The organism is Microbispora hainanensis (genome assembly GCF_006874475.1).
Lineage (GTDB): Bacteria > Actinomycetota > Actinomycetes > Streptosporangiales > Streptosporangiaceae > Microbispora > Microbispora hainanensis.
Genome location: NZ_VIRM01000001.1, coordinates 169,909 through 280,868 on the forward strand (window position 1 = coordinate 169,909; position 110,960 = coordinate 280,868).

The 110,960-nt window shown below is 71.1% G+C and carries 112 protein-coding genes and 1 tRNA gene (1 of these 113 running past the window's edge); 69 read left to right on the forward strand and 44 right to left on the reverse strand.

The window, feature by feature from the left end; genetic code table 11:
• Positions 1-22: 22 nt before the first annotated feature.
• From FLX08_RS00770 to FLX08_RS00795, 5 genes are all read right to left on the reverse strand, one after another.
• The gene (locus tag FLX08_RS00770) at positions 23-865 is read right to left on the reverse strand and encodes a hypothetical protein (protein WP_142616064.1); all 843 of its coding nucleotides are present in this window, start codon (positions 863-865) and stop codon (positions 23-25) included.
• A 453-nt stretch (positions 866-1,318) separates the two neighbouring features.
• Positions 1,319-3,034, reverse strand: coding sequence for a caspase, EACC1-associated type (locus FLX08_RS00780; protein ID WP_142616068.1), 1,716 nt, complete (start codon positions 3,032-3,034; stop codon positions 1,319-1,321).
• On the reverse strand, positions 3,021-3,419 hold the full coding sequence (locus FLX08_RS00785; RefSeq protein ID WP_142616070.1) for a hypothetical protein: 399 nt from the start codon (positions 3,417-3,419) through the stop codon (positions 3,021-3,023). Before FLX08_RS00785 ends, FLX08_RS00780 begins: the two co-directional genes overlap by 14 nt.
• Before the next feature lie 703 nt (positions 3,420-4,122).
• Positions 4,123-4,199: transfer RNA gene (locus FLX08_RS00790), tRNA-Pro, on the reverse strand.
• Between the two features lie 35 nt (positions 4,200-4,234).
• Positions 4,235-5,167 carry a metallophosphoesterase gene (locus FLX08_RS00795; protein ID WP_142616072.1) on the reverse strand — a complete coding sequence of 311 codons (933 nt, stop codon included), beginning with the start codon at positions 5,165-5,167 and terminating at the stop codon, positions 4,235-4,237.
• An 80-nt stretch (positions 5,168-5,247) separates the two neighbouring features.
• Here FLX08_RS00795 and FLX08_RS00800 point away from each other — a divergent pair, with 80 nt between their 5' ends.
• Positions 5,248-5,703 (forward strand): GatB/YqeY domain-containing protein, encoded by a 456-nt coding sequence (locus FLX08_RS00800; RefSeq protein WP_142616074.1) that lies wholly within the window; start codon positions 5,248-5,250, stop codon positions 5,701-5,703.
• Between the two features lie 149 nt (positions 5,704-5,852).
• Here FLX08_RS00800 and FLX08_RS00805 read toward each other — a convergent pair whose 3' ends face one another.
• The gene (locus FLX08_RS00805; protein ID WP_142616076.1) at positions 5,853-8,114 is read right to left on the reverse strand and encodes a transglycosylase domain-containing protein; all 2,262 of its coding nucleotides are present in this window, start codon (positions 8,112-8,114) and stop codon (positions 5,853-5,855) included.
• Between the two features lie 258 nt (positions 8,115-8,372).
• Here FLX08_RS00805 and FLX08_RS00810 point away from each other — a divergent pair, with 258 nt between their 5' ends.
• Entirely contained in the window at positions 8,373-8,669 is a 297-nt protein-coding gene (locus tag FLX08_RS00810; protein ID WP_030506755.1) for a WhiB family transcriptional regulator, read from the forward strand.
• 125 nt (positions 8,670-8,794) lie between these two features.
• Here FLX08_RS00810 and bagB read toward each other — a convergent pair whose 3' ends face one another.
• Complete coding sequence (gene bagB, locus FLX08_RS00815) at positions 8,795-9,934, reverse strand: ATPase BagB (RefSeq protein ID WP_142616078.1); 1,140 nt, start codon at positions 9,932-9,934, stop codon at positions 8,795-8,797.
• 52 nt (positions 9,935-9,986) lie between these two features.
• The gene (gene bagA / locus FLX08_RS00820) at positions 9,987-11,027 is read right to left on the reverse strand and encodes an ATPase BagA (protein WP_142616080.1); all 1,041 of its coding nucleotides are present in this window, start codon (positions 11,025-11,027) and stop codon (positions 9,987-9,989) included.
• Positions 11,028-11,344: 317 nt separating this feature from the next.
• On the opposite strand from bagA, the gene sp36 reads away from it, so the two are divergent.
• The 4 genes from sp36 (at position 11,345) to FLX08_RS00840 (ending at position 13,723) form a co-directional block, all read left to right on the forward strand.
• Positions 11,345-11,497 (forward strand): Sp36 family protein, encoded by a 153-nt coding sequence (gene sp36, locus FLX08_RS00825; protein WP_076440089.1) that lies wholly within the window; start codon positions 11,345-11,347, stop codon positions 11,495-11,497.
• Positions 11,497-11,958 (forward strand): RidA family protein, encoded by a 462-nt coding sequence (locus FLX08_RS00830; protein WP_142616081.1) that lies wholly within the window; start codon positions 11,497-11,499, stop codon positions 11,956-11,958. The genes sp36 and FLX08_RS00830 overlap by 1 nt, the downstream gene beginning before the upstream one ends.
• Positions 11,959-12,050: 92 nt before the next feature.
• Positions 12,051-12,923 carry an NUDIX hydrolase gene (locus FLX08_RS00835; protein WP_142616083.1) on the forward strand — a complete coding sequence of 291 codons (873 nt, stop codon included), beginning with the start codon at positions 12,051-12,053 and terminating at the stop codon, positions 12,921-12,923.
• A complete protein-coding gene (locus FLX08_RS00840) occupies positions 12,920-13,723 on the forward strand; it encodes an MBL fold metallo-hydrolase (protein ID WP_244312172.1) in 804 nt (267 codons plus the stop codon). The genes FLX08_RS00835 and FLX08_RS00840 overlap by 4 nt, the downstream gene beginning before the upstream one ends.
• On the opposite strand, the gene FLX08_RS00845 is transcribed toward FLX08_RS00840, so the two are convergent.
• Positions 13,720-14,400: a Crp/Fnr family transcriptional regulator gene (locus FLX08_RS00845; RefSeq protein WP_030506761.1), complete on the reverse strand. Its 681-nt coding sequence runs from the start codon at positions 14,398-14,400 to the stop codon at positions 13,720-13,722. The two genes, FLX08_RS00840 and FLX08_RS00845, sit on opposite strands and share 4 nt — an antisense overlap.
• Positions 14,401-14,742: 342 nt before the next feature.
• Here FLX08_RS00845 and nth point away from each other — a divergent pair, with 342 nt between their 5' ends.
• From nth to FLX08_RS00860, 3 genes are all read left to right on the forward strand, one after another.
• On the forward strand, positions 14,743-15,480 hold the full coding sequence (nth, locus tag FLX08_RS00850; protein WP_142616085.1) for an endonuclease III: 738 nt from the start codon (positions 14,743-14,745) through the stop codon (positions 15,478-15,480).
• 114 nt (positions 15,481-15,594) lie between these two features.
• A complete protein-coding gene (locus tag FLX08_RS00855) occupies positions 15,595-16,272 on the forward strand; it encodes an NUDIX hydrolase (protein ID WP_142616087.1) in 678 nt (225 codons plus the stop codon).
• A 183-nt stretch (positions 16,273-16,455) separates the two neighbouring features.
• Positions 16,456-17,646: a MarP family serine protease gene (locus FLX08_RS00860; protein WP_142616089.1), complete on the forward strand. Its 1,191-nt coding sequence runs from the start codon at positions 16,456-16,458 to the stop codon at positions 17,644-17,646.
• A gap of 14 nt (positions 17,647-17,660) precedes the next feature.
• Here FLX08_RS00860 and FLX08_RS00865 read toward each other — a convergent pair whose 3' ends face one another.
• The 4 genes from FLX08_RS00865 to acs all read right to left on the reverse strand — a co-directional run bounded on the left by FLX08_RS00865 (position 17,661) and on the right by acs (position 22,213).
• Complete coding sequence (locus FLX08_RS00865) at positions 17,661-18,044, reverse strand: DUF309 domain-containing protein (protein ID WP_244312174.1); 384 nt, start codon at positions 18,042-18,044, stop codon at positions 17,661-17,663.
• A gap of 491 nt (positions 18,045-18,535) precedes the next feature.
• On the reverse strand, positions 18,536-19,456 hold the full coding sequence (locus tag FLX08_RS00870) for an alpha/beta fold hydrolase (RefSeq protein WP_142616093.1): 921 nt from the start codon (positions 19,454-19,456) through the stop codon (positions 18,536-18,538).
• Entirely contained in the window at positions 19,446-19,946 is a 501-nt protein-coding gene (locus FLX08_RS00875; protein WP_142616095.1) for a phage holin family protein, read from the reverse strand. The genes FLX08_RS00870 and FLX08_RS00875 overlap by 11 nt, the downstream gene beginning before the upstream one ends.
• Positions 19,947-20,236: 290 nt before the next feature.
• The gene (gene acs, locus FLX08_RS00880) at positions 20,237-22,213 is read right to left on the reverse strand and encodes an acetate--CoA ligase (protein WP_142616097.1); all 1,977 of its coding nucleotides are present in this window, start codon (positions 22,211-22,213) and stop codon (positions 20,237-20,239) included.
• A 261-nt stretch (positions 22,214-22,474) separates the two neighbouring features.
• Here acs and FLX08_RS00885 point away from each other — a divergent pair, with 261 nt between their 5' ends.
• The 10 genes from FLX08_RS00885 (at position 22,475) to FLX08_RS40310 (ending at position 33,432) form a co-directional block, all read left to right on the forward strand.
• Complete coding sequence (locus FLX08_RS00885) at positions 22,475-23,248, forward strand: Fic family protein (RefSeq protein ID WP_142616099.1); 774 nt, start codon at positions 22,475-22,477, stop codon at positions 23,246-23,248.
• A gap of 985 nt (positions 23,249-24,233) precedes the next feature.
• Entirely contained in the window at positions 24,234-25,421 is a 1,188-nt protein-coding gene (ssd, locus tag FLX08_RS00890; protein WP_142616101.1) for a septum site-determining protein Ssd, read from the forward strand.
• A complete protein-coding gene (locus FLX08_RS00895) occupies positions 25,418-26,596 on the forward strand; it encodes a TadA family conjugal transfer-associated ATPase (protein WP_142616103.1) in 1,179 nt (392 codons plus the stop codon). Before ssd ends, FLX08_RS00895 begins: the two co-directional genes overlap by 4 nt.
• A complete protein-coding gene (locus FLX08_RS00900; RefSeq protein ID WP_142616352.1) occupies positions 26,593-27,333 on the forward strand; it encodes a type II secretion system F family protein in 741 nt (246 codons plus the stop codon). The genes FLX08_RS00895 and FLX08_RS00900 overlap by 4 nt, the downstream gene beginning before the upstream one ends.
• Positions 27,334-27,547: 214 nt before the next feature.
• Positions 27,548-28,303 (forward strand): type II secretion system F family protein, encoded by a 756-nt coding sequence (locus FLX08_RS00905; protein WP_244312175.1) that lies wholly within the window; start codon positions 27,548-27,550, stop codon positions 28,301-28,303.
• 284 nt (positions 28,304-28,587) lie between these two features.
• Positions 28,588-29,070, forward strand: a complete 483-nt coding sequence (locus FLX08_RS00910; RefSeq protein ID WP_142616105.1) for a DUF4244 domain-containing protein — start codon at positions 28,588-28,590, stop codon at positions 29,068-29,070.
• 80 nt (positions 29,071-29,150) lie between these two features.
• On the forward strand, positions 29,151-29,582 hold the full coding sequence (locus tag FLX08_RS00915; protein ID WP_244312176.1) for a TadE family type IV pilus minor pilin: 432 nt from the start codon (positions 29,151-29,153) through the stop codon (positions 29,580-29,582).
• A gap of 21 nt (positions 29,583-29,603) precedes the next feature.
• Positions 29,604-29,993 carry an Rv3654c family TadE-like protein gene (locus FLX08_RS00920; protein ID WP_280117081.1) on the forward strand — a complete coding sequence of 130 codons (390 nt, stop codon included), beginning with the start codon at positions 29,604-29,606 and terminating at the stop codon, positions 29,991-29,993.
• Positions 29,994-30,099: 106 nt separating this feature from the next.
• Positions 30,100-31,506, forward strand: a complete 1,407-nt coding sequence (locus FLX08_RS00925; protein WP_142616109.1) for an amidase — start codon at positions 30,100-30,102, stop codon at positions 31,504-31,506.
• A 207-nt stretch (positions 31,507-31,713) separates the two neighbouring features.
• Positions 31,714-33,432 (forward strand): hypothetical protein, encoded by a 1,719-nt coding sequence (locus tag FLX08_RS40310; RefSeq protein ID WP_167530230.1) that lies wholly within the window; start codon positions 31,714-31,716, stop codon positions 33,430-33,432.
• Between the two features lie 178 nt (positions 33,433-33,610).
• Here FLX08_RS40310 and FLX08_RS00935 read toward each other — a convergent pair whose 3' ends face one another.
• A complete protein-coding gene (locus FLX08_RS00935) occupies positions 33,611-35,899 on the reverse strand; it encodes a DEAD/DEAH box helicase (RefSeq protein WP_244312177.1) in 2,289 nt (762 codons plus the stop codon).
• A gap of 403 nt (positions 35,900-36,302) precedes the next feature.
• Between FLX08_RS00935 and FLX08_RS00940 the strand changes: the two genes are divergently transcribed.
• The 5 genes from FLX08_RS00940 (at position 36,303) to FLX08_RS00960 (ending at position 42,692) form a co-directional block, all read left to right on the forward strand.
• Positions 36,303-36,653, forward strand: a complete 351-nt coding sequence (locus FLX08_RS00940) for an STAS domain-containing protein (RefSeq protein ID WP_030506779.1) — start codon at positions 36,303-36,305, stop codon at positions 36,651-36,653.
• 19 nt (positions 36,654-36,672) lie between these two features.
• Positions 36,673-37,101: an ATP-binding protein gene (locus FLX08_RS00945; protein ID WP_142616113.1), complete on the forward strand. Its 429-nt coding sequence runs from the start codon at positions 36,673-36,675 to the stop codon at positions 37,099-37,101.
• Between the two features lie 491 nt (positions 37,102-37,592).
• Positions 37,593-39,926 (forward strand): sodium-translocating pyrophosphatase, encoded by a 2,334-nt coding sequence (locus FLX08_RS00950; RefSeq protein WP_142616115.1) that lies wholly within the window; start codon positions 37,593-37,595, stop codon positions 39,924-39,926.
• A 168-nt stretch (positions 39,927-40,094) separates the two neighbouring features.
• Positions 40,095-40,559: a SixA phosphatase family protein gene (locus FLX08_RS00955; protein ID WP_244312178.1), complete on the forward strand. Its 465-nt coding sequence runs from the start codon at positions 40,095-40,097 to the stop codon at positions 40,557-40,559.
• Between the two features lie 51 nt (positions 40,560-40,610).
• Positions 40,611-42,692, forward strand: coding sequence for an FUSC family protein (locus tag FLX08_RS00960; protein WP_142616119.1), 2,082 nt, complete (start codon positions 40,611-40,613; stop codon positions 42,690-42,692).
• A 272-nt stretch (positions 42,693-42,964) separates the two neighbouring features.
• Here FLX08_RS00960 and FLX08_RS00965 read toward each other — a convergent pair whose 3' ends face one another.
• Together FLX08_RS00965 and FLX08_RS00970 are read right to left on the reverse strand one after the other, a co-directional pair.
• On the reverse strand, positions 42,965-43,993 hold the full coding sequence (locus FLX08_RS00965) for an MFS transporter (RefSeq protein WP_142616122.1): 1,029 nt from the start codon (positions 43,991-43,993) through the stop codon (positions 42,965-42,967).
• Positions 43,990-44,607, reverse strand: a complete 618-nt coding sequence (locus tag FLX08_RS00970; RefSeq protein WP_142616124.1) for a TetR/AcrR family transcriptional regulator — start codon at positions 44,605-44,607, stop codon at positions 43,990-43,992. Before FLX08_RS00970 ends, FLX08_RS00965 begins: the two co-directional genes overlap by 4 nt.
• A gap of 178 nt (positions 44,608-44,785) precedes the next feature.
• Between FLX08_RS00970 and FLX08_RS00975 the strand changes: the two genes are divergently transcribed.
• The 3 genes from FLX08_RS00975 to FLX08_RS00985 all read left to right on the forward strand — a co-directional run bounded on the left by FLX08_RS00975 (position 44,786) and on the right by FLX08_RS00985 (position 46,568).
• Positions 44,786-45,310 (forward strand): LUD domain-containing protein, encoded by a 525-nt coding sequence (locus FLX08_RS00975; RefSeq protein WP_167530231.1) that lies wholly within the window; start codon positions 44,786-44,788, stop codon positions 45,308-45,310.
• 31 nt (positions 45,311-45,341) lie between these two features.
• Positions 45,342-46,223: an SDR family oxidoreductase gene (locus FLX08_RS00980; RefSeq protein WP_142616128.1), complete on the forward strand. Its 882-nt coding sequence runs from the start codon at positions 45,342-45,344 to the stop codon at positions 46,221-46,223.
• Positions 46,224-46,349: 126 nt separating this feature from the next.
• Positions 46,350-46,568, forward strand: coding sequence for a hypothetical protein (locus FLX08_RS00985; protein WP_142616130.1), 219 nt, complete (start codon positions 46,350-46,352; stop codon positions 46,566-46,568).
• A gap of 13 nt (positions 46,569-46,581) precedes the next feature.
• Here the strand turns inward: FLX08_RS00985 and FLX08_RS00990 are convergent, their stop codons facing one another.
• A complete protein-coding gene (locus FLX08_RS00990) occupies positions 46,582-47,043 on the reverse strand; it encodes a DinB family protein (protein ID WP_208761205.1) in 462 nt (153 codons plus the stop codon).
• Positions 47,044-47,278: 235 nt separating this feature from the next.
• Positions 47,279-48,502: a phosphoserine phosphatase SerB gene (serB, locus tag FLX08_RS00995; protein WP_244312179.1), complete on the reverse strand. Its 1,224-nt coding sequence runs from the start codon at positions 48,500-48,502 to the stop codon at positions 47,279-47,281.
• Between the two features lie 189 nt (positions 48,503-48,691).
• Here serB and FLX08_RS01000 point away from each other — a divergent pair, with 189 nt between their 5' ends.
• Positions 48,692-49,426 carry a GNAT family N-acetyltransferase gene (locus FLX08_RS01000; RefSeq protein ID WP_142616132.1) on the forward strand — a complete coding sequence of 245 codons (735 nt, stop codon included), beginning with the start codon at positions 48,692-48,694 and terminating at the stop codon, positions 49,424-49,426.
• Positions 49,423-50,352: a lysophospholipid acyltransferase family protein gene (locus FLX08_RS01005; RefSeq protein ID WP_142616134.1), complete on the forward strand. Its 930-nt coding sequence runs from the start codon at positions 49,423-49,425 to the stop codon at positions 50,350-50,352. The genes FLX08_RS01000 and FLX08_RS01005 overlap by 4 nt, the downstream gene beginning before the upstream one ends.
• Before the next feature lie 68 nt (positions 50,353-50,420).
• On the opposite strand, the gene FLX08_RS01010 is transcribed toward FLX08_RS01005, so the two are convergent.
• The 3 genes from FLX08_RS01010 to FLX08_RS01020 are packed head-to-tail and all read right to left on the reverse strand — an operon-like array spanning position 50,421 to position 52,753.
• Complete coding sequence (locus FLX08_RS01010; protein WP_142616136.1) at positions 50,421-50,999, reverse strand: hypothetical protein; 579 nt, start codon at positions 50,997-50,999, stop codon at positions 50,421-50,423.
• 42 nt (positions 51,000-51,041) lie between these two features.
• Positions 51,042-52,094 carry an S-adenosylmethionine:tRNA ribosyltransferase-isomerase gene (locus tag FLX08_RS01015; RefSeq protein WP_142616138.1) on the reverse strand — a complete coding sequence of 351 codons (1,053 nt, stop codon included), beginning with the start codon at positions 52,092-52,094 and terminating at the stop codon, positions 51,042-51,044.
• Positions 52,091-52,753, reverse strand: a complete 663-nt coding sequence (locus FLX08_RS01020; RefSeq protein WP_142616140.1) for an SDR family NAD(P)-dependent oxidoreductase — start codon at positions 52,751-52,753, stop codon at positions 52,091-52,093. The genes FLX08_RS01015 and FLX08_RS01020 overlap by 4 nt, the downstream gene beginning before the upstream one ends.
• A gap of 125 nt (positions 52,754-52,878) precedes the next feature.
• Here FLX08_RS01020 and FLX08_RS01025 point away from each other — a divergent pair, with 125 nt between their 5' ends.
• On the forward strand, positions 52,879-54,036 hold the full coding sequence (locus tag FLX08_RS01025; RefSeq protein WP_142616142.1) for a GAF domain-containing sensor histidine kinase: 1,158 nt from the start codon (positions 52,879-52,881) through the stop codon (positions 54,034-54,036).
• Entirely contained in the window at positions 54,033-54,656 is a 624-nt protein-coding gene (locus FLX08_RS01030) for a response regulator (RefSeq protein ID WP_142616144.1), read from the forward strand. The genes FLX08_RS01025 and FLX08_RS01030 overlap by 4 nt, the downstream gene beginning before the upstream one ends.
• Before the next feature lie 57 nt (positions 54,657-54,713).
• Here FLX08_RS01030 and FLX08_RS01035 read toward each other — a convergent pair whose 3' ends face one another.
• Positions 54,714-55,445 carry a hypothetical protein gene (locus FLX08_RS01035; RefSeq protein ID WP_244312180.1) on the reverse strand — a complete coding sequence of 244 codons (732 nt, stop codon included), beginning with the start codon at positions 55,443-55,445 and terminating at the stop codon, positions 54,714-54,716.
• Positions 55,446-55,509: 64 nt separating this feature from the next.
• On the opposite strand from FLX08_RS01035, the gene FLX08_RS01040 reads away from it, so the two are divergent.
• Genes FLX08_RS01040 through FLX08_RS01050 form a run of 3 tightly spaced genes read left to right on the forward strand, consistent with a single transcriptional unit; the run spans position 55,510 to position 57,359 of the window.
• Entirely contained in the window at positions 55,510-56,298 is a 789-nt protein-coding gene (locus FLX08_RS01040) for an ABC transporter ATP-binding protein (RefSeq protein ID WP_142616148.1), read from the forward strand.
• A gap of 59 nt (positions 56,299-56,357) precedes the next feature.
• Positions 56,358-57,107 (forward strand): sulfite exporter TauE/SafE family protein, encoded by a 750-nt coding sequence (locus FLX08_RS01045; protein ID WP_142616150.1) that lies wholly within the window; start codon positions 56,358-56,360, stop codon positions 57,105-57,107.
• Positions 57,108-57,113: 6 nt separating this feature from the next.
• Complete coding sequence (locus FLX08_RS01050; protein WP_205830246.1) at positions 57,114-57,359, forward strand: hypothetical protein; 246 nt, start codon at positions 57,114-57,116, stop codon at positions 57,357-57,359.
• 39 nt (positions 57,360-57,398) lie between these two features.
• On the opposite strand, the gene FLX08_RS01055 is transcribed toward FLX08_RS01050, so the two are convergent.
• From FLX08_RS01055 to FLX08_RS01065, 3 genes are all read right to left on the reverse strand, one after another.
• Positions 57,399-58,307 carry a Rieske (2Fe-2S) protein gene (locus FLX08_RS01055; protein WP_142616152.1) on the reverse strand — a complete coding sequence of 303 codons (909 nt, stop codon included), beginning with the start codon at positions 58,305-58,307 and terminating at the stop codon, positions 57,399-57,401.
• Positions 58,308-58,408: 101 nt separating this feature from the next.
• Entirely contained in the window at positions 58,409-58,960 is a 552-nt protein-coding gene (locus tag FLX08_RS01060; RefSeq protein WP_142616358.1) for an HD domain-containing protein, read from the reverse strand.
• A gap of 202 nt (positions 58,961-59,162) precedes the next feature.
• Positions 59,163-59,366, reverse strand: a complete 204-nt coding sequence (locus FLX08_RS01065; protein WP_142616154.1) for a hypothetical protein — start codon at positions 59,364-59,366, stop codon at positions 59,163-59,165.
• A gap of 527 nt (positions 59,367-59,893) precedes the next feature.
• Here FLX08_RS01065 and FLX08_RS01070 point away from each other — a divergent pair.
• Together FLX08_RS01070 and FLX08_RS01075 are read left to right on the forward strand one after the other, a co-directional pair.
• A complete protein-coding gene (locus FLX08_RS01070; RefSeq protein ID WP_142616156.1) occupies positions 59,894-60,751 on the forward strand; it encodes a helix-turn-helix domain-containing protein in 858 nt (285 codons plus the stop codon).
• A gap of 62 nt (positions 60,752-60,813) precedes the next feature.
• A complete protein-coding gene (locus FLX08_RS01075; protein WP_142616158.1) occupies positions 60,814-61,020 on the forward strand; it encodes a DUF397 domain-containing protein in 207 nt (68 codons plus the stop codon).
• 180 nt (positions 61,021-61,200) lie between these two features.
• On the opposite strand, the gene FLX08_RS01080 is transcribed toward FLX08_RS01075, so the two are convergent.
• Entirely contained in the window at positions 61,201-62,649 is a 1,449-nt protein-coding gene (locus FLX08_RS01080) for a catalase (protein ID WP_142616160.1), read from the reverse strand.
• A gap of 109 nt (positions 62,650-62,758) precedes the next feature.
• Positions 62,759-63,202, reverse strand: coding sequence for a Fur family transcriptional regulator (locus FLX08_RS01085; protein ID WP_142616162.1), 444 nt, complete (start codon positions 63,200-63,202; stop codon positions 62,759-62,761).
• Positions 63,203-63,319: 117 nt separating this feature from the next.
• Between FLX08_RS01085 and FLX08_RS01090 the strand changes: the two genes are divergently transcribed.
• Together FLX08_RS01090 and FLX08_RS01095 are read left to right on the forward strand one after the other, a co-directional pair.
• On the forward strand, positions 63,320-64,411 hold the full coding sequence (locus FLX08_RS01090; protein ID WP_244312182.1) for a CapA family protein: 1,092 nt from the start codon (positions 63,320-63,322) through the stop codon (positions 64,409-64,411).
• Positions 64,412-64,611: 200 nt separating this feature from the next.
• Positions 64,612-65,262, forward strand: coding sequence for a TetR/AcrR family transcriptional regulator (locus FLX08_RS01095; RefSeq protein ID WP_142616166.1), 651 nt, complete (start codon positions 64,612-64,614; stop codon positions 65,260-65,262).
• Positions 65,263-65,291: 29 nt separating this feature from the next.
• Here FLX08_RS01095 and FLX08_RS01100 read toward each other — a convergent pair whose 3' ends face one another.
• On the reverse strand, positions 65,292-65,687 hold the full coding sequence (locus tag FLX08_RS01100; RefSeq protein ID WP_142616168.1) for a hypothetical protein: 396 nt from the start codon (positions 65,685-65,687) through the stop codon (positions 65,292-65,294).
• A gap of 163 nt (positions 65,688-65,850) precedes the next feature.
• On the opposite strand from FLX08_RS01100, the gene FLX08_RS01105 reads away from it, so the two are divergent.
• Positions 65,851-66,390, forward strand: coding sequence for a YfgM family protein (locus FLX08_RS01105; RefSeq protein WP_244312183.1), 540 nt, complete (start codon positions 65,851-65,853; stop codon positions 66,388-66,390).
• A gap of 323 nt (positions 66,391-66,713) precedes the next feature.
• Here FLX08_RS01105 and FLX08_RS01110 read toward each other — a convergent pair whose 3' ends face one another.
• From FLX08_RS01110 to FLX08_RS01145, 8 genes are all read right to left on the reverse strand, one after another.
• Positions 66,714-68,030, reverse strand: coding sequence for a hypothetical protein (locus FLX08_RS01110; protein ID WP_142616170.1), 1,317 nt, complete (start codon positions 68,028-68,030; stop codon positions 66,714-66,716).
• 160 nt (positions 68,031-68,190) lie between these two features.
• Entirely contained in the window at positions 68,191-70,782 is a 2,592-nt protein-coding gene (gene clpB / locus FLX08_RS01115) for an ATP-dependent chaperone ClpB (protein ID WP_142616172.1), read from the reverse strand.
• A gap of 23 nt (positions 70,783-70,805) precedes the next feature.
• On the reverse strand, positions 70,806-71,153 hold the full coding sequence (locus FLX08_RS01120; protein WP_142616174.1) for a heat shock protein transcriptional repressor HspR: 348 nt from the start codon (positions 71,151-71,153) through the stop codon (positions 70,806-70,808).
• Positions 71,154-71,157: 4 nt separating this feature from the next.
• A complete protein-coding gene (dnaJ, locus tag FLX08_RS01125; protein ID WP_142616177.1) occupies positions 71,158-72,330 on the reverse strand; it encodes a molecular chaperone DnaJ in 1,173 nt (390 codons plus the stop codon).
• Positions 72,331-72,453: 123 nt separating this feature from the next.
• On the reverse strand, positions 72,454-73,095 hold the full coding sequence (gene grpE, locus FLX08_RS01130) for a nucleotide exchange factor GrpE (protein WP_142616179.1): 642 nt from the start codon (positions 73,093-73,095) through the stop codon (positions 72,454-72,456).
• Positions 73,092-74,957: a molecular chaperone DnaK gene (gene dnaK, locus FLX08_RS01135; RefSeq protein ID WP_142616181.1), complete on the reverse strand. Its 1,866-nt coding sequence runs from the start codon at positions 74,955-74,957 to the stop codon at positions 73,092-73,094. Before dnaK ends, grpE begins: the two co-directional genes overlap by 4 nt.
• A 245-nt stretch (positions 74,958-75,202) precedes the next feature.
• A complete protein-coding gene (locus FLX08_RS01140; RefSeq protein WP_142616183.1) occupies positions 75,203-75,712 on the reverse strand; it encodes a hypothetical protein in 510 nt (169 codons plus the stop codon).
• A gap of 31 nt (positions 75,713-75,743) precedes the next feature.
• The gene (locus tag FLX08_RS01145; RefSeq protein WP_142616186.1) at positions 75,744-76,253 is read right to left on the reverse strand and encodes a GNAT family N-acetyltransferase; all 510 of its coding nucleotides are present in this window, start codon (positions 76,251-76,253) and stop codon (positions 75,744-75,746) included.
• 144 nt (positions 76,254-76,397) lie between these two features.
• Between FLX08_RS01145 and FLX08_RS01150 the strand changes: the two genes are divergently transcribed.
• The gene (locus FLX08_RS01150; RefSeq protein ID WP_244312184.1) at positions 76,398-77,126 is read left to right on the forward strand and encodes an ABC transporter ATP-binding protein; all 729 of its coding nucleotides are present in this window, start codon (positions 76,398-76,400) and stop codon (positions 77,124-77,126) included.
• On the forward strand, positions 77,123-77,857 hold the full coding sequence (locus FLX08_RS01155) for an ABC transporter permease (RefSeq protein WP_142616188.1): 735 nt from the start codon (positions 77,123-77,125) through the stop codon (positions 77,855-77,857). The genes FLX08_RS01150 and FLX08_RS01155 overlap by 4 nt, the downstream gene beginning before the upstream one ends.
• Before the next feature lie 38 nt (positions 77,858-77,895).
• Here FLX08_RS01155 and FLX08_RS01160 read toward each other — a convergent pair whose 3' ends face one another.
• Positions 77,896-78,297: a cupin domain-containing protein gene (locus FLX08_RS01160; RefSeq protein WP_341874304.1), complete on the reverse strand. Its 402-nt coding sequence runs from the start codon at positions 78,295-78,297 to the stop codon at positions 77,896-77,898.
• Between FLX08_RS01160 and FLX08_RS01165 the strand changes: the two genes are divergently transcribed.
• The 12 genes from FLX08_RS01165 to FLX08_RS01220 all read left to right on the forward strand — a co-directional run bounded on the left by FLX08_RS01165 (position 78,274) and on the right by FLX08_RS01220 (position 89,098).
• Positions 78,274-78,720, forward strand: a complete 447-nt coding sequence (locus FLX08_RS01165) for an NAD(P)H-binding protein (protein ID WP_244312185.1) — start codon at positions 78,274-78,276, stop codon at positions 78,718-78,720. The genes FLX08_RS01160 and FLX08_RS01165 overlap by 24 nt on opposite strands.
• 41 nt (positions 78,721-78,761) lie before the next feature.
• Entirely contained in the window at positions 78,762-79,556 is a 795-nt protein-coding gene (gene proC, locus FLX08_RS01170) for a pyrroline-5-carboxylate reductase (protein WP_142616190.1), read from the forward strand.
• Between the two features lie 127 nt (positions 79,557-79,683).
• Positions 79,684-81,075, forward strand: coding sequence for an efflux RND transporter periplasmic adaptor subunit (locus tag FLX08_RS01175; RefSeq protein WP_142616192.1), 1,392 nt, complete (start codon positions 79,684-79,686; stop codon positions 81,073-81,075).
• A gap of 89 nt (positions 81,076-81,164) precedes the next feature.
• Positions 81,165-81,824 carry an ABC transporter ATP-binding protein gene (locus FLX08_RS01180; protein ID WP_208761216.1) on the forward strand — a complete coding sequence of 220 codons (660 nt, stop codon included), beginning with the start codon at positions 81,165-81,167 and terminating at the stop codon, positions 81,822-81,824.
• 10 nt (positions 81,825-81,834) lie between these two features.
• Positions 81,835-83,019 carry an ABC transporter permease gene (locus FLX08_RS01185; RefSeq protein ID WP_142616196.1) on the forward strand — a complete coding sequence of 395 codons (1,185 nt, stop codon included), beginning with the start codon at positions 81,835-81,837 and terminating at the stop codon, positions 83,017-83,019.
• A 93-nt stretch (positions 83,020-83,112) separates the two neighbouring features.
• Positions 83,113-84,276, forward strand: coding sequence for an acetoin utilization protein AcuC (locus FLX08_RS01190; protein WP_142616198.1), 1,164 nt, complete (start codon positions 83,113-83,115; stop codon positions 84,274-84,276).
• A 42-nt stretch (positions 84,277-84,318) separates the two neighbouring features.
• A complete protein-coding gene (locus tag FLX08_RS01195) occupies positions 84,319-85,110 on the forward strand; it encodes a phosphatase (protein WP_142616200.1) in 792 nt (263 codons plus the stop codon).
• A 312-nt stretch (positions 85,111-85,422) separates the two neighbouring features.
• Positions 85,423-85,626, forward strand: a complete 204-nt coding sequence (locus FLX08_RS01200) for a helix-turn-helix domain-containing protein (protein ID WP_030456159.1) — start codon at positions 85,423-85,425, stop codon at positions 85,624-85,626.
• A gap of 155 nt (positions 85,627-85,781) precedes the next feature.
• Positions 85,782-85,880: a 30S ribosomal protein bS22 gene (locus tag FLX08_RS01205; protein WP_018654693.1), complete on the forward strand. Its 99-nt coding sequence runs from the start codon at positions 85,782-85,784 to the stop codon at positions 85,878-85,880.
• A 71-nt stretch (positions 85,881-85,951) separates the two neighbouring features.
• Positions 85,952-87,004 (forward strand): NAD-dependent epimerase/dehydratase family protein, encoded by a 1,053-nt coding sequence (locus FLX08_RS01210; protein WP_142616368.1) that lies wholly within the window; start codon positions 85,952-85,954, stop codon positions 87,002-87,004.
• Positions 87,005-87,014: 10 nt separating this feature from the next.
• Positions 87,015-87,905, forward strand: a complete 891-nt coding sequence (locus FLX08_RS01215; protein ID WP_142616202.1) for a lysophospholipid acyltransferase family protein — start codon at positions 87,015-87,017, stop codon at positions 87,903-87,905.
• Between the two features lie 146 nt (positions 87,906-88,051).
• Positions 88,052-89,098, forward strand: a complete 1,047-nt coding sequence (locus FLX08_RS01220; protein ID WP_142616204.1) for an alpha/beta fold hydrolase — start codon at positions 88,052-88,054, stop codon at positions 89,096-89,098.
• A 57-nt stretch (positions 89,099-89,155) separates the two neighbouring features.
• Here the strand turns inward: FLX08_RS01220 and FLX08_RS01225 are convergent, their stop codons facing one another.
• The 3 genes from FLX08_RS01225 to FLX08_RS01235 all read right to left on the reverse strand — a co-directional run bounded on the left by FLX08_RS01225 (position 89,156) and on the right by FLX08_RS01235 (position 91,530).
• On the reverse strand, positions 89,156-90,025 hold the full coding sequence (locus FLX08_RS01225) for an HAD family hydrolase (protein WP_142616206.1): 870 nt from the start codon (positions 90,023-90,025) through the stop codon (positions 89,156-89,158).
• Positions 90,026-90,080: 55 nt separating this feature from the next.
• Positions 90,081-90,836, reverse strand: coding sequence for a DUF5667 domain-containing protein (locus FLX08_RS01230; protein WP_142616208.1), 756 nt, complete (start codon positions 90,834-90,836; stop codon positions 90,081-90,083).
• 154 nt (positions 90,837-90,990) lie between these two features.
• On the reverse strand, positions 90,991-91,530 hold the full coding sequence (locus FLX08_RS01235) for a sigma-70 family RNA polymerase sigma factor (protein WP_244312186.1): 540 nt from the start codon (positions 91,528-91,530) through the stop codon (positions 90,991-90,993).
• Positions 91,531-91,796: 266 nt separating this feature from the next.
• On the opposite strand from FLX08_RS01235, the gene FLX08_RS01240 reads away from it, so the two are divergent.
• On the forward strand, positions 91,797-93,440 hold the full coding sequence (locus FLX08_RS01240) for a hypothetical protein (protein WP_208761207.1): 1,644 nt from the start codon (positions 91,797-91,799) through the stop codon (positions 93,438-93,440).
• A 120-nt stretch (positions 93,441-93,560) separates the two neighbouring features.
• On the opposite strand, the gene FLX08_RS01245 is transcribed toward FLX08_RS01240, so the two are convergent.
• Positions 93,561-93,809 carry a glutaredoxin family protein gene (locus FLX08_RS01245; RefSeq protein ID WP_142616215.1) on the reverse strand — a complete coding sequence of 83 codons (249 nt, stop codon included), beginning with the start codon at positions 93,807-93,809 and terminating at the stop codon, positions 93,561-93,563.
• 194 nt (positions 93,810-94,003) lie between these two features.
• Between FLX08_RS01245 and FLX08_RS01250 the strand changes: the two genes are divergently transcribed.
• The 7 genes from FLX08_RS01250 to hemL all read left to right on the forward strand — a co-directional run bounded on the left by FLX08_RS01250 (position 94,004) and on the right by hemL (position 101,686).
• The gene (locus tag FLX08_RS01250; protein ID WP_142616217.1) at positions 94,004-94,702 is read left to right on the forward strand and encodes a redox-sensing transcriptional repressor Rex; all 699 of its coding nucleotides are present in this window, start codon (positions 94,004-94,006) and stop codon (positions 94,700-94,702) included.
• A 25-nt stretch (positions 94,703-94,727) separates the two neighbouring features.
• Positions 94,728-96,026, forward strand: a complete 1,299-nt coding sequence (locus tag FLX08_RS01255; protein WP_142616219.1) for a glutamyl-tRNA reductase — start codon at positions 94,728-94,730, stop codon at positions 96,024-96,026.
• Positions 96,027-96,061: 35 nt separating this feature from the next.
• Positions 96,062-96,934: a hydroxymethylbilane synthase gene (gene hemC, locus FLX08_RS01260; RefSeq protein ID WP_244312197.1), complete on the forward strand. Its 873-nt coding sequence runs from the start codon at positions 96,062-96,064 to the stop codon at positions 96,932-96,934.
• The gene (locus tag FLX08_RS01265; RefSeq protein ID WP_142616223.1) at positions 96,931-98,520 is read left to right on the forward strand and encodes a bifunctional uroporphyrinogen-III C-methyltransferase/uroporphyrinogen-III synthase; all 1,590 of its coding nucleotides are present in this window, start codon (positions 96,931-96,933) and stop codon (positions 98,518-98,520) included. The genes hemC and FLX08_RS01265 overlap by 4 nt, the downstream gene beginning before the upstream one ends.
• 70 nt (positions 98,521-98,590) lie before the next feature.
• The gene (gene hemB / locus FLX08_RS01270) at positions 98,591-99,577 is read left to right on the forward strand and encodes a porphobilinogen synthase (protein WP_142616225.1); all 987 of its coding nucleotides are present in this window, start codon (positions 98,591-98,593) and stop codon (positions 99,575-99,577) included.
• Positions 99,578-99,700: 123 nt separating this feature from the next.
• The gene (locus FLX08_RS01275) at positions 99,701-100,345 is read left to right on the forward strand and encodes a bifunctional DNA primase/polymerase (protein ID WP_142616227.1); all 645 of its coding nucleotides are present in this window, start codon (positions 99,701-99,703) and stop codon (positions 100,343-100,345) included.
• A gap of 45 nt (positions 100,346-100,390) precedes the next feature.
• Positions 100,391-101,686: a glutamate-1-semialdehyde 2,1-aminomutase gene (hemL, locus tag FLX08_RS01280; protein ID WP_142616229.1), complete on the forward strand. Its 1,296-nt coding sequence runs from the start codon at positions 100,391-100,393 to the stop codon at positions 101,684-101,686.
• Position 101,687: 1 nt separating this feature from the next.
• Here hemL and FLX08_RS01285 read toward each other — a convergent pair whose 3' ends face one another.
• A complete protein-coding gene (locus FLX08_RS01285) occupies positions 101,688-102,284 on the reverse strand; it encodes a Uma2 family endonuclease (protein WP_244312187.1) in 597 nt (198 codons plus the stop codon).
• Between the two features lie 102 nt (positions 102,285-102,386).
• Positions 102,387-103,274 carry an EamA family transporter gene (locus tag FLX08_RS01290; RefSeq protein WP_142616233.1) on the reverse strand — a complete coding sequence of 296 codons (888 nt, stop codon included), beginning with the start codon at positions 103,272-103,274 and terminating at the stop codon, positions 102,387-102,389.
• 201 nt (positions 103,275-103,475) lie between these two features.
• Between FLX08_RS01290 and FLX08_RS01295 the strand changes: the two genes are divergently transcribed.
• From FLX08_RS01295 to ccsB, 6 genes are all read left to right on the forward strand, one after another.
• Positions 103,476-104,429 (forward strand): LysR family transcriptional regulator, encoded by a 954-nt coding sequence (locus FLX08_RS01295; protein WP_142616235.1) that lies wholly within the window; start codon positions 103,476-103,478, stop codon positions 104,427-104,429.
• A 12-nt stretch (positions 104,430-104,441) separates the two neighbouring features.
• A complete protein-coding gene (locus tag FLX08_RS01300; RefSeq protein WP_142616237.1) occupies positions 104,442-105,182 on the forward strand; it encodes a histidine phosphatase family protein in 741 nt (246 codons plus the stop codon).
• Between the two features lie 76 nt (positions 105,183-105,258).
• Positions 105,259-105,876 carry a TlpA family protein disulfide reductase gene (locus FLX08_RS01305; protein WP_244312188.1) on the forward strand — a complete coding sequence of 206 codons (618 nt, stop codon included), beginning with the start codon at positions 105,259-105,261 and terminating at the stop codon, positions 105,874-105,876.
• Complete coding sequence (locus FLX08_RS01310) at positions 105,869-106,600, forward strand: cytochrome c biogenesis CcdA family protein (protein WP_142616239.1); 732 nt, start codon at positions 105,869-105,871, stop codon at positions 106,598-106,600. The genes FLX08_RS01305 and FLX08_RS01310 overlap by 8 nt, the downstream gene beginning before the upstream one ends.
• Positions 106,600-108,339: a cytochrome c biogenesis protein ResB gene (gene resB / locus FLX08_RS01315; protein ID WP_142616241.1), complete on the forward strand. Its 1,740-nt coding sequence runs from the start codon at positions 106,600-106,602 to the stop codon at positions 108,337-108,339. Before FLX08_RS01310 ends, resB begins: the two co-directional genes overlap by 1 nt.
• Positions 108,340-108,342: 3 nt before the next feature.
• Complete coding sequence (gene ccsB / locus FLX08_RS01320; RefSeq protein WP_142616243.1) at positions 108,343-109,290, forward strand: c-type cytochrome biogenesis protein CcsB; 948 nt, start codon at positions 108,343-108,345, stop codon at positions 109,288-109,290.
• A gap of 65 nt (positions 109,291-109,355) precedes the next feature.
• Here the strand turns inward: ccsB and FLX08_RS01325 are convergent, their stop codons facing one another.
• Complete coding sequence (locus FLX08_RS01325; RefSeq protein ID WP_167530233.1) at positions 109,356-109,664, reverse strand: PLD nuclease N-terminal domain-containing protein; 309 nt, start codon at positions 109,662-109,664, stop codon at positions 109,356-109,358.
• 482 nt (positions 109,665-110,146) lie between these two features.
• Here FLX08_RS01325 and FLX08_RS01330 point away from each other — a divergent pair, with 482 nt between their 5' ends.
• Positions 110,147-110,926 (forward strand): hypothetical protein, encoded by a 780-nt coding sequence (locus tag FLX08_RS01330; protein WP_244312189.1) that lies wholly within the window; start codon positions 110,147-110,149, stop codon positions 110,924-110,926.
• Positions 110,865-110,960 carry the 5' end (the start) of a hypothetical protein gene (locus FLX08_RS01335; protein ID WP_030506849.1) on the forward strand. The gene runs 141 nt beyond the window's last position, so the window shows 96 of its 237 coding nt (coding positions 1-96); the start codon lies at positions 110,865-110,867; its stop codon lies beyond the right edge, outside the window. Before FLX08_RS01330 ends, FLX08_RS01335 begins: the two co-directional genes overlap by 62 nt.

Consider the following 110,960-nt stretch of genomic DNA (forward strand, 5'->3'; position numbering starts at 1 on the left):
AACTAATGCCTTGGTGAAGCGGCTACCATTCCTGCGCCCAGTGAGGGGAGGGCGCCGGGGCCGGGGTGAGGTCGCGCAGGTCCTGGGACCAGAGCGCCGTCCACGAGCCCGCTTGCCGATCGATGATCGTCACGAGGCCGTCGCGGGTGGCCATGAGCAGCCGTCCCTCGCTGTCCCAATCGGCCCAGACGGCCTCGGGCAGCGGCGTGAAAGTACCGTCGGCCTCCTTTCGCAGATAACTCACCTGAACGCCCTCGATGCCGTGCCGCTGAAAGTCGGTGCCGGTGTGGGCCAATACCAGGGCGTGGTCGTCGCCCGGGCGGATGCGCTCGATGAGCACGGCTTGGCGTAATTCCAGGGGCAGCCGCTTGACTGCTTCCTGGGACAGGGGCCGCCAGCCGCGATTTAACTCGTTCTGCAGGTCCCGGCGCACCCAGTCGCGGTCGAGATCCCGCACCGTCACACGATAGGGATAGCTGCCGTGGAAGGGCTTCTTGTTCATCGAAGCGGAGATCGTCAGGCTGTTGTCCGGAGCGAATTCGCAGCCGCCGGTCCACGTGCCGTACGTGTGCCAAGCCGTGAGCGCGGTCAGCCACGGCGTTTTGGACACCGCGAAATAGGTGTTCCACGGCGACTGCCCGTGCCCGAGCGCGAAGTAACCGAGAAGCGTGCCGTCGGGCGAAACAGCACACCGACGTGGATAAAGAGTTCCCCGGAGCCAGGCGCCGGGCGTCACCTCGCAACGGAGGAGATCCCATTTCATCAGGTGCCACCAGTCGGCCGGACCTCGGCGCATGATCAGCGCGACGGGTGCGGCGGTGGCGGGAAGCACGTAGAGACGGGAGGGCGGCGCAGGGACGGTCATCGGCGGCTCCACGTGGAGGTGGATCTCGACGTTAGCCCGCCGACACCCCGAACGCGAGAGGTTCTGTTCGCCCCAGCGCGCCCGGCGTCGCGCGGCGGACACGGCACCGTGGAAGGTGCCATGCCCGCCCGCATGCCCTGGTTGTGCTCGTGAGTAACCTCGTCGGCGGCACGCCACGCGCACCATGTCCCGACATCGTCGTCAAGCTCCTCGCGCGGCGAAACCCGCAGCTGGCGATGCTGCTCCCTGAGCTGGGCCGCACAAGGCTCGTCGATAGCAGACAGAAAGGCCCGCACCCCCGTGCGAGAGCGGAAGGCGTTCGTCGTGGCAGATCTTCAGCATTGGGGAGGTCGTGGTGGCGATGGCGACGTCGGGGGATAGATCCGGGCCTAGGGGAACCCGCAAAGTCACCGATTTGCCCGCACGAATGGGCTGTCCGCGGAGTCCGGCACGCTAGTTACCGAATGGGTTGTCCCCCTGCGGCTGATCGGTCGGCAGGTCCGTGGGCGGTTCCTGCGAGGGGCCGCTGGAGACGGTCAGCATGATTGTGTCGTCCGTCTCGAGCTTGGCCCCCGGCTGCGGAAACTGGTCGATCACGCTGCCCTGCGGGACGACGTCGCTCGACTGCATGGTAGACCTGACCTTGAAACCAGCGGCCAGTAGCCTATCCCGCGCGTTCGCCAGCGTGAGACCCATCACGGAAGGCACTTCCACAGTAGGCCTGGGTGTGTTCTTCGTCCTTGGGGGGGTCTGTCGTGGCGATGACGACGGCGGCCGCGATGATGAAGGCGACTGCGAGGGCGACCGCGATGATGACGGCGACTGCGAGGGCGACCGCGATGACGACGGCGACGGCGCCGACGACAAGCTTGGGCCCAGGGACACTCGCAATGTCACCGAGTCGCCTGTGTAAATGAGCTGTCCGCTGGCGGGGTCCGTGTCGATAACGATGCCGGCGGGGATCGTATCGCTGTTCTCCTCGACCAGTATCGGGGTCACATCGAGACGGGTCAGCTGACTGATCGCGGCCTTCTTGGCCAATCCGCTTAGTGAGGGTACTAGGGCCGCGGGCGGATCGTGTCGGGCCAAGTTGGTCGCGAGTAGGTAGCCCACCACCACTGCGGTGATCGCGCCCGCAACCGCGATGATTCCTAGCACGCTTTTACGTCGGCCGGATGTCTTCTTACGAGGCCGAATTGGAGGCATCGGGAGCACAGGCGGCGCGGCCGCGGTTGGCTTAGGCTCCGTCAACTCGTGCCTCGTCGACGCGGGTGCTGTCGACAGGGGCGCCGCTGGAGGAACGGGTGTATTGGCCACCAGCCGGAAAGGCCGGGTTCCCTTGGCTGACTCATCTTCGGCGTCGTCTTGTCCGGAGTCTGTACTGACGGAAGCTGCGGGTTGCGCGTTGGGTGCCCATCGGGGGTTACGAGCAATGATCAGCTCGCCTCGCACTGTGCTGATCTTTTCGGGGGTTTGGTGCGGTGTGATCTGACGAACGTGATCGAATAGGTAGTCGTACAATTCGTCCACCGACACGATGCCGTCGTTGTCGACATCGGCCTTGCCCGTGCGAAGCCCTTCGACCAGCACTCCTGTGAACACGGATGGTCGCCCGGCGCCGCTCAGGAGTCTAGTGTCGGATTCATACGCATATTCCAGGGCGGTGGACGCGCTAATCACCACGCGGCCGCGTCCCTGAAACCGATCCAGACCCATACGGTCGGACGACCGGGGGGTGAGGTTCTGAGGGAACGCTCCACTGTAACAACAATCCAACAGCAGGACTATTTTATGGGACCTGCTGCGGTCGATCTGCTCGTTCACGAACGCCGCGGAAAGACCGGTGGCTGCCAGCCGGTCAAGCCGGGTCGATGACATGGCGAAGTAGAGGCGGCCCGACTCATCCTTAACACCGTGACAGGAAAGGTGCATCACAAGAAGATCGTCGGGCCGGCGGTCGGCGAAGAACCCCTCGATCTCCTCCGCCACCTCATAGGCGGGCCGGTTGAATAGTTGGCGGGTGGAGAAGCCGCCGATTCTTGGATCCGACAGGACGTCGGACAGTTCGCGACCGTCGTGCGTCGGAGATCTCAACTGTCCCAGCGCCTTATCGGCGTAGGTATCCGCCCCCACAATAAGCGCGTAAGAACCAGGCTCAGGACTTGGCATGACGCTCGATCCAATGATCGATCAGCCTACGCTGGTCCTCCCGGGAGACGCCGGTGACCTCCAGGACGTCCTTGCCAAGCTGGACCTTCACCGAACGCCCCTGGCCTCGGCCTGCCCACGCCCGGATCATGTCGATCACGCCCGTCACTCCGGCGGGCTCGATAAGGCTGACGAGCATCACGCCAATGGCGCCGACGTCAACACCTTTCGCGCCTTCGGGTGGAGCGCTCGGAACCGCGTCTACCGAAATAATATCGAGCTGCAGAAGGTCTCGACGCAGGAGGATGGCGGCTTGGGCGACCTCTTCCGGTAACCCCCATGGCCCTAGACCGATCTCAATCCGAATCGAGACAGACCCGTTGGATCGAGCCCTACGTTCTTCCACGGTGCAAGACTCCTCAACGGGGTGCCTGAAAGGCTATTAAGGAAGTTTGTCTCCGAGCATAACTAGTGGCATGCTCGAGCGCCAGATGGTGACAAGTTATGTCGGCTTTTACCACTTGGCCGAGTAGAGGGGGTTGGGTGCGTTCGCGGCGTGAGATGGCCTGGTGAGCTGCTGGGTTGGGGACATTCAGCGACTTGGTGACGGTATGTGAAATCGGCAGGTCGGTTGGCGGGTGTGTCCGTGGCCATGTAACAGTAGCCGCAGGTGGCGAGTTTTAGTCCCACTCCTGTTCTGCGCGTCCGCGTCTCATGGGGAGGGTGTGCCCCTGAACGATGATCGTGACGATGTCAGCCATTCACAAGATCACCGCTCAGGGAGTCTGCCCGGCCATGAAATCTTCGCCGGCAAGATTTCGGCCAAGCGGCTGCTGCCGCTGGCTCAGGCCGGGGGTGCGGGGTCGGCGCGGAACTTCCGCCGCATGGTCGCCCAGATTAAGAGGGACTTGCGGCGTGACAACTACCGGGGGTGGCGTTCGTGGACGACGGCCATTCGGCGGACGACGCGGTCGCTGACTATGTCTGTGGAGAGGTCGAGTAGGAGGCCAGGGCCAAACGGACCTTCGGACCCAACGCACGGCTTAGTCGCTCAGCAATGCGGAAGGCCGGTTCCGATCTTCGGAACCGGCCTCTCAGCTGGTACTACATGGTCGGGGTGGCGGGATTTGAACCCACGGCCTCTTCGTCCCGAACGAAGCGCGCTGCCAAGCTGCGCTACACCCCGGTCGCTTGGACTTTTCGTCCTGCGCCTCGGCAAGTCTAGCGGACTTTGCGGCTGCTTGTGTCATCCGGCGCGACGGGACGGCGGGGGACGAGCGTCAGCAGGGTCGCCTCGGGCGGGCAGGCGAATCGCGCGGGCGCGTACGGCGAGGTGCCGAGCCCGGCAGAGACGTGCAGCCAGGAGCTCTCGTGCCTGCTCAGCCCCTTGACGCGGGCGCGGTCGATGCCGCAGTTGGTCACCAGCGCGCCGTAGAAGGGGATGCAGAGCTGTCCGCCGTGGGTGTGCCCGGCCAGCAGCAACTGATATCCGTCCTGGGCGAACCGCGACATGTTGCGCGGCTCGGGCGAGTGCATGACGCCGAGCCGCAGGTCGGCGTCCACCGGGGCCTGGCCCGCGATCTCGTCGTACCGGTCCCTGTCGATGTGGGAGTCGTGGATGCCGCCCACGTGGACGTCGAGGTCGGCCACCTTGAGGCGGGCCGTCGTGTTGTTCATGTCCAGCCAGCCGGCCTCCCGCATCGCGGCGCCCAGCTCGGCCCACGGCAGGTTCGGCACGTGCTGCCGGGAGTCTCCCTTAGACGTACGCCACAGGTAGCGGGCGGGGTTCTTCGGCCGGGGGGCGTAGAGGTCGTTGGAGCCGTAGACGAACAGGCCCGGCCGGTCGAGCAGGGGCTCCACGGCGTACATGTACGACTCGACCGCGTCGGGGTGTGCCAGCGTGTCGCCGGTGTTGACGACGAGGTCGGGGTTGAGCGAGGCCAGCGAACGCACCCACGAGATCAGCCGGTGGCGCCGGGGCGTGAGGTGCAGGTCGGAGATCTGCAGGATCCGGACCGGCCGCTGGCCCGGAGCCAGGACGGGGACGTCGAACCGGCGCAGCCGGAACCAGTTTCGTTCGATCACCGAGGCGTAGCCGACTCCGGCAATGCCGAGGCCGAGCACGGACAGGGGAATCGCGGCTGCTTTCCTCACACAGCCATGATGCCCGACGTACGGCCCGCCTCCCGCATAACCTGGCGAAGACGGGAGCCCGAGCACGGCAAGATGGACGCATGAGTGCGTTGAAGGACAAGCTGAAGGCCGACCTCGCGGCCTCGATGAAGGCCCGTAACGAGGTTCGGGTCCGGACCATCCGGATGGCTCTGGCCGCCGTCAACGTCGAGGAGGTCGCCGGCAAGGAGGCCCGCGAGCTCTCCGACGACGAGGTGATCAAGGTGCTGACCCGCGAGGCCAAGAAGCGCCGGGAGGCCTCGGAGGCGTTCGCGGGCGCCGGGCGGGCCGAGCAGGCCCAGGCGGAGCTGGACGAGCAGGCGGTGCTGGAGGAGTACCTTCCCGCCCAGCTCGGCGACGACGAGCTGAACGCGCTCGTCGACGCGGCGATCGCCGAGAGCGGCGCGGAGGGCCCCAAGGCCATGGGTCAGGTCATGAAGATCCTGAACCCGAAGGTCGCGGGCCGCGCCGAGGGCGGCCGGGTCGCCCAGGCCGTACGCGCCCGCCTGTCCGCCTGAAGGCCCGAGATCAGTCCGAGGGCGTCCGAGAACAGCCTGAGGGCCTGAGAACTTCGCCCGAGCGCCGAGGCGAGGACTTCGCCTCTCGGCCGAGGCTGAAGCGCCGATGGGCCGCTCCCCGGTGAGAGGAGCGGCCCATCAGGGGAAGATCACCCGAACGGGTTGAAGGGCGCGTCGCCGCCACCCGGACCGCGGCCACCGCCGGGCCCGCCACCGTGCCCACCGCCACGACCGTTGCCGAAGCCGTCGCCGCCGCGTCCGCCTCCGCGACCGTCACCGGGTCCGTCGCCATCGCCCCGCTCGGACTTCGGCTTCGGCGGGGGAGCGCACTGGTGGGCGCAGCCGCCGAACCTCCCCATGTCCGGCTTGACGAACGACGAGGGTTCGACGCCCTTGAGCGCCGTCAGGAAGGTCTCCTTCCAGATCGGGCCGGGGATGCTGGCCCCGAAGACCGAGCCGTACGACCGGCCGCCGATGACGCGGTTGCTCAGCGGGTAGCGGACCGGGCCGCGCGGGTCGCCGAGGCTGACCGCGCCCGCCAGGTCGGGGGTGAATCCGGCGAACCAGACGGTGCGGGAGACGTCGCCCGTACCGGTCTTGCCGGCCGCGTCCCTGCCGATGCCGCCGACGCCGGACATGGTGCCCTTGGTGAACACACCCGACAGGATGTTCGTGGCCGCGTCGGCGACCTCGGCCTCGACGACCTGCTTGCACTTGGGCTTGAACGAGGTCACCTTGTTGAAGCGGTCGGTGATCTCGGTGATGGCCATCGGCGCGCAGTACTTGCCGCGGGCGCCGAGCGTCGCGTACGCCGTGGCGACGGTGACCGGGTCCATCTCGTTGAAGCCGAGCGTGAACGGCTCGAACTCCTGGAGCTTGCCGCCGTCGGCGCGCTTGATGCCGAAGTCCTTGGCGGTCTTGACGACGTCGCAGAGGCCGACCTTCTGCTCAAGGGTGAGGAAGAAGGTGTTGACCGAGCCCCACGTGCCGGTCTGCAGGGTCAGGAACCCGCCGTGGCCCTCCGCGTTGTGCAGCGGGGTCTTGATGTCGCCGACGTTGTTGCCCTTGCAGTCCTTGAACGCCGAGTAACTGGGCGCCGTGTAGGTGCTGCCGACGTTGAAGCCGTCTTTGAACTTGTAGCCTTCCTTCAGCGCCGTGACCAGCGTGAACATCTTGAACGTCGATCCGGCCTGGAAGCCCGTGCCGCCGCCGTGCGCGGCGTCCGCGACGACGTTGATCGACATCTCGTTCTTCTTCTTGCTGGTGCCGAACTTCCGGCTGGAGGCCATCGCCTTGACGGCTCCGGTGCCGGGCTCGACGAGCGCCTCGGAGGCGACCGGCTTGTCGCTCGGGAAGACGTACTTCTTGATGGCCTTCTCCGCGGCCTTCTGCATCTTCGGGTCGAGCGTGGTCCTGATCGTCAGGCCGCCGCGGGCCAGGAAGTCCTGCCGGGCCTTCTGCGTCTTGCCGAACTGCGAATCGTTGAGGATCTCGTTGCGCACGTACAGGCAGAAGTACGGGTATTCGCTCTCCTCGCAGCCGCCGGGGATCTCCTTGTCCTTCCACCCCAGCTTCTTCTTCTTGGCCGCGTCGCGCTCGGCCTGGGTGATGATGTGCAGCTCTTCCATGCGGTCGAGCACGACGTTGCGCCGGGCCAGCAGCCGGTCGCGGAACTCCTTGCCCCGGTTGGGGTCGGTGGCGTTCGGGTCCTGTACGGCTCCCGCCAGCGTGGCGGCCTCGGCCAGGTTCAGCTCAGAGGCGTGCTTGCCGAAGAAGCGCTTGGACGCCGCCTCGATGCCGTACGCGCTGGCGCCGAAGTAGGCGATGTTGAGATAGCGGTTGAGGATCTCGTCCTTGCTGTACTTCTGCTCGATCCCCATCGCGTAGCGGATCTCGTTGAGCTTGCGGCCGACGGTCGGCGCGACGGCGGCGGCCTTCTGCTCGTCGGTCTCCGCCTTGTTGTACAGCACCTGCTTCACGTACTGCTGGGTGATGGACGAGCCGCCCTGCGTGACCCCGCCCGTGGTGATGTTCCTGACCAGGGCGCGGGTGGTGCCCTCGACGTCGAGCGGGCCGTGTTCGTAGAAGCGGAAGTCCTCGATCGCCACGATCGCTTTCCGCATGATCGGCGCGATACGGTCCATCGGGACCGATTCCCGGTTCTCGAAGTAGAACTGGGCGATCTGCTTGCCGTGCGCGTCGAGCAGGACCGTCTTCTCGGGAAGCGGCGGTTCGTCGAGCTTCGCCGGCTTGAGGCTCAGCGTCTCGATGCTCGATTTGACCGTGACGCCGGCCCCGCCCACGGCGGGTAGCGCAATCGCCGCCGCCAGCACTCCCGCGACGCCCGCGGCGCCGACGAGGCGCAGGGCAGCACCTGTCCGGGATGCCAGAGATTTGCCGTGAGCTTGCACGGATCCAAGGGTACGTCCGTTTGGTGACTCTCCCGGCATCGACTTCACAGGTCCGCATTACCCTTCGGCGGGGAGGACTAGTCATTCCCGGCCACATGGCCTGACATGACCATGCAGGAATTTGGTCCCCCCGGGGTATGTCGGTTCGATCGTTTCGTTGCGTACTTTCTCCTCTGCGGCTACTGCAACCAGGAGGCCCGACGCCCGCGCCCGTCGGCCGAAACGACGACTGACCACCTAAGGGGAGTGGGGTCGAACATGTGGATCACGGATTGGACCTCCCGTGCCGCCTGCCGAGGTGCGGATCCTGACGCACTCTTCGTGCAAGGCGCCGCCCAGAACCGGGCAAAGCTCATCTGCCGTGGATGCCCCGTCCGTACCGAATGCCTCGCCGATGCGCTGGACAACCGCATCGAGTTCGGGGTGTGGGGCGGGATGACGGAGCGGGAACGGCGTGCGCTGCTCAGGCGCAGGCCGGATGTGGAGTCCTGGCGGGACCTGCTGGAGTCCGCCAAGGAAGAGTACGAGCGCACCAACGAGCTGATCGCCGGCTGAGCCCGGCGCGGCGTCCCGCGGCGAAGCGGGACGCCGGACGTCGCGTCCTCAGGACGGATGTCCCGTCCGCAAAGGACGTCGCGTCTTCAGAAGACGTCGCGTCTTCGCAGGCGGACATCACGTCTTCAGGACGCGAGGAGTTGCCCGATCTGGCGAAGTCCCGCCAGATCGTGCACGTCCTCGGGCATCGCGGGCACCTGCGTGATGGGCACCGTCGGGTGCGCCGAGGTGAAGTGCTCCTGCTGACGCTGCTCCCGTGAGGCGAGCTGCATCCTTCCGGCGTGCAACCGCAGCACGGCCGCGGTGAGATCGTGCTCGCCCCTGGCGGCCAGGTCCTCGGCGGCGGCGGAGCTGCGCGCCGCCGACAGCGACGGCGCCAGTGGCCGGTGTACGCGGTTGACGACCAGCCCGGCCAGCGGCATGCGCTCGTCGGCCAGCCGCTCCACGAAGTAGGACGCCTCGCGCATCGCGTCGCGTTCCGGCGCGGCGACGACGAGGAACGCCGTACCCGGCGCCTGGAGCAGCCGGTAGGTCTGCTCGGCGCGCTGGCGGAAACCGCCGAACACCGCGTCGAGCGCGGTCACGAACATCTGGATGTCCCGCAGCACCTGGGCCCCGATGACCTTGGTCAGGATGCCCGCGACCATGCCGAAACCGGCGTTGAGCAGCTTGAACGCGCTGCGCCCGCCTGCCTTGGCCGGCGCCGTGAGGATGCGGATCAGCCTGCCGTCCAGGAACCGGCCGAGGCGCTCGGGGGCGTCGAGGAAGTCGAGCGCCGACCGCGACGGCGGGGTGTCCACCACGATCAGGTCCCACTCGTTCGAGCGGCGCAGCTGGCCCAGCTTCTCCATGGCCATGTATTCCTGCGTGCCGGAGAAGCTGGACGACAACGACTGATAGAAGGGGTTCGTCAGGATCTGCTGGGCGCGCTCGGGATCGGCGTGGGCCTCGATGATCTCGTCGAAGGTCCGCTTCATGTCGAGCATCATGGCGTGCAGCTCGCCGCCGGCCTCTTCGGCGCCGTCCACGCCGTCGACGCGCCTGGGCGTGTTGTCGAGCTCGGTCAGGCCCATGGCCTGGGCCAGCCGCCTGGCGGGGTCCACGGTCAGGACGACCACCGAGCGGCCCCGCTCGGCGGCGCGCAGCCCGAGGGCGGCGGCCGTCGTGGTCTTGCCGACACCGCCCGAGCCGCAGCACACGATGATCCGGGTGTCCGGATCATCCAAGATCGCGTCGATGTCCAGCGCGGGCGCCGTCCTGGTCACAGCTCAGCCTTTCGCTCACTGATGCACTCATCTGATGCATTCGGTCGGAAGGTCACGCGGCGCCCTGGGCGCGCAGGGCGTCGGCCAGCTCGTAGAGCCCGGCCAGGTCGGCGCCGTCGGGCAGCAGCGGCAGGTCATACCGCGGCACGCCGGCCTCCTCCAGCGCGACGCGCTCGCGCTTTTCCAGCTCGGTCCGCAGGGCGTGCTCGGTCACCTCGCGGGCGAGCGCCTCGGCGACCGCGGGGGCCTGGGCCGTGGCGTCCGTCAGCCCGGCCGCCTTGAGGCCGAGTGCGAGCTCGGCGGAGTCGAACCGTCCCTGGGCGGCCGCCTCCAGCACGCCCTCGGGCAGCCCGGCGGGGCGCACCATGTTGACGAACACGCCGCCCACCGGCAGGCCGGTCGTACGCAGCTCCTCGATGCCGTCGAGCGTCTCCTGGACGGGCATCTCCTCCAGGAGCGTCACGAAGTGAACCGCCGTCTCGGGGGAGGCGAGGACGCCCCGCACCAGGTCGGCGTGGTTCTTGATGGGCCCGACCCGGGCCAGCCCGGCGACCTCCTGCGTCACGTTCAGGAATCGGGCGATCCGGCCGGTCGGGGGCGCGTCCATGACGATCGCGTCGTACACCCTGTGGCCCTGTTTGTCGCGGCGCCGTACGGCCTCGCTGGTCTTGCCGGTGACCAGGACGTCCCGCAGGCCGGGGGCGATGGTCGTGGCGAAGTCGACCACGCCCATGCGGGTCAGCGCCTTGCCCACGCGCTTGATGCCGTAGAACATCTCGAGATATTCGAGCATGGCCTCTTCGGGGTCGACGGCCAGCGCGTACACGTCCCCGCCGCCGGGGGCCACGGCGATCTTGCGCTCCTCGTACGGGAGCGGCGGCAGGTCGAACGCCTGGGCGATGCCCTGCCGTCCCTCGACCTCGACGAGCAGCACCTTGCGCCCGCCCGCGGCCAGGGCGAGCGCGAGCGCGGCGGCGACCGTCGTCTTCCCGGTGCCGCCCTTGCCGCTCACTATGTGCAGGCGCACGCCGTCCCAGTCGGTGTCACGGGCCTCCCCGTTGCTCCCGCCGCGACTGCCGGTCGGCTGACTCACCGTGCCTCCTCCGGACGGCCGGCGAGATCGCGTCCGCGGATCGTCGCGCGGTGGTTCCCGTCGGCGTGCCTGCTCCACTCGCCCACGTGAGGAAGGCTACCCAAGGGTCACCTGCCGATTCGCGGGGGTCGTCCACAGCCTGAACCCGATGTACGGCTTGCGCGTGGATCGGGTAATAGTTCGTCAATGGGCGCTTGCCCGGCTGGGCCGGCGAAGGAGATGCCGGCCGTGGAGCCGGTGCTGTTGGCGCTGCTCGTCGTCCTGGGTTTCGCGTTCCTGAGCGTCCCCGGCGTGCCGCGCATCGATAGCCTTTGCCCATGACCAAGTGGGAATACGTCACCGTGCCGTTGCTCACGCACGCCACGAAGCAGATTCTGGACAACTGGGGCGAAGACGGGTGGGAGCTCGTCTCGGTCATTCCGGGGCCCAACCCCGAGCAGCTCGTCGCCTACATGAAGCGGCCGAAGTGATGGCCACCCCGGAGGAGCGGCTCGCCGAGCTCGGGCTCACGCTGCCCGAGGTCGTGCCCCCGCTGGCCGCGTACGTGCCCGCCGTACGGACGGGCGACCTCGTCTACACCTCGGGCCAGCTTCCGCTCGTGAAGGGCGAGCTGGGCGTCACCGGCAAGGTCGGCGCGGAGGTCTCGGCCGAGGAGGCCAAGGAGCAGGCGCGCATCTGCGCGGTCAACGCCCTGGCGGCCATCAAGGCGCTGGTGGGTGACCTGTCGCAGGTCGTGCGGATCGTGAAGGTGGTCGGGTTCGTCGCGAGCGCTCCCGGTTTCACCGGGCAGCCGCAGGTCGTCAACGGTGCCAGCGAACTGGTCGGCGAGGTGTTCGGCGAGGCGGGCAAGCACGCGAGGAGCGCGGTCGGCGTCGCGGTCCTCCCGCTCGACGCACCGGTCGAGGTGGAGGTCATCGCGGAGGTCCGCTGACCGTACGGCCGGCCGGAACCGGGGTTTGCGGTTCCGCGAACGCGTGGGAGAGCATGGGGGCCGGTCGACCGATTGTTGTTCTGGAGGGCCTCATGGGGTTTCCGCTGCCCGGCGAGGTCGGCGAGCGGGCGCGGGAGATCCTCGCCGGCCGCCTGGCCCCCGTCCCCGCCAGGGACGCGGCCACCGTGGTGCTGCTGCGTGACGACCCCCTGGAGGTGTACCTCCTCAGGCGCAAGGTCACGATGGCCTTCGCCGCCGGCGCCTATGTGTTCCCCGGTGGATCGGTCGACCCCCGGGACGCCGACCACACCGTGGCCTGGGCGGGCCCGTCGCCCGCCGAGTGGGGCGAGGTCTTCCGGGCCGGCGAGAGCACGGCCCGGGGCCTCGTCTGCGCCGCCGTACGCGAGACGTTCGAGGAGTCGGGCGTGCTCCTGGCCGGACCCGGCCGGGACACGGTGGTCACGGACACGACGGGCCCGGACTGGGAGGCCGACCGCCTCGCGCTGATCGCGCGCACGCTGTCGTTCGCCGAGTTCCTCGACCGGCGGGGTCTCGTGCTCAGGTCCGACCTGCTCAAGGCGTGGGCGCACTGGATCACGCCCATCGTGGAGCCCCGGCGCTTCGACACCCGCTTCTTCGTGGCGGCCCTGCCCCCCGGGCAGCGTACGCGTGACGTGGGCGGGGAGGCGTCGGACGTGGCCTGGATGCGGCCGGGTGACGCGCTGGCCGCCGTGAGGGCGGGGACGGCGCACATGCTGCCGCCCACCTTCCGGACGCTGGCCGAGATGGCGGCGTTCGAGTCGGCCGGTGACGTGCTCGCCTGTCCCCGGTCGATCACCACCGTCCTGCCGGAGGCCGCCGAGGTGGGCGGGCGGATGGTGCTGATGATCCCCGAGACGATTCCGGAGTCGATCTCCGAGTCGATCTCCGAGTCGAATCCCGACGCAGGAAGGACGGGCGAGTGAGCGGGCTGCGCATCCCCGGACCGGACACCTCCGGCGGTCTCGACGGCGCGGGCACGGCGAGCGCCGTGAACGTGCTGGCGCCCAACCCGTCGCCGATGACCCTCGACGGCACCAACACGTGGATCGTCGGCGGGGCGGACGCCGTACTGGTGGTGGATCCCGGCCCGGACGACGAGGCGCACCTGCGGCGGGTCGCCGAGCGGGTGGACGGCCGCCGGGTGACCGCCGTCCTGCTCACGCACGGCCACCCCGACCACAGCGAGGGCGCGGCGACGCTCGCGCGGATGCTCGGCGCGCCGGTGCGGGCGCTCGACCCACGCCTCCGCCTGGGCGAGGAGGGGCTGGCCGACGGCGACGTGGTGACGGCGGGCGACGTGGAGGTCCGGGTCGTCGGCACGCCCGGGCACTCGTTCGACTCGCTGTGCTTCTGGCTGCCCGGAGACCGGGCGATCCTGACCGGCGACACGATCCTCGGCCGGGGGACGACCGTCATCGCAGCCGACGGGGACCTCGGCGACTACCTGCGCAGCCTCGACAGGCTCAGGCAGGGCGCCGAGATGCTGGAGGCCACGGTGCTGCTGCCCGGACACGGGCCCGTCCTGCCCGATCCGTCCGCAGTGCTCGACGCGTACATCGCCCACCGGCGCGAGCGGCTCGAGCAGATCCGCGAGGCGATCCGCAGGGGCGCGAGAGACGCACGCGAGATCGTCGAGATGGTCTACGCCGACGTGGACCGGTCACTGTGGCAGGCCGCCGAGATGTCGGTGGCGGCCCAGCTCAACTACCTCAAGACGCTCTAGCGGGAGCGGTTGAAGAGCCGCTCCCTGTCCATGATCACCACGGCCTTGGCCTCGATGCGCAGCCAGCCGCGCTGGGCGAAGTCGGCCAGGGCCTTGTTGACCGTCTCCCGCGAGGCGCCCACGAGCTGGGCGAGCTCCTCCTGGGTGAGGTCGTGGTGCACCCGGATGCCGTCGTCGGTCTTCTGCCCGAAGCGGTCGGCCAGGTCGAGGAGCTGCTTGGCGACACGGCCGGGGACGTCGGTGAAGACCAGGTCCGCGAGCACGTCGTTGGTGCGGCGCAGCCGCTGGGCCAGGGCGCGCAGCAGGTGGAGGGCGACCTCGGGCCGGCCGGTCAGCCACGGCCTCAGGTCGTCGTGGCCGAGCCCGGCCAGGCGCACATCGGTCAGCGCGATGGCCGAGGCCGTACGCGGGCGGGGGTCGAACAGCGACAGCTCGCCGAACATCTCGCCGGGGCCGAGCACGCTCAGCAGGTTCTCCCGGCCGTCCGGAGCGGTGCGCGCCAGCTTGATCTTGCCTTCGAGCACCACGTAGAGCCGGTCGCCCGTCTCGTTCTCACTGAAGAGGGTGCGGCCCTTGGGCAGCTCCACCTCGGTGATGCTCGTACGCAGAGCCGCGGCGCTCTCGCGGTCGAGCGCGGAGAACAGCGGCGCCTTGCTCAGTACTTCCTCGGTGCTCACGGTGCCTCCTTGCTGCGGGCGCGCTCGGTCGCCGGCTCCGTGCTAGCCATTGTGACCCACGCCTTCCACGACGTATTGCGGGGTGTCCCGTTACGTCGCATGGGCGTGGCTCCCGGCTCACACTCGTGTGCGTCGTGCCTGGCGAAACAACACAATCTTGGCGGAAACCTATCCTTACGCCCATTGCGCGCTCGACCGGCTCGGGCGGCCGGTCGTCCCCCTACCGGCACAGTGTATTGCGCAGCGTAGGGACAAATTGGCAAATACAGGCTGGATATGTGGCATGTGTGGCAAGCCATGACCAGGGAGCGGACCGGGGACGCGAGGCCCTACGCTTGCGGCATGGCGACGAACACGGCCGCTCCCCGACGGCGTCAGCGCCAGGCCGAGACCCGCCTGGGGCTCGTGCGGCGGGCGCGGCGGATGAACCGGATCCTGGCCGAGACCTACCCCGACGCCCATTGCGAGCTCGACTTCGGCAACCCGTTGGAGCTGCTGGTCGCCACGATCCTCTCGGCGCAGTGCACCGACAAGAGGGTCAACATGGTCACTCCGGTGCTCTTCGCGAAGTACCGCACCGCGGCCGACTACGCCGGGGCCGACCGCGCCGAACTCGAAGAGATCATCAAGTCCACCGGGTTCTTCCGGGCGAAGGCCAACAGCATCATCGGCATGGCGCAGGCCCTCTGCGAACGCCACAACGGGGAGGTTCCGGGCAAGCTGGAAGACCTCGTCAAGCTCCCCGGCGTCGGCCGCAAGACCGCGAACGTCGTGCTCGGCAACGCCTTCGGCGTCCCCGGCATCACCGTCGACACGCACTTCCAGCGGCTGACGAGGCGCTTCGGCTGGACGACCGAGACCGATCCCGTGAAGATCGAGCACGAGGTCGGCGAGCTGATCCCCAAGTCCGAGTGGACGATGCTGTCGCATCGGCTGATCTGGCACGGACGGCGCATCTGCCACGCCAGGAAGCCCGCCTGCGGGGTGTGCCCCCTCGCGGCGCTCTGCCCGTCGTACGGCACCGGCCCGACCGATCCGGACGAGGCGCGCAAGCTGGTGCGACCGGGGCCTTTCTCGTGAGTGCGCGTTAATCGGGAAGTTCGGGCGCTCTCGCGTGGTTGTACGGCACGCCTGGGTCCGCGCATGCCCCGTGTGACGATGCTGGGTGGCGACGCTGCGTGACGACGCGGTGTGATGACGCGGTGTGACGATGTGGAGGTGGTCGTGGCTCCCCCTTGGCTGACGGAGCTGGCCGCGAAGGCCGCGCACAGCCCTGTCCCCACTGCTTTGCGGCCTCCCGCGAACGGCGCCGGCCGATCGGCCGCGGTGCTGTTGCTGTTCGGCGAGGGGCCCGAGGGGCCCGACATCCTTCTCATCCAGCGCAGTTCGAAGGGCCGCACGCACGCCGGCCAGCCCGCGTTCCCCGGCGGCGGCGTCGATCCCGATGATGACGGCCCGATCGCCGCGGCCCTGCGCGAGGCCCAGGAGGAGACCGGGCTCGACCCCTCGGGCGTCGAGGTCGTCGGCACCATGCCCGAGCTCTACGTCTGGCGCAGCGACAACCGGGTGACCCCCGTGCTCGCCTGGTGGCACACGCCCTGCGCCGTACACGCCGCGTCCCCCGACGAGGTCGAGGTCGTCGAGCGCGTCCCGGTCGCGGAGCTGGTGGACCCGGCCAACCGGCTGCGGCTGCGCCACCCGCGCGGCGTCGGCCCCTCCGTGGCGTTCCGCGTACGCGGCCTGCTCGTGTGGGGGTTCACCGCCGGGGTGCTGGACGGCGTGCTGACCGCCGCCGGCTTCGAGCGTCCCTGGGACCGCTCACGGATCGAGGATCTTCCCCCCGAGGTCGTCGACCTGGCCGCGCGGGGCTGAGCCGGCGGACGCTCGTACGCCGCGTGTGCGGGGTGCTCGTGCGCCGCGTGTGCGGGGTGCTCGTGCGCCGCGTGTGCGGGGTGCGCGTACGCGGCATATGTGCGCTGCTCGTACGCCGCGTATGGCGACGAGACCCTGCAGACGCCCGCACACGACGACTGGCGTGCCTATACCGTGGAAACTGTGCGCGGCGATCTTCTCGATCTCATCCTGATCGGCCTGGTGGTGGCCTTCGCGGTATCCGGTTACCGGCAGGGCTTCATCATCGGGGCCTTCAGCTTCATCGGATTCGTCGGCGGCGCCATCCTGGGCCTGTTCATCGCACCGCCCCTGGCCGGAGCGATCGTCAGCGGTGACATCGAGAGGGCCCTGTTAGCCATCGTCATCGTCTTCCTGGCCGCGACGATCGGGCAGTTCGCGTTCTCGACCATCGGCGCGGTGGCCCGCAGCCACGTCACGTGGGAGCCGGCCAAGGCGGTCGACGCCTTCGGCGGCTCGGTCGCCAGCGGTCTGTCGGTCCTGGCCATCGCCTGGCTGATCGGCTCTCTGATGGTCTCGATGAGCTTCGGCCAGCCGCTGATCAAGGATCAGATCAACGGATCCGTCGTGTGGCAGACGGTCGACGACGCCATCCCTGACGGTGTGGGGGCGCTGCAGAAGCAGTTCAGGGACCTCGTCAACACCTCGGAGTGGCCACAGGTCATCTCCTCCATCGGCGGACAGAACGTGGCCCCGCCGGACGAGAGCCTCATCAACAGCAGCCCCGCCCTCGTCCGCGCCCGCAGGGCGATCGTCAAGGTGCAGGGCACGGCCCCGAGCTGCCGCAAGCGCATCGAGGGCACCGGGTTCGTCTACGCGCGCCAGCGGATCATGACCAACGCGCACGTCGTGGCCGGAGTCACCGAGGGGCTGCGGGTGACCGACTACGAGGGCAACCGGTACGACGCCCAGGTCGTCCTGTACAACCCCGAGCGCGACATCGCCGTGCTGTTCGTCCCCGGCCTCCCGATCAACGCGCTGCGCTTCGACACGGAAGCCGACAAGGGCGACAGCGCGATCATCGCGGGGTATCCGAAGGGACACCCCTTCACGCCGCTCGCCGCGCGCATCAGGATCAAGCAGCGCGCCGAGTCGTACGACATCTACAACCAGCGCAAGGTCGAGCGCGAGGTCTACGCCATCCGGGGCAAGGTCCAGCCGGGCAACTCGGGCGGGCCGCTGCTGAGCCCGGACGGCCGGGTGTTCGGAGTGATCTTCGCGGCCGCGACGGACCAGCCCGAGACGGGCTACGCCCTCACGGCGGAGGAGGTCATGCCCGACGCCAAGGACGGCAGCGGCGCCGTCGTCCGCGTGGGCACCCTCGACTGCGACTAGGTCCTGCGGCGTCGTTACGCGGGGGTCAGGCGGGTCAGGATGGCGGTGATGGCGGAGCCGGCGTCGGCGTTCCCCTCGTCGATGGCGGTCGTGACCGCGTCGGCCTCCACGGCCAGGGCCCTCAGGTCCAGGCGGTAGGGCCGGGTCGAGCCGTACGCGCCGAGCCGGGCGGACCCACGGGTCAGCAGGGCTGCGGCGCCGGAGAGGTTGCCACGCTGGATGTGCGTCAGACCGACGCATATCTGCGCGAGACCCTGCCACAACTCGCGTTCCTCGGCAGGGCCGCTCTTCCAGCGGGCCTCCAGCACCTCGTGGGCGTGGAACGGCCGGCCCGCCGCGAGCAGCTTCCTGGCCTCCTCCAGCGCCTCCTCGGCGGCGGGGGCGTAGTCGTCCGGCACCCGGGGCACTCCCTCTGTGCCTTTGGGAAGCGGCCTGCCGTACTCGTCGCGAGGGCGTGCATTGCGGGGGCGACCCGCTTCGTCACGGTCACGCATGGTCTCTCCGCAGGGCGCGTGGGCGGTTCCAAGCGGCCGAAGCTCCCGGCGACTCCCGGATCACCCGGAGATCAACCAGGAAGTTGAGCCACTTCAGGGCACATTTCTACTATCTTCTACAAGATCACGGGTAGCGATCCGGCAGCCGGGGCAGCCGCCCGGGAGCGGTCGCGGTGTGGCATGCCGGTGCGCGGGACCGGCGACAGCGGACCCTGCCGGGCGCCGAACGGCACGTCAGAGGCCCGATTTCGGCGGCGGGGCGACGGCGAGCCGGTCTCAGCGGCGAGTCTTGGAGGCGGGGCTCAGCGGCCGGGTTCAGGGGCCGGGTGCTGCGGCAGGGCTGAGCGGCAGGGCTGAGCGGCAGGGTTGAGGGGCAGGGGTTCAGTGGCAGAGGTTCAGCGGTCGGGCTCGGGGTCGGAGAGCCAGGAGATGAGCTCGGTGTTGAACTGCTCCGGGCGCTCCTCGTGCGGGAAATGCCCGGCGCCCTCGATCAGCCGCCAGCGGTACGGCGCGGCCACGAACCTGCTGGAGCCCTGGGCGGTCCGCGGCAGGACGCACGGGTCGAGCGCGCCGTGCAACTGCAGCGTCGGCGCCTCGATCTCCGCGCGCATCTGCCGGGCGTAGCGGAAGCCGTCGGCGCGGAGCTGGGACCGGGCGAACCAGCGGTAGTACTCCAGCGCGCAGTGCGCCACCGCCGGGAGCCGCATCGCCTCCCGGTATGCCCGCGTGACGCCGTCGCCGGGCCACTGCGGTCCGGCCCACCTCTCGACGAGTTTGCCCACCGCGGCGCCGCCCTTGCGGGTCAGCTTCCGCTCCGGCAGGAAGGGGAGCTGGAACCCCAGGGCGTAGCGACTGGCCTTGAGCTGCCCGAGCGGGTCGGTGAACAGCGCGGAGCGCATGCGCAGCGGATGCGGCGCCGAGACGGGCACCAGCCGCCGCACCACCTTCGGGTCGAGGACGCTCATCGTCCAGCCCAGCAGCCCGCCCCAGTCATGGCCCACCACGATCGCGCTCGTCTCGCCGAGCGCGCGCACCAGGCCCGCCGCGTCGACGGCCAGCGTGGGCAGGTCGTAGCCGCGCGGCGGCTTGTCGCTGGTGCCGTACCCGCGCAGGTCGACGGCGACGGCCCGGTAGCCGGCCTCCGCCAGCGCCGGAAGCTGGTGCCGCCAGGTCCACCAGAACTGGGGGAACCCGTGCAGCAGCAGGACCAGCGGCCCTACACCGGCCTCGGCCACGTGGAACCGCACACCACCCGCGTGCACCGCACGGTGTGTCCAGGGGCCGTCGACCTCGATCAGCGTCTCGTCAACCGGCATCGCTCACGGACTCCCGGTGGGCGCCCACCTGCCCGGCGGTCGGGCCCGTGTACGGCGGGGGCGCCGGGGCCGCGGGCCGTGCCGAGGGGGCCGGAACCCTCTCCGGCAGCTCCTCCTCCGCCTCCTCCGGCCCGGCCAGGCCGCGCAGGCTCCGCCTGGTGCGCTTCATGCCGGTCAGCCCCTTGAGCCGTCGGTAGCCGACGAGGACCAGCAACCCGGCCACCACGAGGTAGAACACCGTGACGATCGTGAACGCGAGCCAGGTGGCCAGCCCCACGGCCACGAGGGCGTACGCGATCGCGAACGAGGCCAGGATCAGGCACAGGTGCCCCATGAAGGCCGCGGCGCCGAACAGCCCGGCGGCCACGCCGACCCGCTTCGCGTCGAACTTGAGCTCGGCCTTCGCCAGCTCGATCTCCGACCGTACGAGGGTCGAGATGTGATGGCTCGCCTGGGCGACCAGCGCACCGAGCGATTCGTCCTCGGGCATGAGCGATCTCCTATCTGCGACTATCAAACATCATCTCGTGCCCGTCCGCGCACGTGTACGTCAAGCCCCCTGCCTGGGGATAACCCGGTTGCCTGGGGATAACCCGGTTCGAAGGACGCGGCACGCGGAGACCTGCCCGCGCACGGCCGGAATATGACGGCTCAAACGATCCGTGCGCGCCTCGCCCTACCGCGCCGGGCCCGTGACCGGTCAGGGATCCGGTGCGGAGATGCGGAAGGCGTGGACGTCGTGCGTCCACGCCTTCCTTCACGCGATCAGGCGGCTCGCGATCAGTCCTCGCTCTTGGCGCTGGGCAGCTTCGCCGCGATCAGGTTCATGACGGAGTCGTCGGTCAGCGTGGTGACGTCGCCGAGCGAACGGTTCTCCGCCACGTCGCGCAGCAGGCGGCGCATGATCTTGCCGGAGCGGGTCTTCGGCAGCTCGGGCACGACCAGGATCTGCCGCGGCTTGGCGATCGGGCCGAGCGTCTTGGACACGTGGGCGCGCAGCTCGGCCGCGATGTCGTCGCTCTCCTCCGCGGTGCCGCGCAGGATCACGAAGGCCACGATGGCCTGGGTGGTCACCGGGTCGGTGGCGCCCACAACGGCCGCCTCGGCCACCTTCGGGTGGCTGACCAGCGCGCTCTCGACCTCGGTCGTGGAGATGTTGTGCCCCGAGACGAGCATGACGTCGTCCACGCGGCCGAGCAGCCACAGGTCGCCGTCCTCGTCGCGCTTGGCGCCGTCGCCGGGGAAGTACATCCCGTCGAACCGCGACCAGTAGGTGTCGACGTAGCGCTTGTCGTCGCCCCAGATGGTCCGGAGCATGGACGGCCACGGCTCGCGGACCACGAGGAAGCCGCCGCCGCCGTTCGGCACCGAGTTGCCCTGGTCGTCGACCACGTCGGCCGCGATGCCGGGCAGCGGCTGCATGGCGGCGCCGGGCTTGGCGGCCGTGACGCCCGGGAGCGGGCTGATCATGATGCCGCCGGTCTCCGTCTGCCACCACGTGTCCACGACCGGGCAGCGGTTGGCGCCGATGTGCTCGCGATACCAGACGTACGCCTCGGGGTTGATGGGCTCGCCGACCGACCCGAGCACCCGCAGGGACGACATGTCGTACTTCGCGGGGATGTCGTCGCCCCACTTCATGAAGGTACGGATCGCGGTGGGCGCGGTGTAGAGGATCGTGACCTTGTACTTCTGCACGATCTCCCAGAAACGGCCGCGGTGCGGGGTGTCGGGGGTGCCCTCGTAGATCACGCTGGTCGCGCCGTTGGCGAGCGGGCCGTACACGATGTACGAGTGCCCGGTCACCCAGCCGATGTCGGCGGTGCACCAGTAGATGTCGTTGTCGGGCTTGAGGTCGAAGACCGCGTGGTGGGTCCAGGCGACCTGGGTGAGGTAGCCGCCGGTGGTGTGCAGGATGCCCTTCGGCTTCCCGGTCGTGCCGCTGGTGTAGAGGATGTACAGCGGGTCTTCGGCGTCGTGCGGCACCGGCTCGTGCTCGGCGGGCTGGCGGTCCACGAGGTCGTGCCACCAGACGTCCCGCTCGGTGACCGCGACGTCCTGACCGGTCCTGCGTACGACGAGGACGTGCTCGACGCCGGGGCACTCGGCGACCGCCTCGTCGACCGTCGGCTTGAGGGCGCTGGGCGCGCCGCGGCGGAAGCCGCCGTCGGCCGTGACGACGACCTTCGCGTCCGCGTCGTGGATGCGGCTCTTGAGGGCGGCGGCGGAGAAGCCGCCGAAGACCACCGAGTGGATCGCCCCGATCCTGGCGCAGGCCAGCAGGGTGATCGGCAGCTCGGGGATCATCGGCATGTAGACCGCGACCCTGTCGCCCTTGCGTACCCCCAGCTCCTGCAGGGCGTTGGCGGCCTTCGCGACCTCCTTCTGCAAGTCGGCGTAGGTGATCGTGCGGCTGTCGCCCTCGGGCTCGCCCTCCCAGTAGTAGGCGACCTTGTCGCCGCGGCCGGCCTCCACGTGCCGGTCGACGCAGTTGTAGGCGACGTTCAGCTTGCCGCCGATGAACCACTTGGCGAAGGGCGGCTTCCACTCAAGGGTGGTGTCCCAGCGCTCCGCCCACGTCAGCCGCTCCGCGGCGCGCTCCCAGAAGGCGAGCCGGTCCTGCGCGGCCTCCTCGTAGGCGTCCGCTGTGACGTTCGCGGCCGACGCCAGGTCCGCCGGGGGCTCGAACCGGCGCGTCTCGCTCAGCAGGTTCGACAGCGTCTCCTGGGCTTCCTGACCGGGGGTCTCGGTGGCCACTCCGTACTCCTTCGTAGCTTCTTAAAAGTTGTCTCTCGTTCGGCCGCCTCGGCCAAGCTGGGGTATGTCGTGTCCCACTTCACCAGGCGAGCGGTGTCAAGTACAAGTAATCGGGGTGGGGGCGTTTTGTCCGGTTACCGCCTATAACCTGCCAACTTATCGATAGGCGACAAACCGGCCGAGACCGGCGTCGCCTTCGTGCGCTGAACGGCCGCACCTCTTCGGCGAACGACCTCCTACTGGCGGGTATGGTCGGGGGCTGTGAGCGATCCCCTGACCGCCATCGCCGGGCTTCCCGGCGTGCCCGAGGCCGTACAGGAGGCCCGAGAGGCCGTCGACCGGCTCTACCGGCACCGCGTGCTACGCCGGCGCAGTCCTGAAGTGTCGGCCGAGTCGGCCCTGCGCGGCGCCCGCGCGTCCGCCGCCATCGAGGGCGTCGACGTGCCGCTGGAGCCGCTGCGCACGGGCGAGGTGACCGATCCCGTCGTGCAGGGTGCGCTGCGCGCCTCGGCCGAGCTCGGCCGGCTGGCCCCGACGTGGCGTTCGGCGCCACGGCAGGTCCTCGCCCGGCTGCACGCGCTGGCGGCGGCCGGGCTGACCGCCGACCCCGGCAGGCCCAGGACCGAGCCCACGACCGCCGACCCGCTCGGGCTCGGCCCGGCGCCGGGGCCGGAGGAGACGGCGGCCCGCATGTCGGCGCTCGCCGGGCTGGTCGCGAATTCCACCGCGCCCGCTCTCGTGCTCGCCGCGATCGTGCACGCGGAGCTCGCGGTGCTGCGCCCGTTCGGCGTGGCCGACGGCCTGGTCGCCCGCGCCGCCGAGCGGCTCACGCTGGTCGACCTCGGACTGGATCCCAAGTCGCTCGCCGCCGTGGAGGTGGGCCACGCCGACCTCGGCGACGCGTACGCCGAGGGCCTCAGGGCGTATCTCACGGGCACGGGGGAGGGCGTCGGCACCTGGGTGAGGCACTGCGCCTCCGCGGTCGTCTACGGCGTCCGCGAGACGACCGCGATCTGCGAGGCCATGTCCCGCTGATCCGCCCATGCCTGGCCGTATGCGCCTCTCCTGCACGGGCGCATGCGGGGTTCGGCGGCGGGCGGCCGCCGGACGGCGGTGCAACGAGGCCGCTTGGAGTGCGGTGGGCGCTCGCGGCGGTGCGGCGGGCGGCCGCTGGACGGCGGTGCAACGAGGCCGCTTGGAGTGCGGTGGGCGGCTGTCGGGCCGGGCCCCCACCTGGTGTGCCGGGGTCGTGGTGTGCGCCGGTGCAGACAAAGCGGACGGCGTCCCTGGTATGGAACGCCGTCGCCGGTACGTGTCACCGGGCTACCAAGCGTGCACCTGATCTGTCGGAGCGGGTCAAGCCCGTCTCGACACGCCTCCCGCGGCTGGTCGCGCGTGGGTACCCGATGTCGTACACGAACCCGCAGGTCCGTAATCCCTTTTTACGTCCGTTTCCCCGAGAAGGAAACCCCTAGGTCCAAGAGCTTTACGAGCCACCTTGGTCATTCCTGTACCTCTGTCCACATTCATACCGTTTGTCGCATACCAGGGGATGGACGGTGACTCCTTGTGGCCGGCCCTCGCACGCGTTGCGACCGCACATGTCGACCTGCCGTGCTGACTCTGGGAAAAATTTTTACTCAGACCCGAGAGGACCTCGACGTACCTCTCGTGATCAGGCAGCATACGGTGTGTCTCCGTACGGAATGACGTGGCTTGAGGGGGTTCGGACCCTTGCCATGTCTTGGTTACTTGTTTAAAGCTTTCTTGTAATACGGGACCGGCTCTACCCCCCCAGAGCCGGACCGCAAGGCGACCCCCGCTCTCCCCCCCGGCGGGGGTCGCCCTTTTTTCTTGATCCGTCCGTGGTCAATAGTGGACGACCCGAACTGCCCTCCCGGCCTTGTCCACAGGCCGGGCTTCGTCCACAGAACGGCGTTCGCTCGCCCGTGCCGGTCGCGGCCTCTCGCATCGTGGTCCTCCCAACCGCCGAGTCGTCCCGGACGACAGGGAGACACCGATGCCACGCCCACTGGCCATAACCGACGATCAGGAACTCCTCGACGATCTGCTCCGCATCGCCGCCGCCGCGGGCGTCGAACTCGACGTCGCCCACGCGGCCGCCCAGGCCCGGCCACACTGGATGAGGGCGCCGCTGGTCGTGGTCGGCGGCGACCTGGCCGACGATCTCGCCGCCACGGGTCCGCCGCCCCGGCAGAACGTCGTCGTCGTGACGCGGACGGCCGACGACCCCGACATGTGGCGCAGGTGCGTCGCGGTCGGGGCGCACACCGTGCTGGAGCTGCCCGAGGCCGAGCGGCTCCTCGTGGAGGAGTTCGGCGACGCCGCCGAGCCCGTGACCAGGGCCGGCACGGTCCTGTGCGTCACGGGAGGGAAGGGCGGAGCCGGTGCCACCGTCCTCGCGGCCTCCCTGGCGCTGACGGCGTCCCGCGGCGGGCTGCGGACGCTCCTCGTCGACGCCGACCCGCTCGGCGGCGGCGTCGACGTGCTGCTCGGTCAGGAGGAGGCCCAGGGCGCCCGCTGGCCCGACGTCGTCGGGAGAGAAGGCAGGGTGAGCTTCACCGCCCTTCAGGAGGCGCTGCCCACCTTCGGGGAGCTCACCGTGTTGTCGGCGCATCGCGGCGAGCCGGTGCGCATACCCCGGGAGGCGATGCGCGTCGTGCTCGACGCCGCGCAGCGTGGCTGCGACCTGATCGTGGTCGATGTGCCCCGCCATCTCGGCGAAGGCGAGGCCGAGGCGCTCGCCAGGGCCGCCGCGACGCTCGTCGTCGTTCCGGCGGACCTGCGAGGAGCGCTCGCGGCGGCTCAGACGGTCACGCTGCTCCGGCCGGGGACCGGCGACCTGCGCCTGGTGATGCGCGCCGGGACGCTCGATCCCAAGGTGGTCGCGGCCTCTTTGTCGGTCCCGTGCGCCGGTGTGCTCCCGGAGGTGCGCGGACTCGTGGAGACGCTCGATCGGGGCGACCCGCCGCCGCTGCGCCGCTCCCCGTTGGGCCGCTTCTGCGCTGAGCTGCTCGACTCCCTCCTCGCCGGGTCCTCCCCACCCGACCTCGCCGACAGGGCCGACAGGGCCGACAGGGCCGACAGGATCGACCTGGTCCGCCGGAGCCACCGGACTGACCGGAGCGACAGGAGCGACCGATCCGACGGGACCGGCCGGCGGTTCACCGGGGCGGGCGGCTCATGACCCGCGAAGGCCCCGTGACCGCTCCCGGAGTCGCCGCCGATCTCGTCGAGGCGGTGCGTGTACGGCTGTCGCAGACCGGTGCCGCCCCCACCGCGGCCCAGGTGGCGGCGGCCCTGCGCGCGGAGCGGGCCGTGCTCGGCGACGCCGAGGTCCTCGCCGTCGCCCGAACGCTGCGCGCCCATCTCATCGGCGCCGGCCCGCTCGAAGCCCTGCTGGCCGAGCCGGGTGTGACGGACATCCTGGTCAACGGGCCTCGCGAGGTGTGGGTGGACGACGGGGACGGCCTGCGCAGGACGAGCGTGACGTTTCCGGGAGACGACGAGGTCCGCAGGCTCGCCCAGCGCCTGGCCGCGGCGGCCGGGCGCCGTCTCGACGACGCCTGCCCCTACGCGGACGCCCGGCTCGCGGGCGGCGTCCGCCTGCACGCGGTGCTCCCGCCGATCGCGGCCGAGGGAACCTGCCTGTCCCTGCGGCTGCCGTCACGGCGGGCGTTCACCGTGGAGGAGCTCGCCGCGGAGGGTGGAGCCGCCGTGCTCCGCGCGATCATGGCGGCGCGGCTGGCGTTCCTGGTCACCGGAGGAACGGGAACAGGAAAAACGACGATGTTGAGTGCCATGCTCTCCCTCGCGGGTCCGGCCGAGCGTCTGCTGCTGGTCGAAGACTCCGCCGAGTTGCAGCCCGTGCACCCGCACGTCGTACGGCTGGAGGCACGGCCGCCGAACCTGGAGGGCGCGGGCGGGGTCGGGCTGCGCGATCTCGTACGGCAGGCCCTCCGGATGCGGCCCGACCGCCTCGTCGTGGGCGAGGTGCGGGGAGCGGAAGTTGTCGATCTCCTGGCGGCGCTCAACACCGGCCACGAGGGCGGCTGCGGCACGCTGCACGCCAACAACGCCGCCGACGTGCCCGCGCGACTGGAGGCTCTGGCCTGCGCGGCGGGGCTGTCGCGGGAGGCGGTGCACAGCCAGATCTCCGCCGCGCTCGATCTCGTCATCCACCTCGTGCGGGAGGCCGGCGGAGGCCGCCGCCGCGTCGCGGAGATCTGCGTGCTCCAACGCGGCCCGTCCGGCCTGGTGACCGCGGCCCCGGCCCTGACCTTCGATCCGGACGGCCGGGCGCGCCGGGGCCCGTCCTTCGAGACGTTGCGAGCACGCTGCCCGGCCTCGTGGCCGTCATGACGCCGCCGGGCGGGCTGGTCCCGGAACTGGTCGCGATGCTTGCCGCCGCGCTCGCCGCCTGGGAGTGGACCGGGCCGGATGCCGGGACGACACGGCTGACGTCGCTCACCCGGAGGCGGCGGCCAAGGGACATGCGCAGGTTCTGGGCCGCGCTCACCCGCCGTCCACGGCCGGGGGCGACGGCGGCGGCCTGGCGTGCGGCGTCCATCGAGCTGTGCCAGAGCCTGGCGGCCGAGCTGTCGGCGGGCAGGACTCCGGGAGACGCCCTCGCGCGGGCGGTCTCCTCGGTCGACCTGCCCGACCCGGCGGCGCTCGCCCCGGTGGTCGCCGCCGCCAGGGACGGCGGCGATGTCGCCGCGGCACTGCTGAACGCCGCCCCCGCCCGCGGCGGTGAGGGACTGGCCCGGCTGGCCGCGTGCTGGCGGGTCAGCGTGGCCGTGGGCGGGGGCCTCACCGCACTGGTGGAACGGGTGTGTGCGTCTCTGCGGGAGGCACAGGCCCATCGGGAAGAGGTCGCCGCCCAGCTTTCCGGCCCCAGGGCGACCGCCCGGATGCTGGCGGGCCTGCCCGTGCTCGGCCTGCTGATGGCCGCCGGGCTCGGCATGGATCCGCTGGCGTTCCTGTTCGGCGGCCCGGCGGGGTTCGTCTGCCTGGCCGTCGGGCTCGCCCTCGACACCGCCGGCGTCTGGTGGACCCGCAGGCTCGTCACCCGCGCGGAGGAGCTGACGCTGCCATGAACGGACGGCCCCGGCATTGACATGCGGGGACGGTGCGGGTGATCGGAGGCACGGTCGGCCAGTGCGGCGGCCGATCGGGGGTGCGGGCGGCGGCCGTGCGAGAGGTGTGGCGAGCGGCAGGTGTCACATGTGCCGAAGAGTAAGGCCGTCGTCGTGAGAGACGACGCCGGTTGTTGTGCTGGAGACGCTTGTCCTGCTGGAGAGGGAGCGAGACATGATCGCCATGCTGGCCGGGCTCCTGACCACGCTCGCCATGCTGGCGTGGCCGGTCGCCCGTTCGCCGGCCGTGCGGCTCAACGCCATCGCGTCGTCGGCGGCGTCGGAGACGCAGGCAAGGGGGTCACCAGACCCTGGGTCGATGAGCGCGAGCGCGGCAGGCCGGGGGATGGCGGTCGCGGCACCCGTGGGGGTCGCGCTGTTCCTGTTTCTCGGCGGCCTGATGGGGGCGTGCGCGGGGACGGTGGCGGCCATCGGTCTATTCGCCGCCGTCCGCAGGCGGGAACCGGCCGAGGTCAGGCGCCGCCGGGAGCGTATGGGGGCCGACCTTCCGTTCGCCGTCGATTTGATCGTGGCCTCTCTCCGGGCAGGACAACCGATGAGCGGGGCCGTCGAGACGACCGCCGCCGCGATCGCCGGCCCGGTGGGCGAGCGCCTCTCATGGGCGGGTGCCCGCATGCGCCTGGGCGCGCCTCCCGAGGAGGCCTGGACCGCACTGTCCGATGAACCGGCGCTCGCTCCTCTGGCCAGAACGATGATCCGGGCCGCCCAGAGCGGCGCGCCGGTCGCCGACGTCCTCACCCGGCTCGCCGACGACGCCCGGCGTACGGCTCAGGCCAGGGCGTCGGCCGCGGCGCGGAGGGTGGGCGTCCACGCCGTCGCACCGCTCGGGCTCTGCTTCCTGCCGGCCTTCGTCTTCCTGGGGATCGTCCCCATGGTCGCGGGCCTGGCGGGTCAGATCCTCCTGCCGTGAGCAACAGGCCGGCTCCTCCTGATGACCAAGGGGCAGACCTCCTGCATGAACAGTCTGTGGACAACCTCATCCACACCTGTGGACAGCGGGCGGAGCAAATGACCCAAGAGCTCATGATTGGCCGGTCGTATCTCCACACATGAAGGCGCTGTCGCTGTGGACAACTGCGGCTGCAGCGCTCTTGTCCACAGAACCGTGCTCGGCCCGGATTCGGCCATCCGTGATCCCGCAGTCTGGCCCCAGCGCGGGCGGAGTGGCCGCCCCGAGCGGGACCAGGAGGACCGATGAGCAAGCACGCCGCGACCGGCCGGAGGAACCAGACGGGCACGACCCTCCGGCGGCGAGACGCCAGCGCTGTGGGCCGTCACAGGGCGCGACCGGCACGATGGGCGGCGCTCCTGCGCTCCGCACGAAGGGCACTGCTCGGCCGCTCCGGGCGTGCGTCCCTGTTCACACGCTTCGGCCGTTGGGCGGGAGTCGGCCGGCTACGGAACGCCGTGCAGGCGGTGGGCGGCGTCTCGCGGAGGTCGTGCGCCGCACTGCGGCGATCGGTCGGCACAGCCTCGCGCCGTGCTCGGGAGCTGTCCGTTCAGTGGGCGGTGCAGGCCGGGACGAGGGCCGACGCGGGCATGTCCACCGCGGAGTACGCCGTCGGCACCATAGCCGCCTGCGGGTTCGCCGCGCTGCTCTGGAAGGTGGTCACCAGTGCCGAAGTGAGGTCCATGCTCGCCGCGCTCATCCAGAAGGCGCTGAAGCTGGCCGCCTGAGGCTTCCGGCGATGCGCTGCTGTGCGTGGATGCCGCGACGCCGGGTGGCGGACCTGCGGCTTCGGCAGGATCGGGGATCGGTGACGGCGGAGACCGCTGTCGCGCTTCCGGCCCTCGTGCTGGTGCTGACCGCCGCACTGTGGGCGGTGACGATCGTGGGCGCGCAACTGCGATGCGTCGATGCGGCCGGGGCCGGTGCACGGGCGGCGGCGCGCGGCGAGGTGGCCGAGGAGGTGCGCGAGGCGGTCCTGCGGCTGGCTCCGGAGGGGGCCACGGTGACGATTCGCGTGGGGGCGGACACCACCCGGGTCGAGGTCGTCGCGACGGTCCGGCCGCCTTTCAGGACGCCGCTTCCGCCGGCTCGCCTCCGGGCCGCCGCCGTCTCCAGCACCGAACCCGGCGTTTTTGCGCCGCTGTCAGCGCCTGCCGAGGCGACCCGGTCTCCGGGCTTCCGGGAAGACCTGGGCGCTCCGAGATCAGGCGTACGCGGCCGACCAGGCATACGCGGCTGACGAGGCGAGCGGGCCATGTGGATGAGGAGAGCGCAGGCATGCAGGGGCGCAGCGCGCTCCGGGCGGGAACGCGGCTCGGCGACCATCTGGACGATCGCCCTCATGACCGCCGTCTGGGCGGTGGCGATGGTCGTCGTCCAGGTGGGCGTCGCTCGCGTCGCGCGACATCGAGCGCAGAGCGCCGCCGACCTCGGCGCGCTCGAGGCCGCTCGCGTGGCGCTGGCCGCCCCGACCGAGGCGTGTCATCGAGCGAAGGCGATCACGGTCGCCAACGGCGCGGCGCTGCGGTCGTGCTCGCTGTCGGGCGATGTCGCCGAGGTCGTGGTGACCGTGCGGTTCGTGGTCCCCCTCATCGGTTCCGCGACGGCCACCGCCTCCGCATCGGCCGGTCCGGTCGGTGCCCCGGCATGAGAAGGCCGGCCCGGTGGGCGGATCAGCGCGCGGCAAAGAACAAGACTGCTCTTTTCCCGAGGGCCGCCCTAGGTTCGGCAGTCGTGGCGGGCGAAGGGAGCGCACGGTGACGGAGCTCTGGGAGATGGCGGCGAGCGACCTGGCCGAGCTTGTCAGGGGCGAGGAGGTGTCGTGCCGTGAGGTGATCGAGGCCCATCTACGACGCATCGAGGCGGTGAACCCACGGGTGAACGCCGTGACGGTGACGCTGGCGGAGGACGCGCTGGAAACGGCGGACGCGGCCGACGCGGCGCTGCGGCGGGGCGTTCCGCCCGGACCATTGTGCGGAGTGCCGATGACGGTCAAGGAGAACATCGACGTGGCGGGGTCGGCGACGACTCTCGGGATCGTCCCGTTGCGGGATGCGGTCGCGGCAGAGGACGCGCCGCACATCGCCGAATTGCGTGCGGCGGGGGCGATTCCGCTGGGCCGCACCAACATGCCGGAGTTCGGCATGCGGTGGCACACCGACAACGCGCTGCGGGGCGCGACGCGTAACCCATGGTCGGCAGGGCACACGGCGGGTGGTTCGAGTGGCGGCGACGCGGTCGCCGTGGCCGCGGGGATGGCCCCGCTCGGCATGGGAAACGACGGCGCCGGCTCCCTGCGCTGGCCGGCGCAGTGCTGTGGGGTCGCGGCGCTGAAACCCTCGCTCGGCCGGGTGGCTCAGGCAGGCGCCGGGGGCGCCCGGCGGCCAACTCCGTTCGCGTTCCAGTTGCTGGGTGTGCACGGCCCCATCGCCCGGCACGTACGCGACCTGCGACTGGCGTTCCGGCACATGTGCGGACAGCCGGGAGGAGACCCGTGGTACGCCCCGGTCCCTCTGGAAGGGCCGCGGATGGCCGCCCCGATTCGTGTGTCGGTCGTCGCCCGCCCCGGGGGAGCCCCTGTGCACCCCGATGTGGCCGGGGCCGTCCGCGCGGCCGCCGGGATCCTGTCCGACGTCGGATATCTGGTCGAGGAGAGTGAGGCCCCGGCACTCGAAAGAGCAGCAGAGATCTACACGCAGATCATGTCGAGGTTCGGGCGCGTGCATGACGAACAGCCACCGGTGCACGAGCTGGCCTCCGAGGCGTTCGTCCGCTTCTGGGCCGTCTACGAGCCCATCTGGACGGAGGCGGCGGGTGCGCCCACGTTCGATCCGATGATGGAGAGAGCCACGATCGCGCGGCACTGGGCCGAGTGGATGCGCCGGACCCCCTTGATCCTCGCACCGATCTGTACGAGACCGGCGTTCGCCGTGGGGGCCGACCTCGATCCGGCCTGGCTGGCGGACTGGCCCGCGTCGATGCGAATGAGCGTGGCGGCGAACCTGCTGGGGCTCCCTGCGGTGGCGGTGCCGATCGCCGAACGCGGCGGGCCTCCGCAGGCGGTGCAGATCATCGGTCCCCGATTCCGCGAGGATCTCTGCCTCGCGGCGGCGGCCGCCGTCGAAGCCGCGATCCCGCCGCTGACACCCGTCGATCCGCGATGAGGCCTTATCGGCCGGTCAGGTGCGACCTGGCACAGAGCGCATTTGGATCCTCCGCATTTGAGGCTACTTCTGTCGCAAAAGAATCACGACTTCTTAGACATAAGGTCCAAGAGTGGACGGCTGGCGTAAAGTGCCGCGTACTCTCCGTCGCCGTGCGTGTTCGGCCGAGACAGCCGGGGCGGGCGGTTCTGTATGAAGGGATGCGTCGTGACCAGGGTTCGTAGGCTGGGCACAACGGCGTTGATCGTTCTGGCGGCTCTGACGTGCACGCCGATGGTCGGTGCCGCACCCGCGAACGCGGCCGACGCCGAGATCCTCTCCCCCGCGGACGGGGAGGTCGTCAAATCGTCCGGCGCGGTGGCCGTGTCCGCGAAGACGGACTGGTACCAGATCAGCATGGCCCTGTACGTCGAGGGACCGTCCGCATCCCGGCAGAAGATCGCTTCGGGTGGCGCGAACCAGACCATCAGCGGAGCCTTCGACCCTGGCAACGCCCCCAACGGCACGTTCACGGTCAGCCTGTTCGGCGAGGTCACGCACAAGACCTACGCCACCTCGACCTTTGTGCTCAGCCGCCCGCCGGAGGCTCCCTCCGGGGTCGGGGCGCAGCTCAAGAATCCCTCGACAGTCCTGGTCCGCTGGGCGAAGGGCGCCGAGCCGGATCTCCAGTCGTACGAGATCACCTCGGTCAAGGCCCGTAAGTCCGGCTCCGTTTCCGCCGACTCCGCCTGCTCCGGTTCGACCTGTCAGACGAGCCTGGCGCTTCCGGCCGGTATGGGCGGGCAGAAGGTGGACGTCTCCGTCCGCGCGTTCCGTTCGGACGGCACAGGCGGCACCGTCGCCTCTCAGCGCTCCGCCGCCGCGTACGTGATCGTTCCCAAGCCGAAGGCGTCCCCGAGCCCCTCACCGAAGCCGTCGAAGAAGCCGGGCCAGTCGGCGGCCAAGCCGCCCGCCCAGACTCCGAAGACGCACCGGTCCGCCGCCGTGCCGAACCCGGAACCGGCACTGCCCAAGGACACCACGCGGCCGAAGGACACCGAGCTCACGCTGCCGGAGGCGAACGGCGGCAGTGACCAGACCGAGCCGGTGGTCGTCCCTGAGAAGGCCGACGATCCGAAGATGACGGCTCAGTCGTCTTTCCTGCCGCTCGGCGGGCTGAGCTTCGGCGTGTACGTCGCCCTCGCCGTCGTCCTGCTGCTCACGGGCGCGAACCTGGGCGCCTGGCTGCGGCGCAAGGGCCTGACAAGTGACAGCGCGGGCGGGGGACGATCCGGTGGCCCGGAGCCGCGGCCGATGACGGGACAGACGGGCGTCTCGCCTGAGGCCGCCATGGTGGCGAGTGGCGCGACCGCGTCCGGCGGCGCCGCCACGGCGAAGGCACGCGGGAAGGCGCCTCTGCGACGTCCCTCCGTCATCCTGGCCAGGCCGAAGGCCCCCGAGAGTCTCCCGGAGACGGAGGCCGACACCGAGATCCACTTGGACGCCGTCTCCTCGACGACCGAGGGCACCGGCACCATCCCAGCCGCAGGTGTCGGCGAGGACACGATCCCCGGCGCAAGCGTCGGTGCGGACACCATCCCCGGCGCAGGTGTGGGGACGGGTTCCTTCCCGGACTCTGGCTCGGATGTCGGAATGGGCACTCACCCCGGCCCTGGCGCAGGCGTCGGCGCGGATGTCGACCCTGGCGTGGGCATGGACACGGACACGGACATGGACACGGAGACCACGGTGTCCGGTCACGAGCCGGCCACCCCCATCGACCGGCCGGACCAGCAGGAGCCGCAGCCGGTGATACCGGCGCCGGTGGTGTCCGCGGGTGCGGCGACCAACGGCCAGATGCTGGAAGGACCTCTCCGCCAGCCCGAGCCGGACGTCTGGACGGAGGACGACGACAGCCTCTACTCCGGCCGCCGGCGCGATCTCTGACGGTCGCACAGCTCCGGCACCTCCGCCGCTGATCGCCGGCGGCCGCGCTGGGAGCGCCCACACGCCTGCCGGGGGGCGGGCCGCCCCGCGCCCCCGGAGGGCCGGTGCGTGTGCCGAAGGGGCGGCCTGTCTGTGGGGCGGGGCGGTCCGTGGTCTGCCGTGTTTCTGCGCGCCGGAATCAGGTGGCCAGGAGGATGTCGAGGAGGCGGATCGCTCCGGCCTTGTCGAGCGGCTCGTTGCCGTTGCCGCACTTGGGAGACTGGATGCAGGACGGGCAGCCCCGCTCGCATTCGCATGAGGCGATCGCCTCCCGCGTCGCCGTGAGCCAGTCGGACGCCCGGGCGTACCCACGCTCGGCGAAGCCCGCGCCTCCGTCGTGGCCGTCGTAGACGAAGACGGTGAGCAGGCCGGTGTCGGGGTGGAGCTCGGTGGACACGCCGCCGATGTCCCAGCGGTCGCAGGTCGCGAAGAGGGGCAGCAGGCCGATCGAGGCGTGCTCGGCCGCGTGCGCCGCCCCGCCGAGATCCACCGCCTGTCCGGGCTTGACGAGGTCGGCGAGCGCGGGCGTGGGCAGGGTCCACCAGACGGCGCGGGTGCAGAGCGTGCGCGGCGGCAGGTCGAGCGGCTCCTCGCCGAGAACTTCTCCGGTCTGGGTGCGCCGCTTGAGATACGAGACGACCTGGCGGGTGACCTCCACCGAGCCGAAGTGCAGGGTGCCGGGCCCGAAGGGCCGCGAACGCAGCGACTCCATCACCCGGATGTCGGTGACGTCCCGCGCGAAGGTCGTGTAGTCCGGGTCGGCGGAGGTGACCAGGGCGACCCCCGCGTCCAGATCGAGCACGTCGACCACGAACGTCTCGCTCTGATGGAGGTAGACGGCTCCGGCATGGACCATGGTGTGCGCCGACGGCTCGTCGACCGTGCCCAGCAGGCGGCCGGTGGACGCCTCCACGACCTGCACGGGAGCGCCGCCCGAGCCGCGGATGTCCGCCAGATCGGCGGCGTGATCCCGGCTCGTCCAGAACCACCCCGTGGGGCGCCTGCGCAGCAGTCCCTGCTCCACGAGGTCGTCGAGCACGCCCCGCGCCGCCGGGCCGAAGGTCGTCAGGTCGTCCTCCGTGAGCGGGATCTCCGCGGCGGCCGCGCACAGGTGAGGCGCCAGCACGTACGGATTGTCGGGATCGAGGACGATGGCCTCCACAGGCTGTCCGAACACCGCCTCGGGGTGATGGACGATGTAGGTGTCGAGCGGGTCGTCACGCGCGATCAGTACGGCCAGGGCGTCCTGGCCCGCACGACCGGCCCGGCCCGCCTGCTGCCACAAGGATGCGCGGGTGCCGGGCCATCCGGCGATGAGGACCGCGTCGAGCCCTGAGACGTCGACGCCGAGTTCGAGCGCGTTGGTGGTGGCCAGGCCGGTCAGCTCGCCCGAGCGCAGGGCTTTTTCGAGCACGCGCCGGTCGTCGGCCAGGTAGCCCGCCCGGTAGGCCGCCACCCGGTCGGCCAGCCGCCCTCTGTGGTCCGTCCCGCGCCCCACGCCGGTCTCATCCGCTTCTTCGGTCCCGGCGAGCTGGGAGATCGTGGTGGCGTGGGAGGTCTCGGCGGCCCCGCCCGCGTCGCGCATCGCCCCGCCCGCGCCTGGAGCGTCGCCGAAGGGCCCGCCTGCGTCGCCTACCTCTCCCGGCAGGCCCTCCCCGTACTCCCCGTACGGCGCGGGCTCGGCGTCGAGGAGGGCCTCGACCTCCTCGAGCGTCCGGCGGGCGGTGAGGGCCACGGCCTCGGCGGCGCGGCGGGAGCGGACGAACGCGAGGGTGCGGACGTCCTCGATCACGAGGTCCGCCAGGAGATCGGCCGCCTCGGCCGTGGCCGTACGGCGGACGGGGGCGCCGCTTTCCCCGCGTAAATCGGTCAGAGGCGGCTCCCACAGGGCGAAGGTGGTCGAACCCCGGGGAGAGGCGTCCGTGGTCACCTCGGCCATCTCAAGCCCGGTGAGGCGCATTCCCGCGGCGGCGGGGTCGCTCGCGGTGGCCGACGCCAGCAGGAACACGGGGGAGGAGCCGTATCTGCCGGCGACCCGGCGCAGCCGGCGCAGGATCTGGGCGACGTGGGAGCCGAAGACGCCCCGATAGCCGTGGCACTCGTCCACGACCACCAGCCGTAGCCGCCGCCAGAACGACGACCAGGACGAGTGCCTGGGCAGAATCGACCTGTGCAGCATGTCCGGGTTGGTCAGCACGTAGTTGGCGTTCTGGCGGACCCACCGGCGTTCCTCGGGCGGCGTGTCGCCGTCGTACGTCGCCGCGCGCACCTGCGTCAGCCGCAGCTTGCGCAGGGCCCTGAGCTGGTCGGCGGCGAGCGCCTTGGTCGGGGTGAGATAAAGCACGGTGCCACCGGCGAAGATCTCCGCGACGGCCGGCACCAGGTAGGCCAGCGATTTTCCGGACGCGGTTCCTGTGGCAATGATCACGTTTTGGCCACGTTTAACCAGCTCGGCGGCTATAAGCTGGTGCTCCCACAAGCCAGAGACACCTTGCAGGCGAAGGCGCGAGACCAGCAGCTCAGGAGCCCATTCCGGCCATCTCGCCTCACCTGCCTGACGTGCTGGAACATGCTCCACATGAGTCACGCGTCCCCGGCGTGCGGGAACCGCGAGCAGACGGGTGAGAAGGTCGCCTGTTCGGGCAGAGGACGAAGAAGTCGGAGTCACTGGTTTCCAGTTTGGCATCTGCGGGGAGAGTCGCCCGGAGTCGTGATTTCGTATAGACACGGAGTCGTAGCGTGGTTGAATGCCGCGCATCGGGTCGTGCCTCTGGACTACCAGGATGCATGACCTGTCACGAGACCTACGCAAGTAAGGCGCTGGAGGATCTGTGGATCTGAAGTTGGACCACCATTCCGAGGACAATCTCACCATCGTCGATGTCGAGGGTGAGATCGACGTCTACACCGCGCCCAGACTGCGTGAGCTGCTGATCGACCTGGTCAACAAGGGCAACTTCCACCTGCTCGTGAACATGGAGAAGGTGGACTTCCTCGACTCGACTGGTCTTGGCGTGCTGGTCGGCGGCCTCAAGCGGGTGCGGGCGCACGACGGCTCCCTGGAGCTCGTCTGCACGCAGGAGCGCATCCTGAAGATCTTCCGCATCACCGGCTTGACGAAGGTCTTCGGGATCTACGCCTCGGTCGAGGAGGCCAAGGAAGCCCACGGCCGGGACAAGTGACGGCCGAGGACTCAGCAACATGGCCACCGTCGAGCTGACGTTCAGCGCTCTGCCCGCCCACGTGCGTACGGCCCGTTTGGTCGCCACGGCCATCGCCCGGCGCACCGGAGTGGCCGAGGCGATCCTGGACGAGGTGCGGCTCGCCGTCGGAGAGGCGTGCTCGCGGGCTGTGGAGGCACACCGCCTCCACTGCCCGGGGGAGCCGGTACGCATCGAGTTACGCGATGACGCGGGGCGCTTCGAGGTGACGGTCACGGACGCCGCCCCCAGCGAGGACGTGACGCCCCAGGTGCTGGAGGCGAACGGGAGCCTCATGCCCGAGATCGACAATCTGGGCATCGCGGTCATCGCGGGACTGGCCGACGACGTCGAGGTGCTCCCCGGGCCGAAGGGCATGCGCATCCGCATGAGCTGGCCCGCGTCGTCCCCCGGCATCGCCGCCCTCTGACCGGCGAAAGCCTGCGACGACCGGCGAAACCGCCAACCCTCCGAGGGCATCCGAGGATGGCTCTCACGCACCTCGAAGACCCGCTGAGACGGGCCTTCGAGGCGAAAGCCTTCGAGCAGATCGAGTGTCGCCCCCCGGCGTGACACTCGATCTTTTGCTATGTCCGGCCCTGTTTCGGACGGACCGAAACCATGCGCAAGGGAGTGCCGTAACCAAGGCGACCATCGCCGCCGCATCCCTGACTCCGCTGGTCAAAGCCCCTTCATAGCGGTGCAAATGTTCGGGCATTACTGGACGCCGTTTCGATTACGAGGCGCGAGGGCCTTCATATCCGTGGCATCGCTGCGTAGACTCCCGGCACCGGCCAAGGTATTGCGGATGCAACCGGAAGCGGCACTTGCCAACCCGCCCGGAAGCGCCGCACGGCCAGTGGGTTCGTTCAGCGTCGCCCGGGCAGGAGGACCGAAACCCCGTCTGGCCGAGGAGGACGGATGTTTGCCTTGCACGCCGCTGGCGAAGGCGCAGCGGTAGCCCTGAACGGTTCCCATCTCACTCTTGTCATAATCGTCGCCGTCGTGGCGTTGCTGGCATTGGCGGTCGCGGGCGGTCTCGTCCGCGAGGTGCTCGCCGCCGGGCAGGGCACCGAGCGAATGCAGAACATCGCGCGTGCCGTGCAGCAGGGCGCCGCCGCGTATCTCGCGCGGCAGTTCCGGACGCTGGCCATATTCGTCGTCATCATTCCGTTCCTGCTTCTGCTGCTCCCCGCGGGCTCGACCGGCGAGCGCATCGGCCGGTCCGTTTTCTTCGTCGTCGGCGCGGTGTTCTCCGCGCTGACCGGTTTCATCGGAATGTGGCTCGCCGTACGCGGAAACGTCCGCGTGGCGTCCGCCGCCCGCGAGTCGGGCGAGAAGACCGCGATGCGCATCGCGTTCCGTACGGGTGGCGTGGCCGGCATGTTCACGGTCGGCCTCGGCCTGCTGGGCGCCGCGATCGTCGTGCTGGTCTACAAGGGCGACGCGCCGAACGTCCTCGAGGGGTTCGGCTTCGGCGCCGCGCTGCTCGCGATGTTCATGCGTGTCGGCGGCGGCATCTTCACCAAGGCCGCCGACGTCGGCGCCGACCTGGTCGGCAAGGTCGAGCAGGGCATCCCCGAGGACGACCCGCGCAACGCCGCCACCATCGCCGACAACGTCGGTGACAACGTCGGCGACTGCGCCGGCATGGCCGCCGACCTGTTCGAGTCGTACGCCGTCACCCTGGTCGCGAGCCTGATCCTGGGCAAGGCCGCGTTCGGCACCGAGGGCCTGGTCTTCCCGCTGATCGTCCCGATGATCGGTGTGATCACCGCGGTCATCGGCATCTTCACCACGGCTCCCCGCTCGCGCGACCGTTCCGGCATGGCCGCCATCAACCGCGGCTTCTTCATCTCCGCCGCCATCTCGGCCGTGCTGGTGGCCGTCGCCGCGTTCGCGTACCTCCCGTCGAGCTTCGCCGAGCTGTCCGGCGCCGCCGCGGACGTCGCCGCGCTCTCCGCCGACCCGCGCCTGATCGCCATCGGCGCGGTGCTCGTGGGCCTGGTCCTGGCCAGCGCTATCCAGGTCCTCACCGGCTACTTCACCGAGACCAACCGGCGCCCGGTGCGGGAGATCGGCGAGAGCTCGCTCACCGGCCCCGCCACCGTCATCTTGTCCGGCATCTCGGTCGGTCTGGAGTCCGCGGTCTACTCCGCGCTGCTGATCGGCGGCGCGGTCTACGGCGCCTTCCTGCTCGGCTTCGGCAACGTGACCGTGGCGCTGTTCGCCGTGGCCCTCGCGGGCACCGGCCTGCTGACCACGGTCGGCGTGATCGTGTCGATGGACACCTTCGGCCCGGTCTCCGACAACGCCCAGGGCATCGCCGAGATGTCGGGCGACGTCGAGGGCGAGGGCGCGCGCGTGCTCACCTCCCTGGACGCGGTCGGCAACACCACCAAGGCCATCACCAAGGGCATCGCGATCGCGACCGCCGTGCTCGCGGCGACCGCGTTGTTCGGCTCGTTCCGGACGGCGGTCGAGGGCGAGCTGGCCAAGGCGACACAGGGTGTGAAGGACGCGCTCGGGTCGTTCGCGGACTTCAGCCTGTCGGTGGACGCCCCGAACGCCCTGGTCGGCCTCATCGTCGGCGCGGCCGTGGTGTTCCTGTTCTCCGGCCTCGCGATCAGCGCCGTCGGCCGCGCCGCCGGCCGGGTCGTGTACGAGGTGCGCGAGCAGTTCCGCACCAAACCGGGGATCATGGACGGCAGCGAGCTGCCGGACTACGGCCGCGTGGTGGACATCTGCACCCGCGACTCGCTGCGCGAGCTCGCGACCCCCGGCCTGCTCGCCGTGCTGACTCCGATCGCGGTCGGCTTCGCGCTCGGGTACGCGCCGCTCGGCGCCTACCTGGCCGGTGCCATCGCGGCCGGAACGCTGATGGCGGTGTTCCTCGCCAACTCCGGCGGCGCCTGGGACAACGCCAAGAAGCTGGTCGAGGACGGCCACCACGGCGGCAAGGGCTCGGAGGCGCATGCCGCCACCGTCATCGGTGACACCGTCGGCGACCCGTTCAAGGACACCGCGGGCCCGGCCATCAACCCGCTGATCAAGGTGATGAACCTGGTCGCGCTGCTGATCGCCCCGGCCGTCGTCACGTACGCCGACAACGTCGCGGTCCGCGTCACCGCGACGGTCGTCGCGGTGGCGGTCGTGGTCGGCGCCGTGGTGGTCTCCAAGCGCCGCGCCACGGGCATCGCCCCGTCCGGCGAGGCCGACCAGGCGTCCCGCGCCACGGAGCCCGTCGCCCACTGACGCGGCATCCATCCGGCTCGAAGGTCCCTCGCTCCTGGAGCGGGGGACCTTCTCCATACACTGAGCACTTATGGACAAGCCGAACGGGGGCAGGACGCTGGCGCTGATCCTGCTGACCATGGCCGTGATGATGGCCGTGATCGTGGGCCTCGCCGTGTGGGCCATGCCGTGAGCGCCCGGACGCTCGTCGTGGTCAGGCACGCCAACGCGGGCCAGGTGCCCGGCCTCCTGGACACCGAACGTCCGCTCACCCCGGGCGGTGAGCGCGACGCCCGCGCGGCCGGGGAGGAGATCAGGCGCCTCGCTCCGGAGCTCGTCCTGTGCTCGCCGTCGGTGCGCACCCGCAGGACCGCCGAACTGCTCGGCCTCGACGCTCCCGTCGAGATCGAACGCGACATCTACGAGGCGTACCCCGACGACCTCCTCGGCGTGCTGCGCCGTACGGACGACGAGATCGCGTCGGTCGTGCTCGTCGGTCACAACCCGGGCGTGCACGAGCTCGTCGTCGCGCTGACCGACGCACGGCTCGACGGCTTCCCGCCCTGCGCGTACGCCGTGATCGAGCTGGACGTGCCGTCATGGGAGGAGCTCGCCCCCGGCAGCGGACGGCTGGAGCAGATGAGCCGCCCCTGATTGCCGCGCGGCACGGCGGGTAGAAACACCCGCCTGCCGCTCAGGAACGTTGTGCTCGCCAGGGCGCCGAGGCTGGAGGATCCACGCCTCGCGCTCGGCTTCGGCCTGACCGGGGCCGCCTGCCTGGTGATCCCGCTGCTGGCCGGCATGCTCGTCGGGCACCCCGCGGGCGGCGCGACGGTCGGCCTCGGCGCATGGCTGGTCGCGGGGCGGGCCATCGTGGACCCCGCGGGTGTGCGCACGCCCTACCTGCTCGGCGTCGTGCTGTCGGTCGGCGTGGGGACGTCGCTGGGGATCCTGCTGTCGGGCAGCAGCTGGGCCATGGTCCTGGTCGCCTCGGCCCTGGCCGGGCTGGGCGGCCTGGTGCGCCCGATCGGCGTCACCCCGGCGCTCACGCTGCTGCTGACCGCCGCCAACCCGCTGCCGCTCGATCCCGCGCCGCACACCGGCCTGCAACTGCTCGGCGGCCTGCTGGCGGCCGTCCTGCTCACCCTGCCCTGGCCGTGGCGGCGCACCCGTCCGGTCGTCACCATGCTGAGCGAGGCGGCCGACACCCTGGCCGCGCTGGCCGAGGCCGTGGCCGACCCCGCGGTCGGTCAGGACGAGTGGGACGAGCGCCGCAGGAAGGCCGCCGCCGCGATCGCAGAGGTCCGCGTGGCCCGGGCCCGCCGCCTGCGGGGGGAGCGGTCGCGGGCGGCCGAGGAGGTCGCGCTCGCGTTGCGCCGGGTGTTCCACGAGATCATCGCGTTGCGCGGGCTGTGCGGCACGCTGGCCCGGCGCGCGCCCGGCGCGGCGGACGAGGCGGGGATCTGCGACCTCGTGGATTCGCTGTCCGCGGCCCTGCGCGGCTATCTGGCCGAGTGCCCGCCCGAGCACGTGCCGATCGTGGACTTCGGCGACCGGGTCGACCGGCTGCGCGACCGGGCCGCGGGCGGCAGGCGCGAGATGGTCGTGCTCGTCCTCCTCCGGCAGATCGCGCACAGCGCCGGGCGGATCCGGGAGGCGCTCGACGGCTCCGTGGAGGCGGCCCGCCGCCTGTGCGCGCCCGGCCTCGATCTGGCCACGCTGGCGGTCTCCCCGTCGCTCGCCTTCGACGACCCGCGGGTGCGGCACGCCCTGCGGGTCGTGCTCGGCACCGCCTTCGCCTCGATCGTCATCGTGCTGTTCAAGCCCGCGTACCCGCACTGGCTGGTGATCGCGGTGCTGGTCACCATCCAGCCGACGTACGGCGAGACGCGGGCCAAGGTGTGGGCGCGGGTGGGCGGCAGCACGGCCGGCGGCCTGGTCTCGGCCGGCATCCTCCACATCGCGCCGGGCCACTGGACGCTCGTCGCGCTGATCGGGGTGTCGGCCGCGCTGGCGTTCGGCCTGGCCCCGACGCACCAGGCCTACTGGGCGACGTTCATGACGATGTGCGTGCTGCTGCTGCTCGACTTCCAGAGGCCGCAGACCGCGGGGATCGCCGAGTCGCGGGTCGTCCTGACCATCCTCGGCGGTGTCATCGCCATCGCGTGCACGCGGCTGCTGTGGCCGCGAGGGGAGACTGAACGGCTGGCCGAGCGGGTCGGCCGGATGCTCGACTCGCACGCGGCGGCCGCCCGGGCGCTGGCGCAGATGGCCAGGGGCAAGGCGGGCGTCGAGCGGGCCGACGAGCGGATCAGGAAGGCCGCGGTGGACGCCGACATGGTCACGGGAGCGCTCGGCTACATCGCCAAGGAGCCCGGCGGCACGGCCCCCGAGGCGGTCGAGGAGGCCCTGGAGGCCGCCCAGCGGGTGCGCGACGACCTGCTGACGCTGATCTCGGTGCTCCGCGACGAGCCCACCGGCGCCGGGCCGGTGCCCGACGTCCTGGACGCCGTGGCCGTCCACCTGCGGGGCGCCGCGCAGGCCGTGTGCGGGCGGGAGCCGTACGAGCCGGCCGGGGAGGTGAGCCGGGGGCTCGCGGACGACGCCGTGTGGGTCGGCGCCCAGGCCGAGCGCCGGCTCACCGAACTGGAGGCGGACGACGCCGAGCCCGGCTCGGGGCGGGCGCTGCTGCGCACCGCCGCCGTCGACCAGGCGCTGCGTTCGCTGGGCGCCGACGCCGTACGGCTCTGTGCGGCGGTGTCCGGCGCGTTCGCGACCAGGCCCTGAGCCTGAGACTGAGACAACGATATGAGCGGTGGAGTTGCGGTCCGGTGATCGGCGTGCCCGGCTGAGTAGGTGTCCGGTTGGGGATCTGCTGATGGACGTCAACTACGCCGACAAGAGCAAGGACTTGGGGAGCTGATCCCCAAGCGCCGGGCCATGACCCAGCCCTGAGCTGAACTCCGGGTGCCATGGCACTCGGTGGCTTTGCTCGTTGCAATAGGACCTACAGGGGTCGGCCGACGGCTCGGTATCGGAGGGCGACTTGGGATCATGGTTCATCGGGTCGCCCGTCGGGTCGACCAGTTCCAGGCGATCGGGAGGATGAGGGCGGCTACGGCAGCTCCGCACAGGGCGAGGGAGCCGTAGCCACCCATGTCCATGACGGGCCCTGAGATGACTCCACCTCCAGCGGCGGCTATGCCCATGCCGACCTCCCCATAGCCCTCGAGTCGTGGGCGCTGCCGGCTGGGGACGCCGTTGGTGAGCAGGGCGCTTCCGGCGATCAGGGCGAGGTTCCATCCCACCCCCAGCAGCAGCATGGCTACGGCCAGGACGGCTGGGGACCGTGCGGCGGCTGCGGCCAGCCCCGCCACACTGAGGCGGCCGAGCACGACGCGAGCGGCAGGGGCATCGTCGGGGGCACGGATGCCCCCGACAGCGGAGTCTGGAGTGCGCAACCCGATCGCGAGCGTGCTCGTTGCCGCCGCGAAGCCGATCGCCGCGACCAGGTAGGACCCGCCCAGCGGGGGAAGCCCGAACCAGGCGGCCAGGTTGCTTGCCGGCGCGAGCAGGTTCGATCCGGCGACTGCCCCAGCAGTGGTCGTGACCAGCACGGACGCCATAGCCTGCCCCCGCCCGGTCGGGGAGGCAAGGTCTGCGGCGGCGTACCGGCCCAGCATCACTGTGGTGTTGCCCGCCCCGAGCAGCAGGCTGCCCGCCAGGACCAGTGGCAGGCTTGCGTACACGGCTGCGATGGTCACCACGACGCATCCGGCGAGCGCGACGGCCGCGCCGGTGCTCAGCGCGGCGCGGCGACCGCGATGGCTCGCCAATCCGGACAGCGCCAGGGCCGCGAGGGCGGAGCCGGCGACAAGCAGCGTCTGCGGCAGACCCGCAACCGCGTCGGAGCCGGCGATCTCGCCGGCGAGCAGGGACCCGGCTGTGCCGGCGAGTGACTGCGCGAGCCCGCCCAACACGCTGGCCGCCCACAGCACGTGCAGGGCCCGGGCCGGTGTGGCGTTGCGGTGTGGTCGCTGGCCGGCCGCCTCCGGCTGCCGGTTGGTGCCGGGAGTGGTGCTCGTCATGATGACGGGCCCGGCTGAGCTGGGGGCGTGGGCTGGAGGTATGGGCCGAGCAGTAGCGTCAACTGGTCGCGGACTTGCTCGGCTGGACTGCCACCGCCGGCCAGGCCCCAGGTGAGGAGCGCTCCGTTGTATGCGGCGTGAATCGCCCGCGGTAGTCGGCCGAGATCACCTGAGATGAGCTCACCCGCGGCTTGGCTGGCAGCCAGGACGTCCGCGATGGCGCGTTCGACGGCCGCGGTGTAGTCGCCGCTGATCCGCTGGAACTGTGGGTCAGCCAGATCCAGCAACAGGAACGCCAGGTGGTTGGCGAACTCCTCCGAGCTGCGGATGCCACCGGCGATGCCGGCGAGAACGTCGATCAGAGCCACGGTGGGAGCGCTCGCGTCCTGAGCTGCGGCCACCTGGAGGGGCAAGGTATCGGCCCCGTGACGGGCCACCGCCAGCAGAACTCCGCGTTTGGACCCGAAGCGCTGCACTACGGTAGCCGCAGACAATCCGACCTCACGGCCGACCTCCGCCAGCGTCAACCGTGCGGGACCCATACGCGCGATCACCCGCGCAGCCCCCGCCAGGATCTGCTCGTCGCTCACCGTTCGTGGCCGTCCAATCGTCATGAGGACATAGTAAACGAATAATCATTTACTATGTCGTCTGATCCAAGACAGAGGAGATGACCATGACGACCGTGACGCCCAACACCGTCTATGCGGCCCCTGCGGACGAGGCCGCCGTCGCGGCTGCGGCGGCAGGCCTGCAAGCGCGCGGTTACCATGTCCGCCGCGTGTCCGACGCGTGTCCGACGCGGCCGCGGCACGGCAAGCGGCGCTGGACCTGCTGCCCGACGGCGCTGAGGTGTTCACCGCGTCTTCGGTGACTGCCGACGCGATCGGCCTGATCCAGGAGATCGACAGCTCCGGCCGCTACACCGCGACCCGACCAAAGTTGATGGCGATGGACCCCGCGACCCAGATGAGCGAGATGCGCCGCCTCGGTGCCGCTCCGCAGTGGGTGGTTGGCAGCGTCCACGCGCTGACCCACGACGGAGACCTCATCATCGCCTCCGCAAGCGGCAGCCAGCTGGCCTCAATGGCCTACGGCGCCCAGAATGTGCTGCTCATCATCGGCGCCCAAAAGATCGTCCCTGACCTTGGCACCGCCATGCGGCGCGTCCACGAATACAGCCTGCCGTTGGAGGACGCCCGGGCCCGCTCGGCCTACGGCATGGGCAGCACCGTCCACAAGGTCCTGACCTTGCACGGCGACATCGAAGACGGCCGCGTCCGCGTGGTGCTCGTCGACGAGCCACTCGGCTTTTGACCCACCCGATCCGCGAAGGAAGACACCACCCATGACGCCACCCCTTATCGGACGGGTCGCCCTCGTCGCCGGCGCCACCCGCGGTGCCGGGCGCGGCATCGCCGTAGAGCTCGGCACCGCCGGCGCCACCGTCTACGTCACCGGCCGATCCACGCGCACCGCCCGATCCGACCTCGACCGCCCCGAGACGATCGAGGACACCGCCGAACTGGTCACCAAGGCCGGTGGCACCGGCATCGCGATCCGCTGCGACCACACACGCCCCGACGACGTCGCTGCCGTCATCGAGCGGGTGCGCACCGATCACGGTCGCCTGAACCTGCTGGTCAACGATGTGTGGGGCGGCGACCCGCTCACCGAGTGGGGAACCCCGTTCTGGCAGCTCGACCTGGCCAAGGTCCAGGCCCTGTGGGAACGCGCCGTTCTCACGCACCTGATCACCAGCCAGCATGCGGTACCACTCATGCTGGAACACCCCGGCGGCCTCATCGTCGAGGTGACCGACGGCGACGGCGCCCACTACCGCGGGAACCTCGCCTACGACCTGGTCAAGACCGCCGTCAATCGCCTGGCACTGGCCCAGGCGGAGGAACTGCGCGCGCACGGCATCACCACCCTCGCCGTCACCCCCGGATTCCTGCGCTCAGAAGCCATGCTCGACGGGTTCGGCGTCTCCGAGGCCAACTGGCGCGACGCCGGCGAGCGCGACCCGCACTTCCTAGCCTCAGAAACTCCCCGCTATATCGGCCGCGTCATCACCGCCCTGGCCACCGACTCTCACGTCGAACGCAAAAGCGGACAGGTGTTGACATCCTGGGATCTCGCCGAGGAATACAACGTGTACGACCTCGACGGCACCCGCCCGCACTGGGGCCGCCACTTCACCAACAACATCCTCAACGCATCCGCCTGACCACCGATCGCCCACAGCCTGCGGAGGTGCGCCAGAACATCGGCACCGCCGGGCGCACCTCCGCACGATGAACCTGTTGGATCAGCTACAGACCAACGCGCCCCGATTACCCGCTACCGCCGGCTGGTGCGGATCTACGAACGCAGGCCCGAGCACCACGAAGCCCTGATCCGGTGGGCCACGGTGCACCAGATGACCCGCCGCCTGACCCGCGAACTGGCAGGCCAGCCACCCCCGGGCCGCTGGGCCGACCCGCCGCCGCTTCCGGACCTGTCAAGGCCCGACCGGCGTGGCAAGGTCCTGGAACTTCTGGCCGGCCAGGTGGCAGGACCTAGATACGGGTGAGCCGGGAGAGCCGCTATGCTCCCGTGGCCCCATCGATGCGCTCTCGGATCAGGTCGGCGTGCCCGGTGTGCTGCGCGTACTCCTCCAGGAGGTGGATGTAGATCCAGCGGAGGCTGACCTTGCCGGTCGGCGCCCGGGGGTCGTCGGCCAGCTCCTCGAGGTCGATGTCCGCAACCGCGGCATCGCAGGCAGCCGTCTCCGCGAGGAAGGCGGCGTAGTCGGCCTCGGCGTCGGCGTCGGCCACCAGGTCGAAGTCGCCGTCTTCGTACTCCTCCGTGATGTGCAGCTCGGGCAAGTTTTCGTGCAGGAACTTCTCCCGGAACCACCAGCGCTCGACTTCCGTCATGTGTCGCAGGAGGCCGAGCAGCGTGAGGTTGGACGGCTCCACGGAGGCGGTCTTCAGTTGCTCGGAGGTGAGGCCGGCGCATTTGCGCAGCAGGAACAGCCGGCGGAGCTTCAACCAGTTATCCAGCATCTCGCGTTCGCCACAGGCCATGTCCGTCCGAGGTCCCCGCTCTACGTCGGGTGCTGTCCACGTCATGTCATCATCATGACGACCTGCGCAACTGATTTTGCGGGGCACGCGCGTATCTTGCCCGCCGCCGGGCGTATCGCTCGACGATGGGGCTCGACCAGGGCATCCCTGTCCCGGCCTCAGCGACCAAATCCTTTGTCAGCAGGCTCTGATACTGAGAAGTGAGTCTGAGGTCTCAGTTCATGGTGGGCGGCATGCCGTCCTCGGCGTCGGCCGCCTCGACCTCCTCGCGGGAGATGCCGAGCAGATAGAGGATCGAGTCGAGGTAGGGCACGTTGACCGCGGTGTCGGCGGCCTGCCGCACTATGGGCTTGGCGTTGAACGCGATGCCGAGCCCGGCGGCGGCGAACATGTCGAGGTCGTTCGCGCCGTCGCCGATCGCGACGGTCTGGCTCAGCGGGATGCCCGCCTCGGCGGCGAAGCGCTCCAGCGCCCGGGCCTTGCCCGGCCGGTCGACGATCTCGCCGACGACCCGCCCGGTGAGCCGGCCGTTCACGACCTCAAGGGTGTTGGCGGCCGAGTAGTCGATGCCGAGGTCGGCCACGAGGGAGTCGGTGATCTGGGTGAAGCCGCCGCTCACGATGGCGAAGCGGTAGTCGAGCCGCTTGAGGGTCCGCACCAGCGTGCGCGCGCCGGGGGTGAGGACGACCTCCTTGACGACCTTCTCGAAGACCTCCTCCGACAGCCCTTCGAGCAGCGCGACCCGCCTGACCAGCGACTCGACGAAGTCGAGCTCGCCGCGCATGGCCTCGTCGGTGACCCGGGCGACCTCGTCCAGGCACCCGGCGTGCCGGGCCAGCAGCTCGATGACCTCGTTCTGGATCAACGTCGAGTCGACGTCCATCACGATCAGGCGCTTGGCGCGGCGGTGCAGGCCGCTGCGCTGCACGGCCACGTCCACCTGCTGCGCCGCCGCCTCCGCGGCCAGCTCCGCCCGCAGCGCCTGGGGATCGGCGCCGGACACGGCGAGCTCGATGCACGTCACCGGATAGCTCGACAGCCGTTCGATCCTGTCGATGTTGGCGCCGCTCGCCGCGATCCGGCCGGCGATCCCGGCCATGGCGGCGGGCAGCAGTGGCGCGCCGAGGACGGTGACGTGCAGCCGCCCGCGTCGTCGCTTCTCCTTGGAAGTCGTGCCGGTCGCGATCTCCAGGTCCATGTCGAGGTCGGCGGCGACCTGCTCGACGGCCGTCCACAGACCGCCGATCGTGCCTCCGGTGCCGGTGGGCGGCCCCCCGGCGTACGCGACGAGAACGCCCAGAGTGAGGCGGCCTCGGATGACGACCTGCTCCACATCGGCCACGACGACCGGGAACCCGGACAGTACGGAGAACAGCCTCGAGGTGACGCCCGGGCGATCCGGGCCGGTCAGCGTGATCAGGAGCGTGCGCTGGTTCACGTTGTTTGAGGTTACTGCGCCGCTTGTCATGTGCGCGCACGAGGTTCACGATGCGGACGCCTTCATGCCCCCGCCCTGAGGCTCCGCTGTCATTTCCGCATGTCGTCATGGTGGTGGGCCGCGGAACGGGCCGGGAGAGACGGGACGCCTCACCGCGGCCGGCACCCCCCGAGGAAGGACGCGACACGCATGACGATCTCGCTGCAGCCCCAGCACTCCCTTGATTCCGGCCGCTACACCGTCGGGCTCGCCGAGAGCGCCGCGGATCTGCGTGCCGCCCAGCGCCTGCGTCACGAGGTGTTCGCCGGGGAGATGGGCGCCCGGCTCGACTCCCCGCTGAACGGGCTCGACGTCGAACCGCTCGACGCCTACTGCGACCACCTCCTCGTCCGCGAGGGCGACACGGTGGTCGGCACCTACCGCCTGCTGCCGCCCCGCCGCTCCGACCGGCTCTACTCCGACGCGGAGTTCGACCTCGGCGCGCTGGAGGGCCTGCGTGGTGACCTGGTCGAGGCCGGGCGCACGTGTGTGCACCCCGGCCACCGCGGCGGCGCGGTCGTCGCGCTGATGTGGGCCGGCATCGCGCGATACATGGCCGACCGCGGGCACGCCTGGCTGGCGGGCTGCTGCTCGGTGCCTCTGGACGACGGCGGCATGGCCGCCGCCGGTGTCGCCGACCGGGTCGCGCTGGGGCCGCAGGAGTATCGCGTCACGCCGCACACGCCCTGGCGCGCCGCCGGGGTCCCCCGCCCCGGCCGGTTCACGGTGCCGCCGCTGCTACGCGGCTATCTACGACTCGGCGCGTGGATCTGCGGCGCGCCCGCCCATGATCCGGACTTCGGCACCGCGGACTTCTTCGTGCTGCTCCGCGTGGCCGACGCCGACCCCCGATATCTGCGGCACTTCCTCGGGCAGTCGCGATGAGCGCCGTCACGCACGTGCCCGCGGCCTCCTCCGCCTGGCTGCCGGCGTCCCCCTGCGCACCGGACGTCTGCGTGCGGGCGCAGGCCCGTACGGCGGGGCCGCTGCGGCGGGCCGCCCGCCTGCTGGGCGCGCTCGTGGTGCTGCTCGCCGGTCTGCCGATCGCGCTCGCGCTGGGCCGTACGGCCTGGCGGGGGGTGGTCACGACGCGCTGGTCACGGCTGCTGCTGCGGGCCCTCGGCGTCAGGATCGTGACGTGCCGCGGGTTCTCCTGCATCGGGGGCTCGGCGCGGGCGCGAGCCGTGCCGGAGGGAGACGGGCCCGCCCTGCTCGTCGGCAACCATGTCTCGTGGCTCGACCCCCTGGTCATCACGGCGACCTTCGCCTGCCGCCCGCTGGCCAAGGCCGAGGTGGGCAGGTGGCCGGTCGTCCGCACGCTCGCCGCCGGGGGCGGCGCGCTGTTCGTCGACAGGGGCCGGCCGTCCACCCTGCCGGGGGTCGTCGCGGACATGACCGCCGCGCTGCGGCGCGGTGAGAGCGTGGCCGCATTCCCCGAGGGCACGACGTGGTGTGGACGCGAGATGGGGCGATTCCGGCCCGCGGTGTTCCAGGCGGCGATCGACGCGGGGGTGCCCGTGCGGCCGGTGGCGCTGCGGTTCCTGGAGCTCCCCGAGGGCGCTGGAAAGGGCGTGTCCACCCGGCCGTCGTACGTCGGGGACGACACGCTGCTCGCGTCCGTCCTGCGGATCGTCGCCGCCAGGGACCTCGTCGCGGAGGTGACGGTCTTCCCCGCCGTACGGCTGGACCGCCCGGCCGTGTACGGCGGCCGGGCCCACCGGAGGGAGGCGCGGGTGGAGCTCGCGCGGATCGCCGAGGCCCAGGTCAGGACGGGGCTGGTGGAACCCGGGGAGAGGACTGCGGCGGCCTGACGAGCTGCCGGGACGGTCGGCGGCGCCCGCCCGGAGACCCTGGCGGGCGCCGTGGAGGATGGACGGACTCAGCGGGTGATCGTGCTCTTCGACTTCACCCAGCCGATGCTGTCGCCGAACTCCGAGAGCAGTTGCCTGGGGTCGGTGTTCGTCGAGGTGTCGATGACCGCGCCGCCGAAGTAGCCGTAGAGCTTGCCGCGGGCCGACCCGCTCACCTGGGCCTTCGCATAGAACGTGTAGCTCTTGCCCTTCTTGAGACCGGGCAGCACGCACAGCGCGCGGGTCCGCTCCCGCGTGCAGTGCTCGTGATAGCGGGAGCCGTGCGGCACGTAGATCCGGGTCTTGGTGACGTTCTTGGGGAACTTGACCGCGAGGAAGATCTCGTCGGTCTTGGTCTTGAGCCTGTTGACGAGCTTGACCTTGAACGACACCACGCGTCCGGCACGGACGCTGTAGGGGAAACTGACCTGGATGCGGACGGGCGCCGAGGCCGCCGTGGTCGCGGCGGACGAGGTGGAGGTGGCCGCCGTGGACGAGGTGGTCGCGGCCGACGACGCGGCGGAGGCGGGCGCGCCGGACGCGACCAGCGCGCCCGCGGCCAGTGGCAGGGCCAGCAGCGCGGTCGGCTTGCCGATGAGGGTACGCATGCGGGTCAGCCTTGACGATCGAGATCACGGTTCGATCACGCGTCACAGGATGAGATGACTGTCGCCGAACTCGTGCCAGAGGTAGCCCTCCTCCAGCGCCGCCTCGTAAGCGCGGGTCAGCACGCGGGTCCCGGTGATCGCCGACAGCATCATCAGGTGGGTGGAGCGGGGCTCGTGCAGGCCCGTGACGAGGCCGTCCACCGCGCGTACGCCTCCCTCGGGCGTGACGACGTGCGAGGTCCAGCCCGACGCCGCCCGCACCGTGTCCGGGGCGGAGGCGTCGCGGGCGGCGGTCTCCAGAGCCCGCACGACGGTCGTGCCTACGGCGATCACCCGGCCCCCGTGCTCACGGGTGATGTTCACCAGCCGTGCCGTCCGCTCGGAGACCGAGAACCACTCGGGATAGGGCGGCTCGTCCTTCTCCGGAGACGCGACCCCGGTGTGCAGCGTGATCGGCGCGACGCCGATCCCCCGGCTGACCAGGGCGGTGACGAGCTCCGGAGTGAACGGCCGGCCCGCGCTCGGCATCTCCGCGCTGCCCGGCTCGACCCCGAAGACCGTCTGATAGTCGGCGAGCGGCCAGTCGCGCCCCACGTATCCATAGCGGATGGGCACGCCGTGCGCGGCGAGGTAGGAGAGCACGTCGCGGTCGAGGCGGGCCCGCCACAGGCGCGGCGTCTCGGGCGCCAGCAGGCGCAGCGTGGCCCCTCCCGGCAGCGGCAGCCATTCGCCGGGCGCGGCGCCCGAGTAGGGCTCCGTCGCCCTCCCCGTACGGCGGCGCAGCTCGACCAGCCACTCGCCGGACGCGAGACGGCCGGAGAAGTGGACGGCCAGCCGGTCGAGCCGCACCGCCGCGGGCAGGGTGGCGGAGTCGTTGACCACCAGCAGGTCGCCGGGGGACAGCAGCGACGGCAGGTCGGCGAAGACGTGATGGGTGATCTCGCCGGTGTCGCGGCGCGACACCAGCAGCCTGACCTCGTCGCGGCGCAGCCCGCGCGCCTCCGGCGGTTCGTGCGCCTCCAGTGGCGCCGCAAGCGCGAACTCGAACGACCCTCCCGCCCCATAGGGCCGGATCGCCGGATCGGGGGCCGTCATTCCAGCGCTCCCCGGGTGAAGCGGCCGGGGGCGGGGCGGGAGCCGACGAGGCGCAGCAGCGCCGGCACCACGCTCTCGGGCGGCGGCGCCGCCCCGGCCTCCTCCGGGCCGACGGCGTCCGCCAGCATGCGGGTGCGCATCTCGCCCGGATCCACCCACCAGACCGCCACGTCGGGCTCCTCGGCGGCCAGGACGTTCGACACCTGGTCGAGGGCGGCCTTGGTCGCACCGTAGCCGCCCCAGCCCTCGTACGCCTCGACGGCGGCGTCGGAGGAGATGTTGAGGATGGCGCCCCGCCGCTTGCGCAGCGCGGGCAGCGTCGCCTGGACCAGCGCCAGCGGTGCGATCACGTTCGTCTCGAACAGCGCGCGCAGCGCGTCGAGCGGATAGCCGGCGAGCCGGGGCAGCGGGGTGGGGCCGAGCCCGCTCGCGTTGTTGACCAGGAGGTCGAGCTCGGGCACGGAATCGGCGAGCCTGGCCACGTGCGCCGGGTCGGCGACGTCTCCGGGAAGGGCCCGGGCGCCGAGGTCGAAGGCGGCCGACATGAGGTCCTCCTCGCCCCGCGCGGTGAGGAGGAGCGACCAGCCGTCCTCGGCGAGCGCCCTGGCGAGCGCGAGTCCCAGCCCTCGGGAGGCACCGGTGATGAGTGCGTGCTTCATGCGCTTCACGCTAGAAATCGGCACGTCACGAGCGCATCGGACCGAGGCCCGGCCGTCGCTCGGCAGTTGGGTCTAGGTCCTGTGGCCGACGCGGCCCGCCCGCCGCGGGACCTAGTCTGTGTTGCGTGCCCGAGCCCGCCGACCCCGCCGCCGCCTGCGAGCGGGACCGTGACGCCGTGCTGCACGCGGTCAGCTCGGCCGTGCTCGCCGTCACCCGTCACCTGTCGGTCCGCGAGGTCCTCCAGGTGATCGTGCGGTCCGCGGCGCGGCTGCTCGACGCGAAATACGCCGCGCTCGGCGTGCCGGACGACGACGGCGCGTTCGCCGAGTTCGTGGCCGAGGGCATCTCCGACGAGCAGTGGGCGGCCATCGGGCCGACCCCGCGCCAGCACGGCATGCTGGGCGCGATGCTCCGCGAGGGGACGCCGGTGCGGCTGCCCGACATCCGCAGGGACCCCAGGTTCGAGTGGTGGCCGAAGGCCCATCCCATCCTCAAGGACTTCCTCGGTGTGCCGATCACCGACGGCGCCACCGTGCTCGGGATCATCTTTCTGTCCAACAAGCGGACGCCGGGCGGGTTCGACGAGGCCGACGAGGAGCTGCTGACGCTGTTCGCGGCGCACGCCGCCATCGCGATCACCAACGCCCGGCTGTACGAGCGGGGGCGCGAGCTCACGGTCATCGAGGAACGCACCCGGATGGCCCGCGAGCTGCACGACGCCGTCAGCCAGAAGCTGTTCTCGCTGCGGCTGACCGCGCGGGCCGCCGCCGCGCTCGCGCGTACGGATCCCGAGCGGGCGGCCGAGGCGATCGAGCGGGTGGAGCGGATGGCGGGAGAGGCGCTGACCGAGCTGCGCGCGGTGATCGTGGAGCTGCGCCCGGCCGAGCTCGACCGGCACGGGCTGGTGGAGAGCGTGCGCAAGCTGGCGGCCCTCCTCGACCGCCTGCATCCCATGACGGTCGCGTTCTCGGCGGAGGGCGAGCCGCCGGACGACCGCGACCTGGCGCCCGAGATCGAGGTCGCCGTGCTCCGGGTCGCCCAGGAGGCGCTGCACAACGCCGTACGGCACGCCAGGGCCGCCCGCATCGACGTACGGCTCTCGCACCGGGAGGCCACCCTGGTGCTGGAGGTGACCGACGACGGCGTCGGCTTCGATGAGGCGGGTGTGCACGGCCTGGGACTGCCGTCGATGAGCGACCGGGCCCAGGCCGTCGGCGGCACGCTGACGGTCTCCTCCGCGCCCGGCCGCGGCACGACCGTAAGACTGGAGGTGCCCGCGTGATCCGCGTGCTCATCGCCGACGACCACCCCGTCGTGCGGCAGGGCCTGCGTACGTTCCTGGAGATCCAGGAGGACATCAGCGTCGTGGGGGAGGCGGCGGACGGCGCCGAGGCGGTCGAGATGACCGGCGCGCTCACCCCCGACGTGCTGCTGCTCGACCTGAAGATGCCGGTGCTCGACGGCCTCGGCGCGCTCGCGGAGCTGTCCCGCCGCGACGTGCGGGTGATCGTCCTCACCTCGGTCAGCGACCGGGGCGACGTGGCCCCGGCCATGCGGGCGGGCGCCGCGGGCTTCCTCTACAAGGACGTGGACCCCGCCGCCCTCGTCCAGGCGATCCGGGCCGTGCACGGCGGGCAGGTCCTCCTCGCGCCCGAGGCCGCCGAGGCGATGCTGGCCGCACCGGCGGACCGAGAGCAGGCCGGCGCGGGGTCGGCGCTGACCGACCGCGAACGCGAGGTGCTGCGGCTGCTCGCCGCCGGCCGGTCGAACCGCGAGATCGCCCGCGAGCTCGTGGTGGCGGAGAAGACCGTGAAGACGCACGTCTCCAACGTGCTCATGAAGCTCGGCGTGCAGGACCGCACCCAGGCCGCGCTCTACGCCGTACGCCACGGCCTGGCCTGACGGAATGGTAGTTCGAGGCGGTCGCGAAGGGGTGAGTCCGGGCCGTCGGACCTTGGGTCAGACCTGGGACTCCACGATGGCGTTGTGCGCGGCCACCCTGGCCCGCCGTACGGCGCGGTCGAGGTCGCGAAGGGCCTGCACGCGCGCGGCGACCTGCCCGGAGGTGAGGCCCCGCTCGTCGGCGAGACGGAGCGCCACCGACAACCGCGAGGCGAGGGCGCCGACCCGGTGCGCCCTGCCGGGGTAGCCGGGGGCCAGGGCCTCGCCCGCGCGGTCGAGCGCGTCCGGCGCCGGAAATCCCTGCGCCGGGCCGCCTACGCCGAGCAGCGCCTCGGTGGCGGCCATCATGGTGGTCCGCAGCGCCTGCTCCGCCTCGGCCAGCGACGGCACGTCGGGCGGGACGGCCGACGCCTCGGCCACGGTCCAGCGGATTCCGGAGTACGAGGAGCCGCGCCGGTCGGCGGACGGCACGAGACCGAGGCACCGGTCGGACAGCACGGCCACGGCGGCCTGGCCCGCGTCGATCGCGGCGCCGTTGAAGGCGGGCGGGCCGGTGAGCCCGAGCGGGTCGCCGGGCACCGGCAGGGCCAGCCGGAACGCGCCGAGCCCCTCGATCCGCCGGTCGACGAGGTAGGCGAGCAGGGGGGTCTCGACGTCATCCGCCGCCACCACCTGAGGCCCGGCCTCGCGCTCGACGCGGTCGAGGGCGTGCTCCAGGCTCACGTGTCCGCCGAGCCACGCGTTGCCCCAGGCGACGAGCGTGGCGGAGATCGGTGAATCGATGTGCACCCGATCCACGATATGTGTTCGGACTGCCATAGTTTTATCTCAGCGAACCACGGGAGGGGGCCACATGGGCGGTCAGGTGCTTCAGCTTCAGGACGTGGCCGTCCGCAGGGACGGCGCCGCCCTGCTGCGCGGCATCGACTGGAGCGTCAGGGAGGACGAGCGCTGGGTGGTGATCGGGCCGAACGGCGCGGGGAAGACGACGCTGCTCCAGGTGGCCGCATCGCTGCTGTTCCCGTCCGAGGGCTCGGTGGAGATCCTCGGCGAGCGGCTCGGCCAGACGGACGTGTTCGACCTGCGGCCCCGGATCGGCCTGGCCAGCGCGGCCCTGTCGGAGCGCATCCCTCCGGACGAGAAGGTCATCGACCTCGTGCTGACCGCGTCGTACGCGATCCTCGGCCGGTGGACGGAGGAGTACGACTCCCACGACGTCACCCGGGCCGTCGAGCTCATCGACCAGCTCGGCTGCGCCCACCTGATCAGGCGGCGCTTCGGCACGCTGTCGGAGGGCGAGCGCAAGCGGGTGCAGATCGCCCGGGCGCTCATGCCGGACCCCGAGCTGCTGCTGCTCGACGAGCCCGCCGCCGGGCTCGACGTCGCGGGCCGCGAGGACCTCGTACGCCGTCTCGGCGCGCTGGCCCGCGACCCGAAGTCGCCCACGATGGTGCTGGTCACCCACCACGTCGAGGAGATCCCGGCGGGGTTCACCCACGTGCTGCTGCTGCGGCACGGCTCGGTCGTCGACCAGGGGCCGATCGACGCGGTGATGACGCCGGAGAACCTGTCGGCGACCTTCGGCGTGCCGCTGCACCTCGACCGCGGCCAGGAGGGCCGCTGGTACGCCCGTCCCCTCTGACGTCCGGGCGTAGACCGCCGCCTACCCTTGGCGGATAGCCGTACGAGGGAGAGGTGCGAGTGACGCCGTGGGAGGCGGCCGCGGTCTTCGCGGCCGGAGTCGGTGCCGGGGCGATCAACGCGGTCGTGGGGTCGGGTTCGCTCATCACGTTCCCGACGATGCTGGCCGCCGGCTTTCCGCCGATCGTCGCGAACGTGTCCAACAACGTCGGGCTGGTCCCCGGCGGCGTGACCGGGGTGCTCGGCTACCGCGCCGAGCTCAAGGGCCAGCGTGAGCGGCTGCTCCGGCTCGGCGTCGCGTCCGTGATCGGCTCGCTCGCCGGCGGAGTGCTGCTCCTGGTCCTGCCCGCCGAGGCGTTCAAGGTCATCGTCCCGGTGCTCATCGCGGTCGCCTGTCTCCTCGTGGTGTTCCAGCCGAGGATCAACGAGTGGCTGGCCGTACGGCGCAGGCCGCACCCCCACGGAGGGCCCTGGCTGTGGCTGGGCGTGCTGGGCGCGGGCATGTACGGCGGCTACTTCGGCGCCGCCCAGGGCATCGTGCTGATCGGCCTGCTGGGCAGCTTCCTCGACGAGGACCTGCAACGGGTGAACGCGGCGAAGAACCTGCTGTCGCTGCTGGTCAACGCCACGGCCGCGGTGCTGTTCACGTTCATCGCGCCGGTGGACTGGATCGCCGTGCTGCTGGTCGCGCTCGGCTCGGCCGCCGGCGGCTTCCTCGGCGCCCGCGTGGGCCGCCGCCTGCCCGCACCCTTGCTGCGGGGATTCATTGTTGTCGTTGGAATCGTGGCGATAGTGAAGCTCGTGTCCTAAAAGGGTATGTCTGCCCTTGTGAAGGGCGACCGGGTGGAGATCGTCATCGATGCGGGGGGCACCCCGCGCACCTACGAGGTGGTCGCGACCAGGGCGGGCCGCCGGATCGAGATCACGACGGGCCGGGGAGTGGTCGAGGTCACCGAGGTCACGCGGGCGGGCACGCCCGTCCGCACCGCGAGGTTCATGTCCAACCGGGTGCTCGCGCTGGTCGAGCATCCCGCCGACGACCGCGGCCCGGACACCGGCTGACCCGGGTCCGGGCAAGGAACGCGCCGCCGTGTGGGGGGTTCACTCCGCGGGACGCACCTGGACGACGCCGTCCTGCCGCAGGCGGGTCTGGAAGGCCGGCTGGCGCGACGTGGCGGGGCCGTGCATGACCCGGCCGTCGGAGATGCGGAAGGCGCTGCCGTGCCACGGGCAGACGATGCAGGCTTCGCCCTCCTCCATGGCCACCCGGCCCTGGTGGAGCGGGCCGGCGAGATGGGAGCAGTTGTCCGCGAGCACGCTCACGTCGTCGCCGAGACGCAGGACGAAGAGATCGATGTAGCCGAGCCGCCGCCGGACCGGCCGCCCGTTGGGCAGGTCCTTGAGCGCGCACAGGTCGTGCCAGCCGAGCGGCATGAGGTGGCCGACCGACTCCGCATGGTTGGCCCCGGCCGCCTGGCGATAGGACATGTGGCTGCCGAGGTGCGCGCCCGCGGAGGCCGCCGCGAGTCCCGCGTACCCCAGCATGCGCCCGGCGCGTTCGCGTCCCGTCATTCGTAAGAAGAGAGAGCCCGTGTAGCAGAGCGCCGCGGCGGCGTTGGTCATGGCGTGCACCAGGCCCACGCGCTGCTGTTCGCGATGGAGGGTGGACCAGTCGGTGAGGCCGGCCGCCACCGTGGGAACGGCGCTGCCCAGCCCCGCCAGGATGAGCGTCCGCGCCGCACGCGGGCCCGTCTTGGTCATGTCCACCACGCTCGCCGACAACCAGCAGCCGAAGGTCGTCACCGCGAGCGCCGGGTGCAGCGGGTGGCCCATGGGCACGCCGTGCAGGACGTCCCTGAGCTTGCCCGGGCCGAGTCTGCGGCGGACCTTCTTGGATATGACGGTGATCGGCCGGTCGAGCGCGGTGGCCCGCTCGAGCCCGTCGAGGAGCTCTGCCGAGGGGACCCTCCGTGTCGTCCGGCCCGCACGCGGCCTGGTCGTCTCTTCCATGTTTCGCCCCCTAACACGGGCTCACGTACCCCCGCGTCACAGGTGTGAACATGGACAGGCATGGGACGGTATGTACGAGTTTCGGGCTGACGCCATCGAGGTCAGGGCGCCAGATGACCCCGGGCGACCGAGCCGGCGACCAGCTCCGCGGCGTACTCGCCGAGCGTGGGCGAGCCCTCCTCGATGAGCCGCACCTTCTCCATGACCTGGGCGGCCGTCACCTTGTAGAGCGGCCAGGTGCCGCCCTCGTTGTGGTGGTTGGCGATGATCGGCGCCAACCGGTCGAGCGCCCGGGCGAACCTCGCCTCCGATGTCCGCCGCTCCTCGAACTCGTCCCACAGGGTGCGCAGCCGCGCCCCCTGGTCGTCCGGCAGCAGTCCGAAGATGCGGTCGGCCGCCGCGCGTTCGAGGGCGGCCTGCGCCTCGACCGCGACGGGGTCGTAGATGAAGGTGTCACCGGCGTCGATCTCCACGAGGTCGTGGACGAGCAGCATCGCGACCACCTTGGACATGTCGGTGCCCGGGGGCGCGTGCTCGGCCAGCGTCATCGCCATCATGGCCAGATGCCAGGAGTGCTCGGCGTCGTTCTCCCGGCGCGAGCCGTCGATCAGCGAGTTGCGGCGGATGACGCGCTTCAGCTTGTCGATCTCCATGTGGAAGGCGAGCTGGGACTGCAGCCGTTCGTGGATGAGCGCGGTCGTCACCCGCGCAAGCCTAACCGGTCACGATCAGTTCGTCCCCGATCCGGCGCCGCGCGCCGTCAGGCTGGTGCACGCCCTTCTCCCGTCCGCCTCCCGTCTGACGACGCGTCCTCCGGCCTGGCGGTGCGGGGCCGGTACGGAGCGTCGGCGGGCGTCAGACGGTGAAGAGGCGGCCGACCTCCTCCAGCTCGCGCACAAGGTCGAAGCGGGGGTCGCGGTAGTGGCGGGCGCCGAAGCCGGTGCGGCTCACGGTCCATTTCAGTTCACGCGCCCACCTGTCCTGATCGGCGCACAGCGCCAAATCCGCCATCGTCATCCGGCTTTTGATCAGTGATAACCAGGCGGCACCGGGATTCACCAAGGGACTCCTTCCGGAGGGGTGCCAAGTAGAGATCTCGTCGTCCTCAATTCGTCGTAGGGAGAGCGCGTCCCACCATCGGAACGGCCCATTCGTGTTCGCTGCTCGCTGTTTCCGCATGGCGAGCGCCGGCGACGCCGGTCGAATTTCGAAATCCCGCTGGCCCGGATGCCTCCCCGTCGTCACACGCATCCGGAGCCGACGGCGCCCCTCGCCGGGCGCGTGCCGCGGATGGGGAATCGGGCCTCGGAGTATTTCGCCGGCGACCGCCGGCGCCCCCACACGCCGGAAGACCCTTCCCGTATCGATCGTGACTCAGGACGCAATGCGCTGCAATACTTGACGAAAAGAAATCCGCAAGAATCTTGTGTCGATACGCTGCAAATTACGGTGCAAGTTGCACGAGCGGGCGCGGTAATCTCAGGACAGGGCGCCCCTCACCCGCGCGCCCGATCCGCCAGGGCGCGCCCACCATCCGTGCGTCCACCGCAACCACCGGATTCACCGGATGAAGGAGGTCGGCAGGGGTGCCCGAGCACGGCAGTCCCACCGTCCGCCGCCGTCGGCTGGGGCAGGAACTGCGCCGCTTACGCGAGCGCGCCGATCTGACGGGCGACCAGGTGGCCGCCCGGCTCGGCTGGTCGGCGGCGAAGATCAGCAGAATCGAGACGGCGCGCACCTCGCCTCGCACAAGCGATGTTGAGGCACTTCTGGTGATCTACATGGTAGATTCCCGCCAACGCCAAGAGCTGCTCGCCCTGCACCGGGACGCGACCCGGAAGGGCTGGTGGGAGGATTACCGCGACTCCCTGCCCAAGGAATACACGACGTTCCTGGGCCTGGAGGCCGAAGCCACGGCGGCACGCGACTGGGAACCCCAGGTAGTGCCGGGTCTGTTCCAGACAGAGGCATACGTCCGGGCCATGATGGAGAGCGGACAACGGAGCACCCTTGAGCTGCCGGGCGGCGTCCGCAGCCGGATCGAGGTCCGGATGGCGCGCCAGCAGGCGGTTCTCAGGGCGGAGAGCCCGCTGGACATCTCGGCCGTTCTGGAGGAGTCGGTCCTGCTGCGCCGGTTCGGCGACCACGAGGTGATGCGGGAACAGCTCAGACGGTTGATCGAGGTGTCGGAGCTGCCGAACGTCGAGTTGCGGATCCTGCCGCTCGACGCGGACCACCCGATCAACACCGGGGCGTTCAGTCACCTCAAGGTGCCCGACTTCCATGACGTCGTGTACCTGGAGGCGCTCCTGGGCGGCCGTCTGGTCGAGGACGAGGCGATCGTCTACCGGTACGAGGTGGCATTCGACTACCTGGAGACGAAGGCGCTCGACGTGGACGACTCCCGCCGGTTCTTGGAGAAAACTGTCCGTCACTGGCGTTAGCCAGCTCTAGACCGCCCCGGGAACCCGCGCGACATGATTTCCGGGGGGAGAGAACATTGTCCATGAACTCGATTGACCTGTCCGGCGCCGTCTGGTGGAAGAGCAGCCGGAGTGCCAACAACTGCGCCTGTGTGGAAGTGGCCGTACTGCCCGGCGGGCATGTGGGCGTGCGCGACAGCAAGAACCAGGACGGCCCCGCCCTCGTGTTCACCTCGGCGGAATGGGACGCGTTCATCGGCGGCGTGAAGGACGGCGAGTTCGACCTTTAAACGAGCCCGGCCTTTCGGCGGCTTCGGCTTCTCGGCGGCTTCGGCCTTTCAGTGACGTCGGCCATTCAGTGACGTCGGCCTTTCAGTGACGTCGGCTTTTCCAACGACGCCGGCCGGTCGCGGACGCGCGTACGGCCCGCGCCCGGTAAGGGGCGCGAGCCGTACGTGAGGGGAAGGGGGTCAGGCGACGCCGAGCCCCTGCGCGACGCGCTGGCCGAGGTCCTTGTGGACGTTGGCCCAGTAGCCGGCCACGCGCTTCTTCATGTCGGCGGTGACCTCGGGAGCCGAGGCGTGGCCGAGGATGTTGCTCACCATGTGGTCGCGGTCGACGTCCGAGAGCACGTTCTCCCACAGCGCGCGGGGCTGGACGAAGTCGTCGTCCTCGCGGTGCCTGACGTGGGCGCTCCGGATGATCTCACCGGCGACCCGGTAGTTCTCGCCCTCGTAGAGCGACGGGTCGGCGGCGGGGCCGTTGACGCTGTTCGGCGCGTAGACCGGGTCGCCCGGGTTGCGGTAGCGCATGTGACCGTCGCGGTTGTAGCTGTGCACGGGCACCTTCGGCGCGTTGACCGGAAGCTGCAGGTAGTTCGGCCCGATGCGGTAGCGGTGGGCGTCCGGGTAGGAGAACAGCCGGCCCTGGAGCATCCTGTCCGGGGAGGGACCGATGCCCGGCACCAGGTTCGCCGGCTCGAAGCCCGCCTGCTCGACCTCGGCGAAGTAGTTCTCCGGGTTGCGGTTCAGCACGAACCGCCCGATGGTGATCTCCGGGTAGTCGGAGTGCGGCCAGACCTTGGTGAGGTCGAACGGGTTGAACCGGTAGTCCGCGGCGTCCTCGAACGGCATGATCTGGACGTTGACCGTCCACGCGGGGTGGTCGCCGTTCCTGATGGCGGTGTGCAGGTCGCGGAGGTGGAAGTCCGGGTCCTCCGCCACCAGCGCCCTGGCCTCGGCGTCGGTGAGGTTCTCGATGCCCTGCTCGGTCTTGAAGTGATACTTCACCCAGAACTTCTCGCCGACGGCGTTGTACCAGAGGAAGGTGTGCGACCCGAAGCCGTGCATGTGCCGCCAGCTGAGTGGCGTGCCGCGGTCGGTCATGAGGAACGACACCTGGTGGGCCGATTCGGGGGACAGCGTCCAGAAGTCCCACTGCATGTTGTTGTCGCGCGTGTGGGTGTCGGCGCGGCGCTTCTGCGAGTGGATGAAGTCGGAGAACTTCGAGGGGTCGCGGATGAAGAAGATCGGCGTGTTGTTGCCGACGATGTCGTAGTTGCCGTCCTCCGTGTAGAACTTGATCGCGAAGCCGCGGGGGTCGCGCACGGTGTCGGCGCTGCCCAGCTCGCCGGCGACGGTCGAGAAGCGCAGGAAGAGCTCGGTTTCCTTGCCCTTCTGAAACAGCGAGGCCTTGGTGTACTGGCTGACGTCCTCCGTGATCCGCAGCACGCCGTACGCGCCGCCACCCTTGGCGTGCACCACGCGCTCGGGGACCCGCTCCCGGTTGAAGTGGGCCATCTTCTGGATCAGGTAGTGGTCCTGCAGCAGCAGCGGGCCGTTGGGACCGACGGACAGCGAGAACTCGTCGCTGGGAGCGGGGATCCCGGCGTCGGTGGTGGTGATGGGCCTGTCGGTCATGTGGCTGTCCTCCGGGGTCACTCCATGGATCTACGTGCGAAAAGCGACGGAAAGCGGGTGCGCGGCGCTCGCTTCCAGGTGCTCGGGTGCTCGGGTGGTGCTCGGGTGCTCAGTCCCGGGCGGGGCAGGGCGGGGCGCTGCCGGTCTCGGCCCGGCACCGGGGGCACAGGCCCCAGTAGATGACGTCCGCCTCGTCCACCAGGTATCCGGCGTCCGACGCCGGATCCAGGCAGGGCGCGTGCCCCACCGCGCAGTCGACGTCCGTGATTCGTCCGCAGGTGCGGCAGACGAGATGGTGGTGGTTGTCTCCCACCCGCGTCTCGTACCGCGTCGGGCTGCCCGCGGGCTCGATGCGGCGCAGCAGTCCGCCGCAGTGCAACGCGTTCAGCGAGTCGTAGACGGCCTGCAGGGACACCTGGCCGACCCGATCGCACACCCCGCGGTGGATGGCTTCCACGTCGAGGTGGTCGCCCCCGCTCACGGTCTGCAGGATCGCCAGCCGGGCCGCGGTCACCCGAAGTCCGGCTTGGCGAAGGCGCCCGGCGTCGTCCACAGCTCCCACGTTATCAGCACACTTGAATGATTCAAGTAAAGGAACTCTCCCAGTTATTTGCCCGTGGATCTCCCACAGGCTCCCGGATGACGGTGGGAGATGGCATGCTCGGGTGCCGTGAGACGTCAGCCCCTCGCCCTGCCCCTGTTCGCCCTCCTCGCGGTCCCCCTCCTCGTCGCGGGGTGCAGCCCGGCCGAGAGCGAGCCCGTCCCCGGCGCGTCACCACTGGAGGTCAAGACGGCGACGCCGCCGCCTCCCAAGCCGCAGCGGCGCCCCTTCACGATCTCCTTCGCCGGTGACGTGCACTTCGAGGGCGTCCTGCGCAACCGGCTCGACGCCGACCCGCGTACGGCGCTCGGCCCGATCGCCGCCGTCCTGCGCAAATCCAACCTCACCGCGCTCAACCTCGAGACGGCCATCACCACGGCCGGCACGCCCGCGCCGGGCAAGCAGTTCACCTTCCGTGCCCCGGCCACGGCGTTCACGGCGCTCAAGGCCGCCGGGGTGGACGTCGTCACGATGGCCAACAACCACGGCATGGACTACATGGAGAGCGGCCTGCGGGACACCCTCGCCGCGATCAGGTCCTCGAAGTTCCCCGTCATCGGCATCGGCGCGAACGAGACCGCGGCATACCGGCCCTATCGCAGGACGGTCAACGGCAACCGGGTGTCGATCATCGGCGCGACCCAGGTGCTCGACGCGCAGTTCATCCAGTCGTGGACCGCCTCCGGCGACAAGGCCGGGCTCGCGTCCGCGAAGAACGAGCCCCGCCTGCTGCGTGCCGTACGGCAGGCCCGCAAGAACTCCGACACCGTCATCGTGTTCCTGCACTGGGGCACCGAGCTGGTCAAGTGCCCGACGCCGGTGCAGCGCGGCCTGGCGGACAAGCTGGTGGCCGCGGGCGCCGACGTGATCGTCGGCAGCCACGCGCACATCCTGCTGGGCGGCGGTTACTCCGGTCAGTCGTACGTCCATTACGGCCTGGGCAACTTCGCCTTCTACAACTGGGGCCCGGAGACCGGGACGACCGGGGTGCTCACTTTGACGATCAACGGCAGGAAGGTGCTCAAGGACCAGTGGACCCCCGCCCGGATCAACGGCGGCGTGCCGATTCCCGTCACGGGCGGGGCCAGGCAGCAGGCGCTCGGCGCGTACCGGGCACTGCGCGGCTGCACCGGCCTGTCGGCCGCACCCGCGGACTCCTGACGACGCGGCTACAGGATTCTTGCCGCAATTCAGACGACTGGTCGGTAAGCGCTGACCACGGCGCGTGAAACAGGCAAGATGGGTGAGTGTCCAGCCGGTACGTGAGGGAAGCAGGCGGTCCCGCCTTGGCCGTCGAGCAGTGTGCTGCCGTTGAGACCTGTGGTGCCGCCGAGAAACGGGGCCGTGGGAGTGGTGAGGGGATGTCGCCGCGCGCGTCGCATCCCGGTGAGCCGCTGCGGCGGCGTCCTTCGCAGCGCCGCAGCGCCCGCCGAGTCGAGCGGATGCTCGACGCCTGCGCCGAGCTGCTCGACGAAGGCGGGTATGACGCGCTGACGACCACCCGGGTGGCCGAGCGGGCCGGAGTGGCGATCGGCTCGGTCTACCAGTTCTTCCCCGACAAGCGGGCGCTCAGCCAGGCCCTGACGCGGCGCAACGTCGAGCTGTTCGTCGCGCGGGTCGGGCGTCGCTTCATGATGGAGGACTACACCGGCTGGTGGGACGCCGTCGACGCCATCATCGACGAGTACGTCGAGATGCACCGCAGCGTGCCCGGGTTCCGCTCGCTGCACTTCGGCGAGGTCTTCGACCTCGACCTCCTCGACTCCGTGTCCGACAACAACACCGTGATCGCCGGACGGCTGCGCGCGTTGCTGTTCGCCGAATTCGGACTGGCAGACAGTGAGGATTTGGATCGTGCCATTCTCGTCGCCGTCGAGGCCGGGGACGCGGTGCTGAAGCTCGCCTTCCGGCACCAACCGCACGGCGACCCCGGAATCGTGGCCGAGGCCAAGCAACTCGTCCGCGGGTATCTGTCCCGCCAGCTCGCCTCCGCCGTCTCGCGGCAGGTGTGACGACGCGCGTCCTCGCGCCGCGGGGCGTCTCACTCGTGGGGGCGGTGCGGATCCTCCGGCGCGTGGGGGCCGGGTATGGCGTGGGGGACGCCGATCGTGGGCCACAGCCCCGGCGCGGTGCCCGGGACGTAGGCGGTGTTCTGCCACGACCTGGTTCGGGTGCGCGGCGGTATCGTCAGCTGCCGCGTGTCGTCCTCGTCCGTCAGGCGCGGTTGCTTCTTCCCGGCCGCGTCGTCGCGGCATCGCAGGCTCGCCGCCGGCTCGACCCTCAGCTCCATCATCTGCAGCTTCGCCTGCAGCCGGGCCAGTTCGGCGCGGGCCTGGTCGAGGGCCTCGTATTGGGCCGTGACGAAGCCGGCGAAACCCGGAACCAGGGCGGCGAGCACCGTTGTGGAGGCGAGAGTCAATATCACCCGCTTGGACATGCTGTAACGCTCCTCGCCGAGCTTCGATTGGCACAGGCATGGAGCGATATGCCCGACTATCTGCCAGGAAAAGCGGATAGTAGTCAAACGTGTACTAATCGTTGCTTCGGCAATGCCTGGTGTTGTCCTGCGAAAGCAGGCCGGGATCGGTAGCCTCGGCTCTGTGGCACATGTGACAAATGAGCAGGTGGACCGACTGCTCGAACAGGCTCTGCTGCTCGATGACCACGGTGCCCTCGCCCGCCGCCTCGACGCGCTGGCCCAGGGGTACGAGTCGGGAGAGATGTCCAGGGCGGCGATCCTTGTGCTCGCCGCGGAGGAGTGGCGCTCGGCCGGTCAGCCCGCGACCGCTCTCGACCGTTACCAGAGCGCTGCGGAGGACGGCGGGGAGGTGCCGGTGGACCCGCGGGCGGGAATCGCCGACACGTTGTTCGAGCTCGACCGGCCCGCGGAGGCCAGGGCGGTGATCGCCGCGGTCAGGTCGGGGGACTGGAACCCGGCCACCGCGCTGACCATCGCCGAGACGCTCATGGCGTACGGCGATCTCGACGCGGCGCACGAGTGGGCCACCGACGGCATCCGCGCGTGCGGCACGACGGGGTCGGGCATCCGCGACTCGCTGCTGCGCACCCGCTATCGCATCCGGGTCGATCTCGGCCTGCCCGAGGACGACCTCGACGCCCTTCTCGACGTCTCCCGCTGAGCCCTCTCGCTCCCCAGCTCCCGGCCCCCAGCTCCCGGCCCCCAGCTCCCGGCCCTGAGCTCCCGGCCTCCGGCTCCGGGGCAGGTGAATCCGGGCATGTGAAAAGGGGCCGTGCGTCACGGCCCCTTGGTCACGGCGTCTGCGGTCGCAGCGTCTTCGTTTCGGTGTCTTTTTCGGTGTCTTCGGTTTCAGCGTCCGCGCTTGCGCGGTCTTGGGTCGCGCGGTCTTGGGTCCTTCGGCCGAGCGGTCGTGGGGTGCGCGGTGTCTTGGGTTGCGCAGTCCTCGCCGCACGACCGCCGTCCTTGCGCGTCGTACGGCGAGGGCTACGGCAGGAGCTTCTTGCCCGTGGTGGCGGCGAAATCGGTCACCGCGCGCGTGCCCGTCACCTTGGTGAGGGCGGCCGGGGCGGTGATGTCACGGTTCGGCTGGTGCGAGGCCGCCCGGGGGTACTCGCGCGGCCGCAGCCGCGGCACGTGCCGGCCGTCCGCGATGTCGGGCTCCACGCCCACGGCGGTCCCCCGCCCGCGCGCGGCGTCGTTCCGCTGACGCTTGTCCTTGGCCCCCTTCACGCGCTCGCCCTCGGCCAGGGCGGTGTTGCGCGTGCCGGGCATGGGCCGCCCGGCCTGACCCGCCTGGTTGGCGGCCTGGGCGGGAGCGGCGGCGCCGGGCTGCTTGCGGGGGTGGTGCGCCTTGCGGTGGCGGCGGTCCTTCACCGGGAAGGTCTTGGTGCTCTGCTCCTGGCTCGAGGCGCCGCTCTGCGAGCTGGTGCTGTGGGACACGCCCTGGGGTGCGAGACCGCCCTGTGAGCCCTGCGCGCCCTGGTCGCGCCCCTCCGGCCCCTGGCCCGGCTTCTGGGTCCCGGGCTTCTGCGCTCCGGGCTTCTGGGTCCCCGGCTGCTGTGTTCCCGGCTGCTGTGTTCCCGGCTGCTGTGTTCTCGGCTGCTGGGGCGCCGAGCCGCGGGAGGCGGCGCCCGCCGGCTGGTCCTGCGGCTTGGGATTGCGGTGGCCCTTCTTCGGATGTCCCTGCGCGACGGGGTGCTCCCGCTCCCGGGCGGCCGGCGCGGTCCGCAGCGCCTGCCGCGCGCAGCCGTTCGCCGCGCTGGGCTTGGCGGGGGCGGCGGCGAGGAGGGGCACGGCGCTCCTGGCCGGGAACAGGGTCTTGGCGTCGGCCGCAGGCACGGCGGCGGTGCGGCGGTCGGCGACGGCCGAGGCGCCGGCCACGGCGCCGTGCACCGGTGCGGTGACCGCCTTCGCGGGCGCCGAGAGGGTGGTGGCGTCGGTGGGAAGCGTCTTCGCGGCACTCGCCGGTGCGGGCAGTGCCGACGTGGCGCCGGACGCCGTGCCCGGCAGCGAACGGGGGCCGGGCACAGCCGGCAGCGCCGCGGGCGCCGGGAGGGTCTTGGCAACCGTGGCGGAGCCGGTGGGGAGCGCGTTGTGCCCCTGCCCGGCCGCCGCCCCGGCCGCGTCGGCGATGCTCAGCACGCCCGCCGCCGGAAGGGTGGTCAGTCCGCCCGTGAGGTCGGGGCCGGTGACGTCATGGCCGGTGACGCCGCCTGCCGTGATGTTGTGGCTCTGGGCCCGGCAGGCGTCGGCGAGCGCGCCGTCCTTCGCCATCGCCGGGCCCCCGGCGAACCAGCTCACTCCGGCAGTGACCGCCGCAAGCGCGACGCACCGCCCTCGAATACTTCGTGATGTCCTGGACATCCACGTCCCCCTGATCGCGTACGGTAGTCCGACGAACGCCGAACGTAGCAGCGAGGGGATAGGGCGGGGCGCGCTTGCCTCAATGGTGGGAAAGACCTTACCGAGAGGGCCGGATCGTCAACGTGTCCCCTGCCTCGTCAAAGTCGACGATTACCTCGTCGCCGTCCCGGATGGACCCCGACAGCAGCTCCTTGGCGAGCTTGTCGCCGATGGCCGTCTGGATCAGGCGGCGCAGCGGGCGCGCGCCGTACAGCGGGTCGTAGCCGGTCAGCGCGAGCCAGTCGCGGGCGGCGGGGGTGACGGTCAGCGTCAGCCGCCGGTCGGACAGGCGCCGGGCGAGCCGGGCGACCTGCAGGTCCACGATCTGCGACAGCTCCTCGGTGCCCAGCGCGTCGAACACGATGATGTCGTCGAGCCGGTTGAGGAACTCGGGCTTGAACGACGCCCGCACCGTGTTCATGACCGCCTCGCGCTTGGCCGCGCTCTCCATCGTGGGGTCCACGAGGAACTGCGAGCCGATGTTCGAGGTGAGGATCAGGATCGTGTTGCGGAAGTCGACCGTGCGGCCCTGCCCGTCGGTGAGCCGGCCGTCGTCGAGCACCTGCAGCAGGATGTCGAAGACCTCGGGATGGGCCTTCTCGATCTCGTCGAGCAGCACCACCGTGTAGGGCCTGCGGCGTACGGCCTCGGTGAGCTGGCCGCCCTCCTCGTAGCCGACATATCCGGGCGGCGCGCCGACGAGCCGGGCCACGCTGTGCTTCTCGCTGTACTCGCTCATGTCGATTCGGGTCATGGCCCGCTCGTCGTCGAACAGGAACTCGGCGAGCGCCTTGGCCAGCTCGGTCTTGCCGACACCGGTGGGACCGAGGAAGAGGAACGAGCCGGTCGGACGGTCGGGGTCGGAGATGCCGGCCCGAGCCCGCCGTACGGCGTCGGAGACGGCCTGGACGGCCTGCTGCTGGCCGATCAGGCGCCTGCCCAGCTCGTCTTCCATGCGCAGCAGCTTGGCGGTCTCGCCCTCCAGCAGCCGGCCCGCCGGGATGCCTGTCCAGGAGGAGATGACCTCGGCGATGTCGTCGGGCCCGACCTCCTCCTTCACCATCGGCTCGGCCTCGGCCTCCACCTTCTCGGCCGCCTTGGTGGCCTCGGCGAGCTCCTTCTCCAGCCGCGGCACGTCGCCGTACATGAGCCGCGAGGCCGCCTCGAAGTCACCGTCGCGCTGGGCCCGCTCGGCCGCGCTGCGCGCCTCGTCGAGCTGCTTCTTCAGCTCGCCGACCTTGTTGAGCCCGGCCTTCTCGTGCTCCCAGCGGCTGATCAGGGCGTTGAGGTCCTCCTGGCGGTTGGCCAGCTCCTCGCGGAGCTTCTCCAGGCGCTGCCGGCTGGCCTCGTCGGTCTCCTTGGCGAGCGCGAGCTCCTCCATCTTCAGCCGGTCCACGATCCGCTGCAGCTGGTCGATCTCCACCGGCCGCGAGTCGATCTCCATGCGGAGCCGCGACATCGACTCGTCGACCAGGTCGATGGCCTTGTCGGGCAGGAACCGCGCGGTGATGTAGCGGTCGGACAGCGTCGCGGCGGCGACCAGGGCGCTGTCGGAGATCTGCACCTGGTGGTGCGCCTCGTAGCGGCCCTTGAGCCCGCGCAGGATCGCGATCGTGTCCTCGACCGTCGGCTCGCCGACGTAGACCTGCTGGAACCGCCGCTCCAGGGCCGGGTCCTTCTCGATGCGCTCGCGATACTCGTCGAGCGTGGTGGCGCCGATCATGCGCAGTTCGCCGCGGGCCAGCATGGGCTTGAGCATGTTGCCGGCGTCCATCGCGCCCTCGGCGGCGCCCGCGCCGACCATCGTGTGCAGCTCGTCGATGAACGTGACGATCTGGCCGTTGCTCTCCTTGATCTCGTTGAGCACGGCCTTGAGGCGTTCCTCGAACTCGCCGCGATATTTCGCGCCGGCGACCATCGCGCCGAGGTCGAGCGCGACCAGGCGCTTGTTGCGCAGGCTCTCCGGCACGTCGCCCGCGACGATCCGCTGGGCGAGGCCCTCGACCACGGCGGTCTTGCCGACGCCGGGCTCGCCGATCAGCACGGGGTTGTTCTTGGTGCGGCGCGACAGCACCTGGACGACCCGGCGGATCTCGCTGTCGCGGCCGATCACGGGGTCGAGCTTGCCGGCACGCGCCCGCTCGGTGAGGTCGACGCCGTACTTCTCCAGCGCCTGGTAGGTGTCCTCCGGGGTCTCGCTGGTCACCCGCGCGTGCCCGCGGACCTTCTCGAACGCCTCCAGCAGCGCGTTGGGCGTGGCGCCCGCGGCCTTCAGCAGGTCGGCGACCTGCCCGCCGTCGGTGGCGAGCCCGACGAGCAGGTGCTCGGTCGAGACGTACTCGTCTTCGAGCTGCTTGGCCCGCTGCGCCGCGGTGTTGAGCACGGTCAGCAGCTGACGAGAGCTGGACGGCGCGCTCACCGTGGAGCCCTGCGCCTTCGGCAGCCGGTCGAGCAGGTCCTCGGCCTGGGCGCGCAGATGCCGCGGGTCCGCGCCGACCGCCTGCAGCAGCGACCCGGCGATGCCGCCGTTCTGCGCGAGCAGGGTCGTCAGCAGGTGGGCGGGCGCGACCTCGGGGTTGCCGTCGGCCGCGGCCCGCCGGACGGCCGCGGACAGGGCCTCCTGGCTCTTCTGGGTGAACTTGTAGTCCATATGTGAATGCCTCGTTTCGCCGGTCAGGCCGGTGGCAGTTCGTAGCGGACCAGTGCCCGCAGCATGGTGAGCTCACCCCTGAGCCGGGTGACCTCCTCGCGCAGGTGCATGTTCTCGGTTTCGAGTTCGAGGATGCGTTTGATGCCGGCGAGGTTGATGCCGTGCTCCTGGGAGAGCCGCTGGACCTCGCGCAGAAGCACGATGTCCCGTGTGGAATACAGCCGTCCCCGCCCCGCCGTACGGCCGGGGCTCACGAGCCCGAGCCGGTCGTACTGGCGGAGCGTCTGGGGGTGCAGCCCCGACAGCTGGGCGGCTACGGAGATCACGTAGACGGGGGTGTCATCGGAGATGTCGAAAAACCTGGCATCCATCGGCTCACTCGCTTCTGGCCTGCTTGATCAGCTCTTCGCGAAGGTCCTGGCCCTCTGTGGCGTTCCTGAACTCCTCAAGGGCCGCGCGGGCCTTGTCGTCGAGGTGCTGGGGCACCGTGACCTGGACGGTGACCAGCAGGTCGCCCTTCGTGCCGTCCTTGCGGGGGGCGCCACGGCCACGCACCCGGAACGTGCGCCCGTTGGGCGTTCCCTCCGGGATGCGCAGGGTCACCGGCATCCCCCGGAGCGTCGGCACCTTGATCTCGGCGCCGAGCGCGGCCTCGGGGAAGGTGACGGGGACCGTGACGGTCAGGTTCTCGCCGCTGCGCCCGAACACGGGGTGCGGTTTGACGTGGACCAGCACGTAGAGATCCCCGGCCGGGCCGCCGTTCTCACCGGGCGCGCCCTTGCCCTTGATCCTGATGCGCTGGCCGTCGCCGACCCCGGCCGGGATGCGGGCCTGGATCGTACGTGTGCTCTTGCCGCGCCCGCTGCCCTCGCAGACGGGGCAGGGGTCGTCGACCACCAGGCCCCGGCCGCGGCAGTCGCGGCACGGCTCGGAGAAGGCGAAGTTGCCGAGGTTGCGGCTGGCCGCCCCGGTTCCCTCGCAGGTCGGGCACACCCGTGGCGTGGTGCCCGCCTTCGCCCCCGTGCCGCCGCAGGCGGTGCAGGCGGCCGAACTGGTGAGCCGGAGAGACACGGTGCTGCCGTCGACCGCCTCGCCGAAGGACAGCGTCACCTCCGACTCGACGTCCTGGCCGCGCCGTGGCCGGGCAGTGGTCGTGCGCGTGCCCGGTCCGCCCCGGTTGAACAGCCCTCCGAACAGGTCCCCGATCCGGTCGCCCGACCCCGAGCCGCCGAACAGGTCGCCGAGGTCGAAGTTGAAACCGCCGCCGGCGCCGCGCGGGCCCCCGGCTCCCGCGAAGCCGCCGACGCCCGACCCGAACAGCGTGCGCGCCTCGTCGTACTCCTTGCGCCGCTTGACGTCGGAGAGCACGTCGTAGGCCTCGGAGACCTCCTTGAACTTCTCCTCGGTCTCCTTGTTCCCCGGGTTCGCGTCGGGGTGGTACTTGCGGGCGAGCTTGCGATACGCCTTCTTGATCTCGTCGGCGCTCGCGGTCTTGGGCACACCAAGGACGGCGTAGTAGTCCTTTTCCAAGTAGTCCTTGGTGCTCATCTATCGCTTCCTTCGCACGAAAGGGGAGTGGATCGGTGTTTCCGCGCAGGCCCCGCGGCTGTCGTCACGGGCGCCCTCGCGGGTCTCTCCCGATCTTCGCTGATCGGGAGAGACTCCGCGGTCTCAGTTCTCGTCCGGTTCGCCGGACTCGCCGGAGTCTGCCGCCGTCTCCTCCGGCGCCGCGGCCTCCTCGCTCGGCTCCGCGACGGCCACGCGGGCGGCGCGCAGGATCCGGTCGTTGATCCGGTAGCCCGGCTGGAGGATCTCGACGCACGTCGGCTCGGTCACCTCCGCCGAGTAGCTGTGCAGCAGGGCCTCGTGCACGGTCGGATCGAAGGGGTCGCCCTTCACGCCGTACGCGGCCAGGCCCAGCTTGGCGACGGCCGCCTCCAGCGACTCGCTCACCTTCGCGAACCCACCGGTCAGCTCGCCGTGGTCGCGGGCGCGTCCGATGTCGTCGAGCACCGGCAGCAGCTCGGTGAGCACGCTCGCGACGGCCTGTTCCCTGACGGCGATCCGGTCGCGTTCGACCCGCTTGCGGTAGTTGCTGAACTCCGCCTGGAGCCGCTGCAGGTCGGCGGTGCGCTCGGCGAGCAGGTCCCTCGCGGACCCCTCGGCGGGCGCCGCCGCCTGCGTGCCCTGGTCCGCGGGGGCGGCCTCGGGGGCCTCCCCGGCGGACTCGCGGGCCTTTCCGGTCTCCGGGTCGATCTTGCGGTTGTCGCGGATCACCGGCTCCTCCTCGGAACCGTTCTCACGCGGGCTCACTTGCGGCCGCCCTCCCGCTCGTCGTCGACGATCTCGGCCTCGACCACGTCTTCGTCGGCCTTCGCCTGGGCGCCCTCGGCGTCCGCGCCGGGCGCGGCGCCCTCGGCGCCGGCCTGCGACTGGGCGTAGATGGCCGAGCCCATCTTCTGGCTGACCGTGGCGAGCTTCTCGGCGGCGGTGCGGATGGCCGGGATGTCGGTGCCCTCCAGCGCCTTCTTCAGCTCGGCGAGCGAGTCGTTGACCTCGGTCTTGACGTCGGCCGGGACCTTCTCGTCGTTCTCGCGGAGGAACTTCTCCGTCTGGTAGGCCAGCGCGTCCGCGTTGTTGCGGACCTCGGCCTCCTCGCGGCGCCGCTTGTCCTCCTCGGCGTAGGACTCCGCCTCGCGCATCATGCGCTCGATGTCGTCCTTGCCCAGGGCCGAGCCGCCGGTGATGGTCATCGACTGCTCCTTGCCCGTGCCGAGGTCCTTCGCCGACACGTTCACGATGCCGTTGGCGTCGATGTCGAAGGTGACCTCGATCTGCGGGATGCCGCGCGGGGCCGGGGCGATGCCGGTCAGCTCGAAGGTGGCCAGCTTCTTGTTGTAGGCCGCGATCTCACGCTCGCCCTGGTAGACCTGGATCTGCACCGACGGCTGGTTGTCCTCGGCCGTGGTGAAGACCTCCGAGCGCTTGGTCGGGATCGTCGTGTTGCGCTCGATGATCTTGGTGAAGATCCCGCCCTTGGTCTCGATGCCCAGGCTGAGCGGGGTGACGTCGAGCAGCAGGACGTCCTTGACTTCGCCCTTGAGGACACCGGCCTGGAGCGCGGCGCCGATGGCGACGACCTCGTCCGGGTTCACGCCCTTGTTGGGCTCCTTGCCGCCCGTCAGCTCCTTGACCAGCTCGGACACGGCCGGCATGCGGGTGGAGCCGCCGACCATGACCACGTGGGCGATGTCGGAGATCTTGATCCCCGCGTCCTTGATGACCTGGTGGAACGGGCCCTTGCAGCGCTCGAGCAGGTCGGCGGTGATCCGCTGGAACTCCGCCCGGGTCAGCTTCTCCTCCAGGTGCAGCGGACCCTCGGAGGAGGCGGTGATGTAGGGCAGGTTGATCGTGGTCTCGGTCTGGGCCGACAGCTCGATCTTGGCCTTCTCGGCCGCCTCGCGCAGACGCTGGAGGGCCATCTTGTCCTTGGCCAGGTCGACGCCGTGCGCGTTCTTGAAACGGGTCACCAGCTCGTCGACGACCCGCTGGTCCCAGTCGTCGCCGCCGAGGTGGTTGTCACCGCTGGTGGCCTTGACCTCGACGAACCCGTGCCCGTCCTCCTGGCCGACGTCGAGCAGGGACACGTCGAAGGTGCCGCCGCCGAGGTCGAAGACCAGGATGGTCTGGTCCTTCTCCTTGTCGAGGCCGTAGGCCAGGGCCGCGGAGGTGGGCTCGTTGATGATGCGCAGCACGTTGAGGCCCGCGATCTGACCGGCCTCCTTGGTGGCCTGCCGCTGGGCGTCGTTGAAGTACGCCGGAACGGTGATCACCGCATCGGTGATCTTCTCGCCCAGGTACGCCTCGGCGTCCTGCTTGAGCTTCTGCAGGACGAACGCGCTGATCTGCTGGGGCGTGAACTTCTTGCCGTCGATCTCGATCGACCAGTTCGTGCCCATGTGGCGCTTGACCGAGCGGATGGTCCTGTCGACGTTGGTCACCGCCTGCCGCTTGGCGACCTCGCCGACGAGAACCTCCCCGTTCTTCGCGAACGCGACCACGGACGGCGTGGTCCGCGAGCCCTGAGCGTTCGCGATGACCGTGGGCTCGCCGCCCTCGAGGATCGAGACGACGGAGTTGGTCGTCCCCAGGTCGATACCTACCGCACGTGCCATGAGTACGTCCTTGTAGTCAAAGTTGAGTCGGTCAGACTCAGATCCTAGCCCCGCCGATGGGGCTGTCAACCGTCTTGAGTCTATGGGGCTCAACCCTGGAGCGCGCGGATTTCATCCCCTCGCCGGGAACTTGTGTGATCTGCCCTCTCTGTGCCGCTTTGGGTGGTGACGCCGGGGCGCCGGGCGTGTGCCGCCACGCCCCTCGCGCCCCGCCTCTCCCGCCCTGCCGCCCGGGCCTGGCGGTTCTACTTCGCGCCGTCCACGACCTTCCGGCCGTCGAGCGGGGCCTTGAGGTGCACCTTCGTGGTCTTCAGGATCGCGATCGCGATGCAGGCGGCGTCGGGCGAGCGCCGGTCCTGTCCCTCGTACAGGGTGACGGTGACCTCGCGGGCGGTCTCGGTCACCTCGACGTGGTCGAGCACATTGCAGGGCTCCACTCCGGACCACCACACGATGTCGAGGACCATGCCGTCGTCGGTGGGGGTGGCGCTCTCCCACGGCACCTTGCGGGGGTTCAGCGTGGGCCCGGCCGGGGTCACGGGAGACGGGGTGCCGCTCGGGGCGCCGGACGGGTCGGCCGGCGCCGCCGGCGCGCTGACGGCCGCGTCCGGAGACCGGGCCGGCGGACGCGAGGGGTGATCGGCCCCGGCGCCGGAGGGAGAGCCGTCCGGCTGCTCGGGTGAGGCCGAGGTGGAGGAGGTCCCTCCGCAGGCGACCGCCAGGAACAGGAGGGCCACGAGCCAGAGCTTTCTCATGCCCCTTACACGGCTGTGAAGAGCGACGGGTTCACCGTGCGGCTTGGCGGCGCCTCAGCACGTGAGTCACGCCTCCGTCGTCCTCGGTCACGTCCCGTACGTGCTCGAAGCCGATCCCGTTCAGCACGGCCAGCGAGGCGGTGTTCGGCGCCGCCACGGTGGCGTACACCTCCGCGAGCCCCAGGACGTCGAAGCCGTAGGCGACGATCGCTCCGGCCAGTTCTCTCCCCAGGCCCGATCCCCACATGCCGGGGGCCAGGGCGTAGATGATCTCGTAGCCGTCCGCCACCTTCGCCGGCTTGATCTCGGCGTGCCCGGCGAAGCGGCCGTCCCGGCGCACGGCCCAGACGTCGAACAGCTCCTGGGCGTAGACCTTGGTGAAGATCCGCCCGAACAGGGCGCGATAGTCCGCCTCGGGGGCGGGACCGTCGCCCATCCACCGCGACACCCGCCCGTCCAGGAACAGCGTGACGAAGTCGTCCTCGTCTTCGGGGGCGTACGGCTCCAGCAGCAGGCGCTCGGTCCGCAGAGTCGGGGTCATGGGGCGTGAAGTTACCCATGCGGCGCTCCCCCGGACAAATCACTTTTCGCGGCGGCCTGCGCGCCGATCGAGATGTGCGGCGGGCCCGGCACACACCTCGATCGGCGCATTGACGGGCCCCTGCCGCGGGTCTAATTTCATCACATGATGAATTTATCGGATCCCGCGATCGCCGTACGGGATCTGCGGGTGGCCAGGGGCGGGGCCGAGGTCCTGCACGGCCTGACCTTCGAGGTGCCGCGCGGGCAGGTCACCGGCCTGCTCGGGCCGAGCGGCTGCGGCAAGACGACGCTCATGCGGGCGATCGTGGGCGTCCAGATCGTGTCCGGCGGCGAGGTGAGCGTGCTCGGCGAGCCGGCCGGGAGCACGGGCCTGCGCCGCAGGATCGGCTACTCGACGCAGAGCCCGGCGGTCTACCGGGACCTGACCGTGCTGGAGAACCTGCGCTACTTCGCCGCCGTGCTCGGCGCGCCGAAGGACGACCCCGAGCGGGTGCTCGCGGAGGTGGGGCTCACCGGGGCCGCCTACCAGCTCGCGTCCACGCTCTCGGGCGGTCAGCTGGGCCGCGCCGGGCTCGCCGTGGCCCTGCTCGGCCGTCCGGAGCTGCTCGTGCTGGACGAGCCGACGGTGGGGCTCGACCCCGTGCTGCGGCAGGAGCTGTGGACGCTCTTCCACCGCCTGGCGGAGGGCGGCACCACGATCCTGGTCTCCAGCCACGTCATGGACGAGGCCGCGCGGTGCGAGCGGCTGATCGTGCTGCGCGAGGGGGAGATCCTCGCGGACGACACCCCCGGCGCCCTGCGCGAGCACACGCGTACGACCGACCTGGAGGAGGCGTTCCTGCGCCTGATCGAGGAGAGGGCGGCGGCATGAGCCTCGCGATCACCCTCGCCACCGCCAGGCGGATCATGACCCAGCTCCGCCACGACCGGCGGACGGTCGCGCTCATGGTCCTGGTGCCGACGCTGGTGATGATCCTGCTCTACTACGTGATGGACGACGAGCGCGCGTTCGGCCACTGGTCGCCGATCCTGCTGTGCGTCTTCCCCTTCCTGGTGATGTTCCTCATCACCTCGATCGGGACGCTGCGCGAGCGCACGTCGGGCACGCTTGAGCGGCTCATGGCGATGCCGCTCGGACGGCTCGACCTCCTCCTCGGCTACGGCCTCGCGTTCGGGCTGGCGGCGTGTGTCCAGGTGGCGCTGGCGCTGGCCGTCTCCCTCACCTGGCTGGGCCTCGACCTGCCCGGCCCGTTGTGGCCGCTGGTGCTCGTGGCCCTGCTCAACGCCCTGCTCGGCACCGCGCTCGGCCTGCTGTGCAGCGCGTTCGCCCGCACGGAGTTCCAGGCCGTGCAGTTCATGCCGATCGTGATGATCCCCCAGATCCTGCTCGGCGGGATCCTCGTGCCGCGCGGGCAGATGGCGACCGTGCTGGACTGGATCTCGAACGTCCTCCCCATGTCGTACGCGATCGAGGCGATGGCGCACGCGGTCGCGGACACCGACCCCGGCGGCGAGTTCTGGCGCGACGTCGTCGTGGTGGCGGGGTCGGCCGTGCTGGCGCTGCTGCTCGGCGCCGCCACGCTGCGCCGCCGGACCTCCTGACCATCCCCGCGCTTCGCCCTACGCCTTGGGAAGCGGGCTCAGCGCGTCCGGCGGCGCCAGGCCCGCGACGCCAGCACGAGCACGAGGTCGAGCAGCCGGTGGAGGACGGCGTCCTGGCCGGGTTCGTCGCGGGCGACCTCGGCGGCGAGCAGGTCCAGGGCGGCCTGGGTGCGCGGCCCGGCCGGCACGACCGCCAGCGGCGGCAGCATGCCCAGCAGCCGGACGCCGGCCTCGCCGCGCAGTTCGCAGGCGCCCCTGAGCATGATCGTGGCCCCGGGCAGGCCGTCGCCGTACGTGCGCGGGCCGAGACTCCGCTGCGCCCCGGCCGCCGCCTCACCGTCGCCGACGACGTGTTTCCTGCTCCCGTGGATCACTGCCTGCGGTCGGGTGGACGGATCGTCGGCGATCGTGTGCGGGTGGGCGCCGCCGATGAGGGCGATGACGCGGGCCTGGACCGCCGGGCGCGCGTCCCCGCCCTCGTCGCCGAGGCGGTGGCCTCAGGCGCGCGGCGGCTGGTGCTGCTGTCCGCCCACGGCGTGGGCGAGGCCGGAGACGACCACCCCCTGAAGTCCGCGGAGCGGGCCGTACGCGACTCGGGCGTCGGCTGGACCATCCTGCGGCCCGACTGGTTCTCGCAGAACTTCAGCGAGGCCTTCTGGCGGCAGGGGATCCTGGCCGGCGCTCTGGCCCTGCCGACCGGCGACGGGCGCACCCCGTTCGTCGACGCGGAGGACATCGCCGAGGTCGCCGCGGCGGCGGTTCGAGGACTATGTCGCCGCGACCGCCGCCGCGGGCCACTGGAACTGACCCGCCCGGCCGTTCGGCGGCGCAGCGCGTTCGGCTCCGTACGGCGGGGTCGGTAAGCTGCGGGGAGATCCCGGCGAGGCCCAGAAGAGGTGCAGGAATGATCGCGATTCTCGGGACAGGAAAGATGGGCGAGGCCCTGCTCTCCGGGCTCGTACGCGCAGGTCTGCGGCCGGACGAGATCGTGGCGACGGCCCGGAGGCCCGAGCGGGCCGAGGCGCTGCGCGAGCGATACGGCGTGCGGGTCGCGGGCAACGCCGAGGCCGCCAAGCTGGCCGACACGCTCATCCTCGCGGTCAAGCCGCAGGACATGAACGCGCTGCTGACCGAGATCTCCCCGCACGTGGCGGCCGACCGGCTGGTGATCTCGGTGGCCGCCGGCATCACGACCGCCTTCGTGGAGGAGAGGCTCGCGGACGGCGTGGCCGTCGTCCGCGTCATGTCCAACACGCCCGTCCTGGTGGACGAGGCCATGAGCGTCATCTCGGCCGGGGCGCACGCCTCGGAGGAGCACCTGAAGCGCACCGAGGAGCTTCTCAGCCCGGTGGGCAAGGTGCTGCGCATCCCCGAGTCGCAGCAGGACGCCGCCACAGCCCTGTCCGGCAGCGGCCCGGCGTACTTCTTCTACCTGGTCGAGGCCATGGTCGACGCCGGGATCCTGCTGGGCATGCCGCGTGCCGCGGCCCTCGACATGGTCACCCAGTCGATCGTCGGCGCCGCGATCATGCTGCGCGACTCCGGGGAGCACCCGGTGATCCTGCGCGAGGCCGTGACCTCGCCCGGAGGCACCACGATCTCCGCCATCGCCGAGCTGGAGCGTCACAAGGTGCGGGCCGCGTTCCTCGACGCGATCGAGGCGGCCTGCGAGCGCAGCCGCCGTCTCGCCGCCGGCTGACCCGCAGCGCTTCCTCCGGTTCGCGGGCGGCCGCCCCGGTTGCCCCGGTTGTCACAGTTGGCACAGTTCGCCCGGTGACGACCGGCGTTCCCGGGACGGCGGATGACCATCGCTTTACGATTGGCGGGTGACGTGTCGTCGCGTGGTCGTCCCGCTCATCGCCGTCCTGCTCGCCGCCGGGTGCACGTCGTCCGAACCGCAGAAGGCCGCCGTGGCCGTGGTCACGAGAACCACCGTCAGCGAGGTCGTCGAGGCCCCGGCGACCGTGGGCGCCCGTGCGACGGCCACCCTGACCGCGCCCGCCTCCGGCACGATCGCCCGCCTGTACGTCCAGGACGGCGACACGGTGAAGAAGGGCCAGATCCTCGCCAGGATCAGCTCTCCCCAGGCCAGGCAGCAGCTTTCGGCCGCGCGTGAGGCCGACCGGCAGGCCGCCAAGCCCGTCTCCTTCGGCGGCGGCGCTCCGGTGAGCGTGCGGCTGCCGAGCCTGCGGCTGCCGAGCTCGCTCGACACGCACGTCGCCCGGTCGTTCGCCCAGGCCAGGAAGGCGGCCAGGTCGATCGGCGACCGCACGGCCAGGGCCCGGCTGCTGGCCGCCATCGACACCGCCGAGAAGCGCCAGCGGGCCCAGCGGCGGGCGCTCGGCGAGGTGCTCGACGGGCTCACCCGGGCCATCGGCCAGAGCCTGTCGCAGGTGAGCGGCCAGATGAGCGCGGGGATCAGCGGGCTGAGCGCGTCGATGGCGTCGCTGCGGGCCGCGTCGAGGTCGCAGACCAAAGCGGCCGTGCGCGCGGCCGAGCAGACCGTGGACGCCCTGGCCGTCAGGGCGCCGTTCGGCGGCGTGGTCACGCTCGGCGGCGCGTCCTCCGCCTCGGGCGGGGCCGGCCTCGGCGCGCTGGTCTCGCAGCTGCCCGCCGGTCTGACGGGCCAGGCGGGTGCCGCGGCGGCCGCCCCCGCGGGCCGTTCCGGCGGGACGATCGCCACCGGCGTCCCGGTGGCCGCCGGAGACCCGATCGTCACCGTGACCGACGTGTCGGTGCTCACGTTGTCGGCCGACGTGGACGAGACCGACGTACTGCTGGTGCACAAGGGCACGCCTGCCGACGTCGAGTTCGACGCGGTGACGGGCGCGACCTACACCGCCACCGTGACGGGCGTGGGAGTCATCCCCAAGGAGGGCGCGACCGGCGGGGTCGGCTATCCCGTACGGCTGCGCCTGGGCCGGGGCGCCTACGACGACGGCGGCGCGGCCCCCGCGCCCAAGCCGGGGATGAGCGCCGTGGTGCGGCTGGCCGTACGCCGCTCGGAGAACGTCACGGCCGTGCCCGCGTCGGCGATCGTGACGAGCGGCCGGGAGTCGATCGTGTGGGTGGTGCGCGACGGCAGAGCCGAGCGGCGGGTCGTCCGGCTGGGCGCGCAGGGCGACGCGGTCGTGGAGATCCTCAGCGGGGTGTCCCCCGGTGAGCGGGTGGTGGTAAAGGGCGCCGACGCCGTACGCCCCGGCCAGTCGCTGTCGTGAGCCACGACGAGCGCGCCGGCCGGCGTGACGACGAGCGCGCCGAAGCGTCGGCGGAGCCAGGGGCGGCCGGCGCGCCGGCGTTCGAGGCGATCGGCCTCACCCGCTCCTACCGCCTGGACGGCGGCGTGCAGGTCGACGCGCTGCGCGGGGCCGACCTGCGCATCGGGCAGGGGGAGTTCGCGGCGATCGTGGGCCCGTCGGGCTCGGGCAAGTCCACGCTCATGCACCTGCTCGGCTGCCTCGACCGGCCGACCTCCGGCACGCTGCTGGTGAACGGCGTGGACGTCGCGACGCTCGACGACGCCCGGCTGGCCGATCTGCGCAACCGCACGATCGGCTTCGTTTTCCAGTCGTTCCACCTGCTGCCCCGCACGTCCGCGCTCGACAACGTGGCGCTGCCGCTGGTCTACCGGGGCGCGCCCCGCGCCGTACGCAGAGAGCGGGCCAGGGCGGCGCTGGAGGCGGTCGGGCTCGGTCACCGGCTCACACACCGGCCGTCGCAGATGTCCGGCGGCGAGCAGCAGCGGGTGGCGATCGCCCGGGCGCTCGTGGGCGACCCCCGGGTGCTGCTGGCCGACGAGCCCACGGGCAACCTCGACAGCCGCAACGGCGAGGAGGTGATGGGCCTGCTCGAACGGCTCAACGAGGGCGGCGTCGCCGTCGTCCTCGTCACCCACGACGCCGACGTCGCGGCCCGCGCCCGCCGCCAGATCCGCGTACGCGACGGCCGGATCGAGCGCGACACATGAGGGCGGCGTCATGAGGACGGCCGAGGCGCTGCGGATGGCGGTGGAGGCGCTGCGGGTCAACCGGCTGCGCAGCATGCTGACCATGCTCGGCGTGATCATCGGCGTGCTGTCGGTCGTGATCCTCGTCGCCATCGGCACCGGGGCCAAGAACGCCGTCGAGAAGGAGATCGCGGGGCTCGGCAGCAACATCATCCTCGTGGTCCCCGGGCAGGTGGGGCTGGGCGCGGCCCCCACCCAGAGCCGCCTCGACCTGTCGGACGTCGCGTACGTGCGCCGCGTGGTCGGCGACCCCTCGAAGGTGACGGTCGCGGTGAACTCCGGCGAGCCGGTGCGGGTGGGCCGCGTGGAGGTGTTCGCCACGCTCACCGGCACCGACGAGAACATGCCGCACGTCTTCGACCGGCCGCTGCGCCGGGGCCGCTATCTGACCGGGACCGACGTGGACACCCGGCGGCGCGTGGTGATCCTCGGCTCGGAGGTCGCGGCCAAGCTGTTCGGGGACGTCGATCCGATCGGCCGCCAGGTCACGATCGCCGGGGTGCGGTTCCGGGTGATCGGCGTCTACGAGACCGTCGGATCCACGTTCGGGGTGGCGCGGGACCAGGAGGTGCATCTGCCCGTCACGACCGCCCAGCGGCTGATCGGGCTGCCGAGGATCAACGGCATCGCCGTCGGCGCCTCCGGCCCGGACGAGATCGAACCGCTGCGGCAGCGGGTCGTGGCCGCCCTCGCCGCCCGCTATCCGGACGAGACATTCTCGGCCGTCACGCAGACCCAGCTCCTCGGCACGATCGGCACGGTCCTCGGCATGCTGACCGGCGTGCTGGCCGCCATCGCGGGGATCTCCCTGCTGGTCGGCGGCGTCGGGGTGTCCAACATCATGCTGGTGAGCGTCAGGGAGCGCACCAAGGAGATCGGCCTGCGCAAGGCGCTCGGCGCCCGGGGCCGCGACATCCTCGGCCAGTTCCTGATCGAGGCCGTGCTGCTGACCACGATCGGCGGGGTGATCGGCATCCTGACCGGGGTCGGCGGCGCGCTGCTGATCCAGGCGGTCTCGCCGGTGCCCGCGTCGATCACCTGGTGGTCGATCGTGCTCGCCTTCGGGGTCTCCGCGGCCGTCGGCGTCTTCTTCGGCGTCGCCCCCGCCCGGCGGGCCGCCCGGCTCGATCCCGTCGTCGCCCTGCGTACGGACTGAACGGGCCGCACGGGCTGCACGGACTCGATGGGCCGGACGGGCGCGTGACGCCCGCGTGAACGCCGGTGACGGCATGTGCGGTAGCGTCGCGGCATGAGTCAGGCGGTGCGGGTCGTCTGGGACGACGCTCTGGTTTCTTACGACTTCGGGCCCGGCCATCCGCTCGCGCCCGTACGCGTCGAGCTCGCCATGGCGCTCGCCCGCGACCTGGGCGTGCTCGACGGCACCGAGACGACCGGCTGCGTCCCCGCCACCGAGGACGAGATCGCGCTGGTGCACAACCGCGACTACATCGAGGCGGTCAAGAACGTCTCGAAGGACGGCCGCCCCGACATGCGCTACGGGATCGGCAGCGAGGACAACCCCGCCTTCGCGGGCGTTCACGAGGCGGCCGCCCTGGTCACCGGCGCGTCGCTGGCCGCCGCGAGGGCGGTGTGGACCGGCGAGGCCGAGCACGCGGTCAACATCGCGGGCGGGCTGCACCACGCCATGCCCGGCGCCGCCAGCGGCTTCTGCGTCTACAACGACCCGGCCGTCGCCATCGCGTGGCTGCTGTCACAGGGCGCGACGAGGATCGCGTACGTGGATGTGGACGTGCACCACGGCGACGGCGTGCAGGCGGCGTTCTACGACGATCCGCGGGTGCTCACGATCAGCCTGCACGAGAGCCCGCGCACGCTGTTTCCCGGCACCGGCTTCCCCCAGGAAACCGGCGCGGACGGCACCGCGGTCAACGTGGCGCTGCCGGCCGGCTGCGGCGACGCCGGATGGCTGCGCGCCTTCCACGCGGTGGTCCCGCCGCTGCTGCACGCCTTCGCGCCGCAGATCCTCGTCACCCAGCAGGGCTGCGACAGTCACGCCCTCGACCCGCTGGCCCATCTCATGCTGAGCCTGGACGGGCAGCGCATGGCGTACGCCGCGCTGCACCGGCTGGCGCACGAGACCGCGGGCGGCCGCTGGATCGCGGTGGGCGGCGGGGGATACGAACTGGTCCAGGTCGTGCCGCGGGCGTGGACGCACCTGATGGCCGAGGCGCTGGGGCGGCCCGTCGAGCCGTCGACCGCCACACCGGAGACCTGGCGGACGTACGCGCGGGAGCGTACCGGGGAGATGGCTCCTCTGACCATGACAGACGGGCGTCACCCGCAATGGCGCGACATTTCGGAAGGGTACGATCCAGCCGACGCCATCGACCGGGCCGTCATCGCCACCAGGAAGGCCGTGTTCCCCTTCCACGGCCTGGACCCCATGCCCTGAGAAGTACGGAATCATGCCGAGCCGAGGAGCGCTGTACCTGTTGTGACCGCACCACCCTCCCGAGCCCCCTCCCGGGCCGAACTGCGCGAACACCTCGTCCGGACCGCCATCGCGGGCGACGTGGCGACCAGCCGCGAGAACAACCTCGACCACTATCGGTCGCTCGCGCTGCGCGACCCGCACTATTTGTTCGGGCTCACCTTCGAGGGCGAGTGGTCCTACCACGAGGTGCTGGCGCTCATGTCCGAAAAGGTGGGAGTGACCGCCGACCCCGGCCATCGCGAGGGCCCCGACACCATCGACCCCGAGCGCACCATCGACGCCGTGGAGGAGATGGGCGAGCGGATCGCCAAGGTGCTGCGGCGCGGCGCGCCCCGGGTCGTGGTCGCCACCGGGCACCCGACCGGCCTGCTCACCGTCCACCTCGCGGTGGCGCGGTTCCTCGCGGAGCACGGAGCGACCCTGCTCACCCCGGCCGAGGGGTGGGCGTACGTCAGCGGCCTCGGCCGGCGCAGGCAGATCCGCTACCTCGACAGCGTGGCGATGCTGGAGGACCGGGGCACGTTCGTGCACACCCACGAGGCTGCGCCGATGGAGGCGATGCTCGCCGAGGAGCGGCCCGACTTCGTGATCGCCGATCACGGCTGGGCCGGGGCCGCGGGCGAGGCCGGGGTCGAGACCGTGGGCTTCGCCGACAGCAACGACCCCGCGCTGTTCGTGGGCGAGGCCGAGGGCAAGATCGCCGTCACCGTTCCTCTCGATGACAATGTGCTGCCGCGCTACTACGCTCCGCTGACGGCGTACCTGCTCGATCGGGTCGCCCGCAGCCTCTGACACCCCTTCCGGACCTCCCAAACCGGGCATTTCGCGCCCGTTTTTGCGCCTCCGTGTCGACGGTTTGCCAACTTTTTCGTGTGTCTGGGCGACTCTAATGTGAGAGAAGTTGGTCCGTTCCAAGATTGAGGCGAGGGGCACGGCCCGGCTGCTGCCAGCGACTTTCCCGATTTTGACGGCACATGGCTCCGTGGACTGATGGAACGAGGGGTTTGCCTACTCGGAGTCCGGACTTACGCTGACGGCAGTACACGTGCGTGAGCAATGGCACCAGTGGGGATAACCCGGAAACACGTGCGGAAGAGGCGTCCGATGGGTGCAGGCGAAAGACCTCTCAGCGAGGTGAAGTTCTTGACGGTGGCCGAGGTGGCGACCGTCATGCGGGTGTCCAAGATGACCGTGTATCGGCTCGTGCACTCGGGAGAGTTACCGGCCATCCGTGTCGGCCGGTCCTTCAGGGTTCCCGAGCAGGCGGTCCACGACTACTTGCGGGACGCGTTCATCGAAGCAGGGTGAACGGCACAGGCGACCACGCTTGAGGGCGGCGTGGCCGACTCCCGGTCGACGCGGGGTCCCCCGGGGGAGCGATCTACCACGGATCGCCGGTAGTCTGTTGAGCCGGTGTGCGCTCGCGCGCCGGTTGGACAGTCACACCTTCACCTGGGGGTCCCGTGGGCTCTGTGATCAAGAAGCGCCGCAAGCGTATGGCCAAGAAGAAGCACCGCAAGCTGCTCAAGAAGACCCGCATCCAGCGGCGTAACAAGAAGTAGCCGAGACGGAGCGCGCACCGGTCCTCACGGACCGGGCGACCGTGAACACGCACACCCCCGGCGAGGCGTCGATGACTCGTACTGTGCTGGTCACCGGTGTCTCCGGTCACATCGGCGCTCGTGTTGCGCTCGCGCTCGCGGCCGACCCGGAGATCGACCGGGTCATCGGCGTGGACACTGCGCCGCCGCCATCCCCTGCCGGGGAGGACGGCGCGGTGCTCGGCCGCACCGAGTTCGTCCGGGTCGCGTTGCGCAGTCCCGACCTGGTCAAGGTCATCAGGGACGCCGACGTCGACACCGTCGTGCACCTCAGCCTGGTCAGCGGCCCCGGTGGCAGCGGCCGGGCGGGCGGCTCGGGCGGCGGCCGCCCGGCCATGAAGGAGCACAACGTCATCGGGACGATGCAGCTGCTCGCGGCGTGTCAGCGCTCCGCCACCGTGCGCCGGGTGGTCGTGCGGTCCACCACCGCCGTGTACGGCTCCTCGCCGCACGCTCCCGCCGTGTTCACGGAGGACACCGAGCCCGTCGAGGGGTCGCACTCCGGGTTCGCCAGGGACGCCACCGAGCTCGAGACGTACGTGCGGGGCTTCGCCCGGCGCAGGCCCGACGTGACGACGACGACGCTGCGCTTCGCCACGCTCATGGGGCCGAGCGTCGAATCACCGCTGACGAGCTATTTCTCGCAGCCGGTGCTGCCCACCGTGCTCGGCTTCGATCCCCGCCTGCAGTTCGTGCACGAGGACGACGCCGTCGAGGTGCTGTGCCGTACGGCAAGGGCCGATCATCCGGGCGTGTTCAACGTCGCGGGCGACGGCGTCCTGCTGCTGTCGCAGTGCGCGCGGCGCACGGGCCGGCCGGTGATCCCCATGCCGTCCCCCGCCTTCCGCTTCGTCAGCGGGCTCGCCCGTGGCGCGCGGCTGGTGGACTTCTCACCCGAGCAGCTCGCGCTCATGAGCCACGGCCGGGCCGTGGACACCACCAGGCTCGCCGCCGAGCTCGGCTGGCGGCCGAAATACAGCACGGCCGCGGCGTTCGACGACTTCCTCAGGTCGCGCGGCGGCCCCGGCGACCTGCCGCGTGCCCTGGTCGACTGGCTGGCCGACGTCGTCCGGCCGATTTCGTGACGAGGCGTTGATGGACGACTTCCAGGGCCGGCGTACGGACGAGAACGCGGGTGAACGCACGGCCGACGAGCGGCTCGCCGAGCTGTTCGCGTTCCTGCGGCGCAGGGTCACCGGCGAATACGAGGTCGACGAGTTCGGCTTCGATCCCGATCTCAACGAGAACGTGCTGCTGGAGGCGCTGCGCCCGCTCTATCGGCACTGGTTCAGGGTCGAGGCCCTCGGGCTCGGCAACGTGCCGGCCGACACGGGCGCGCTGATCGTGGCCAACCACTCCGGCACGCTGCCCGTGGACGCGCTGATGCTGCAGGTCGCGGTGCACGACGAGCTGAACAGGCCGCTGCGCCTGCTCGGGGCGCACCTGGTCTATCAGCTTCCGGTGCTCGGGCACCTGGCCCGCAAGTCCGGGCACACGCTCGCCTGCCCCGAGGACGCCGACCGGCTGCTGCGCAAGGGCGAGGTCGTCGGGGTCTTCCCGGAGGGCTTCAAAGGCATCGGCAAGCCGTTCTCCGAGCGTTATCGGCTCCAGCGGTTCGGCCGGGGCGGGTTCGTCGCGTCGGCGATCAGGGCGGGCGTGCCGATCGTCCCGTGCGCCATCGTGGGGGCGGAGGAGATCTACCCCAAGATCGGCGACATTCCCGCGCTCGCCCGGCTGCTCGGCCTGCCCTACCTGCCGATCACGCCGCTGTTCCCCTGGCTCGGGCCGCTGGGCCTGCTTCCGCTGCCGTCCAAGTGGCTGATCGAGTTCGGCGAGCCGATCCGGACCGACGAGTACGCCCCGGAGGAGGCCGACGACCCCATGCTGGTCTTCGACCTGACCGACCACGTCAGGGAGACCGTGCAACGACGGCTCGACGCGCTGCGGCTGCGCCGGGGGCCGGCGTTTTCCCCGATCGTGATGTGACAACGCCCTTCCGGAGGCGTGTTGGGCACGGGGGTCTTACAAACACGGGGGTCTTACAAACACGGGGGTCTAACAAACACGGGGGTCTAACAAAAGGGACCTACCGGTCGGTATGGTGTGCTCACCCTCATCCCCGGAGGAGCACCATGAGCAAGGGGCGGAACGCCGCCCTCGCCGGGCTCACCCTCGGCCTGGCGATCGGCAGGGCGATCAGCGTCGCGCGGCGCGTCCAGACCAGGCGGGCGAAGACCGCGTCGGCTCGCGGCGGCGCGTCCGGCCGCCGGACGACGGTCACGACCGACGACGGGGTCCGCCTGGCCGTGGAGATCGACGACCATCCCGATCCCCGCTGCGCCGTGGTCTTCGCGCACGGCTGGCTGATGAACCGGAACTGCTGGCAGCCCCAGCGCGAGGCCCTGGCGAGCCTCGGCACGCTCGTCTTCTACGACCAGCGCGGGCACGGCGACTCCTCGGCCGGGCCGCTGGAGACGTACACGATCGACCGGCTGGGCGACGACCTCGCGGCCGTCATCGAGGCCGCCGTGCCGGAGGGGCTGCCCGTCGTCCTCGCCGGCCACTCGATGGGCGGCATGACGATCATGGCGCTCGCGGACCGGCACCCCGCCCTGGTCGAGTCGCGGGTGGCGGGCGCCGCGCTGCTCAGCACGTCGTCCGGCGGGCTCGCCGCCACCACCTTCGGCCTTCCCGGGCCGCTCGGGCGGATGGCTCCCCGCGTCACGACCTCGGTGTTCGAGAGCATGCTGGCCCGCGCCGAGGTCATCGACGCGCGGCCCCGCGTGAAGGGCTGGACCAACCTGCCGGTGACCCGCTACGTCGCCTTCGGCAAGGGCGCGAGGCGGCGGCACGTCCGGCTGGTGAACGCGATGGCCGCGGCGACGCCGACGGAGGCCATGGCCGGGTTCTTCCGCGCCTTCGGGGTGCACGACAAGCACGCGGCCCTGGAGACGCTCAAGCGTGTTCAGACGCTCGTCATGGTGGGGGAGCGGGACCGGCTCACCCCGCTCGCCCACGGCCGCCGGATCGCCGAGGCACTGCCCGACGCCCGGTTCGTACGGATCCCCGGCGCCGGGCACATGATCGGCTACGAACGATCCGAACTGGTGAACCGGGAGCTGGCCGGCCTGATCGTGCGGGCCGTGGCGGACCACACCATCGGCCGGTCCGCCGCCTGACGACGTTCGGGCGCGTGCCTCTCGCGGAGCCCACGGGCCACCGGCAGCGTGGTCAGATCAGAGGACGGAGCGGTAGTGGCGGCGCAGGGCGATGCCCGCGGCGACGCCGCCCGCGATGGCCCCGGCGGTCGCGGCGATCGGCAGGCCGATCATCGTCGCCTTCCTGCCGGTGCGGAAGTCGCGGACCTCCCAGCCGTTCTCCTTGGCGTGCTCGCGCAGCTCGCTGTCGGGGTTGATGGCGTGCGGGTGGCCGACGAGGGAGAGCATCGGCAGGTCGTTGGCCGAGTCGCTGTAGGCCGAGCAGCGGGACAGGTCGAGGCCCTCGCGGCGGGCCAGCGCCCGGATGGCCTCGGCCTTGGCCGGGCCGTGCAGCAGGTCGCCGACGAGCCGCCCGGTGTAGGCGCCGTCGGCGGTCTCGGCGACCGTGCCGAGCGCGCCGGTGAGCCCGAGCCGCTGCGCGATGACCCGGGCCAGCTCGACCGGCGTGGCGGTGACCAGCCACACCCGCTGCCCGGCGTCCAGGTGCGCCTGGGCCAGCGCGCGGGTGCCCTGCCACACGCGGTCGGCCATCACGTCGTCGTAGATCTCCTCGCCCAGCCGGACGACCTCGTCCACCTTCAGCCCGGCGACGAAGGCGAGGGCCATCTCCTTGGCCTTGGCGATGTGTTCGGGGTTCTCGTTGCCCCGCACGCGAAACCACGCCTGCCCGGCCGCGAACTTCATGAGGTCACGGCTGGTGAACAGGCCGCGCGCCGCGAGTCCCCGGGCGAAGTGGTAGATCGAGGCACCGCGCATCATGGTGTTGTCGACGTCGAAGAACGCCGCCGCCGAGAGGTCGGGGACGACCTCGGGAACGGACACCGCCGCGGCGGCCGCCACCTCGCCGGCGATCTCCGCCTCTTCCCGCCGTCGCAATAGCCGCCTCATGACTCATCAGCTTAACCGCCGGAGGGTGTACGGAACGGGAGCGGGACATGACGTGTCAACGTCCGGAACCGGTGAACGATTCGATATAAATCAGGTATTCGTTGGCCTTGTCGCGGTTTTCCCCGTCGAGCTTCGGCAGCAGCGGCTCCACGAGATTGCGCTGCTCACGGGCGAACTTGCGGGCCTCGCCGTCGGCGTGTCCCTTCCGGGCCACCCGGCTCAGCGCGGCCCTGGTGGTCGTCTCCATGTCGTCGAGCGTCTGCCCGATGAGCCGGCGGCGCTCCGGCGTCGCCGCGTTCACCAGCGACGCGGTCTCGGCGGCCCGCTGCCGCGCCGCGACCATCTGCCGCTGTGTCAGCTCGTCCTCGTCGTGCGCGAGGCGGAGCACCGTCGACTCCGCCATCCTCTTCAGCGGATACAGCGCCTCGCCGGGCACCGCGTGGTAGGTGCGCACACCGGTGCCGAACATCGCCGCCAGCAGCACGCAGAACACCAGCACGGGGCGCACCCGTACGAGCAGGGACCGGCGGGGCCGCGGCGACGTGGCGGGGGGCTCCGCGTGCTTTCCGGCCGCGTGCCTGCCCGCCGCGCGCTCGTCGGCGTGGGCCCGCATCAGGTCGGCCCGCAGCCTCTCACGGAACTCAGGTCTCGGGGCGCCGCCCAGCAAGGAGCGAAGGCCGGCCACGCGCGCGACGACCCCGCGGGTGCCGGCCCGCGGGCGGACGCGCAGCAGGAAGCGGTGACCGGGGCGCCTGCGGGAACGGGCCGACGACCGGCCGCCCGCGCGGCGCGAGGGTCGCCACCAGCCCATCACCGTTCCCGCCATCCCCCGCTTGACGCGCAGCGGAGATCCGCTCGCGGGGCTGGGAGGCGTCCGTCACCTCCCGGCGTGCCCGCGAAATCCGCCTGAAGATCCGACCTGCCACATGCCCAACGATGGGGTATGGGTAATGGTTACGGGGGCATCAGCCGAGATCGTCGGGGAGTGTCCGGGCGAGCGCCCTGATCGCCCGGAACTGGAGCGCCTTGATCGCCCCGGACTTCTTGCCCATGATCATCGCCGTCTCCGCCAGCGACATCCCGTGCAGGAAGCGCAGGATCACGCATTCCTGCTGCTCCGCGCCCAGTTGCTTGATCGCCTGCATCACGCGCTCGTTGACCATGTTCGTGACGACCGCGTTCTCGGGGATGTGCGGGCCGTCCAGAGGCGTGTCGAGTATCTCCGCCGTGGTCACCTCAAGGCGGTTGCGGCCCGACTTGTAGTGGTCGGTGACGAGGTTGCGGGCGATCGTGACGAGCCAGGCGCCGAAGTCGCGGCCCTGCCAGGTGAACTCGGCGATGCCCCGCAGCGCCCGCAGGAACGTCTCGCTCGTCAGGTCTTCGGCCAGCGCGTGGCTGCCGACCCGGAAGTAGACATACCGGTAAACCAGCTCCAGGTAGTGGTCATAGAGCGCGCCGAACGCCTCGCTGTCGCCGGTCTTGGCGCGCAGCACGAGGCTTCGCATCTCGTCGTGCTCGTGCTCGCGATCGGTGAGATCGGCGGAGCGCGCGGGTTGCGCTGCTCCTGCTGCTACCGGAGGGGAAAGCCCGGCCAACGGCCACGTGTTCGGCATCCGTTATCCCATGGGGGAAGGGGAGTCGGCGTGCTCGAACACTCTAGAAATCAACGGGAGATTACACAATCCGTTCGGGTGGAGGAATCCGCTTCAGATGTGCGTACGCGGGGGGGTGACATTCCCGGACAGGGCGACCGGCTACCGGTGAGAAGCAGATGTCCGGCAGCATGGGTCCCACCATGGAAGTCCTCGTCGCTCTCCTCGCGTTCGCCGGCGCCCTGCTCGCCGGCATCACCACCGGCGTCCTCGCCGGGCGTCTCCGTGACGAGCCGGCCGGTTGGCTGATCGCGTGGAGCGTCGCCACGGGCGCGCTGGCGCTGTCGCTCGGCGCCGTCGCCGTCGGACACCTCACCGGGTTCGGGCCCGTGACGTTCCGGGCCTACCAGATCACCGGCTCGCTGCTGGCCCCGCTATGGCTGGCGATCGGCGTCATCCAGCTCCTCGCGGAGAAGGGCGGAGCCCGCTTCGCCGGCTGGCTCCTCGGCGCCGCGCTGACGGTCGTGGGCACGGTGATCATGGTGCTCGACCCCGTCGTCACATCGGGCTTCGACAAGTCGCTGCCCGACGGGCCGGCCCACTGGGACCTCTGGCCCGAGTGGCTGCTGCGGGGCGTCCACGGCCTGGTGGTCTTCATCCTCCTGCTCGGCCTCGCCATGGCGGTGATGGCCTGGCGGGACGGAGACGAGTACGACGTCGACAACATGAACGCGACCGTCGTGCTCGCCCCGGCGGGGATGGCGATCTCGGGCGTGCTCGAATTCGGGCTCCCCGGGCTGGTCGTCGTCGCCGTGCTCGCCGCCTCCGCCGGAGGCGTCTGGTACGTCGTGGCCCGGCCGCTCGCGCCGTACGACGACGAGGGCGAGGACGACGAGGCCCCGGAGGAGGAGTGGCAGGGGCGGCGCGGCGGCCGGGCCGACAGCGCCCTGCGGGCCGAGACCCGCGTGCCCTCCGCGCCCTCGGGGCCGCCCGAGCCGCCGCGCGGGGCTCCCGGAGGCCGCCCGGGCGGGCCCGGTGCGGTTCCGCCCGGGATGCCGGTGGCCGGGACACCGGGAGCCGGCGGGCCGGGAGCGCCGCGCCGTTCGGGCCTCGGCGACCTGGTGGCCGAATATCGAGCGGGGGAGCAGAGCGAGGTCGACTACGCCGCCCGCATGCGGCCCTCCGACGGTCCGCTGTCGCCCGACGACTTCGGCGGGCCCATGACCGGCCAGCTTCTCGCCGCGGACCAGTACGGCCAGCCCCGCAGGCCCGAATACGGCATGCCCGCGGCCCCGGCCGAGCCCGACCGGGCGATGCCCGCCACGGGGGCCCTCTATCCCGGGGCGGAGGTCCCCGACCCGGCCGACCTCGCCGCGAGCTTCGGCGTCGGATTCGGCGGCAGGTCCCGTCCCGCCATGAGCCAGCCGGGCGGCGGGCAGGGGCCCCAGCAGGCGGGCCGGCCCGCGGGTCAGGGCGGCTCGGTGAAGCCCGCCCCCGGCATCTACGGCCTGCTGACCGTCTTCACGCTGCTCGACGGCTCGGGCGAGGCGTTCGACAAGCTGGCGGAGGAGACCGTCGAGGCGGTGCAGCGCAACGAGCCCGACACGCTGCTGTTCGTCTGCCACGCGGTCAAGTCGGCCCCGCTCCAGCGCATCGTCTACGAGCTCTACCGGGACGAGGTCGGCTACGGCGAGCACCAGCGGCAGCCGCACATGGAGCGCTTCGCGACCGAGCGGGTGAAGTATGTGCTGGCGGCCAACGTCATCGAACTCAGCGTCAACGCCGCCAAGGTGGTCCCCCTCCCCACCCGCCGGGTCCTCTAGGAACGGCTCGGGCCGGGCCGGGAGGAGCGGCTCGGGCAGCGGCTCGGGCCGGGCGCATGAACCCCGGCCGCGCCGCCTCCGGCCGTACCGGCCCCGGGCGCATCCGTCCCGGCCTCGGCCTCAGCGCTGCAGGGCCTCGCGGAGCCGGTTCTCGTTGACCCGCCAGTAGTCGTGCTGCACGCCGTCGATCAGGACGACCGGGATCATCTCCCAATATTCGGCCTGGTCCTCCGGCGAGGCCGTGATGTCGCGTTCCTCCCAGGGGACGCCCAGCTCGGCGGCCACGCGCTCGACCACCGCGCGGGCGTCGTCGCACAGGTGGCAGCCGGGCTTGCCGAGCAGCGTGATCCGGTGGTCTCGAGGAGCCATGCCTTCGATTATCGCGATCCCTCCGGCCCGGAATGGAGACCGCCGCCCCCTCCTGGGACCCTTGAGACGAGGGAAGCCTCGCACGATCGACTTTGTGCATAGCTTCACAAAGGCACTAACCTGGTACTCATCCGTCGCATCCGCTATGCGGCCGGGGGCGCAACCGGCCGTCCGTCCCCCTGGAGCCCCGGCAAGTGATCCGCCGAATCCCGCAGCCTCGAGACCGCGGCATCCCCGACGCCACGGTGGCGAGGTTGCCGCTCTATCTGCGCGCACTCAACGGGATGGCCGAACGGGGCACGGCGACGGTGAGCTCGGAGGATCTCGCGGTCGCCGCCGGCGTGAACTCCGCCAAGCTCCGCAAGGACCTGTCCCACCTCGGGTCGTACGGCACCAGAGGCGTGGGCTACGACGTGCAGTACCTCATCTACCAAATCTCGCGTGAGCTTGGTCTCACTCAGGACTGGGCCGTGGCCATCGTCGGCGTGGGAAACCTCGGCCGGGCGCTGGCCAATTACGGCGGGTTCGCCTCGCGCGGGTTCCGGATCGCGGGCCTGCTGGACGCCGATCCGCACGTCGTGGGCGATCGCATCGCAGGTCTCGTCGTCGAGCACGCCGACGAGCTGGAGTCCGTGATCAAGAAGCGCGGAGTCTCGATCGTGGTGCTCGCCACCCCCGCCACGGCGGCGCAGCAGGTCTGCGACCGTGTCATCGCGGCCGGCGTCACCAGTATTTTGAACTTCGCCCCCGTCGTCTTGGCTGTGCCTGACGGCGTGGATGTCCGTAAAGTCGATTTATCCATCGAACTGCAGATACTTGCGTTCCACGAGCAGCGCAAGGCTAATGGAGGGCCCATCATGGCCGAGGAGTGGCCGGACGGGGTGGTCATGTGAGTGAGCCATCGAACGGAGCGAGCTCATGAGTGTCCTCGTCGTCGGCCTGAGCCACCGGACAACGCCGGTCGCGCTGCTCGAACGGGTCACGGTCAGCGGGGACGCGCTCGTCAAGCTGCTGCACGACGTGCAGTCCGACGAGTACGTCTCCGAGGCGCTGGTCGTCTCGACGTGCAACCGCGTCGAGGTCTACGCCGTGGTCGACCGGTTCCACGGCGGCGTCACCGCGGTGACGAACATGCTCGCCACGCATTCGGGCCTGCCGCAGGAGACGCTCGCGCGGCACCTGTACGTGCACTATGAGGACCGGGCGGTCCAGCACCTGTTCACCGTCGCCTGCGGGCTCGACTCCATGGTGATCGGCGAGGGGCAGATCCTCGGCCAGATCCGCACCGCGCTGCGCCTGGCGCAGGAGGAGGGCACGGCCGGGACCACGCTCAACGAGCTGGCCCAGCACGCGCTGCGCGTGGGCAAGCGCGCCCACGCCGACACGGGCATCGACCGGGCCGGCGCGTCGCTGGTCGGAGTGGGGCTGACCCTCGCCGAGCGGGTGCTCGGCGACATCACCGGCCTGCGCGCCCTGGTCGTGGGCGCCGGCTCGATGAGCTCGCTGTCCGCCGCGACGCTGTCCCGTGCGGGCGTGACCGACATCGTCATCGCCAACCGCACCCGCGAGCGGGCCGAACGGCTCGCCGAGACGGTCGGCGGCCGGGCCGCCGACCTGGCCGACGTCCCCGCCGAGCTGGCGGAGGCCGACCTGGTCATCTCCTGCGTCGGCGCGGGAACCCGCACGATCACCGCGGAGACGATCGGCGACCGCGACAGGCCGCTGTTCGTCCTCGACCTCGCGCTGCCCCACGACGTGGACCCCGGCGTACGGGACCTGCCCGGCGTGACGCTGGTCGACCTGAAGTCGATGCAGCAGGACGGCGTGGGCTCCGACGTCTCCGACGGCGGCAGGGCCGAGGCGATCTGCGAGGTCAGGCGCATCGTGACCGAGGAGGTCGCCGCCTATCTCGACGCCGCGCGCGCCGCGCTCGTCACCCCCACCGTCGTGGCCCTGCGCAGCAAGGCCGCCGGGGTGGTCGAGTCGGAGATGGGCCGCCTGCTGTCCCGCCTGCCAGACATCGACGGGCGGATGCGCGACGAGATCAACCAGACCGTGCGGCGGGTCGTCGACAAGCTGCTCCACGAGCCGACCGTACGGGTCAAGCGGCTGGCCGCGTCCCCGGGCGGCGACCAGTACGCCGAGGCGCTGCGCGAGCTGTTCGGCCTCGACCCGAAGACACCCGACGCCGTTTCGAGCCTGGAGGTGGATCAGTGACCGCCCCCCTGCGGCTCGGCACCCGCAAGAGCCTGATGGCGACGTCGCAGTCGCAGATCGTCGCCGACCGGCTGACCGCCCTGACCGGCCGGGCGGTGGAGCTCGTCGGCGTCACCACCTTCGGCGACGTGTCCCGGGCCCACCTGACCCAGCTCGGCGGCACGGGCGTGTTCGTCAACGACCTGCGCGGCCGGTTGCTGGCCGGCGAGGTCGACTTCGCGGTCCACTCGCTGAAGGACCTGCCGACCAAGCCGGACGAGCGGCTCGCGATGGCCGCGATCCCGCGGCGGGACGACCCGCGTGACGCGCTCGTCGGCCCGGTGAAGCTGCACGACCTGCCCGCCGGCGCCCGCGTCGGCACCGGCTCACCGCGCCGGGTGGCCCAGCTGCGCCTGCTCCGGCCGGATCTCGACTACGTCCCCATCAGGGGAAACGCGGACACCCGCATCGGCAAGGTGACGTCGGGCGAGCTCGACGCCGTCGTGCTGGCCGCCGCAGGGCTGGCCAGGATCCGCCGTGACGGGGAGATCGCCCAGGTGTTCGAGGTCGACGAGATGCTGCCCGCTCCCGGGCAGGGCGCCCTCGCCGTCGAGTGCCTGGCCGACCGTGACGATCTCATCGAGCTGCTGCGCGCCGTCGACGACCCGCCGACGCGGGCCGCGGTGGACGCCGAGCGCTCGGTGCTCGCCGCCCTCGAGGCCGGTTGCGCGGCCCCGGTAGGTGCTTTCGCCTCCGGTGACGGGCACATTCTCAATCTGACCGCCACCGTCGTCGCCGTCGACGGCACACGGTCGGTGCGCAAGTCCACCTCCGGACCCTCTACGACGGCCGTGGAGATGGGCCGCGAACTCGCGGCAGCCATGATCGCCGAGGGGGCCGACACGTTGATGGGGGAGCAGGCCCGTTGAGCCCCGCGAATAACAGCACGCAGACCCGGTCCGGGTTCGTCGCCTTCGTCGGCGCCGGCCCCGGTGACGAGAACCTGCTCACGTTGCGCGGCGCCGACCTGCTGGGCAGGGCCGACGTCGTCGTGCTCGACCGGCAGGCGTACGGCTCGCTGCTGCGCCACAGCCGCGAGGACGTCGAGGTCGTCGACATCTCCGCCGACGCGGCGGAGAACTCGGTGTCGCTGAAGACCATCCAGGCCGCCAAGGCGGGCCGCACGGTCGTGCGGCTCTGCTCGGGCGACCCGTCCTTCTTCTCCTCCGTCACCGACGAGGTGGCCGCCTGCGCCAAGGCGGACGTGGACTTCGAGATCGTGCCCGGCGTGCCGCCGGCCACGGCGGTGCTGACCTACGCCGGCATCCCGCCGGCGGCGTCGGCGCCGGAGTTCCGCATCGTGGACGCGGCGCAGACCGACGACTGGGGCAAACACGCCGCGTGCGAGGGCACGCTGGTGATCTACAACGGCGTCGCGGACGCGGTCCCGATCAGCAAGGCGCTGATCGCGGGCGGCAAGGCCGACTCGACCCCGGTGGCGGTGACCAGCGACGGCACGACCACCGAGCAATACACGGTGGTCTCCAGCCTCGGGCGGCTCGGCCCCGACCTCAAGCACGCCGGGATGACCGAGCCCGCGCTGATCGTGGTGGGCGACGCCGTCGGCATGCGCGACCGCCTGTCCTGGTTCGAGACCAAGCCGCTGTTCGGCTGGCGGGTGCTCGTGCCGCGCACCAAGGAGCAGTCCAAGGGGCTGTCGGAGCAGCTCCGCTCGTACGGCGCGGTGCCCGAGGAGGTGCCGACGATCTCCGTCGAGCCGCCGCGCACGCCCCAGCAGATGGACCGCGCGATCAAGGGCCTGGTGACCGGTCGCTACGAGTGGGTCGCCTTCACCAGCGCCAACGCGGTCAAGGCGGTGCGCGAGAAGTTCGAGGAGTACGGCCTGGATGCCCGGGCGTTCGCCGGGCTCAAGGTCGCCGCCGTGGGCGAGGCCACCTCCCGGGCGCTCGTGGAGTTCGGCGTGAAGCCCGACCTCATGCCGACGGGCGAGCAGTCGTCCGAGGGCCTGCTGGCCGAGTGGCCGCCGTACGACTCGATGCTCGACCCGATCAACCGGGTGCTGCTGCCGCGGGCCGACATCGCGACCGAGACGCTGGTGGCGGGGCTGACCCAGCTCGGCTGGGAGTGCGACGACGTGACGGCCTACCGCACCGTGCGCGCCGCGCCGCCGCCCGCCCCGATCCGCGAGGCGATCAAGGGCGGCGGGTTCGACGCCGTGCTGTTCACCTCGTCCTCGACCGTGCGCAACCTCGTCGGCATCGCCGGAAAGCCGCACAACGTGACGGTGATCGCGGTCATCGGGCCGCAGACCGCCAAGACGGCCGAGGAGTTCGGCCTGCGGGTCGACGTGATGGCCGACAAACCGTCCGCTTCGGCTCTCGCCGCGGCGCTGGCGGATTATGGTGCCAAGATGCGGCACGCCGCCGTGTCGGCGGGCGAGGTGCCCCGCCGTCCGTCCCAGATGCGCAGGGGCGCGCGGCGACGCGTGAAGTGAACCGGCTCGTGTGCGGCCCGCCGGGACGGCCTCCCGGCGGGCCGACGCGATCAAGAGCGGGGAGACCATTGTGAACGCCCAATACCCGGTGGCGCGGCCCCGGCGGCTGCGCCGCACCGCCGCGATGCGCCGGATGGTCGCGGGGACGCGGCTGCACCCGGCCGAGCTCATCCTGCCGATGTTCGTCAAGGAGGGCATCGCCGAGCCGCAGCCGGTGGGCTCCATGCCCGGGGTCGTCCAGCACACGCGCGAGTCGCTGCGCAAGGCGGCCCACGAGGCGGCCGACGCCGGTGTGGGCGGGATCATCCTGTTCGGGATCCCCGCGCACAAGGACGCCCGGGGCTCGGGCGCCGACGACCCGGACGGCATCGTCCAGGTGGCGCTGCGCGACCTCGCCTCCGACCTGGGCGACGCGCTGGTGCTGATGACCGACACCTGCCTCGACGAGTACACCGACCACGGCCACTGCGGCCTGCTGACGGCCGACGGCGAGGTGGACAACGACGCGACGCTGGAGCGCTACGCGTCGGCGGCGGTCGCGCAGGCGGCGGCCGGCTCCCGGATGATCGCGCCGAGCGGCATGATGGACGGCCAGGTCGGCGCCATCCGGGCCGCCCTCGACGCCAACGGCTTCGCCGGGATCCCGATCCTGGCGTACGCCGCGAAATACGCCTCCGGCTTCTACGGGCCGTTCCGCGACGCCGCCGAGTGCGCGCCGCAGTTCGGCGACCGCAGCGCCTACCAGCAGGACCCGGCCGGTCCGATCGGCGAGGCGCTGCGCGAGGTGCGCCTCGACCTGGCCGAGGGCGCGGACGCCGTCATGGTCAAGCCCGCCCTGGCCTACCTCGACATCCTGCGGCAGGTCCGCGACACCGTCGACGTGCCGGTCGCGGCCTACCAGGTCAGCGGCGAGTACGCGATGGTCGAGGCGGCGGCGGCCAACGGCTGGATCGACCGGGAGCGGGTGATCATGGAATCGCTGATCGCGATCCGCCGCGCCGGTGCCGACATGATCCTCACTTACTGGGCCACCGAGGTCGCCCGCGGACTATCCTGACCCCTCATCAGGGGGGTCCTGCCGCGCCGCGATCGGCCAGAAGGCATTATCAGGTACATGTACCGCGAGCATCTTGCGTAACGCAGGAGGGCGGCGGGTGTGACGCTTGTGGGGAGGAGCGCCATGGTGGGGGTACCGCTGGCCCGACGTGCGAAACGGCGTGGGCATCACGCGCCGCGGAAGATGACGTCGGTGTTGGAGTACGCACAGCTGGGCTGGGCGAGCTGTATGGGCGCCCACCCGCTGAGCGAGGGAGGCAGGGCGTGCTCCTGCGACCGGGTCGGCTGTCCCGATCCCGGCATGCACCCGCTGTCGCCGGCGTGGCAGATGCAGGCCACGACGGACACGGCGCTGCTCACGCGGTGGTGGAAGCAGGATCCGGACATGAACGTGATCCTGCCCACCGGCAGGGTGTTCGACGTGTTCGACGTACCGGCCGCGGCGGGCCGTCCCGCCTTGGCCGCCATGGACGCAGCAGGCTTCGACACGGGCCCGGTCGCCGAGAACGGCGACCGGGTTCTTTTTTTCGTGGCGACGCGCGGTGCGCCCGAGGACGAGGACGAGTGGTGGTCCTGCAGCCTCGACGCGGGACCCGAGACGATCGACGAGACGCCGGGCCTGCGCTGGCACTGCCGGGACAGCTACGTGCTCGCGCCGCCGTCCACCACGCCCTCGGGCGGGGTCGTGAGCTGGATCAGGCCCCCCGACGGGCGTCCGCTGCCCGATCCGCTGCGTGTGCTCGACCTGCTCGCCGACTTCTGCGAGTGATTCCCGGTACGGGCACCGGACGGGTGGGCCCGTAATCTGGAGGGCGTGACTCGCACGCAGACCTCCGAGGACCTGTTCGACCGCGCCCGCCGGATCGTTCCCGGCGGCGTCAACTCGCCGGTGCGCGCCTTCGGCGCCGTGGGCGGCGCTCCCCGCTTCATGGCCTCCGGCGAGGGGCCGTACATCACCGACGTGGACGGCAATCGCTACGTCGACCTGGTGTGCTCCTGGGGCCCGATGATCCTCGGCCACCGCCACCCCGCCGTCGTGGAGGCCCTGGAGGAGGCCGTCGCGCGCGGCTTCTCGTTCGGCACCGCGACCGAGGGCGAGGTCCTGCTCGCCGAGGAGATCGTCTCCCGGGTCGCCCCCGTCGAGAAGGTCCGCCTGGTCAGCTCCGGCACCGAGGCCACCATGTCCGCCGTACGGCTGGCCCGCGGCTTCACCGGGCGGGCGAAGGTCGTGAAGTTCGCCGGCTGCTACCACGGGCACGTGGACGCTCTGCTGGCCTCGGCCGGGTCCGGGGTCGTCACCTTCGGCCTGCCCGACACACCCGGCGTCACCGGGGCCTCCGCGGCCGACACGATCGTGCTGCCGTACAACTCGGTCGAGGCGGTCGAGGAGGCGTTCCGCACGTTCGAGGTCGCCTGCGTGATCACCGAGGCGTGCCCGGCGAACATGGGCGTCGTGCCGCCCTCGGAGGGCTTCAACCGGCGCCTGCGCGAGCTGTGCACCGAGCACGGCGCGCTGCTGATCATCGACGAGGTGCTGACCGGGTTCCGCGTGTCCGCCTCCGGCTGGTATGGCATCGACCCGGTCGAGGCCGACCTGATGACGTTCGGCAAGGTCATGGGCGGCGGGCTGCCCGCCGCGGCGTTCGGCGGACGGGCGGAGGTCATGGCCGCCCTCGCCCCCGAGGGGCCCGTCTACCAGGCCGGCACGCTGTCGGGCAACCCGCTCGCCTGCGCGGCCGGGCTGGCCACGCTGCGCGCCTGCGACGACGACGTGTACGACAGGGTCGACGCGTCCGCGCTGGTCATCGGCAGGGCCGCCTCCGACGCGCTGGCCGCCGCCGGGGTACCGCACCGCCTCCAGCGGGCCGGGAACCTCTTCTCGATCTTCTTCACCGACACCCCGGTCACCGACTTCGACTCGGCCCGCACGCAGAACACCGACGCCTACCGCGCGTTCTTCCACAGCATGCTCGACCAGGGCGTCTACCTGCCGCCGTCGGCGTACGAGGCGTGGTTCCTGTCGGCCGCCCACGACGACGCGGCGCTCACGCAGGTCGCCGAGGCCCTGCCCCTGGCCGCCAAGGCCGCCGCCCAAGCCGCCGCCGTCTGATTCACTTCACCAGCCGGTCGAGATCCACCTCGAACGCGACGGGCACCTGCACCGCCAGGTGCCCGTGGTGGATTCCGGTCGGCGTGTACGCGCCCGTGGCGGGGTCCCGTTCGTACACGTAAACGACGGGACGCCCGTCGCTCTCCTCCACCCGCCAGAAGTGCGGGATGCCCGCCTCGGCGTACCTCAGCGGCTTGAGCTTGCGGTCGCGCTCCACCGACTCGGGAGAGACGATCTCGATCACGAGATGGACCTCTCGCGCTTCGTAAAAAGTACGTGCATTGTCCGCGGCGGCACCGGCGTCGATGACCATCACATCCGGGCAGGGTCTCGTCCGTTCCCCCAGCTTGACGTCCATCTGCTGCACAGCTGCCAGGTACGTGGGGGCCTCCGCGTCGAGCCGTTCTGATAGGCCGCGGATGAGCCGCTCGTGGAACCGCCGCTGGGGGGACATGAAGACGAGTGCTCCATCGATCAGTTCGACGTGTTTGAAGAAGTCGGGCTCGCCATTCGGGCCCTCATAGGGCAGATGATCGAGGTCGTCCGCGGTCCACCCCCAGGGAGGCGGCGCCGGCCAGTACTCGAGTGCGCTGCTCACGTCGTGCACTTTAGTGTCATCCTCGTCACTCACGGTAGCCGTTCCACTCAATCTCGTGACCCTTACCCCATTGTCTCCCGCCTGGCACGCGAGGACGAGGGGTCAGCGGGGGACGGGCACTGGGGGGCTCGTGAGGGCCGTACGGGGGCGTGAGTTGGCGAACAGGAGGCCGGCGAGGATCAGGGCGCCCGCGGCGACCGTGAGGAGGGAGATCGGCTCGCCGGTGAACAGCGCGGCGGAGGCGATGCCGAAGACCGGCACGAGCAGGCTGTACGGCGCGACCACCGAGGCGTCGTAGCGGGCCAGCAGCCATCCCCAGATGGCGAACCCGCCGAGGGTGGACAGGAACGCGGTGTAGAGCACGGCGCCCACGCCCTCGGCCGTGAACGACGTCAGCGACGACGGTCCTTCGGTCGCCAGGGCCAGCGCCAGCAGGGGCGGCGCCGAGACCGCGCTCACCCACACCATGAACCGCAGGGAGTCGGGCGGCGCGGCCTTGCGGGTGGCGACGTTGCCGAGCCCCCACCCGGCCGCCGCGCCGACGCACAGCAGGAACGCGCCGAAGGGGATCGCCCCCGACCTCGCGGCCACGTCGGCCGCGATCAGGCCCAGGCCGCAGAAGGCCACCGCCGTGCCGGCGATCCTGCGCCGCCCGAGGCGCTCGCCCAGGAGCGCGGTCGCGAACAGCGCGGTGAAGACGGCCTGCACCTGAATGACCAGGGAGGTCAGCCCGGCGGGCATGCCGGCGCGCATGCCGAGCAGCAGCAGGCCGTACTGGGCGACGCCGAGTGACGCGCCGGTGGCCAGCACCCACCGCCAGGGCACGCGTGGCCCTCCGGCGACGAGTACGGCGGGGAAGGCGGCCAGCAGGAACCGGAGGGCGGCGTACGTCAGCGGCGGATAGTGCTTCAGTCCCGTCTGCATGACGACGAAGTTGAAGCCCCAGATGGCGGCGAGCGCGACGGCGAGAGCCAGGTGGCGGGGGCGCATGGATCAGGGGATCAGCGCGAGGAGGGGCGACGGTCGCGGGTCTGTCGTGCCTGCCGCGCCAGGGTCTCCAGATAGGAGGTCTGCTCGGATCGGACGGGCTTAGTGAAGAGTCTGTTGAAGATTCGCATGGCTATATCGTCGCATCGCTAAACAGTTGAGCGCAAACAAGTTTTTCTAAGGAGAACGGTTTAGACTGGCTACATGTTGGACCTGAACCGGTTGAAGGCTCTCCACGCCGTCGCGGTCTACGGCTCCGTAGGCGCTGCGGCCGAGGCGCTGATGGTCACCCCTTCGGCGATCTCCCAGCAGCTCGCGAAGCTCGAACGGGAGACCGGGGCCGTCCTGATCGAACGCAACGGGCGCGGGGTGAAACTGACCGACGCCGCCGGGCTGCTCGCCGAGCACGCCGAGCGGATCCTCGCGCTCGTGGAGACGGCGGAGGCCGACTTCGAGGCGCTGCGCGGGGCGGTGGTCGGCAAGCTGACCATGGCCGCCTTCCCCACCGCGGCCCGGGGCATCGTGCCGCGCGCCCTGACCATGCTCAAGAGGCAGCATCCCGATCTCGACCTGCTGCTCTACGAGAGGGAGCCGGAGCGGCAGATCCGCGAGCTGGCGCGCGGCGACCTCGACCTCGCCGTCCTGCAGGACTGGCTCAACCGGCCGATGGCGCTGCCCGAGGGTCTGTCGCGCACGGCGCTGTTCGACGACGTGGCCGACGTCGTCGTGCCGGCCGACCATCCCCTGGTGAAGGCCGACCATGTGCGGCTGAGCGACCTCGCCGGCGACAACTGGATCAGCTCGGCCCCCGGCACCGTCTGCCACGACTTCCTGGTGTTCCTGCTGCGCTCCGAGGAGCGGGAGCCGCGGATCGTCTGCATGGCCGACGAATACCCCACCCAGCTCGCGCTGGTCGCCGAGGGCCACGGCTGCGCGCTCATCCCCCGGCTGGGCCGTGGACCGCTGCCCGAGGGCGTCGCCGTCCTGGCCGTCCAGCCGCCGCCGGTGCGGCGCATCTACGCGGTCTGGCGGGCCGACGCCGCCCGCCGCCCCGCGATCCGCGCCGCCGTCGACGCGCTGCGCTGCTCCGTCGACGCGCTGAACAGCCCTGTCACCGACGCGCCGCGCCCTGCGCCTGCGGAGCTGCCCGGCGGGTAGGCTGTCCAGGTCATGACAGAGATGACCATCGTTCACCTGCTCCGGCACGGTGAGGTTCACAATCCCCGTGGAGTCCTGTACGGCAGGCTGCCGGGCTACCACCTGTCCGAGACCGGCCGCAGGATGGCCGAGGTGGTCGCCAAGGCCGTCGAGGGCAGGGACATCGTCGCGCTGTGGAGCTCGCCCATGGAGCGCGCCCAGGAGACCGCGGCGCCGGCCGCCCGGGCCCTGGGCCTCGAGGTGGCGCTCGACGAGCGGATGACCGAGGCGGGCAACGTCTTCGAGGGCCTGCGGATGGCCGGGAGCGACAACGTCTTCCGCGACCCTCGCTCCTACCGCCACTTCAGGAACCCGTTCCGTCCGTCGTGGGGCGAGCCGTACACCGAGGTCGTGGCGCGCATGAAGGCGGTCGTTGACGACGCGCGGGCGGCGGCACGCGGCCACGAGGCACTGCTCGTCAGCCACCAGCTGCCCATCTGGATCATCCGGCTGGCGGCCGAGGGCAGGCGCCTGTGGCACGACCCCCGCCGCCGTCAGTGCGCGCTCGCCAGCCTCACCAGCCTGACCTTCGAGGGCGACCGGCTCATGAGCGTCGGCTACAGCGAACCCGCCGGGGCGCTGCTCAGGGCCGGCACGCCGCCGCAGGGCGAGGCCGCGCTGTTCGACAAGGCCGACGAGGCGCTTCCGGAGGCCCTTCAGGCGGGCTCGGAGGACGAGGAGACCCCCGGACCGCGATCCGTCCCCGGCGTGTGACCCCGCGAACGGGGCACCCGCGTCGCTCGGTAGGCTTACAGCTCTACCGGTTGTAGTACAAGGAGATCCTCCTCCCGTGTCCGCCAAGCGCCTGCCAGCCAACAGCGTGACCGCCGGCCGCGCCACCGCCAAGCGCCTGACGGCGCTCGTCGCCGCGGCCGTGGCCGCGACGGCCCTCGCCGGATGCGCGGGCGGCCAGGCGGCCCAGCCCCGCTCCGGCGACACGCGCTTCGTCCCTGGGGACGGCCGCGTCGAGTTCTTCGACGCCGCGCAGCGTCACAAGGCGCCCGTGATCGAGGGGCAGACCCTCGACGGCGGTGCCGCCGCGCTGACCGCGGGCAAGGTCCACGTGCTGAACTTCTGGGCCTCCTGGTGCGCGCCCTGCCGGGCCGAGGCGCCCGTGCTCAAGGACATCGCCGCTACCACCAAGTCCAAGGGCGTGGAGTTCCTCGGCGTCAACTTCAAGGACCTCAAGGCGTCCGCCCAGGCGTACGACCGCTCGATCGTGCCCGGCTATCCGAGCATCTACGACCAGAGCGGCAAGGTGCTGCTGCAGTTCCAGGGCACGGTGCCGCCCGCCGCGATCCCCTCCACGTTGATCATCGACGCCCAGGGCCGCATCGCCGCCCGCGCGCTCGGCGCGGTCAAATACAACGACCTGCTCTCGGCCGTCACCAAGGTGACCGATGAGTGACATCGGCAGCACGGTCGCGACCGGGTCGCTGCTGCTGGCCGCGCCGATCGCGGCGGCGGCCGGGCTCGTGTCGTTCGTCTCGCCGTGCGTGCTGCCGCTGGTGCCCGGCTACCTGTCGTACGTCACGGGCATGAGCGGCGACCCGAAGCGGAGCCGGATGGTGCTCGGCAGCGCGCTCTTCGTGCTCGGGTTCGCGGCCGTGTTCGTGCTCGGAGGCGCGCTGTTCGGCAGCCTCGGCGCGGCGCTGCACGGCAACGCCGACGTGATCACCAGGGTCCTCGGCGTGGTGACGATCGTCCTCGGGCTGGCCTTCGTGGGGATCGTTCCCGGCCTCCAGCGTGACGTGCGCATCCATCGGCTCCCCGCGGCCGGGATCGCGACGGCCCCGCTGCTCGGGGTCGTCTTCGGCCTCGGCTGGACGCCGTGCATCGGCCCGACGCTGGCGGTGGTGATGACGCTCTCGGTGAACCAGGGCAGCGCGCTGCGCGGCGCCGCCCTCGCCTTCGCGTACGCGCTGGGCCTCGGCCTGCCGTTCGTGGTGGCGGGGCTGGCCTACCGCAAGGCGCTCCACACGTTCAAGGCGGTCCGCCGCCACACCCCGCTGATCACCAAGGTGGGCGGTGCGATGCTCGTCGCCGTCGGCGTGCTGCTCGTGACCGGGCAGTGGTCGGAGATCATCGCCCACCTGCAGGTCTGGGTCGGCGGCTTCAGGCCGGTGATCTGATGAGCGCCCCCGACGACCTCGCCTCGGCCGAACGCGACGAGGCCGTACGCGACGAGGCCGTACGCGACGAGGCCGCGGCGATCGAGGATGCCCGGCAGGAGGGGACGCAGGAGCGGGCGAGGCCCGTCGGCCTGGGCCCTGCCGGCTGGATGCGCTGGACCTGGCGCACGCTCACCTCGATGCGCACGGCCCTGATCCTGCTGTTCCTGTTCGCGCTCGGCTCGGTGCCCGGGTCCATCTATCCGCAGCGCGGCGTCGATCCGAGCAGGGTCGCGCAGTATTTCAAGGACAACCCGGCCCAGGCCAAGTGGCTCGACCGGTTCTGGCTGTTCGACGTCTTCAGCTCGCCCTGGTTCGCCGCGATCTACCTGCTGCTGTTCATCTCGCTGGCCGGCTGCGTGTTCCCGCGCGCGCTGACGCATCTCAAGGAGATCCGGCGCCGTCCGCCCGCCGCGCCGCGCAACCTCCTGCGCCTGCCGCACAGCGAGGCGTTCGAGGGCGGGCTCACCCTTGCGCAGGCCGCCGCCGCGCTCCGGCGCAGGCGCTTCCGGGTGGTCACCGGCGACGGCTGGGTGTCGGCGGAGAAGGGCTACCTCCGCGAGACCGGCAACCTCCTGTTCCACATCGCGCTGCTCGCGCTGCTGTTCGCCATCGGCGCCGGAGGCCTGTTCGGCTACCGCGGCAACGTGCTGGTCGTGGAGGGCGACGGATTCTCCAACGCCGTCGCGGCCTACGACCGCTTCATGCCCGGCAGCCGGGTCACCGCCGAGTCGCTCGAACCGTTCTCCTTCACCCTCAAGGACTTCCAGGCGAGCTATGTGGCCGCCGGGGAGAAGCAGGGCCAGCCGCTCGACTATCTCGCCAAGCTGAGCGTGCAGGACTCGCCGACCGCCGCGCCACGCGACGTGGACCTCAAGGTCAACGACCCGATGGACGTGAACGGCACGCTCACCTACCTGATCGGGCACGGCTACGCCCCCACGTTCCGGGTGACCGACGGCAAGGGCCAGGTGGCCTACGACGGCCCGGTGCCGTGCCTGGCCGACGACCAGGCCACGTACACGTCCGAGTGCGTGATCAAGGTGCCGGACGCCCAGCCGACCCAGCTCGGGTTCCTGGTGCGCTTCCTGCCCACGACCGTGCCGAACGGCAACGCCTGGGTGTCGGTCTTCCCCGGCGCCGCGAACCCCACCGTGCAGGTCTTCCCGTTCGGCGGGGACCTCGGCCTGAAGTCGGGGCAGCCGCAGTCGGTGTATCAGCTCGACACCACGAACCTGAAGCCGCTCGGCACGATGTCGGCCCAGCCGACCCCGCTCAACGTGGGCGAGACCAAGGAGCTCGCCGACGGCGCCGGGAAGATCCAGTTCACCGGCGTCAAGGAGTGGATCAGCCTCCAGATCACCTACGACCCGGGCCGGGAGCCCGCCCTGCTCGCGGCCGCCGCCGCGGTGATCGGGCTCGTGCTGTCCCTCACGATCCGCCGCCGCCGCGTCTGGGTGCGGGTGAAGGACGGGAAGGTCACGGTGGGAGGATTGACCCGCACCGAAGGCGGCGGCGCGGCCTTCGCCGAGGAGTTCGCCCAGATCGTCACCGCCCTGCGCGGCGAGCCGCCTACCGGCGATTCGGCCGGTGCCGACCAGGGCGGCGGCGAGCCGGACGGACCCGCACGCGCCGGGCACGTCGCGCCGGACGCGCCCACAGGAAACGCTGCGCCGGGCGCCCGCCCGGACGAGGAGTGAGTGATGCCCGCCGAGGTCAATGAGAGTCTCGCCACGCTGAGCGACCAGCTCATCCTGGTCACCGTCCTGCTGTATCTCGGCGCGATGATCTGCTTCGCGCTGGATCTCGCCTTCGGCCGGGCCCGTACGGTCGTGGCCGAACGCCGGCGGCAGCTCGTCGGCGCGGGCGGCCCCGCCCTGCCCGAGGAGACCGCGGAGGATGCAGGCCCGCAGCCGGCCGCGTGGGCGGTCCGCGCGGGATCGTTCGCCGTGGTCCTCACCTGGATCGCCTGGGCCGGCAACCTCGCCGGCATCCTCACCCGCGGCATCGCCGTCGACCGCTGGCCGTGGGCCAACATGTACGAGTTCGTGGTGGCCATCTGCTTCGCCGCCGTCACCGCGTTCCTCGCGCTGCTGATCCGCCAGCCGATCCGCTTCCTCGGCGCGTTCGTGACCGTGACCGCGGCGCTCGGGCTGGGCTTCGCCGTGCTGTTCCTGCACGTCCAGGCGGGCCCGGTGATGCCCGCGCTGCACTCCTACTGGATCGCGATCCACGTCACGGCGGCGATCGTGGCCAGCGGGCTGTTCATCCTGGCGGGCGTCTGCGCGATCCTCTACCTGATCCGCAGGGACGGGCGGCCGTCGGTGCTGCCGAGCAGGGAGAGCCTGGAGCGCGTCGCCCACCGCGCGATCGTCATCTCGTTCCCGATCTGGACCTTCGCCGTCATCGCCGGCGCCCTGTGGGCCGACCGCGCCTGGGGCCGCTACTGGGGCTGGGACCCCAAGGAGGTGTGGGCGTTCGTCACGTGGGTCGTCTACGCCGCCTATCTCCACGCCCGGGCGACGGCCGGGTGGCGCGGCAAGGCCGCGATGATCGTCTCGCTGGTCGCCTTCGGCTGCCTGCTGTTCAACCTCGTCGGCGTGAACATCTTCTTCTCGGGTCTGCACTCCTACGCCGACGTGCCCAACTGAAACGGGCGGCGCCCCGGGGGAGGCGCGGCGTCCGGGGGAGGGGATGGCGTCTGGGGGAGGGGGACTCAGTCCTCGTCGCGCAGGCGCCGCTCAAGGTTGCGCAGGAACTCGGGGTCGTCGTCGGGGCCGCGGGGCGCCTCGCCGCTCCGGGGCTGCCCCCACTGGCCGCCGCCCGCCGCGTACATGGCGTATCGGGCACGGGGGCGACCCACGAGGAGCCAGGTCAGCGCGCCCACGTCCGCCAGGAAGACCACGATGAGGACCCACATGAACTTGGGGAGGTTGCGGACGTCCTCCTCGGGGGTCGTGATCACGTCGAACAGGCAGTAAAGCCAGAGGGCAAGCAGCGCCAGGCCGATAATCACGCTAGGCATGCCCACACGGTAAGCCATACCGGCGACTGATCGTGTCGGCCTTCGGGGTGACGGGGACAGCCCGGCATCGTACGGTGGACCGGTACACGGCATGCCGGGAACGCGGAGCCTGACAGAGGGGTGCGATGGCGGAGCCGGGCGACAGGGGCCGCCACCGGCGGGGGTCGCGGTGGTGGCAGCGGGGGCCCTACTGGTCCTCCCACCGCCGTGGTGACCTCCCGGAACGCCCCGCCGACCGGGTCTCCGACCGAGCCGCCGACCGTACGGCGGAGTGGACCCAGGACCGGCCCCCGGAAAAACGGCCCCCGGAAAAACGGCCCTCAGAAAAACGGCCCCCCGAACGGCCTCAGGCCCGCCGCGCGCCGTGGGAGGCCCCGTGGGAGGCCCCGTGGGAGGCGCCGTGGGAGGCCCAGCGAGACACCCCGTGGGGCGCCGACTGGCCCGGCTGGCCCCCGGAGCGGCCGGTCGACCGGGTCAGCACGGTGACGGCGCCCGTGGCGGACGACCGGCCCCACTACGTCTGGCAGGACTTCGAGCTCGACGACCTCCCGACGCGGGCCGCGCCCCACCCGCCCGACGCGCCCGACCTGCGCGACGGCAGGCGGCACTGCGGGCCGCTTGAGCGCATCCTGCACCGCGAGTGGGACGCCGCCGAAGGACCGCCCTCGGCCGACGCCGTACGGGCCGTGGACAGCCTCGCGAGGCTGCCCGAGCAGCTCAAGACCAAGCTCGCCATCGGGCTCGAAGGCATCTACGTCGGGCGCGGCGGGGTGCCCGACCTGGACGACATGGGCTACCTGCGCGGCGCGCCGCTGCCGTCGGGACGGGCCACCTGGGACATCTGCGCCGGCGCGTACGGCGACCGCAAGATCGTGGTGGGGGACCGGCCGTCGCCCACGCCCGATGTGATGATGCACGAAGTCGGACATGCGCTGGACGACGTGGACTCCGGTCCGGGAGAGTGGGTGTCGGACTCTCCCGAGTTCGCGGCGCTCTACGAGGAGTGCCTGCCGCTGTTCGCGTCGTCGTTCCATCGGCAGCCCGGCGGCCTGGGGCGCAAGGAGTTCTTCGCCGACGCGTTCGCGGCGATCGCGTCCCGGCAGCGTCCGGCCCTTGTCGACATGCTGGGGGGCGACACGAGGACCGCCCTCAACGTCATGCTCTTCTTCAACCGGCGTTTACGGAATCTAGGTGATTCGGATGTACGTGATCCGGCTCGGCGACGGCACGCTGCGCGTGCCCAGGTCACTCACCACCGATGACGGGCGCCTCATCGGCAACGCGTACGTCGAGGTC

What these genes read in the sequence shown, in the direction of transcription:
- FLX08_RS00770 (WP_142616064.1), bottom strand. Translation starts at nt 865, where the DNA reads ATGACCGTCCCTGCGCCGCCCTCCCGTCTCTACGTGCTTCCCGCCACC.
- FLX08_RS00780 (WP_142616068.1), bottom strand. Translation starts at nt 3,034, where the DNA reads ATGCCAAGTCCTGAGCCTGGTTCTTACGCGCTTATTGTGGGGGCGGAT.
- FLX08_RS00800 (WP_142616074.1), top strand. Translation starts at nt 5,248, where the DNA reads ATGAGTGCGTTGAAGGACAAGCTGAAGGCCGACCTCGCGGCCTCGATG.
- FLX08_RS00810 (WP_030506755.1), top strand. Translation starts at nt 8,373, where the DNA reads ATGTGGATCACGGATTGGACCTCCCGTGCCGCCTGCCGAGGTGCGGAT.
- sp36 (WP_076440089.1), top strand. Translation starts at nt 11,345, where the DNA reads ATGACCAAGTGGGAATACGTCACCGTGCCGTTGCTCACGCACGCCACG.
- FLX08_RS00830 (WP_142616081.1), top strand. Translation starts at nt 11,497, where the DNA reads ATGGCCACCCCGGAGGAGCGGCTCGCCGAGCTCGGGCTCACGCTGCCC.
- FLX08_RS00835 (WP_142616083.1), top strand. Translation starts at nt 12,051, where the DNA reads ATGGGGTTTCCGCTGCCCGGCGAGGTCGGCGAGCGGGCGCGGGAGATC.
- nth (WP_142616085.1), top strand. Translation starts at nt 14,743, where the DNA reads ATGGCGACGAACACGGCCGCTCCCCGACGGCGTCAGCGCCAGGCCGAG.
- FLX08_RS00855 (WP_142616087.1), top strand. Translation starts at nt 15,595, where the DNA reads ATGACGCGGTGTGACGATGTGGAGGTGGTCGTGGCTCCCCCTTGGCTG.
- FLX08_RS00870 (WP_142616093.1), bottom strand. Translation starts at nt 19,456, where the DNA reads ATGCCGGTTGACGAGACGCTGATCGAGGTCGACGGCCCCTGGACACAC.
- FLX08_RS00875 (WP_142616095.1), bottom strand. Translation starts at nt 19,946, where the DNA reads ATGCCCGAGGACGAATCGCTCGGTGCGCTGGTCGCCCAGGCGAGCCAT.
- ssd (WP_142616101.1), top strand. Translation starts at nt 24,234, where the DNA reads ATGCCACGCCCACTGGCCATAACCGACGATCAGGAACTCCTCGACGAT.
- FLX08_RS00895 (WP_142616103.1), top strand. Translation starts at nt 25,418, where the DNA reads ATGACCCGCGAAGGCCCCGTGACCGCTCCCGGAGTCGCCGCCGATCTC.
- FLX08_RS00900 (WP_142616352.1), top strand. Translation starts at nt 26,593, where the DNA reads ATGACGCCGCCGGGCGGGCTGGTCCCGGAACTGGTCGCGATGCTTGCC.
- FLX08_RS00905 (WP_244312175.1), top strand. Translation starts at nt 27,548, where the DNA reads ATGATCGCCATGCTGGCCGGGCTCCTGACCACGCTCGCCATGCTGGCG.
- FLX08_RS00910 (WP_142616105.1), top strand. Translation starts at nt 28,588, where the DNA reads ATGAGCAAGCACGCCGCGACCGGCCGGAGGAACCAGACGGGCACGACC.
- FLX08_RS00920 (WP_280117081.1), top strand. Translation starts at nt 29,604, where the DNA reads ATGAGGAGAGCGCAGGCATGCAGGGGCGCAGCGCGCTCCGGGCGGGAA.
- FLX08_RS00945 (WP_142616113.1), top strand. Translation starts at nt 36,673, where the DNA reads ATGGCCACCGTCGAGCTGACGTTCAGCGCTCTGCCCGCCCACGTGCGT.
- FLX08_RS00950 (WP_142616115.1), top strand. Translation starts at nt 37,593, where the DNA reads ATGTTTGCCTTGCACGCCGCTGGCGAAGGCGCAGCGGTAGCCCTGAAC.
- FLX08_RS00965 (WP_142616122.1), bottom strand. Translation starts at nt 43,993, where the DNA reads ATGACGAGCACCACTCCCGGCACCAACCGGCAGCCGGAGGCGGCCGGC.
- FLX08_RS00970 (WP_142616124.1), bottom strand. Translation starts at nt 44,607, where the DNA reads ATGACGATTGGACGGCCACGAACGGTGAGCGACGAGCAGATCCTGGCG.
- FLX08_RS00980 (WP_142616128.1), top strand. Translation starts at nt 45,342, where the DNA reads ATGACGCCACCCCTTATCGGACGGGTCGCCCTCGTCGCCGGCGCCACC.
- FLX08_RS00990 (WP_208761205.1), bottom strand. Translation starts at nt 47,043, where the DNA reads ATGCTGGATAACTGGTTGAAGCTCCGCCGGCTGTTCCTGCTGCGCAAA.
- FLX08_RS01000 (WP_142616132.1), top strand. Translation starts at nt 48,692, where the DNA reads ATGACGATCTCGCTGCAGCCCCAGCACTCCCTTGATTCCGGCCGCTAC.
- FLX08_RS01005 (WP_142616134.1), top strand. Translation starts at nt 49,423, where the DNA reads ATGAGCGCCGTCACGCACGTGCCCGCGGCCTCCTCCGCCTGGCTGCCG.
- FLX08_RS01010 (WP_142616136.1), bottom strand. Translation starts at nt 50,999, where the DNA reads ATGCGTACCCTCATCGGCAAGCCGACCGCGCTGCTGGCCCTGCCACTG.
- FLX08_RS01015 (WP_142616138.1), bottom strand. Translation starts at nt 52,094, where the DNA reads ATGACGGCCCCCGATCCGGCGATCCGGCCCTATGGGGCGGGAGGGTCG.
- FLX08_RS01020 (WP_142616140.1), bottom strand. Translation starts at nt 52,753, where the DNA reads ATGAAGCACGCACTCATCACCGGTGCCTCCCGAGGGCTGGGACTCGCG.
- FLX08_RS01040 (WP_142616148.1), top strand. Translation starts at nt 55,510, where the DNA reads ATGGGCGGTCAGGTGCTTCAGCTTCAGGACGTGGCCGTCCGCAGGGAC.
- FLX08_RS01050 (WP_205830246.1), top strand. Translation starts at nt 57,114, where the DNA reads ATGTCTGCCCTTGTGAAGGGCGACCGGGTGGAGATCGTCATCGATGCG.
- FLX08_RS01055 (WP_142616152.1), bottom strand. Translation starts at nt 58,307, where the DNA reads ATGGAAGAGACGACCAGGCCGCGTGCGGGCCGGACGACACGGAGGGTC.
- FLX08_RS01060 (WP_142616358.1), bottom strand. Translation starts at nt 58,960, where the DNA reads ATGGAGATCGACAAGCTGAAGCGCGTCATCCGCCGCAACTCGCTGATC.
- FLX08_RS01075 (WP_142616158.1), top strand. Translation starts at nt 60,814, where the DNA reads ATGAACTCGATTGACCTGTCCGGCGCCGTCTGGTGGAAGAGCAGCCGG.
- FLX08_RS01080 (WP_142616160.1), bottom strand. Translation starts at nt 62,649, where the DNA reads ATGACCGACAGGCCCATCACCACCACCGACGCCGGGATCCCCGCTCCC.
- FLX08_RS01095 (WP_142616166.1), top strand. Translation starts at nt 64,612, where the DNA reads ATGTCGCCGCGCGCGTCGCATCCCGGTGAGCCGCTGCGGCGGCGTCCT.
- FLX08_RS01100 (WP_142616168.1), bottom strand. Translation starts at nt 65,687, where the DNA reads ATGTCCAAGCGGGTGATATTGACTCTCGCCTCCACAACGGTGCTCGCC.
- clpB (WP_142616172.1), bottom strand. Translation starts at nt 70,782, where the DNA reads ATGGACTACAAGTTCACCCAGAAGAGCCAGGAGGCCCTGTCCGCGGCC.
- FLX08_RS01120 (WP_142616174.1), bottom strand. Translation starts at nt 71,153, where the DNA reads ATGGATGCCAGGTTTTTCGACATCTCCGATGACACCCCCGTCTACGTG.
- dnaJ (WP_142616177.1), bottom strand. Translation starts at nt 72,330, where the DNA reads ATGAGCACCAAGGACTACTTGGAAAAGGACTACTACGCCGTCCTTGGT.
- dnaK (WP_142616181.1), bottom strand. Translation starts at nt 74,957, where the DNA reads ATGGCACGTGCGGTAGGTATCGACCTGGGGACGACCAACTCCGTCGTC.
- FLX08_RS01140 (WP_142616183.1), bottom strand. Translation starts at nt 75,712, where the DNA reads ATGAGAAAGCTCTGGCTCGTGGCCCTCCTGTTCCTGGCGGTCGCCTGC.
- FLX08_RS01145 (WP_142616186.1), bottom strand. Translation starts at nt 76,253, where the DNA reads ATGACCCCGACTCTGCGGACCGAGCGCCTGCTGCTGGAGCCGTACGCC.
- FLX08_RS01150 (WP_244312184.1), top strand. Translation starts at nt 76,398, where the DNA reads ATGATGAATTTATCGGATCCCGCGATCGCCGTACGGGATCTGCGGGTG.
- FLX08_RS01155 (WP_142616188.1), top strand. Translation starts at nt 77,123, where the DNA reads ATGAGCCTCGCGATCACCCTCGCCACCGCCAGGCGGATCATGACCCAG.
- proC (WP_142616190.1), top strand. Translation starts at nt 78,762, where the DNA reads ATGATCGCGATTCTCGGGACAGGAAAGATGGGCGAGGCCCTGCTCTCC.
- FLX08_RS01185 (WP_142616196.1), top strand. Translation starts at nt 81,835, where the DNA reads ATGAGGACGGCCGAGGCGCTGCGGATGGCGGTGGAGGCGCTGCGGGTC.
- FLX08_RS01190 (WP_142616198.1), top strand. Translation starts at nt 83,113, where the DNA reads ATGAGTCAGGCGGTGCGGGTCGTCTGGGACGACGCTCTGGTTTCTTAC.
- FLX08_RS01200 (WP_030456159.1), top strand. Translation starts at nt 85,423, where the DNA reads ATGGGTGCAGGCGAAAGACCTCTCAGCGAGGTGAAGTTCTTGACGGTG.
- FLX08_RS01210 (WP_142616368.1), top strand. Translation starts at nt 85,952, where the DNA reads ATGACTCGTACTGTGCTGGTCACCGGTGTCTCCGGTCACATCGGCGCT.
- FLX08_RS01215 (WP_142616202.1), top strand. Translation starts at nt 87,015, where the DNA reads ATGGACGACTTCCAGGGCCGGCGTACGGACGAGAACGCGGGTGAACGC.
- FLX08_RS01220 (WP_142616204.1), top strand. Translation starts at nt 88,052, where the DNA reads ATGAGCAAGGGGCGGAACGCCGCCCTCGCCGGGCTCACCCTCGGCCTG.
- FLX08_RS01225 (WP_142616206.1), bottom strand. Translation starts at nt 90,025, where the DNA reads ATGAGGCGGCTATTGCGACGGCGGGAAGAGGCGGAGATCGCCGGCGAG.
- FLX08_RS01230 (WP_142616208.1), bottom strand. Translation starts at nt 90,836, where the DNA reads ATGGGCTGGTGGCGACCCTCGCGCCGCGCGGGCGGCCGGTCGTCGGCC.
- FLX08_RS01235 (WP_244312186.1), bottom strand. Translation starts at nt 91,530, where the DNA reads ATGCGAAGCCTCGTGCTGCGCGCCAAGACCGGCGACAGCGAGGCGTTC.
- FLX08_RS01240 (WP_208761207.1), top strand. Translation starts at nt 91,797, where the DNA reads ATGTCCGGCAGCATGGGTCCCACCATGGAAGTCCTCGTCGCTCTCCTC.
- FLX08_RS01245 (WP_142616215.1), bottom strand. Translation starts at nt 93,809, where the DNA reads ATGGCTCCTCGAGACCACCGGATCACGCTGCTCGGCAAGCCCGGCTGC.
- FLX08_RS01255 (WP_142616219.1), top strand. Translation starts at nt 94,728, where the DNA reads ATGAGTGTCCTCGTCGTCGGCCTGAGCCACCGGACAACGCCGGTCGCG.
- hemC (WP_244312197.1), top strand. Translation starts at nt 96,062, where the DNA reads ATGGCGACGTCGCAGTCGCAGATCGTCGCCGACCGGCTGACCGCCCTG.
- FLX08_RS01275 (WP_142616227.1), top strand. Translation starts at nt 99,701, where the DNA reads ATGGTGGGGGTACCGCTGGCCCGACGTGCGAAACGGCGTGGGCATCAC.
- FLX08_RS01290 (WP_142616233.1), bottom strand. Translation starts at nt 103,274, where the DNA reads ATGCGCCCCCGCCACCTGGCTCTCGCCGTCGCGCTCGCCGCCATCTGG.
- FLX08_RS01295 (WP_142616235.1), top strand. Translation starts at nt 103,476, where the DNA reads ATGTTGGACCTGAACCGGTTGAAGGCTCTCCACGCCGTCGCGGTCTAC.
- FLX08_RS01300 (WP_142616237.1), top strand. Translation starts at nt 104,442, where the DNA reads ATGACAGAGATGACCATCGTTCACCTGCTCCGGCACGGTGAGGTTCAC.
- FLX08_RS01310 (WP_142616239.1), top strand. Translation starts at nt 105,869, where the DNA reads ATGAGTGACATCGGCAGCACGGTCGCGACCGGGTCGCTGCTGCTGGCC.
- resB (WP_142616241.1), top strand. Translation starts at nt 106,600, where the DNA reads ATGAGCGCCCCCGACGACCTCGCCTCGGCCGAACGCGACGAGGCCGTA.
- ccsB (WP_142616243.1), top strand. Translation starts at nt 108,343, where the DNA reads ATGCCCGCCGAGGTCAATGAGAGTCTCGCCACGCTGAGCGACCAGCTC.
- FLX08_RS01325 (WP_167530233.1), bottom strand. Translation starts at nt 109,664, where the DNA reads ATGCCTAGCGTGATTATCGGCCTGGCGCTGCTTGCCCTCTGGCTTTAC.